This window comes from Desulfuromonas acetoxidans DSM 684, from assembly GCF_000167355.1.
Taxonomy (GTDB): Bacteria; Desulfobacterota; Desulfuromonadia; order Desulfuromonadales; family Desulfuromonadaceae; genus Desulfuromonas; species Desulfuromonas acetoxidans.
The window spans coordinates 1-113,158 of record NZ_AAEW02000014.1 but is presented as its reverse complement, the minus strand read 5'-3'; the positions used below and the strand labels follow the sequence as shown (position 1 = coordinate 113,158).

94 protein-coding genes are annotated in these 113,158 nt (G+C 53.2%); 51 read left to right on the top strand and 43 right to left on the bottom strand.

What is annotated here, in order from left to right:
* The first annotated feature begins 65 nt into the window (after window positions 1–65).
* From DACE_RS17450 to DACE_RS12275, 3 genes are all read left to right on the top strand, one after another.
* The gene (locus DACE_RS17450) at window positions 66–3,074 is read left to right on the top strand and encodes an efflux RND transporter permease subunit (protein ID WP_006001716.1); all 3,009 of its coding nucleotides are present in this window, start codon (window positions 66–68) and stop codon (window positions 3,072–3,074) included.
* A gap of 66 nt (window positions 3,075–3,140) precedes the next feature.
* Entirely contained in the window at window positions 3,141–3,923 is a 783-nt protein-coding gene (locus DACE_RS12280) for an outer membrane lipoprotein-sorting protein (RefSeq protein WP_006001714.1), read from the top strand.
* Window positions 3,924–4,007: 84 nt separating this feature from the next.
* On the top strand, window positions 4,008–5,261 hold the full coding sequence (locus tag DACE_RS12275) for a hypothetical protein (RefSeq protein ID WP_006001713.1): 1,254 nt from the start codon (window positions 4,008–4,010) through the stop codon (window positions 5,259–5,261).
* Here the strand turns inward: DACE_RS12275 and DACE_RS12270 are convergent, their stop codons facing one another.
* Entirely contained in the window at window positions 5,262–5,522 is a 261-nt protein-coding gene (locus tag DACE_RS12270) for a TIGR03905 family TSCPD domain-containing protein (RefSeq protein ID WP_006001710.1), read from the bottom strand.
* A gap of 149 nt (window positions 5,523–5,671) precedes the next feature.
* Here DACE_RS12270 and DACE_RS12265 point away from each other — a divergent pair, with 149 nt between their 5' ends.
* The 7 genes from DACE_RS12265 to DACE_RS17445 all read left to right on the top strand — a co-directional run bounded on the left by DACE_RS12265 (window position 5,672) and on the right by DACE_RS17445 (window position 13,298).
* Window positions 5,672–6,400 carry a TatD family hydrolase gene (locus DACE_RS12265; RefSeq protein ID WP_006001708.1) on the top strand — a complete coding sequence of 243 codons (729 nt, stop codon included), beginning with the start codon at window positions 5,672–5,674 and terminating at the stop codon, window positions 6,398–6,400.
* Window positions 6,397–7,146: a tRNA cyclic N6-threonylcarbamoyladenosine(37) synthase TcdA gene (locus DACE_RS12260; RefSeq protein ID WP_006001706.1), complete on the top strand. Its 750-nt coding sequence runs from the start codon at window positions 6,397–6,399 to the stop codon at window positions 7,144–7,146. Before DACE_RS12265 ends, DACE_RS12260 begins: the two co-directional genes overlap by 4 nt.
* On the top strand, window positions 7,143–7,898 hold the full coding sequence (locus tag DACE_RS12255; protein ID WP_006001704.1) for a sulfite exporter TauE/SafE family protein: 756 nt from the start codon (window positions 7,143–7,145) through the stop codon (window positions 7,896–7,898). The genes DACE_RS12260 and DACE_RS12255 overlap by 4 nt, the downstream gene beginning before the upstream one ends.
* A gap of 314 nt (window positions 7,899–8,212) precedes the next feature.
* Complete coding sequence (locus DACE_RS12250) at window positions 8,213–8,890, top strand: succinate dehydrogenase cytochrome b subunit (RefSeq protein ID WP_006001703.1); 678 nt, start codon at window positions 8,213–8,215, stop codon at window positions 8,888–8,890.
* A gap of 11 nt (window positions 8,891–8,901) precedes the next feature.
* The gene (locus DACE_RS12245) at window positions 8,902–10,818 is read left to right on the top strand and encodes a fumarate reductase/succinate dehydrogenase flavoprotein subunit (protein WP_006001701.1); all 1,917 of its coding nucleotides are present in this window, start codon (window positions 8,902–8,904) and stop codon (window positions 10,816–10,818) included.
* Window positions 10,818–11,558, top strand: coding sequence for a succinate dehydrogenase/fumarate reductase iron-sulfur subunit (locus DACE_RS12240; protein ID WP_006001700.1), 741 nt, complete (start codon window positions 10,818–10,820; stop codon window positions 11,556–11,558). Before DACE_RS12245 ends, DACE_RS12240 begins: the two co-directional genes overlap by 1 nt.
* A gap of 114 nt (window positions 11,559–11,672) precedes the next feature.
* Window positions 11,673–13,298 carry a sensor domain-containing diguanylate cyclase gene (locus DACE_RS17445; protein WP_006001698.1) on the top strand — a complete coding sequence of 542 codons (1,626 nt, stop codon included), beginning with the start codon at window positions 11,673–11,675 and terminating at the stop codon, window positions 13,296–13,298.
* Here the strand turns inward: DACE_RS17445 and gluQRS are convergent.
* Window positions 13,288–14,217 (bottom strand): tRNA glutamyl-Q(34) synthetase GluQRS, encoded by a 930-nt coding sequence (gluQRS, locus tag DACE_RS12230; RefSeq protein WP_006001696.1) that lies wholly within the window; start codon window positions 14,215–14,217, stop codon window positions 13,288–13,290. The two genes, DACE_RS17445 and gluQRS, sit on opposite strands and share 11 nt — an antisense overlap.
* A gap of 127 nt (window positions 14,218–14,344) precedes the next feature.
* Between gluQRS and DACE_RS12225 the strand changes: the two genes are divergently transcribed.
* From DACE_RS12225 to DACE_RS12145, 17 genes are all read left to right on the top strand, one after another.
* Entirely contained in the window at window positions 14,345–14,800 is a 456-nt protein-coding gene (locus tag DACE_RS12225; protein WP_006001694.1) for an RrF2 family transcriptional regulator, read from the top strand.
* Between the two features lie 140 nt (window positions 14,801–14,940).
* A complete protein-coding gene (gene dksA / locus DACE_RS12220; protein ID WP_006001692.1) occupies window positions 14,941–15,297 on the top strand; it encodes an RNA polymerase-binding protein DksA in 357 nt (118 codons plus the stop codon).
* Between the two features lie 198 nt (window positions 15,298–15,495).
* Window positions 15,496–16,221: a carboxy-S-adenosyl-L-methionine synthase CmoA gene (gene cmoA / locus DACE_RS12215; protein WP_006001690.1), complete on the top strand. Its 726-nt coding sequence runs from the start codon at window positions 15,496–15,498 to the stop codon at window positions 16,219–16,221.
* Window positions 16,206–17,186: a tRNA 5-methoxyuridine(34)/uridine 5-oxyacetic acid(34) synthase CmoB gene (gene cmoB / locus DACE_RS12210; RefSeq protein WP_006001689.1), complete on the top strand. Its 981-nt coding sequence runs from the start codon at window positions 16,206–16,208 to the stop codon at window positions 17,184–17,186. The genes cmoA and cmoB overlap by 16 nt, the downstream gene beginning before the upstream one ends.
* Before the next feature lie 18 nt (window positions 17,187–17,204).
* A complete protein-coding gene (locus DACE_RS12205) occupies window positions 17,205–17,804 on the top strand; it encodes an NUDIX hydrolase (protein ID WP_006001686.1) in 600 nt (199 codons plus the stop codon).
* Window positions 17,801–19,195: a sigma-54-dependent transcriptional regulator gene (locus DACE_RS12200; protein ID WP_006001684.1), complete on the top strand. Its 1,395-nt coding sequence runs from the start codon at window positions 17,801–17,803 to the stop codon at window positions 19,193–19,195. The genes DACE_RS12205 and DACE_RS12200 overlap by 4 nt, the downstream gene beginning before the upstream one ends.
* A 570-nt stretch (window positions 19,196–19,765) precedes the next feature.
* On the top strand, window positions 19,766–20,128 hold the full coding sequence (locus DACE_RS12195; protein ID WP_040367262.1) for an RNA-binding protein: 363 nt from the start codon (window positions 19,766–19,768) through the stop codon (window positions 20,126–20,128).
* A gap of 9 nt (window positions 20,129–20,137) precedes the next feature.
* Window positions 20,138–21,325, top strand: coding sequence for a methyl-accepting chemotaxis protein (locus tag DACE_RS12190; RefSeq protein ID WP_006001680.1), 1,188 nt, complete (start codon window positions 20,138–20,140; stop codon window positions 21,323–21,325).
* A 59-nt stretch (window positions 21,326–21,384) separates the two neighbouring features.
* Entirely contained in the window at window positions 21,385–21,750 is a 366-nt protein-coding gene (locus DACE_RS12185; protein ID WP_006000708.1) for a response regulator, read from the top strand.
* Window positions 21,751–21,928: 178 nt separating this feature from the next.
* Window positions 21,929–22,297 carry an STAS domain-containing protein gene (locus tag DACE_RS17440; protein WP_006000710.1) on the top strand — a complete coding sequence of 123 codons (369 nt, stop codon included), beginning with the start codon at window positions 21,929–21,931 and terminating at the stop codon, window positions 22,295–22,297.
* 27 nt (window positions 22,298–22,324) lie between these two features.
* Window positions 22,325–24,433, top strand: a complete 2,109-nt coding sequence (locus DACE_RS12175) for a chemotaxis protein CheA (RefSeq protein WP_006001677.1) — start codon at window positions 22,325–22,327, stop codon at window positions 24,431–24,433.
* A gap of 57 nt (window positions 24,434–24,490) precedes the next feature.
* Window positions 24,491–24,988: a chemotaxis protein CheW gene (locus tag DACE_RS12170; RefSeq protein WP_006001675.1), complete on the top strand. Its 498-nt coding sequence runs from the start codon at window positions 24,491–24,493 to the stop codon at window positions 24,986–24,988.
* Between the two features lie 30 nt (window positions 24,989–25,018).
* The gene (locus tag DACE_RS12165) at window positions 25,019–27,004 is read left to right on the top strand and encodes a HAMP domain-containing methyl-accepting chemotaxis protein (RefSeq protein ID WP_006001673.1); all 1,986 of its coding nucleotides are present in this window, start codon (window positions 25,019–25,021) and stop codon (window positions 27,002–27,004) included.
* Between the two features lie 123 nt (window positions 27,005–27,127).
* Window positions 27,128–27,952, top strand: coding sequence for a CheR family methyltransferase (locus tag DACE_RS12160; protein ID WP_006001671.1), 825 nt, complete (start codon window positions 27,128–27,130; stop codon window positions 27,950–27,952).
* A 254-nt stretch (window positions 27,953–28,206) separates the two neighbouring features.
* Entirely contained in the window at window positions 28,207–29,268 is a 1,062-nt protein-coding gene (locus DACE_RS12155) for a protein-glutamate methylesterase/protein-glutamine glutaminase (RefSeq protein WP_006001669.1), read from the top strand.
* A 217-nt stretch (window positions 29,269–29,485) separates the two neighbouring features.
* Complete coding sequence (locus DACE_RS12150) at window positions 29,486–31,306, top strand: chloride channel protein (protein ID WP_006001667.1); 1,821 nt, start codon at window positions 29,486–29,488, stop codon at window positions 31,304–31,306.
* Entirely contained in the window at window positions 31,281–33,524 is a 2,244-nt protein-coding gene (locus tag DACE_RS12145; RefSeq protein WP_006001665.1) for an ATP-dependent helicase, read from the top strand. The genes DACE_RS12150 and DACE_RS12145 overlap by 26 nt, the downstream gene beginning before the upstream one ends.
* An 81-nt stretch (window positions 33,525–33,605) precedes the next feature.
* Here the strand turns inward: DACE_RS12145 and DACE_RS12140 are convergent, their stop codons facing one another.
* A complete protein-coding gene (locus DACE_RS12140) occupies window positions 33,606–34,682 on the bottom strand; it encodes a pyridoxal-phosphate-dependent aminotransferase family protein (protein ID WP_006001663.1) in 1,077 nt (358 codons plus the stop codon).
* Between the two features lie 322 nt (window positions 34,683–35,004).
* On the opposite strand from DACE_RS12140, the gene DACE_RS12135 reads away from it, so the two are divergent.
* The 4 genes from DACE_RS12135 to DACE_RS12120 all read left to right on the top strand — a co-directional run bounded on the left by DACE_RS12135 (window position 35,005) and on the right by DACE_RS12120 (window position 41,430).
* The gene (locus DACE_RS12135; RefSeq protein ID WP_006001661.1) at window positions 35,005–35,298 is read left to right on the top strand and encodes a co-chaperone GroES; all 294 of its coding nucleotides are present in this window, start codon (window positions 35,005–35,007) and stop codon (window positions 35,296–35,298) included.
* A 55-nt stretch (window positions 35,299–35,353) separates the two neighbouring features.
* Complete coding sequence (gene groL, locus DACE_RS12130; protein ID WP_006001660.1) at window positions 35,354–36,991, top strand: chaperonin GroEL; 1,638 nt, start codon at window positions 35,354–35,356, stop codon at window positions 36,989–36,991.
* Between the two features lie 114 nt (window positions 36,992–37,105).
* Complete coding sequence (locus tag DACE_RS17435; protein ID WP_162013608.1) at window positions 37,106–39,052, top strand: PAS domain-containing sensor histidine kinase; 1,947 nt, start codon at window positions 37,106–37,108, stop codon at window positions 39,050–39,052.
* The gene (locus tag DACE_RS12120) at window positions 39,049–41,430 is read left to right on the top strand and encodes a peptidase U32 family protein (RefSeq protein ID WP_006001656.1); all 2,382 of its coding nucleotides are present in this window, start codon (window positions 39,049–39,051) and stop codon (window positions 41,428–41,430) included. The genes DACE_RS17435 and DACE_RS12120 overlap by 4 nt, the downstream gene beginning before the upstream one ends.
* 218 nt (window positions 41,431–41,648) lie before the next feature.
* Here DACE_RS12120 and DACE_RS12115 read toward each other — a convergent pair whose 3' ends face one another.
* Window positions 41,649–42,974 carry an ammonium transporter gene (locus DACE_RS12115; protein WP_006001654.1) on the bottom strand — a complete coding sequence of 442 codons (1,326 nt, stop codon included), beginning with the start codon at window positions 42,972–42,974 and terminating at the stop codon, window positions 41,649–41,651.
* A 253-nt stretch (window positions 42,975–43,227) separates the two neighbouring features.
* Between DACE_RS12115 and DACE_RS12110 the strand changes: the two genes are divergently transcribed.
* On the top strand, window positions 43,228–44,118 hold the full coding sequence (locus tag DACE_RS12110; protein ID WP_006001652.1) for an ATP-binding protein: 891 nt from the start codon (window positions 43,228–43,230) through the stop codon (window positions 44,116–44,118).
* A gap of 493 nt (window positions 44,119–44,611) precedes the next feature.
* On the opposite strand, the gene DACE_RS12105 is transcribed toward DACE_RS12110, so the two are convergent.
* Complete coding sequence (locus DACE_RS12105) at window positions 44,612–46,204, bottom strand: DUF445 family protein (protein ID WP_006001650.1); 1,593 nt, start codon at window positions 46,202–46,204, stop codon at window positions 44,612–44,614.
* Window positions 46,205–46,410: 206 nt separating this feature from the next.
* Between DACE_RS12105 and DACE_RS12100 the strand changes: the two genes are divergently transcribed.
* On the top strand, window positions 46,411–46,989 hold the full coding sequence (locus DACE_RS12100) for a nitroreductase family protein (RefSeq protein WP_006001648.1): 579 nt from the start codon (window positions 46,411–46,413) through the stop codon (window positions 46,987–46,989).
* A 63-nt stretch (window positions 46,990–47,052) separates the two neighbouring features.
* On the opposite strand, the gene DACE_RS12095 is transcribed toward DACE_RS12100, so the two are convergent.
* The 11 genes from DACE_RS12095 to DACE_RS12045 all read right to left on the bottom strand — a co-directional run bounded on the left by DACE_RS12095 (window position 47,053) and on the right by DACE_RS12045 (window position 63,263).
* Window positions 47,053–47,586 carry a nitroreductase family protein gene (locus DACE_RS12095; RefSeq protein WP_006001646.1) on the bottom strand — a complete coding sequence of 178 codons (534 nt, stop codon included), beginning with the start codon at window positions 47,584–47,586 and terminating at the stop codon, window positions 47,053–47,055.
* A 348-nt stretch (window positions 47,587–47,934) separates the two neighbouring features.
* A complete protein-coding gene (locus DACE_RS12090) occupies window positions 47,935–48,321 on the bottom strand; it encodes a NifB/NifX family molybdenum-iron cluster-binding protein (RefSeq protein WP_040367259.1) in 387 nt (128 codons plus the stop codon).
* A 218-nt stretch (window positions 48,322–48,539) separates the two neighbouring features.
* Window positions 48,540–49,850, bottom strand: coding sequence for a sigma-54 interaction domain-containing protein (locus DACE_RS12085; protein WP_006001642.1), 1,311 nt, complete (start codon window positions 49,848–49,850; stop codon window positions 48,540–48,542).
* Between the two features lie 63 nt (window positions 49,851–49,913).
* Entirely contained in the window at window positions 49,914–52,520 is a 2,607-nt protein-coding gene (locus tag DACE_RS12080; protein ID WP_006001638.1) for an EAL domain-containing protein, read from the bottom strand.
* Window positions 52,521–52,626: 106 nt separating this feature from the next.
* Window positions 52,627–53,379 (bottom strand): SagB/ThcOx family dehydrogenase, encoded by a 753-nt coding sequence (locus DACE_RS12075; protein WP_006001635.1) that lies wholly within the window; start codon window positions 53,377–53,379, stop codon window positions 52,627–52,629.
* A gap of 842 nt (window positions 53,380–54,221) precedes the next feature.
* Entirely contained in the window at window positions 54,222–56,336 is a 2,115-nt protein-coding gene (locus DACE_RS18905; protein WP_006001633.1) for an ATP-binding cassette domain-containing protein, read from the bottom strand.
* 615 nt (window positions 56,337–56,951) lie between these two features.
* A complete protein-coding gene (locus DACE_RS12065; protein ID WP_006001632.1) occupies window positions 56,952–57,728 on the bottom strand; it encodes an ABC transporter ATP-binding protein in 777 nt (258 codons plus the stop codon).
* Window positions 57,715–58,713, bottom strand: coding sequence for a branched-chain amino acid ABC transporter permease (locus DACE_RS12060; RefSeq protein WP_006001631.1), 999 nt, complete (start codon window positions 58,711–58,713; stop codon window positions 57,715–57,717). Before DACE_RS12060 ends, DACE_RS12065 begins: the two co-directional genes overlap by 14 nt.
* Window positions 58,714–59,384: 671 nt before the next feature.
* Window positions 59,385–59,891: a 2-oxoacid:acceptor oxidoreductase family protein gene (locus DACE_RS12055; RefSeq protein ID WP_006001630.1), complete on the bottom strand. Its 507-nt coding sequence runs from the start codon at window positions 59,889–59,891 to the stop codon at window positions 59,385–59,387.
* Window positions 59,888–61,735: a thiamine pyrophosphate-dependent enzyme gene (locus tag DACE_RS12050; protein ID WP_006001629.1), complete on the bottom strand. Its 1,848-nt coding sequence runs from the start codon at window positions 61,733–61,735 to the stop codon at window positions 59,888–59,890. The genes DACE_RS12055 and DACE_RS12050 overlap by 4 nt, the downstream gene beginning before the upstream one ends.
* Window positions 61,736–62,396: 661 nt before the next feature.
* Window positions 62,397–63,263, bottom strand: a complete 867-nt coding sequence (locus DACE_RS12045; RefSeq protein WP_006001628.1) for a branched-chain amino acid ABC transporter permease — start codon at window positions 63,261–63,263, stop codon at window positions 62,397–62,399.
* 189 nt (window positions 63,264–63,452) lie between these two features.
* On the opposite strand from DACE_RS12045, the gene DACE_RS12040 reads away from it, so the two are divergent.
* Both DACE_RS12040 and DACE_RS12035 read left to right on the top strand, forming a co-directional pair.
* A complete protein-coding gene (locus DACE_RS12040) occupies window positions 63,453–64,268 on the top strand; it encodes an RIO1 family regulatory kinase/ATPase domain-containing protein (protein ID WP_050770019.1) in 816 nt (271 codons plus the stop codon).
* Between the two features lie 107 nt (window positions 64,269–64,375).
* Entirely contained in the window at window positions 64,376–65,527 is a 1,152-nt protein-coding gene (locus DACE_RS12035) for an ABC transporter substrate-binding protein (protein WP_006001622.1), read from the top strand.
* Between the two features lie 76 nt (window positions 65,528–65,603).
* Here the strand turns inward: DACE_RS12035 and DACE_RS12030 are convergent, their stop codons facing one another.
* From DACE_RS12030 to DACE_RS12015, 4 genes are all read right to left on the bottom strand, one after another.
* Entirely contained in the window at window positions 65,604–66,302 is a 699-nt protein-coding gene (locus DACE_RS12030; protein WP_006001620.1) for a cytochrome c biogenesis CcdA family protein, read from the bottom strand.
* Complete coding sequence (locus tag DACE_RS12025; protein ID WP_006001619.1) at window positions 66,302–66,655, bottom strand: thioredoxin family protein; 354 nt, start codon at window positions 66,653–66,655, stop codon at window positions 66,302–66,304. Before DACE_RS12025 ends, DACE_RS12030 begins: the two co-directional genes overlap by 1 nt.
* A gap of 155 nt (window positions 66,656–66,810) precedes the next feature.
* Complete coding sequence (gene extI, locus DACE_RS12020; RefSeq protein ID WP_006001617.1) at window positions 66,811–67,989, bottom strand: selenite/tellurite reduction operon porin ExtI; 1,179 nt, start codon at window positions 67,987–67,989, stop codon at window positions 66,811–66,813.
* Window positions 67,990–68,017: 28 nt separating this feature from the next.
* A complete protein-coding gene (locus DACE_RS12015; RefSeq protein WP_040367255.1) occupies window positions 68,018–69,886 on the bottom strand; it encodes a sulfurtransferase in 1,869 nt (622 codons plus the stop codon).
* A gap of 222 nt (window positions 69,887–70,108) precedes the next feature.
* Here DACE_RS12015 and DACE_RS12005 point away from each other — a divergent pair, with 222 nt between their 5' ends.
* Window positions 70,109–71,005: a LysR family transcriptional regulator gene (locus DACE_RS12005; RefSeq protein WP_006001615.1), complete on the top strand. Its 897-nt coding sequence runs from the start codon at window positions 70,109–70,111 to the stop codon at window positions 71,003–71,005.
* Window positions 71,006–71,218: 213 nt separating this feature from the next.
* Window positions 71,219–71,818, top strand: coding sequence for a bacteriohemerythrin (locus tag DACE_RS12000; protein ID WP_006001612.1), 600 nt, complete (start codon window positions 71,219–71,221; stop codon window positions 71,816–71,818).
* A 4-nt stretch (window positions 71,819–71,822) separates the two neighbouring features.
* Here DACE_RS12000 and DACE_RS11995 read toward each other — a convergent pair whose 3' ends face one another.
* Complete coding sequence (locus DACE_RS11995; RefSeq protein WP_006001611.1) at window positions 71,823–72,251, bottom strand: bacteriohemerythrin; 429 nt, start codon at window positions 72,249–72,251, stop codon at window positions 71,823–71,825.
* Between the two features lie 521 nt (window positions 72,252–72,772).
* Here DACE_RS11995 and DACE_RS11990 point away from each other — a divergent pair.
* The 4 genes from DACE_RS11990 to DACE_RS11980 all read left to right on the top strand — a co-directional run bounded on the left by DACE_RS11990 (window position 72,773) and on the right by DACE_RS11980 (window position 76,839).
* Window positions 72,773–74,422 carry a bifunctional diguanylate cyclase/phosphodiesterase gene (locus DACE_RS11990; RefSeq protein WP_006001609.1) on the top strand — a complete coding sequence of 550 codons (1,650 nt, stop codon included), beginning with the start codon at window positions 72,773–72,775 and terminating at the stop codon, window positions 74,420–74,422.
* A gap of 21 nt (window positions 74,423–74,443) precedes the next feature.
* Window positions 74,444–75,079, top strand: a complete 636-nt coding sequence (locus DACE_RS17430; protein WP_050770018.1) for an EAL domain-containing protein — start codon at window positions 74,444–74,446, stop codon at window positions 75,077–75,079.
* A gap of 216 nt (window positions 75,080–75,295) precedes the next feature.
* Entirely contained in the window at window positions 75,296–75,883 is a 588-nt protein-coding gene (locus tag DACE_RS11985; RefSeq protein WP_006001606.1) for an O-methyltransferase, read from the top strand.
* Between the two features lie 110 nt (window positions 75,884–75,993).
* Window positions 75,994–76,839: an AraC family transcriptional regulator gene (locus DACE_RS11980; RefSeq protein ID WP_006001604.1), complete on the top strand. Its 846-nt coding sequence runs from the start codon at window positions 75,994–75,996 to the stop codon at window positions 76,837–76,839.
* A 168-nt stretch (window positions 76,840–77,007) separates the two neighbouring features.
* On the opposite strand, the gene DACE_RS11975 is transcribed toward DACE_RS11980, so the two are convergent.
* From DACE_RS11975 to DACE_RS11950, 6 genes are all read right to left on the bottom strand, one after another.
* Entirely contained in the window at window positions 77,008–77,826 is an 819-nt protein-coding gene (locus DACE_RS11975) for a flagellin N-terminal helical domain-containing protein (protein WP_006001602.1), read from the bottom strand.
* A 196-nt stretch (window positions 77,827–78,022) separates the two neighbouring features.
* Window positions 78,023–79,468 (bottom strand): sodium/proline symporter PutP, encoded by a 1,446-nt coding sequence (gene putP / locus DACE_RS11970; protein ID WP_006001600.1) that lies wholly within the window; start codon window positions 79,466–79,468, stop codon window positions 78,023–78,025.
* Window positions 79,469–79,669: 201 nt separating this feature from the next.
* Complete coding sequence (locus tag DACE_RS11965; protein ID WP_006001598.1) at window positions 79,670–80,611, bottom strand: DMT family transporter; 942 nt, start codon at window positions 80,609–80,611, stop codon at window positions 79,670–79,672.
* An 86-nt stretch (window positions 80,612–80,697) separates the two neighbouring features.
* Window positions 80,698–81,192, bottom strand: a complete 495-nt coding sequence (locus DACE_RS11960; RefSeq protein ID WP_238326420.1) for a universal stress protein — start codon at window positions 81,190–81,192, stop codon at window positions 80,698–80,700.
* Window positions 81,189–83,285 (bottom strand): TRAP transporter permease, encoded by a 2,097-nt coding sequence (locus tag DACE_RS11955; RefSeq protein ID WP_040367282.1) that lies wholly within the window; start codon window positions 83,283–83,285, stop codon window positions 81,189–81,191. Before DACE_RS11955 ends, DACE_RS11960 begins: the two co-directional genes overlap by 4 nt.
* 34 nt (window positions 83,286–83,319) lie before the next feature.
* Window positions 83,320–84,294 carry a TAXI family TRAP transporter solute-binding subunit gene (locus DACE_RS11950; RefSeq protein WP_006001591.1) on the bottom strand — a complete coding sequence of 325 codons (975 nt, stop codon included), beginning with the start codon at window positions 84,292–84,294 and terminating at the stop codon, window positions 83,320–83,322.
* 346 nt (window positions 84,295–84,640) lie between these two features.
* Between DACE_RS11950 and DACE_RS17425 the strand changes: the two genes are divergently transcribed.
* The gene (locus tag DACE_RS17425) at window positions 84,641–85,351 is read left to right on the top strand and encodes a PAS domain S-box protein (protein WP_006001589.1); all 711 of its coding nucleotides are present in this window, start codon (window positions 84,641–84,643) and stop codon (window positions 85,349–85,351) included.
* An 855-nt stretch (window positions 85,352–86,206) separates the two neighbouring features.
* Here DACE_RS17425 and DACE_RS11940 read toward each other — a convergent pair.
* On the bottom strand, window positions 86,207–86,734 hold the full coding sequence (locus DACE_RS11940) for a P-loop NTPase family protein (RefSeq protein ID WP_006001585.1): 528 nt from the start codon (window positions 86,732–86,734) through the stop codon (window positions 86,207–86,209).
* A gap of 333 nt (window positions 86,735–87,067) precedes the next feature.
* On the opposite strand from DACE_RS11940, the gene DACE_RS11930 reads away from it, so the two are divergent.
* From DACE_RS11930 to DACE_RS11920, 3 genes are all read left to right on the top strand, one after another.
* A complete protein-coding gene (locus tag DACE_RS11930) occupies window positions 87,068–88,591 on the top strand; it encodes a hypothetical protein (protein WP_006001583.1) in 1,524 nt (507 codons plus the stop codon).
* A 356-nt stretch (window positions 88,592–88,947) separates the two neighbouring features.
* A complete protein-coding gene (locus DACE_RS17420) occupies window positions 88,948–89,616 on the top strand; it encodes a hypothetical protein (RefSeq protein ID WP_006001581.1) in 669 nt (222 codons plus the stop codon).
* Entirely contained in the window at window positions 89,597–90,700 is a 1,104-nt protein-coding gene (locus DACE_RS11920; protein WP_006001579.1) for an XRE family transcriptional regulator, read from the top strand. The genes DACE_RS17420 and DACE_RS11920 overlap by 20 nt, the downstream gene beginning before the upstream one ends.
* Before the next feature lie 339 nt (window positions 90,701–91,039).
* Here DACE_RS11920 and DACE_RS11915 read toward each other — a convergent pair whose 3' ends face one another.
* The 9 genes from DACE_RS11915 to DACE_RS11875 all read right to left on the bottom strand — a co-directional run bounded on the left by DACE_RS11915 (window position 91,040) and on the right by DACE_RS11875 (window position 99,849).
* Complete coding sequence (locus DACE_RS11915) at window positions 91,040–92,059, bottom strand: ATP-binding cassette domain-containing protein (RefSeq protein WP_006001577.1); 1,020 nt, start codon at window positions 92,057–92,059, stop codon at window positions 91,040–91,042.
* Window positions 92,056–92,742: a GTP-binding protein gene (locus DACE_RS11910; RefSeq protein WP_006001575.1), complete on the bottom strand. Its 687-nt coding sequence runs from the start codon at window positions 92,740–92,742 to the stop codon at window positions 92,056–92,058. Before DACE_RS11910 ends, DACE_RS11915 begins: the two co-directional genes overlap by 4 nt.
* Window positions 92,743–92,911: 169 nt before the next feature.
* Complete coding sequence (locus tag DACE_RS11905; RefSeq protein WP_006001572.1) at window positions 92,912–94,132, bottom strand: ABC transporter substrate-binding protein; 1,221 nt, start codon at window positions 94,130–94,132, stop codon at window positions 92,912–92,914.
* 13 nt (window positions 94,133–94,145) lie between these two features.
* Window positions 94,146–94,892 carry a Rossmann-like domain-containing protein gene (locus tag DACE_RS11900; RefSeq protein ID WP_006001570.1) on the bottom strand — a complete coding sequence of 249 codons (747 nt, stop codon included), beginning with the start codon at window positions 94,890–94,892 and terminating at the stop codon, window positions 94,146–94,148.
* A 16-nt stretch (window positions 94,893–94,908) separates the two neighbouring features.
* Complete coding sequence (gene modB / locus DACE_RS11895) at window positions 94,909–95,601, bottom strand: molybdate ABC transporter permease subunit (RefSeq protein WP_006001568.1); 693 nt, start codon at window positions 95,599–95,601, stop codon at window positions 94,909–94,911.
* Window positions 95,602–95,615: 14 nt separating this feature from the next.
* Window positions 95,616–96,671 (bottom strand): molybdenum ABC transporter ATP-binding protein, encoded by a 1,056-nt coding sequence (gene modC / locus DACE_RS11890; protein WP_040367246.1) that lies wholly within the window; start codon window positions 96,669–96,671, stop codon window positions 95,616–95,618.
* A gap of 1,539 nt (window positions 96,672–98,210) precedes the next feature.
* Window positions 98,211–98,606, bottom strand: a complete 396-nt coding sequence (locus DACE_RS11885) for an Hsp20/alpha crystallin family protein (protein ID WP_006001565.1) — start codon at window positions 98,604–98,606, stop codon at window positions 98,211–98,213.
* A gap of 49 nt (window positions 98,607–98,655) precedes the next feature.
* On the bottom strand, window positions 98,656–99,102 hold the full coding sequence (locus DACE_RS11880; protein ID WP_006001563.1) for an Hsp20/alpha crystallin family protein: 447 nt from the start codon (window positions 99,100–99,102) through the stop codon (window positions 98,656–98,658).
* Between the two features lie 453 nt (window positions 99,103–99,555).
* Window positions 99,556–99,849, bottom strand: coding sequence for a hypothetical protein (locus DACE_RS11875; RefSeq protein WP_006001561.1), 294 nt, complete (start codon window positions 99,847–99,849; stop codon window positions 99,556–99,558).
* A gap of 336 nt (window positions 99,850–100,185) precedes the next feature.
* Between DACE_RS11875 and DACE_RS11870 the strand changes: the two genes are divergently transcribed.
* On the top strand, window positions 100,186–101,100 hold the full coding sequence (locus DACE_RS11870; protein ID WP_006001559.1) for a zinc metalloprotease HtpX: 915 nt from the start codon (window positions 100,186–100,188) through the stop codon (window positions 101,098–101,100).
* 707 nt (window positions 101,101–101,807) lie between these two features.
* A complete protein-coding gene (locus tag DACE_RS11865; protein ID WP_006001557.1) occupies window positions 101,808–102,518 on the top strand; it encodes a DUF429 domain-containing protein in 711 nt (236 codons plus the stop codon).
* Here DACE_RS11865 and DACE_RS17415 read toward each other — a convergent pair.
* From DACE_RS17415 to DACE_RS11840, 5 genes are all read right to left on the bottom strand, one after another.
* Complete coding sequence (locus tag DACE_RS17415) at window positions 102,498–103,418, bottom strand: ABC transporter substrate-binding protein (protein ID WP_006001555.1); 921 nt, start codon at window positions 103,416–103,418, stop codon at window positions 102,498–102,500. The two genes, DACE_RS11865 and DACE_RS17415, sit on opposite strands and share 21 nt — an antisense overlap.
* Window positions 103,415–104,200 (bottom strand): ABC transporter ATP-binding protein, encoded by a 786-nt coding sequence (locus DACE_RS11855; protein WP_006001553.1) that lies wholly within the window; start codon window positions 104,198–104,200, stop codon window positions 103,415–103,417. The genes DACE_RS17415 and DACE_RS11855 overlap by 4 nt, the downstream gene beginning before the upstream one ends.
* Window positions 104,193–105,002, bottom strand: a complete 810-nt coding sequence (locus DACE_RS11850; protein WP_006001550.1) for an ABC transporter permease — start codon at window positions 105,000–105,002, stop codon at window positions 104,193–104,195. The genes DACE_RS11855 and DACE_RS11850 overlap by 8 nt, the downstream gene beginning before the upstream one ends.
* Window positions 105,003–106,370 (bottom strand): alginate export family protein, encoded by a 1,368-nt coding sequence (locus tag DACE_RS11845; protein WP_006001548.1) that lies wholly within the window; start codon window positions 106,368–106,370, stop codon window positions 105,003–105,005.
* A gap of 219 nt (window positions 106,371–106,589) precedes the next feature.
* Entirely contained in the window at window positions 106,590–107,363 is a 774-nt protein-coding gene (locus tag DACE_RS11840; RefSeq protein ID WP_006001544.1) for a DUF481 domain-containing protein, read from the bottom strand.
* A 130-nt stretch (window positions 107,364–107,493) separates the two neighbouring features.
* On the opposite strand from DACE_RS11840, the gene DACE_RS11835 reads away from it, so the two are divergent.
* From DACE_RS11835 to DACE_RS11820, 4 genes are all read left to right on the top strand, one after another.
* Complete coding sequence (locus DACE_RS11835) at window positions 107,494–108,084, top strand: MarR family winged helix-turn-helix transcriptional regulator (protein WP_006001543.1); 591 nt, start codon at window positions 107,494–107,496, stop codon at window positions 108,082–108,084.
* 114 nt (window positions 108,085–108,198) lie between these two features.
* Window positions 108,199–109,512, top strand: coding sequence for a lysine 2,3-aminomutase (gene kamA / locus DACE_RS11830; RefSeq protein WP_006001541.1), 1,314 nt, complete (start codon window positions 108,199–108,201; stop codon window positions 109,510–109,512).
* Window positions 109,509–110,345, top strand: coding sequence for a putative beta-lysine N-acetyltransferase (gene ablB, locus DACE_RS11825; RefSeq protein ID WP_006001539.1), 837 nt, complete (start codon window positions 109,509–109,511; stop codon window positions 110,343–110,345). The genes kamA and ablB overlap by 4 nt, the downstream gene beginning before the upstream one ends.
* A gap of 69 nt (window positions 110,346–110,414) precedes the next feature.
* Window positions 110,415–111,512, top strand: coding sequence for a KamA family radical SAM protein (locus DACE_RS11820; protein WP_006001537.1), 1,098 nt, complete (start codon window positions 110,415–110,417; stop codon window positions 111,510–111,512).
* A gap of 63 nt (window positions 111,513–111,575) precedes the next feature.
* On the opposite strand, the gene DACE_RS11815 is transcribed toward DACE_RS11820, so the two are convergent.
* Window positions 111,576–113,102, bottom strand: a complete 1,527-nt coding sequence (locus DACE_RS11815; protein WP_006001535.1) for a YifB family Mg chelatase-like AAA ATPase — start codon at window positions 113,100–113,102, stop codon at window positions 111,576–111,578.
* Window positions 113,103–113,158: the final 56 nt, after the last annotated feature.

Genomic DNA, 113,158 nt, shown 5'->3' with positions numbered 1-113,158 from the left:
TGACCATTAGTTTTTATTGTGGTACATCTTTGAGGGTCGTCTTGTCTGCAATTCAGGAGCCCACTATGAAGCTTGCCCTTACCCAATTCAGCCTGAAACGACCCTGGCTGATCATCATAACCGTTCTGGCCCTTGTCGTGGCGTTCGCCATGCAGTTTCCTGCGGTCACGTTTGATAATGATCCGGAAAATATGCTGTCTGTCGATGAGCCGGTGCGGATTTTTCACCATGAGGTGAAAGATAAGTACGCGCTGTACGATTTTGTCATTGTCGGTGTTGTCAATGAGACGAATCCGGATGGGGTGTTCAATGTTGCGACATTGAACCGCCTTGATCATCTCACCCAGCAATTACTCCATCTGCAAAAAAATGAGCAGGGTTTGCCAGAGATTGTTCTTCCGGCACACCAGGGCCAGCCGCAACAACGGACGACGTACGATCTCAATCCTCAGGGGTGGTGGCCGCGCCTGTTGGGAAAAGTCTTTAATCACAATCCCAATGACCTGTTTGATGATGAGGGCAACAGCGCCATCGTCAAACGAGAATTGATGGCGCCAAGCGTTGTCGATAATATCAAGCAGGCCGGGCTGGGATCTCTGAAGCTCGAATATCTGATGGAAAATCCTCCCCGCACTGACGAGGAAGCCCGGCAGATTGCTGAGGATGCCATGAGCAATCCGCTCTATCGCGGGACTCTGGTGTCGGAAGATCGTAAAGCCGTCTGTCTTTATATTCCGATCATCGCCAAGCCCTACAGTTATAATGTGGCGAATCTGGTGCAGACCTTAACCGCTGATTGGCCACAGGAAGATCGGGTGCTGATTACCGGCCTGCCGGTGGCGGAAGACACCTTTGGCGTTGAAATGCTGGTGCAGATGGCCACCTCGGCACCGTTAGCCGGACTGGCGATCTTCCTGCTGATGTGGCTGTTTTTCCGCAATGTCTCGTTGATCATTGCTCCGATGTTGGTGGCGGTGTTCAGTGTCGTCAGCGCCATGGGGCTGTTGATCGGTCTTGGTTACGATGTGCACATCATGAGTTCGATGATCGCCATTTTCCTCATGCCGATCGCTGTGGCGGATTCAGTACATATTCTCAGTGAGTTTTACGACACCTACCACCGTTTCGGCAACAAGAAGGAGACGATCCGTTATGTCATCGGTCATCTGTTTAAACCGATGCTCTATACTAGCCTGACCACCATCGCCGGATTTGGTTCGCTGGCATTTACTCCGATCCCGCCGGTGGAAGTATTTGGTCTCCATGTCGCGTTTGGTGTGGCTGTTGCCTGGCTGTTGAGCATGACGTTCATCCCGGCTTATATCATGGTGGCAATTTCGGAAGAAAAATTATCACGGGCGCATCTTGAACAACCCCATGACACCTCTTCCGGGCTGTTATCGACATTGCTTGAGGCGATGGGACGGCTGAGTTTCAGTCATGGAGGGACGGTATTGGTGGTCACGGTGGTGCTGCTGATTGGCGCCGGCTATGGGATTTCGACCATTAATGTCAATGACAATCCTGTCAAATGGTTCACCCATAATCATGATATCCGGGTGGCGGACCGGATTCTCAATCACCATTTTGGTGGTACATATACCGCTTATCTGACTTTTGCCGAGGTGAGACCGGAAGCCTGTAACCGAGAACAGAAGCGAGCCCTGGTGCGTAAACGGGTGCAGGAGCGGTTTGGTGAACAGTTTCCCCAGGGCGTGGCACGCATTAAGGCAAAACTCGAAGAACTCAAGGCCAACCAGCGCCATGTTGACGGATGCGATGTGCACAAATGTTTCCATCAGCTGTTTCTTGAGGCGCAGGACATTGATGAACAGATTATGGCCGGGTGGAACGTTCTTGCTGATGAGATCAACTATATGGATCCCAACGGCTTAACGCGCAAGCAGTTGATTGCCAACCTGGCCCCCGTAGAGGTGCAGATAACACAAGAGCTGGCTGCTTTACTCAAACAGTTGCCGGATGATGACACGCTGCAGGGTTATCCGTTGATGGATGCGGCGTTGAAAATTTGTGACGAACATACCGGCCAATCCTTTGCTTCTTTTGTCCTGGAGATGGAGGCTGAAGTGACGGCCCCGCCGTTTAAACAGCCACAGATGTTGCGCTATGTCGAAGGGTTGCAACAGGTGCTGAATGAAGGGGGATTAGTCGGCAAGAGCACCTCGGCCGTTGATGCACTGAAAAAGGCGGCGTATGAACTCAGCTATGTGGCGCCGCCCGCCGATGCCGAAGGCGAGGAACTGGAGCGCTATCAGCAGCGTAATCAGACTCATTTTGCCGTGCCGGATACGGCGTCAGCCGTTGGTCAGGTGTTTGTTCAGCTCGAAGGGATGAAAAAGAAAGACAGCCTGTTCCATATGATAACTCGCGATTACCGGGAAGCCAATGTCTGGATTCAGTTGAAAAGCGGTGACAATCAGGATATGGAAGCCGTCGTTGCCCAGGTGGAAGACTATATGCAGCGCAATCCGCCGCCGGTTCCGTTAAAGAACCGCTGGGCCGGGCTGACATATCTCAATGTTGTTTGGCAGGATAAAATGGTTAACGGTATGTTATCGTCTCTGGCGGGGAGTTTCGTCGTCGTGCTGGTGATGATGATGTTGCTATTCCGCTCTGTGATCTGGGGCGCCTTGGCGATGATTCCACTGACCGTGACCATCAGCTTGATCTATGGACTGATTGGCGTCGCAGGCAAGGATTATGATATGCCGGTGGCGGTGCTGTCGTCACTGACATTGGGTTTGAGCGTCGACTTTGCCATCCATTTTCTGCAACGGGCACGTGAGCTGTATCGGCAGAATGGCGATTGGACGGAATCCTGTAAAGTGATGTTCAAGGAGCCGGCCCGGGCGATTACCCGTAATGCCATTACCATCTCGGTTGGTTTTACACCATTGCTGCTGGCTCCGCTGGTGCCTTATAAGACGGTTGGGTTTTTTCTGGCGACGATCATGGCGGTCTCATGGTTGGCATCGTTGATCATTCTGCCCGCTTTGCTGACTTTGTTGCAGCGCTGGGTGTTCCGCCAGGATGTGCTGGATGAAGGGCTTTAACCGCTGAGATTTCAGCAAAAAAACTGTGGATTTGACTTAAAAATTATCACCACAAGGAGATTCATCATGAACTCTGTTCGTTTCAGCATAATGACGTTGATGTTACTGCTCGTTGTCTCCTCACTGAGCTATGCGTTAACTGCGGATGAAATTATCGACCAGGCCAATCAGGCGTCCTACTATTCTGGAAAGGATGGTCGGGCGATGGTCAAGATGACCATTACTGCCAAAGGAGGCGATGTCCGCGTTCGTGAATTTACACAGCTTCGTTACAACGAAGACAATGGCGACCAGAAATTCTACACCTATTTCAAGGCTCCGGCCGATGTGTACAAAATGGCTTACCTGGTATGGAAAAACATCGGCCGTGATGACGATCGCTGGTTGTGGCTGCCGGCCCTGAATCTGAAAAAAAGGATTGCACCGGGTGACAAACGCACCAGCTTCGTCGGTTCTGATTTTCTTTATGAGGATGTTTCCGGACGCAGCCCGGAAGAAGATGTTCACACGTTGGTTGAAGAGACGGACACGGTGTATCGTATCGATAATGTGCCGAAAGATCCGGGCTCTGTCGAGTTTTCACACTATGTGGTCGATATCGACAAGAGTACGTTCCTGCCGATGATCGCCCACTATTATGATCATAGCGGTAACAAGTACCGTGAGGTCGAGGCACTGAACGTTGAAGAGATTCAAGGCTTTGCCACTGTCACGGTCTCCGAGGCGCGAGATCTGGCCTCCGGTAGTGTGACACGCAATGAATTCCGTGACGTGGAATATAATATTGGCTTGAGCAGCCGGATCTTCACCGAGCGCTTTTTGCGCCGCCCACCACGGGAAGTTCAATAGCGCGCACATTTTGCGACCAGCCCAGGCTGGCATGACATCGGGCTGGTCGCGGTTTGCAATGATGGATCGAAGGAGGGACGTGGCATGAAGCGATGGGGACTGGCGCTGGTGCTGTTGTTGTGGGCTTCTGCTGCCTGGGGCTGGCAAGTGCACGGTTTTATCGATGGGCGCAGTGGCATGCGTCTTCAGGACGATGCGGTAGAGCGACGGGCGATTCTCAACGAACTGCGTCTGCAGTTGGACCTCAATCATATGTCGGATCTGGCCATCTGGCAGTTTCGTGCTGATCTTGTTGGCGATGAGGCCGCCGGTGAGACGGATCAGGACCTGGAACGTGGTCACGGGGTGCTCGATCTGCGTGAAGCCAATGTTCTCCTGACGCCCTTTTACTTTCTCGATGTCAAGCTCGGGCGGCAGATTCTCACTTGGGGAACCGGTGATCTGCTGTTTATCAACGACCTGTTTCCCAAAGACTGGCAATCCTTTTTCATTGGCCGCGATGTTGAATACCTCAAAGCGCCGTCCGATGCCGCCATGTTTAGTTTTTATCCGTCCTGGGCCAATATTGACGTGATCTATGTGCCGCGCTTTGATGCCGATCGTTACATCTCGGGTGAACGGATCTCATACTGGAATCCCATGTTGGGTCGGCGTGCTGGTAGCGGGGATGACATGGCTGTTGATCAGCGCACAGAGTGGTTGCGCGAAGATGAGTGGCATCTGCGTATTTCGCGGAATGTCGAAGGGGTTGAATGGGCGGCTTATGCCTATGACGGTTATTGGAAGAGCCCCCAGGGTGTGGATGTCGTGTACCGCTCTTATTTTCCAAAATTGCGGGTCTTTGGCGCAAGTGTGCGGGGCAGTATTGCCGGTGGGGTTGTTAATCTGGAAACCGGTTATTACGATTCCCGGGAGGATCGGCGGGGTGATGATGCCATGGTGCCAAACAGTGAAATGCGAGTGCTGGTTGGCTATGAGCGTGAGATCGTCCGCAATTTTTCAGCAGCGCTGCAATATTATCTGGAATATATGCAGGACTATTCTGCCTATCGACGTACCCTGCCGGAGGGGATGGCAGCTCGTGATGAGGATCGCCATGTCCTGACTCTGCGCCTTACCCGTCAGTTGCTCAATCAGAATCTGGAGCTTTCCCTGTTTAGCTATTGGTCACCTTCGGACCGGGACAGTTATCTGCGTCCCCATGTCAAATATAAAGCCAGCGATGCTGTCAGTTTGTATCTGGGAGCCAACCTGTTCTTCGGAGACGTTCCCCACACCTTTTTCGGCCAGTTTGAGGACAATACCAACGTGTATGCCGGGGTGCGTTACAGCTTTTGATCAGGCTGCAGAAGAGTCCTGGTCCATGATCTGTTCAAGGGCAATGGCGAGTTGATCCGGGCAGCTGGTGGTGCCGCGACAGGTAATGCCGCGCAGGGTCTGGGCGACGTCACTGATTTTTTGGTTGCGGATCAGGCGTTCGATACCAGCGGTGTTGCCACGGCAGCCGCCAATGAATTTGACCTCGCTGATGGTGTCGTTATCCGTGGTGATTTTGATCTGTTTAGCACAGCAGCCGTTGGGTTTGAACTGGTAGGTCATGGAGGTCCCTCGTTGATTCTATTGTCAAGATATTCAATTATCTGAATTATCGTACGCATCTTTAACACACTGCCGCTGAAATAGCAATGGCGATGCGTGGTAGAGGACCGTTCAAAGCTGCGTGTCGCTTTACCCTCTAGGAGCCGCCCTTGTTTGATACCCACCTCCATGTTCAGCGACTCAGAGCAACTGATCGCTATGTGACGCCCTGTTTGGCTGCGGCCATCAGCGAAGCGGACTGGCCGCAACTGCGTCGTTTGCATGATCATAATCCGCAGCAGTGGCTGGCGCTGGGGGTTCATCCGCAACACGCCCATCAGTGGCAAAAGACAACCGAAGATCATCTACGGCGTCAGCTTGCCGGGGCCGGTGTCGTGGCTGTTGGCGAGATCGGATTGGACAAGCGGCTCGCCGTGTCGATGGAGATCCAGGAGCAGGTGCTGCGTTGTCAGTTGCGGCTGGCCGTGGCCTGTGATAAACCCGTGGTTCTTCATGCAGTGCGCAGCTTTGATAAATTGATTCCCATGCTTGAGCAGGAACGGATTGATCGTGTCGGTGGCGTGGTGCACGGTTTTTACGGCAGTGTTGAGATCGCTCGACAACTGGAGCGACTGAATCTGGCGGTGGGCGTGGGCCGCTTGATTCTTGATCCGGCGGCGAAAAAACTGGTTGATGTGGTTCGGGCGGTCTCCGAGGACTCCTTACTGATTGAAACGGATGCGCCGTGGCGTCAGCCGTGTGGCGATTGGGGGCTGGCCTGGAATCAAATCCTCGATCAGGTTGCGCGGTTGCGCGACTGGGACCGGCACCAGGCGATCCGGATCACCGATGAGAATGCCCGGCGCATTTTGCGTGTGCCGCACGGAGAGACAAGATGACGACAGAGTCAGATATACAGCGGTTCAGCCGCAGTGAGTTGTTGCTCGGGGAGCAGGGTTTGATTAGGCTGGCGCAGAGTCATGTGGCAGTGTTCGGCATGGGTGGTGTCGGTAGTTATGCGGTTGAAGCGTTGGCCCGCTCCGGTATCGGAGCTCTGACCCTGATTGATTATGACCGGGTGTGTGTTACCAATATCAACCGCCAACTGTTTGCTCTGGATTCCACCGTGGACCGGGTTAAGGTCGAGGTGGCGGCAGAGCGCTGCCGGATGATCAATCCCTCGTTACGGATCACAGCGTTATGCCAACGTTATACGCCGGAGTCGGGTCCGGCTCTTTTGGCTGAACCCTTTGATTTTGTCCTCGATTGTATCGATACTATCACCGCCAAACTTGACCTTATCAGGCAGTGCAAAGAGCGACAGCTCCCGGTGATCTCCTCCATGGGCGCGGCCAATAAAACCGATACCGGGAAAATTCTCCAGGCGGATCTGTTTGAAACGCACAACTGCCGTCTGGCCCGGATTATGCGCAAAGAGTTGCGAAAGCGCGGTGTGGAGAACGGTGTACCGGTGGTCTATTCCACCGAAGAGTACTTACCGGATTCAACCCGACCGTCGGCACCGCGGCAAAAAGGGGTTGTGGTGCAGCGGCCGCCCATGGGGTCATTGTCAACCGTTCCGCCTGTGTTTGGTTTGATGATGGCCGGTTTTGTTATCAACCGCCTTGCAGGTGTGTCGTCATGATCGACCTGATCTGGTGGCAACTTGTCGCATTGGCGGCAGTTGGTGTGGTCAGTGGCTTTCTCAATATTCTCGCCGGGGGCGGTTCACTGCTGACCTTGCCCCTGCTGATTTTTCTCGGACTTCCACCAACGGTTGCTAATGGCACCAATCGGGTGGCCATTGTCGTCCAAAATATTTTTGCTCTGAAAAGCTTTCATCGCAGTGGTGTGCTCTCTTGGCGGCTGGCATTGCTGTGCTCGGTGCCGGCGGTAATTGGTGCGGTGATCGGTGCTCAACTGGCGGTAGAGATGGATGATAGCCTGTTTAAACAGGTACTGGCTGCCGTTATGGTGCTGGTTTTGCTGCTGACCACTTTTGATCCGGCACGACGCTTTCAGGGCTGTTTTTCCGACCACCCGAGACTGCGTTCCATCCTGTTGCTGGTGGGCTTTTTTGTTGTTGGGCTCTATGGCGGGTTTGTTCAGGCCGGCGTCGGATTTCTGATCCTCAGTGTTGTGTTGATGGTTGGGTTGGATCTGGTGCAGGGAAATGTGCTTAAGGTGGTTGTCGTGTTGATCCTTAATCTGCCGGCTCTGGCCATCTTTGCCTGGAACGGTCAGGTTGATTGGCTGGTCGGTGGTGTGCTGGCGGTCGGCAATGCCTGTGGCGGTGCCATGGCTGCGCGGCTGGCTGTTCTCAAGGGACATCACTGGTTACGCCGGGTTGTGACCCTTGTTGTCCTGCTGTGTGCCGTGCGACTTTTCCTGGCATAAGACCCTTCTCAGACAATCTGTATACAGCTAAGAAAATGCACACTGTATACAATTTCTTTTTGCAATTTTTTAAAACGATGTTTAAGATGGGCGCTAATATGTGATCCCCGCCAGGTGGTAATTGCGACCGGGGGCTTATTTGATTTTTTAACTTGTTAAGGGGGTAAGAATGTTGATGAAATTTGTAAGTTGGAGGCCGCCGCCATCCTGAACACTGCTTCTAAAGTGGCGTTTCGACAGGACAGGGATTTTTCCAGAAAGAGTCTGGAAAGAGTTCCGGTTCAGAACAAACTATTAAGGATAGGTATTTCGTTATGCAAATGCTTCAAAGCTCTATTGGAAGAAAGCTCGTGATGGCAGTGACCGGTTTGTGTCTGGTCGGCTTTGTCATCGTTCACCTGCTTGGTAACTCGTCCATTTTTGTTGGTGCGGACGGTATCAATGCGTACGCTGAGCACTTACATGCGTTGGGTCCCCTGGTTTGGATCTTTCGCCTGGTGCTGCTTGGCCTTTTCGGGCTGCATATCTTTTTCGGTATTCAGCTGACTCTGGAAAATCGTGCGGCTCGTCCCATCGATTACAACCAGAAGAAGAATATCCGTACTTCGTTTGGTGCCGAGACCATGATCTACACCGGTCTGGCGATTCTGGCTTTTGCCGTTTACCATCTGTTTCACTTCACCATGCATCTGACCAACCCTGAGATCTCCGTTGGTGTCCTGCCTCTGGATGCGCTGGGTCGTAACGATGTCTTCACCATGATGGTCCTGAGCTTCCAGAAATTCTTCATCAGCTTGATCTACATCGCTGCCATGGTGACTCTGCTGCTTCACCTGAGCCACGGTGTACAAAGCCTGTTCCAGACTCTGGGTCTGCTTGGCAGCAACACTCTGCCGACCATGGAAAAAATCGGTCGTGCAGCGGCTATCGTCGTGTTTGTTGGTTTTATCTCTATTCCGGTGTCCATACTTCTGGGCCTGATTAAAGTTTAGGAGGGTACATCGTGATTCTTGATGGAAAATGTCCGACTGGACCTATTGAAAAATCTTGGGATAAGCATCGCTTTGACATGAAGCTGGTTAACCCGGCGAACAAGCGTAAGTACAAAGTTCTCGTTGTCGGAACCGGTCTGGCCGGTGGTGCTGCTGCAGCAACCATGGGTGAGCTTGGCTACAACGTCGAAGCTTTCTGCTACCAGGATAGTGCACGTCGCGCTCACAGTATCGCGGCTCAAGGTGGTATCAACGCTGCCAAAAACTACCACAATGATGGTGACAGTGTTTTCCGCCTGTTCTATGACACCATCAAAGGTGGTGACTTCCGTGCTCGTGAGGCTGACGTCTGGCGTCTGGCTCAGGTCTCCAACAACATCATTGACCAATGTGTGGCTCAAGGCGTTCCTTTCGCTCGTGAGTACAGTGGTCTGCTGGCCAACCGTTCTTTCGGTGGTGCTCAGGTTTCCCGTACATTCTACGCTCGTGGTCAAACCGGACAGCAGCTGCTGCTCGGTGCCTACCAGGCCCTGTCTCGCCAGGTGAAGGCTGGTACTGTCAAGCTGCATGAGCGCACTGAAATGCTGGACCTCGTTGTTGTAGACGGTGTCGCCAGAGGTATCACCGTTCGTAACCTCGTTACCGGCGAGCTTGAGTCTTACTGGGGCGATGCCGTTGTTCTGGCCACCGGTGGTTATGTCAACGTCTTCTACCTGTCCACGAATGCCATGGGCTGCAGTGTTACCGCTGCCTGGAAAGCTTCTAAAAAAGGCGCTTTCATGGCCAACCCCTGCTACACTCAGATTCACCCGACCTGTATTCCGCAAAGCGGTGACCATCAGTCCAAACTGACCCTGATGTCCGAATCTCTGCGTAACGATGGTCGTTGCTGGGTTCCCAAGCGCAAAGAAGATTGCGACAAGCCGGCCAGCGAAATTGCTGAAGATGATCGTGACTACTACCTTGAGCGTAAGTACCCCTCCTTTGGTAACTTGGCTCCTCGTGATATTGCATCACGTGCTGCAAAAGAGCAGTGTGATGACGAGCGTGGTGTCGGCCCCGGTAAGCGTGGTGTTTACCTCGACTACCAGAGCGCGATTGATCGCGTTGGTGAAGACACCATCCGCGAGCGTTACGGCAACTTGTTCGACATGTACGAGAAGATCACTGACGAGAACGCCTACAAGCAGCCGATGCGTATCTACCCGGCACCGCACTACTCCATGGGCGGTCTGTGGGTTGACTACAACTGCATGAGTAACGTTCCCGGTCTGTTTGTTCTCGGTGAAGCCAACTTCTCCGTTCACGGTGCCAACCGTCTCGGTGCTTCGGCACTGATGCAAGGTCTGGCTGACGGTTACTTCGTCATCCCTTACACCATCGGCAACTACCTGGCCACGGTTAAGCCGGGCGAGGTTACGACTGATCATGCGGCATTCGCTCAGTCCCGTGATGAAGTTCAGGCCCGTATCGACAAGCTGATGAATGTCAATGGTAAGCGTTCCGTCAGCTCTTTCGCCCGCGCTCTTGGTAAGATCATGTGGGAGAAAGTTGGTATGGCACGTAGTGAGGAAAGCCTCAAGGAAGCTCTCGAAGAGATTCCCAAGCTGCGTGAAGAGTTCTGGAAAAATGTCAAGGTCACCGGTGAGAAGGGAACGCGTAACAGCCAGCTGGAAGATGCCGGTCGTGTTGCTGACTTCCTCGAGTTTGCCGAGATCATGACGACAGACGCGCTGCACCGTAAAGAGTCCTGTGGTGGTCACTTCCGTACGGAATACCAGACTGAGGACGGCGAAGCAATGCGTGACGACGAGAACTTCTGCTATGTTGCGGCCTGGGAGTACAAAGGTGAAGGCAAGGCACCTGAGCTGCACAAAGAGCCGTTGAAATTCGAAAACGTTAAACTTGCGATAAGGAGTTATAAATAATGGATCTGACACTTTACGTATGGCGCCAAAATGGCCCGGAGGATAAGGGCAAGCTGGAGCAGTACGAGGCTAAAAATGTCAGCCCCGACAGCTCCTTTCTGGAAATGCTTGATGAGGTTAACGAAGAGCTGATCACCAGCGGCATTGAGCCCATCGAGTTTGATAACGACTGCCGCGAAGGTATCTGCGGTACCTGTGGTTGTGTCGTGAATGGTATTCCTCACGGTCCTCAAGAGAAGACCACGGCATGCCAACTGCACATGCGTCAATTCAGCGATGGCGACAGCCTGACCTTGGAGCCGTGGCGTGCCAAGGCTTTCCCGGTGATCAAGGACCTTGCAGTTGATCGTGCCGCTCTGGATAACATCATCCAATCCGGTGGTTACACTTCTGCGTATACCGGTGAAGTTGGTGAGGCGAATCAGACTCTGATTTCCAAGCCGGATGCCGATTATGCTATGGACGCAGCTGAGTGTATCGGTTGTGGTGCCTGTGTTGCAGCCTGCCCTAACGGCAGCGCAATGCTGTTCACCAGTGCCAAAATTGCCCAGATGGCGGTATTGCCTCAGGGTGAAATTGAGGCTGCTGAGCGCGTCAACAACATGACCGAAGCCATGCTGAACGCCGGTTTCGGTAACTGCACCAACCACTACGAGTGTGAAGCGGCCTGCCCGAAAGGGGTCAGTGTCAAATTCATCGCCAAAACCAACCGCGAGTACGTTAAAGCTCTCGGAAAGTAAGCTGGATTGTAGTGACAATGTCATCAGAAAGGCGGGTCTTCGGGCCCGCCTTTTTGTTTGTTGTCGTCGTCATGATATGACTATGAAATGTTTGTTTTGTGTTAAGTTGTCACGATGAAGTTAGGGATTCGAGCAAAAATCATTGTGCTGGTGATCATGGCTCTGGTCATCTTGTGTGCCGGTTTCGTCAGTCTGCTGGTCCATGAACAGGCTGATCGACACAAAGAGCTAATTCAGCAGGTAGATCGATTTATTCACAACAGTTCAGAACGCGAATTAAGCCGCATCCATAATATTTATCATTCTCGTCTGGATGGATTCATCAAAACTAACCCGTCGATTGTTGACTCTTTTATTTGTGGCGACCGACAGAACCTGTATCAACAATTACAGGTTAAATTAGCCACACTGCAAAAAGAGAACAGCGATTTCTTCTCCATCACATTTATCCGTAAAGATGGAACCGTGCTGTTACGTACGGCCCGTTATGCCATGTACGGTGATTCCGCTTTGGATATCCCCTTTGTCGCCCGAGCTTTTGCACTGAAACAGCCTCAATACGGGTTGACCGTCGCCCGATGGGGATTGGCGTATCGACTGACTCGGCCTATTTTCAAAAATAACCGGTTTGAGGGAATCATTGTTTTTGTGCTGAGGCCGTTGTCCGGTTTGAATCTCATCTACGATAGCCTCGGTGTTGATACGGGTGTCTTGATCAAAAAGAGTTACCAGAAACGCATTAAGGGGGTCAGTTACCCAACATACGGGGACTACCTGCTCATGGAAGAGAAAGGGACGCTGTTCAAGGAGATCTCTGAGTTCCCCGACAAACAGGAGGTTGCACAAGGTCTGATCAAGGCGTATGGCAAAGAGGAATATCTGTTTTATAGTCCTGTTGAATTGAAAAACTTCAACAATGAAGTGATTGGCTACATTCAGCCGGTCAGCAGGCATACCTTGCAGCAACAGAAACATCGATTGGTGCTGAAACAGGCTTTGACAGCTGCGTTCGTGTTGGCCTGTGCAACATTTATCGTTCTATATTTCGGGATTGGTTATTTGTTAAAGCGGTTGGATCGGCTGAATAATACCTTGGAATCACGCGTCAAGGAGCGTACCGAAGAGCTGAATCTGGTTAATCAGGAGTTGAAAAAAGAGATTCGTGAACGGGAGAGTGTTCAGCAGGAACTGGAACGACTCAGCCGCTACGACGGTCTTACAGAGTTGATCAATCGACGCTATTTTGATGAGCTACTGGATATCGAATGGCGAGATGCCTGTCGTCATCAACACTGGGTGACTGTGCTGATGATTGATGTGGATTATTTTAAAATCTACAATGATTGCTACGGCCATTTGCAGGGTGACGAATGTCTTGCCCGGTTGGCTCAACTGTTCAAGAACAAATTCAAGCGCGCGCGTGATGTGGTGGCTCGCTATGGTGGCGAAGAGTTTGTCTGCTTGTTGCCGATGACCAATCCGGCGGAAGCGCAGGGCATGGCTGACGCCTTGCTCGGGGTGGTCCGTGGCTCGGGTATGGAACACTGTGGATCTAAGTGTTCCGGGGTGATTACGGTCAGCATCGGCGTTAGCAGTATGATCCCTGATGCATACCAGACAGCAGACCATTTGATCAGCCAGGCGGATGATGCACTGTACCGTGCCAAACAGAAAGGGCGGAACCAGCTACAAATTTATCAGCGAAAGGACGAGTACTCGCCGCGACGAGTCAAGGGTTAAAAAACTCATCCAGAGCACGATTGTTGGTGGGGATGCGGTAAAAAGAGAAGTGGTCGATTCCCCACTGGACAAGAGCTTCAACCGAAGCGTTAACGAGGGTTTGGGGGGGATCAAGACCAAGAAATGTCAGGACAAAACACAAAAGCTGCTGAGGAGAATACAGATCGCAGGGAGAGCGTTGCTGGTGGCGTTTACTGATCTTGTGCCCGTCTTCAGCCATAGCCAGGGGGATATGGGCATAACGGGGAATGCTCCAGTTCAGGCATTGCAGCAAGTAGATCTGTCGGGGGGTTGACGTGAGTAAATCCCGACCGCGAACAACCAGATTGACTCCGCTGTCATGGTCGTCAATCACCGTGGCCAACTGGTAGGCAAAAATTCCATCGTTGCGTTGCAGAACAAAATCGCCCACATCGTGACGCAGGTTTTGAGTGAATGTTCCCTGGATCAGGTCCGTGAAGCGGATGAGTTCATCACGGGTCTGCACGCGGCAAGAGGTCGGCCGCCCGAAAGGTGGCTGCGAATATAAGCAGGTGCCGGGATAAATTGGCCCTTCCTCGCCCTGATGTGGTGCACTGGCGAGGATCTCCTTACGCGAACAGCTACAGGAATAGGTCCAGCCCTGCTTTGTCAACTGTGTAAGAACTTCCTGGTAACGTTCGTGGCGCTGGCTTTGATACATGACAGGGCCGTCATGGTGTAAGCCAAGGCGTTGGAGATGGTCGAGAATCGTGGCACTGGCTCCTGGAACAGTTCGCGGTTGATCCAGATCATCGATACGAACAAGCCAGCGACCCTGTGGCGATTGTTTCGCGGTCAGATAGCTGGCCACGGCCGCAATGATGGAACCAAGGTGCAATGGCCCGGTTGGGCTGGGAGCAAAGCGACCGACGATGGCTGACGAACAGGTGTTTTTCATAACTAAATGATGGAAGTTTGCGTGAAAAAAGTCAATCCCAGCGAACTTAATTAGTAAATAGGGTTGACAAAAAATTGCCTGCCCCTTATTTATAACAATATAAGTAAACAATAAGCAGGGAGAACAAATGGTCATTACACGAGCAACAGAATACGCGATCCGTGCCATTCTCTATATGTCGAAGTTTCCGCCAGGAGAGATTGTGCTGAAAAAGGATATCTGCCAGACGCAGAATGTCACCCCAGCGTTTCTCACGAAAATCTTTCAGCCGATGGTGAAGGCGGGGATCGTTGGATCGCAGCGCGGTGTCGGCGGTGGTTTTTATCTGCGCCATAAACCCGAAGACATCACGGTCTATGATGTTTTTAAAGCTCAGGAGGATCCCTTGCATATCAACAAATGCCTGGGAGATGAAAACTGTTGTGAGCGTGACAATTATTGCCCGGTTCATGGTGCATGGAAAGAGGTGCGAGAGAGCATGATTCAGCAACTTTCAGAGTATAATTTTGCTCGACTCGCTGAAGAAGAAGAGGCAAATCTCAAAAAGTTAATGGCGATGGACAAGCACGAAGAAGCGTCCTAGCGACCTCTACCATGATGTGATAATTGTCAACAACGACAGGGTCTAATGGACGTTTAACCCTATTGACTTAAATTGTGAATCCGACTAATATTAGTCAATTTTATCGCATCGTTAACTCAGAAGGTTAGGGGTTATATATTATGGATACAGAACAGGCAGAAGCTTATCGTGCTATCCTGCAGCAACAGCTCGAAGATCTGTTGCGCGAGGCGGGAAAGACCGTATCAGGCATGACTGATGAGCATGAAAACTTTCCTGATCCGACGGACCGTGCCTCCATGGAATCAGACCGCAATTTCGAGTTACGAATTCGTGATCGTGAGCGGCGTCTGATCGCAAAAATTCGTGCGGCTCTGGAGCGTATTGATGAAGGCACCTTCGGAATTTGCGAAAGTTGTGAAGAGGAGATTGGAGCGGCGCGTTTGAGAGCCCGTCCCGTCACCACCCTGTGCATCGACTGCAAAACCGAGCAGGAACGACAAGAACGCATCGGTTAAAAATTAACGTCCCGTGGAAGCTTCTTCCACGGGACGTTTTGTTTGAGCTATGAAGGTGCTGTAAAGATCGGCATGTCGTTCAAGGGGGGCTTTTAATCCAAGCCTCGCTCATGTCAGGGGGCTCAAAGATTGCTTTGTTTGCCCGCTTTGTGTACTGTGCATGTCATCACAACGCAAAGACATTTTGGCAGGCCTTTCATGACACACGATAAACTTTATTCACATCTGCAACCCGTACATCCCTTCGAATTCAATGAACGTGTTGTCGCCGTGTTCGATGACATGATCACCCGCAGCGTTCCGCTGTACCGTGAATCACTGTTGCGCCAGGCGCAATTGACATGTCGTTTTTATCAGCCGGGTTCCCGTATTTATGATCTGGGTTGCTCCCATGGAAATTTTGGATTGGAACTGCTCCATCAGATGGATGGCCAGCCCTTTCATCTTGAAGCACTTGACAGCTCCGCACCCATGCTGGAACAGTATCGACAGCGACTACAAGGTGGTTGTGAAACGGAGTGTATTCATCTAGTTGAAAGCAGCATTGAGGATTATCCGCTGGAGAAAGCCTCTGTGATTGTTATCAATCTAACGTTGCAATTTTTGTCTCCCGAGGTGCGGAAAACGTTACTTGCCAGGGTCTATGATGCCCTGCTGCCCAGCGGTATTCTGTTGTTGTCGGAAAAAGTTGTCCATGCGGATTCTGATCTGGATGCGTTACAGCAAGATTTTTATTATCGATTCAAAAAAGAAAACGGCTACTCGCAATTGGAAATCAGTCAAAAGCGTGAAGCTCTGGAAAATGTCCTGATTCCGGAAACCTGTGAGCAGCATGTGGCCCGTCTGAACGATGTCGGCTTTGATAACATTGATATCTGGTTGAAATGGTTTAACTTCATGTCGTTATTATGTTTGAAGAAATAGATAAGCTTATAGCTGCCATTGCCCAGGGCGAAGAGCCTGTTTGGGCGCAGTCGCTGACGGAATTTGTTGAAAAGAAACGGCAATTTCTTCTACGTGACAGAAAAAGCCAAGCGTATCTGCAGCTGCTTGAGAATATCCCCGACAACCTGAAGCTTGAAGCTGATCTGGACCGGGATTGGGTGTCTATCGGCAAGGCCGGTGAGCTCCCAGCAGATCAGGATCAAAAGATTCAACACGCTTTGTTCGGTTTGCGACCCTGGCGTAAGGGCCCTTTTAAGATCCTTGGTACGGAAGTGGATACAGAATGGGTCTCCTACCTGAAGTGGAATCGCCTCAAAGAACAGATTGCGCCCTTGCAGGGACGGCGGATTCTCGACGTTGGCAGTAGCAGTGGCTATTATCTGTTCCGAATGCTTGCGGCAGATCCGAAATTAGTGGTTGGTCTGGAACCGTATCAAACCTTCTATTTTCAGTATTGCCTGCTACAGAAGCTGCTCAAGCAACCCTGCTGTTATACATTGCCGGGGAAATTTGAAGAATTACCTGAGATGACTGGTTGCTTTGATACTCTGTTTCACATGGGTGTGCTTTACCATGTCCGTTCTCCGCTTGACACTCTGACCCGGATTCGACGCACCTTGCGGCGCGGTGGCGAACTGGTTCTGGAAACGCTGGTGATCCCCGGAGAAGAGCAAGTCGCATTGACGCCAAGCGACCGATACGCCAAAATGAACAATGTGTTCTTTCTGCCGACGGTCAATGGTCTGGCCAATTGGCTGGCACGTGCCGGTTTTACCAAGATTCGCTGCATTGACGTGACGCGAACAACCTCTGAGGAACAACGAAAAACGCCGTGGATTCAGACGGAATCCCTAGCGGATTTTCTTGATCCTCAGGATGCGTTGAAAACCATCGAGGGCTATCCGGCACCTCGACGGGCATTGATGTTGGCTGAAGTCAAATAATGACGACAAGGGGGGACCGTGGACCATATTATCGCCACATTACAACGGCATCAGTATGCTGCCCTTGAAGATCAGCATCAGAAAGGTCGCGCCTCGGTGGCCCTGATTTTGCGTCATGGTGCTCAGGGGATTGAGTTGCTGCTGATTCAACGGGCCAAACATCCGAACGATCCCTGGTCCGGGAATCTCGGTTTTCCAGGTGGGCGTATTGATCCCGAAGATGCCACGGCCTATGATGCCGCAGTGCGTGAAACCCGCGAGGAGGTGGGATTGAGCCTGGCGCAACAGGATTACGTCGTGCGCCTGGATGATCATCACGGTGTGCGCATTCCGGTGTGTGTCAGCTGTTTTGTATTCTCAATTGCTGACAATGCTGCGGAGCTGGAAAAAAACTACGAAGTCTCCAAAGCGTTCTGGGTGCCGTTACGCTCGCTGCAGGACCCGGAGAAGCATCACCTGGCGACAGTGTCATGGCATGGTAAATCGATTGCCGTGCCAGGGATCGATCTTGGTGGCGAACTGCCGGTCCTCTGGGGGTTGACCTACCGTTTTATCCGTCATTTCTTTACCGTTATCGGTGAGCCGTTAAGCGACTGTCCCCAAGGAACCATGCTATGATGCCCTACCCTGAGCATCCGATTCTGTTGGTTGATGACGAGGAGCCGTGGTTGCATAGTTTTGCCCTGACCTTGCGTCAGCGCGGCGGGATCAACAATGTGCTTAAAAGTTCCGACAGCCGTGAGGTTCTGCCACTTCTGAGAAATCAAGTTGTCGATACCGTAGTGATCGATCTGACTATGCCCCACATCAGCGGCGAAGAGCTTCTTGAGCAGATCAGCCATGAGTTTCCGGAAATTCCCGTTATTGTCATCACCGGAATGAACCAACTGGACGTTGCCGTAAGCTGTATGAAGGCTGGTGCTTTTGATTTTTTTATCAAAACGGCAGAACGGGAACGGCTGATTGCCGGTGTTAAACGGGCCATTGAATTTAACAGTCTTAAACTGGAGAATCAGCGTCTACGCAGCAAAATGCTAGCGACACGCTCACGGCACGCGGCATTTGAAGAGATTGTCACTGATGATCCGGCCATGTTTAAACTGTTGGATTATCTCGAGGCGGTCTCACCCAGCCGTCACCCGGTTCTCATTTGTGGCGAAAGTGGGACCGGCAAAGAACTTATCGCCCGTGCTGTCCATCAGCTCAGCTGCCCGGAGCAGCCTCTGGTCGCAGTTAACGTTGCTGGGTTAGATGACGACATGTTCGCGGATACCTTGTTTGGTCATGTTGCCGGTGCCTTTACCGGAGCCAGCAGCAAACGTTTTGGGATGGTAGAACAGGCCGCCAATGGGACGCTTTTTCTTGATGAAATCGGAGACTTGAGTCTGCACTCCCAGGTGAAACTGTTGCGTCTTGTTCAGGAACGCGAGTTCCTTCCCGTCGGTAGTGACAAGGTAAAGCGGTCTCAGGCACGTATCGTTTGTGCGACCAATGTTGATCTGGAACAGAAGATAAAAGATGGGAGGTTTCGAGCCGACCTCTATTACCGTCTGGCCACCCATCAGGTTGTTGTCCCACCGCTCAGAGAGCGACGTGCTGATCTCCCCTTGCTGGTGAATTACTTTGTTGATCAGGCGTCAGTGGATCTTGCCAAACCGCGGCCCGCGGTTAAAAAAGAGTTGATTACCCTGTTGCATTGCTACCATTTTCCCGGCAATGTGCGTGAATTGCAGGCGATGATTTACGATGTGTTGAGCCGTTATCATTCTGGGGTGCTGCCGCTAGACGGCTTTCGAGAAAAAATCTTATCCACACCCTCCGGTGGGATCACCGAGCTGGTTGAAGAGATGGTTTTTCCGGAGCACCTGCCCAGCTTGCAGGAGATGTCGCGGTTATTGGTGGAAGAAGCCATGAGTCGTGCTCAGGGCAATCAACGGACAGCTGCAGCGTTGCTGGGTATTTCTCAGCAGGCGTTGAGTAAGCGTTTGAAAAAAATGTCACCTTCGTAGCAGGCTGTTGAAAACACGTTGCGGAGCTTGTGGCCGGGCGGGCAAAATCAAGGACGGGTTTTTAAGGGCTTGATGTTGCAAGCAGGGTGAATTGTATTTCCAGCGTGTAGAGCAGAATGCCCCCGGAGAGAACTGTTCAATATCCTGCTCGTGCCCTGTCGACACAAATCCTTCGGGGCCGGCTTTGCCTCACCTTTGCCACGATGTTGCAAAACCTTGTCTGAGCAGCGTATTGCTGTACCGTGTATTTTCATCTAGAGCCACGATATGGGCATCAAGCCTGACAACTTAAGTTGTCGCCATCCTTTTGTTGTGACTCGTGGTTTCCCATCAAAAAAACTATTTTATTTCAGATAATTACATAGTTTTTTTGCCGCGTGTAGACATTAGAAATATTTTGTCTACAATTTCTGTTGTAGCCTCTCTGTCGTGTAAGGCAGCCAAGTAGTTGTCGCCAATATCTTGTAATTATTTACATTGTTGTCTTTTTTTTTCATCTGGCTTAGCCGTTGCAACGTGCCATTACTAAAAAGTAACAAAGCGTTGACCAGAGAACAATGGGTGAAAAAGATGGCAGAAATACCAAAACAGGTCGTGGTGCTGAATACGATCAATCAGGTATTTACCCACCGGCTACCACTGATATTGCGTGGTTATAAAGTTGTAGAATTTTTTCACCTCGAAGATGTGGTGAATTGGCTGGAGACTTGTAGCGCCAATACAATTAATGTCGCCGCGATCATTCTAAATCTCAAAGAGGTTGATCCGCTTCTGATCACTTTGTCAGAGTTCCATGTGCCCATCTGTGTTGTCAGCACGGATGAGATGTTGGAACGCCAACTGAAGAGATGTATGAAATCAGCATCTCATGGGCATCTCATGTTCTGCCGCGATGAAAATCAGCTTGAAGTGATATTTCATGAATTTAACTGAGGAGCTTTGATGAAAAAAACAGTACGAAACATTGTCATCGTTGTGTTGATTGTCAATGTTAGCTTGGTCGCAGTTGCAGCAGTGGCGGACCTTGGCTGGCTGGGGCCACTACTTGTTGTTGCTTCGATGCTGACGGCGTTAACAGGAAGCTGGGTTGCCGTGTTGAGCACCCAAAAGGCACCGACAGCACAAGGGCCCTCCAGTGATGTTGTCACGGCCGCGCAGGAGCTATTTGTCTGCCTGGAAACAGAAATCACCGGGCAATGTCGTGATGCGCAAAGTGAAAATGCTCAGGTGCAGAATATCCTTGCCGATGCCATAACCAAACTGATTGCCAGCTTCAGCGAACTTGAGGAAAAAACCGTTGAACAAAAAGAACTGGCAGTGACGTTAACCCGTGGACAAGACAATGACAGTGCGATGACATCCTTTAAGGCCCTGTTTGAAAACATTGAAACAGTCATGCAACGTCTGCTGGATGCTACCATCGAAAATAACAGTCAGACAAATCGACTTGTTGCATCCATGGATGAAACCCAAGACCAGTTCCAAAAAGTTCTCGGTATGCTTGGTGAGGTGCGCAAAATTGCCGATCAGACCAACCTGCTCGCTATCAATGCCGCTGTCGAAGCCGCCCGTGCAGGGACCGCCGGAAAGGGATTTGCCGTGGTTGCTGAAGAGGTGCGGAATCTGTCTATTCGCTCCAATCGCTTCAGTGAACAGATTGATACCTCGGTCCAAGCGATCTCAACGGCTTTGGGACATGTCGGCACATCCATTCGGGAACTCTCCGAGAACTCCAGCCAGTTGGTGACAGAAGAAAGTGATCATATCAGCACCACCATGGATCAGGCGCAACAATTCAATCAGATGGTTGAAAAAAGCGCGGGTCAGATTTCGTCTATTGCCGAAGATGTATCGCAGCTTGTGCGTCAAGCGGTGACATCGTTGCAGTTTCAGGACATGTCCACCCAGGTCATTGGAACGGTTACCCGGCGACTTACGGCCATGGACGAATTGATACACAGTGTCGCGCAGCAATCGCAACAGTTGCCCGCGATTGAGGACGGGGATCTCGCCGGGCAGAGCGAGGTTCTGGAAATGATTTTGAAGAGTTCAGCTCGACTGGTTCGCGAAAGCCACCACAATCCGGTGTCGCAAAAAAACATGGACGAAGGTGACATTGAGCTTTTTTGAGTTGGTCTAAGTAAATAATCAAGAACACAGAGAGATAAAGCAAAAGGAGAACAGACTCTATGGCAAAAACAGTGTTAGCGGTCGATGATTCAAAATCGATCCTGCAGATGGTGTCCTTCACTCTCAAAGGTGCCGGTTATCAGGTGATTGAAGCCGGCAACGGTCAGGAAGCTCTCGCCGCCGCGCAAAAACACAAAGTTGACCTGGTGCTCACCGACCTCAACATGCCGGTGATGGACGGGCTGACCCTGGTACAGAAACTGCGCGCCGCGCCCACCTACAAATTCACCCCGATTCTGATGCTCACCACCGAAGCCGGAGCCGACTTCAAGGCCAAAGGCAAAGCCGCGGGGCTTACCGGCTGGCTGGTCAAACCCTTTGATCCGCAAAAACTGCTCGGTGTCGTCAAAAAAGTGCTCGGCTAAACAGGCTGTTGAAAAACAGCCTGTGGAGCCCATGGACGGGCGACCAAAATCAAGGACAGGTTTTCAAGCCCTTGATTTTGTAAGCAAGACGGAAATCGCATTTTCGGCTTGCGTCATTGAAAAGGCCCTGGATGGGACCTTTTCAACATCCTGCTAGACAGGCCACAACGGAGAAGCCATGTTTGAACTGGAAAGCAAAACCATTCAAAACAGTGACGGCGCAGCCTATCAACTGCTGATTGTCAGCGGTGATCTGGGTATCGCCACCATCGGCCAACTTAAAAACGATCTGCTCAGTGCCCTGCAGAGCCATGACCACGTGATTCTTGACATGGCCGCCGTCACCGATGTCGATTACAGCGTGTTGCAGCTCTTATGCAGCGCCAACAAATACGCTCAGAAGTATGGCAAACACTTCCAGATCAAAGGCCAATGCACCGAAGCCTTTATCGATCGTGCTCAATCCCTCGGCTTCTTTCGCGATCAGGCCTGCAACGAGGCCGAAGATCCGATGAAATGCCTGTGGATACCGGAAAACCTCACCTAAAACCGCCGAGCAAAGACGAGGACGCCCATGCAGGATGCCCCACAAAATGCCTTTAAGGAAGAAGCCTACGAACTGCTCAGTGAACTCGAAGATTCGCTGCTAGAGCTTGAAGAACAGCCCGACGACCACGAGACCATCAGCAAAGTGTTCCGGGCCATGCACACTATCAAAGGCTCCGGTGCCATGTTCGGGTTTACCACCATCTCCGAATTCACCCACGAAGTTGAAACCGTCTTCGATCTGGTGCGTAACGGTGAGTTGCCCGTCACCAAACAACTCGTTGATCTGTCGCTCAAGGCCCGTGACCATATCCTTGCCCTGCTCGATTGCGACGCTGAAGAACAGGGGGGATACGCCGCCCAGGGTGCAGACCTCGTTGCACAGTTCCAGGCTCTTGCCGGAGGTGGCAGCGCACCAGCCACCCTCGCCGCGTCGGTAGCTGACGCTGACAACGCCGACACCAAAAACGACTACACCACCTACCGTATCCGCTTTCGGCCATCACTCGATATTATGCACAACGGCACCTCCATTGCCCAACTGCTCGATGAACTCGCCGAACTCGGCACCTGTCGGACCATCGCCCATAAAGCAAATGTCCGAGCTTTGGACGAGCTTAATGCTGAAGACTGCTATGCCAGCTGGGATATCATCCTCACCAGCGACTGTGGCGAAGATGCTATCCGTGACGTGTTCATCTTTGTCGAAGACGATTGCGAACTGATTATCAAAGCGATTGATCTCGGCAGCGATGAGGATGGCATGGACCGCAAACGCCTCGGTGACATTCTCATTGAACGCGGCGAGATCAGCCAGGCCGAAATCGACGACGTCCTCGCCCACAACAAACGTATCGGCGATCTGCTCGTCGAAGCGAATCTTGTCAGTCGTGACCAAGTCGACTCCGCCCTGCTCGAACAGCAGGAGATTCGAAAACTCAAAGAAAAGAAAAAAGAAAAAAGCCAAGGTGCCAGCAGCCTGCGCGTCCCCGCTGACAAACTCGACGACCTCGTCAACCTCGTCGGTGAAATGGTCACCGTCCAGTCGCGCCTCAGCCAGGTCGCCAACCAGCGTCACGACGCCGATTTGCTCTCCATCGCCGAAGAAGTCGAACGCCTCACCGAAGACTTACGCGACAGCACCCTCAACATCCGCATGCTACCCATCGGCAGCACGTTCAGCAAATTCAAACGCCTCGTGCGCGACATCAGCGCCGATCTCGGCAAAGAAGTCGAACTCAAAACCACCGGCGCCGACACCGAACTCGACAAAACCGTCATCGAGCAACTCGGCGACCCCCTCGTCCACATCATCCGCAACAGCATGGACCACGGCATCGAGATGCCCGACGACCGCGTTGCCGCCGGCAAGCCCCGCACCGGCCAGGTCCACTTAAGCGCCGAACACTCCGGCGACAGCGTCATCATCAACATCAGCGACGACGGCAAAGGCATGGATCCCGAAGTGATCCGCCAAAAAGCCATCAGCAAAGGCGTCATCGGCGCCGACGACCAACTGAGCCACACCGACCTGCTCAACCTCATCTTCGCCCCCGGCTTCTCCACCGCCCAGCAAGTCACCGGCCTGTCCGGGCGCGGCGTCGGCATGGACGTCGTCAAACGCGCCATCGAATCATTACGCGGCAGCATCACCCTCGACAGTCAAAAAGGCCAGGGCAGCACCGTTAGCCTGCGCATCCCCCTGACCCTCGCCATCATCGAAAGCCTGCTCGTCCAGATCGGTGACGGCCGCTACGTACTGCCCCTGTCCGCCGTTGAAGAATGCATCGAACTCACCGCCCAAGACATCCACGACTCTCACGGCCGCAATCTCGCCAAGGTTCGCGGCCACCTGGTGCCCTACGTTCCGTTACGCGAAGAATTTGCCATCGACGGCAACCGGCCCGCAGTACAGCAGATCGTCATCACCCAGATCAACGGCCAGCAGCTCGGTTTCGTCGTCGACAACGTCATCGGCGAACACCAGACCGTTATCAAATCCCTCGGCCCCATGTATCGCGATGTGCAGTGTGTCTCCGGCGCCACCATCCTCGGTGACGGCAGTGTTGCTCTTATTCTCGACATTGTTTATCTGATGCAGAAAGCCAGTGAGGAGGGGCGTGTCAGCCAACCGTAAAAAACACCTACAGGTTTTAGACAACACGATTAAGCATAAGGGGAAAGGAGAACCACCATGTCCGCAGAAGATTTGGAGCAGATGAACCAATATCTGACCTTCAAGCTCGACGAAGAAGTCTTTGCTCTCGAAATCGCCAAAGTACGCGAAGTACTCGACTTCACTGATGTCACCAAAGTGCCGCAGACTCCCATCTTCATGCGTGGCGTTATCAATCTGCGTGGCAGCGTTGTCCCCGTCGTCGACATGCGGGTCAAATTCAGCATGCGTGAAGCCGAAGCCACCGTCAACACCTGCATTATCATCACCGAAGTGGTCATGGACGGCGAACCCAGCGTGCTCGGCGCCCTGGTCGACTCAGTCCAGGAAGTGCTCGAACTCGACCCCGACCAGATCGAACCACCGCCACGCATCGGCACCAAGCTTGATACGGAGTTTATCCGTGGCATGGGTAAGCACAACGACGAATTCATCATTATTCTGGATATTGACCGGGTATTCTCGGCTGATGAAATTTCGCTGATTCAGCAAAACAGTGATGCCACTAAAGCGTGATCTTTCAACTCGACTAAGGGGGATAGATAGATGTTAACCAACATGACACTGGCGAAAAAACTGATTTTGGGTTTTGCCGTTGTACTGGTGCTGCTCATGGCTGTTGGCGGTATTGGCTATAACGCTCTGAACACGGCTGCAGATGGTTTTGGAGATTATCGTGAACTGGCCAAAGAAACCAACCTGTCCGGACGCGTGCAGGCCAACATGCTCATGGTGCGCATGAATGTCAAAGATTTTATCATTACCGGCAGCGAGGAGGATCAGCAACAGTATCAGGACTATCTGCAGAAGACGATGGAGTTTCTCAATCAGGCGCATGAATTGATTGAAGATCCCAAACGGTCTGCAATGTTGGGTGTGGCAACAGAAGATTTAAACGCATATAAGACAGATTTTGAAAAAGTCGTGGTGCTGATGAATCACCGGGATGACCTTGTTAATAATGGCGTTAATATCACTGGGCCAATGATAGAAAAGGCGCTTACCAAAATCCTTGAGAGCGCGCGAGTGGATGGTGATATGGAAGCGGCCTATTACAGCAGCCAGGCGCTGCGCAGTTTGTTGTTGGCCCGGTTGTATGTCATGAAATTTCTCGAGGGGAACTCTCAACAGGCGATTGACCGGGTTAATCAGGAGTTTTCAGCACTGGACAAGTATTATCGTCTTCTTGAAGAAAACCTGCAGAATCAACAGCGCCGGACGCTGTTAGTTGAAGCCAGGGAGACTAGTGAAAAATACGCTAAGGTGTTCGAGGAAATTACAACGACAATCTTCGAGCGCAACGATTACATCAAGAATAGCCTTGATGTCCTTGGCCCGAAGGTTGCGGCCGAGTTTGAAGATGTCAAGCTGGATGTCAAAGAGATCCAGGACCAACTTGGACCTCAGGTGCAGGCGTCGAATGAAAAGGCCGTTCAATTGATCATGGTCCTGGTTGTTGCAGCAATTATTTTAGGTGCTGTCATTGCCCTTCTGCTGATTCGTGGCGTGATGCGCCAGCTCGGATGTGATCCGGCGATTATCGAGAGGGTGATGGGAGTGCTGGCGGAAGGCGACCTGACTCAGAAATTGGATGTTACGGATAAAAACCGCCATAGTGTCTATGGTTCGGTTGCCAACATGGTGGAAAAGCTCAAAGACGTGGTGGAAAACGTTAAAGGTGCCTCCACCAATGTGGCGGCCGGTAGCCAGGAGCTCTCGGCCAGTTCCGAAGAGATGAGTCAGGGTGCCACAGAGCAGGCTGCGGCTGCTGAAGAAGCGTCCTCGTCCATGGAAGAGATGGCGGCGAATATCAAGCAAAATGCCGATAACGCCATGCAGACGGAAAAGATAGCCATCAAGTCGTCTCAGGATGCTCAGAGTGGCGGTGAAGCTGTGGCTGAAACCGTTAAGGCCATGAAGGATATTGCTGAGAAGATCTCGATTATCGAAGAGATTGCCCGCCAGACCAATCTGCTGGCACTCAATGCGGCGATCGAAGCGGCACGAGCTGGTGAGCATGGCAAAGGGTTTGCCGTGGTAGCTTCGGAAGTACGTAAACTGGCTGAGCGCAGCCAGAGTGCTGCGGCTGAAATCAGTGATCTGTCGTCGAGCAGTGTCGAGGTGGCGGAGAATGCCGGTGAGATGCTGGCCAAAATGGTGCCGGATATCCAACGCACTGCTGAACTGGTCCAGGAAATTGCCGCAGCCAGCAAAGAGCAGGATACCGGGGCTGATCAGGTCAATAAAGCGATTCAACAATTGGATCAGGTCATTCAGCAGAATGCGTCTGCTGCTGAAGAGATGGCGTCCACTTCTGAGGAACTTAATGCGCAAGCCTCGCAATTACAGGACACCATTGATTTCTTTCGAGTTGAAGGCGGCACAACGGTGAAAACGCCACCGCGCCGTATTGAGCCGACAATGAAAAAGATTGCCATACCGCCCGCGAAAAAAACTGAGCCGGCTTCAGGGTTGGCTCTGGATATGGGGGCAGGACGCGATTCACTGGACAGTGAGTTTGAGGAATATTAATCCGTAAAGACAGAACTCCGGCCCTCTGGTGGAAGGTAGCTTCCGCCAGAGGGTTTTTAAGCTGATTGAGATTAGAGGAAGCTATGGTTGGCGTTGTTCTGTCCGCAGTGTCGAGGAGGGGTCGTGGAACTGACTCAGCGTGATTTTCAGCGGTTATCCCTGTTTATTTACCAGAAGTTGGGTATTAAAATCTCTGACTCAAAACGCACGATGTTGCAAGGTCGACTGGGAAAACGACTGCGTGCCTTGAAATTGTCCTGTGTTGAAGATTATTGCGAGTACCTGTTTTCCCCTCAGGGAGAGCAGATGGAGCATGTTCATCTGTTTGACGTGGTGACGACCAACAAAACCGATTTCTTTCGTGAAAGCGGTCATTTTGACTATTTGACCTCGCAGGTATTGTCCTCCTGGCAGGCGGGACACCGCCATGGACGCCGGTTCAGGATCTGGAGTGCCGGTTGTTCCACCGGGGAGGAGCCTTACACCATGGCCATGGTTCTCAATGACTATGCCCAGCAGCATCCGGGATTCGATTTTGAAATTATTGCCACGGATATTTCAACACGGGTACTCGACCATGCCAGGACGGCTGTGTATCACAAAGAACGCATTGCTCCAGTCGCCGAGCAATTACGCAAACGTTACCTGCTGAAACATAAGGATTCCGGCAATGAGTTGGTGCGTATTTCGCCGGATCTGCGGAAAAAAGTGCGCTTCGGACGACTCAATTTTATGGACAGTACGTTTCAATTGCCGGATAAAGTAGATGTGATCTTTTGCCGAAATGTTATTATTTACTTCGACAAAACGACTCAGGAAAAACTGGTCGGAAAATTCTGTCACCATTTAAAGGATGATGGTTTTCTGTTTTTGGGCCATTCGGAGTCTTTGCACGGTTTTTCTGTGCCGTTGCATCAGGTTGCACCAACAGTCTACCGTCTCATCTAGCGCAAAAAAACGATTCCAGCTCCTCGAGACTGCTGATACTGCCTCTATGCCGGGAGGTACGGTGGGGGGAGAGACGTTAGACCCGTTGATGGCTTGGGTTCTGAGGTGTCAAATTGCCAATGAGCTTCATGTTGCAGCCCTACTTGCGAAAGAATGAACACGATGCACCTAGTTCCCTCGGGTGTATCTTGAGCATCTGACACGTCCGTGTGATGCGCTGAAAGTCGTCCTGCCGTATTTCAATGAGGTGACAAATGGCTAAAATTAAAGTGCTGATCATCGATGACTCTGCTGTGGTGCGTCAGGCGTTACAGTCGGTGCTTGAGTCCGATCCACGCATAGAGGTGATTGCCACGGCCAGCGACCCGTTTGTGGCTGCGGAACGTCTCAAACAGCAGATTCCCGATGTTATTACTCTCGATGTTGAAATGCCACGCATGGACGGCTTGACCTTTCTGCAGAAGATCATGAGTCAACATCCGATCCCGGTAGTGATGTGTTCTAGCCTGGTGGAAGATGGATCGGAAACTCTGCTCAAGGCATTGGAATACGGAGCCGTCGAGATTATTCAGAAGCCGAACTTGGGTACCAAGCAGTTTCTTGAAGAGTCCAGAGTGCGTATCTGTGACGCCATTAAAGCAGCTGCGACGGCGCGACCGGTCAAGCTGCGGATGGCACGACGTATTGAACCGAAGCTGACGGCTGATGCTGTGTTACCACGTGGTTCCAGTGAAGCCATGGTGCGCACCACGGAGAAGATTATTGTTGTTGGCGCCTCCACCGGCGGCACGGAGGCATTGCGGGTTTTCCTCGAAAGCCTGCCCATGGATTGTCCCGGTGTGGTGATTGTCCAGCATATGCCGGAGAACTTTACCCGTGGCTTTGCCCAGCGGCTTGACAGCCTGTGTGCCATGAGTGTGAAAGAGGCCGAAAATGGAGACAGTGTTGTTCGCGGTCATGTGTTGATTGCGCCGGGAAATCGTCATATGTTGCTCAAGCGCAGTGGTGCCCGTTACTACGTTGAATTAAAAGATGGGCCGTTGGTGTCGCGCCACCGTCCTTCCGTGGATGTGCTGTTTCGCAGCGCCGCCCGCTATGCCGGAAAAAACGCCGTCGGAGTGATTTTAACCGGTATGGGCGATGATGGTGCCAAAGGGATGAAGGAGCTTAAAGATGCCGGAGCAATGAATATTGCCCAGAACGAAGAGAGCTGTGTGGTGTTCGGTATGCCCAAGGAGGCCATTGCCGCCGGTGCGGTTGATTACACGTTGCCTCTGGAACAGATTGCCATGAAAGCGCTTAACTTGAGCCGTTGATACGCAATCGACCTCGTCACCCTCCTTCCTGCCCCCTTTTTTGTTGCGTATACGCAAGAATCCTGGTTTTCCCTAGATAATCTCTTTACAGCACCCCCTGAAACAACTTAATATAATCGGCTGTTTTTCCATTGAAAATAAGTAACTTACCACTGATTGTGTGACGATGATATTCACCATGGACATCGCCCGGGATCAAAACCGTTGAGTGAATCCGATGAGTTTAGGCACCATACCCCGTATATTTGACTGGTTACGCCGGGTCGGCCTGGCCGTACTGGGACGTTTCCGGATCAGCGAAAACACCTTTATGGCCATTCTGGCAGTAGCCATCGGCCTGTTGTCCGGTTTGTGTAACTACGCCTTTCGCCAAGCCATCGAATTCTTCCACTGGCTGGTGATCGAACAGGGAATGGAACTGTTCCAGATCTCGTGGCACCAGTGGAGTGCCTCGCGCTGGCTAGCGATTCTATTTCCGCTGGCCGGTGCCTTGCTGATGATCCCATTTGGTTTATGGTTTGCCAAAGACCTTAAATTCGGCTTCTCCTCGTTTTTGGAACAAGTGAACCTGCGTGGTGCCAAAATTCCTGGTCGCACCATCATTACCCGTGGCCTTGCCAGTGCCATCACACTCGGTACTGGTGGTAGTGCCGGTCAGGAAGGCCCGATTGCCCAGATCGGTGGGGCCGTCGGCAGCCAGTTCGGCCAAGGGTTCAAGGTGAGCGGCAACCGTCTCAAAGTGCTGGTGGCCTGTGGTGTGTCAGGTGGTGTGGCCGCGACGTTTAACGCGCCGATCGCCGGGGTGTTTTTTGCCCAGGAAATTGTCCTGCTCTCTTCATTTGAGATCTCCAGCTTCACCTCAATTGTCATTGCCAGCGGCATGAGCACCGTGGTGTCGCGGGCGCTGATCGGTAACGAGATTGCCTTTCATATCCCGCCTTATCAGGTCGGTTCCCATTGGGAGCTGCTGCTGTATGTGGCGTTGGGCGCGGTTATCGGCGGTCTGGCGGCAGGGTTTATCGATGTCCACTTTCGCGTCAAGGATCTGTTTGACAAATTGCGCGTCTCACGCTTGATGAAGCCGATCATCGGCGCATTGCTGGTGGGATTTATCGGGGTCGGTTTTCCCCAGGTGTTCGGTAACGGCTACGATTTTATGGGCGAGTTTCTCAATGGTCAGGGCGCCTGGTATCTGTTATTGGCCCTGATCCTGTTTAAAGCCATTGCTACCTCCATCACCCTTGGTTCCGGTTTGCCCGGCGGTCTGTTTGCGCCGGTGTTGTATATCGGCGCGGTGACCGGAGGAGCGTTTGGTCATATTGCCCAGATGCTGTTTCCTTCCCTGGCCATTGCGCCGGGGTCCTATGCGCTGATTGGTATGGGAGCGTTTTTGTCTGCCGCTACCCATGCACCGATGACCGCTATTTTCCTGTTATTTGAGATGACGGCTTCCTATCAGGTCATTGTGCCTATAATGTTGTCTTGTGTGGTTGGAACAGCCATCAGTCGCCATTTCAAGAAAGAGAGCCTTGATACGGTTGAACTGGCCAAAGCCGGGATTGATCTTGAGGCGGGTAAAGAGCGGAACATCATGAAATCGATTCGCGTCGATGATGTTATGACCCAGAAATTGGAAACCGTTCCAGAGGGGATGACCCTGCGTCAGTTTACCGAGTTTATCAGCAACACCAAGCATACCAATTTTCCGTTGCTGAACCCGGCAGGTGAAATGACCGGGATTATTTCCATTCAGGATTTTCTCGGTGTGGTGTTTGAAAAAGATCTGATGGATCTGGTGGTGGTTAAGGAGCTGGCGACCACGGAGGTCACCACCGTATTTGGCGATGAAAACCTTGATCAGGCCATGCGCAAGATTGGTTATCGCAACATCGAACAACTTCCGGTTGTGGACCGCCAGCAACAAAGTCGTCTGATCGGCATTGTTTCACGTCGCGACATGGTTTCCGCATATAATAAAGCTCTGATGGCGCGTAGCCTGGAGGAGGAACACGATGGATCGTCCCACGCCTCTGCTTAATCCTCAGCAGATTGAGGCTGTTGAACACCCTGGTGGCCCCTTGCTTATCCTTGCAGGAGCCGGTTCGGGAAAAACAAGCACCCTCACCGGCCGGGTGATTCACCTCATCCGCCAGCAGGGCGTTCCACCGTGGCGGATTTTGGCGGTGACCTTTACCAACAAGGCCGCCAAGGAGATGAAGGAGCGCATCGAGCGGGCGCTTCCCGAAGGCGAGATGCCGTGGGTAGCGACGTTTCACTCCACCTGTGTGCGCATTCTGCGCCGGGACATTTCGGCATTGGGATTTGATACGTCCTTTACTATCTACGACGATCAGGACCAGGATCGTCTGCTGAAAAACATCCTTAAAGAGCTGGGCATTGACGATAAAAAACTCAAACCGCGTGCTGCGGCAGCGGCCATTGATGCGGCAAAAAACCGCGGTCAGTTTCCCGCCGAGATGCCGCAGAATACACCGCAGGAACAGGTGATCGCCGACGTTTATCGCCATTACCAGCAACGGTTGCAGCAGGCCAATGCCCTTGATTTCGGCGACCTGCTGCTGATGTGCGTCAAGTTGTTTGACGAGCATGAAGAGATCCGGCAGCGTTATGCCGGGCGTTTTCTCCATCTGCTGGTTGATGAGTTTCAGGACACCAATATGGTGCAGTATCGCTTGGTGCAGCAGCTCGCCTCAGAGCACGGCAATCTCTGTGTGGTTGGTGATGACGACCAGTCCATCTACCGGTGGCGTGGTGCCGAGGTGGGCAACATCCTCGGTTTTGAGCGCGATTATCCGGGCTGTACCACCATCCGCTTGGAGCAAAACTACCGCTCCACCACCACTATTCTTGATGCTGCGGGAGCGGTGGTTGCCAACAACGTCGGACGCAAGGGCAAAACCCTGTGGACGGAAAACCCCGACGGCGAGGCCATCACCCTGGAGGCGTTGCCCGACGATCTTGAAGAAGCGCGCTATGTGGTTGATCAGCTCAAGGCATTGCAACAGGGTGGTCGCCACTTGCGCGATATTGCCATGCTTTATCGTACCAATGCTCAATCGCGGGTGCTGGAGGAGGCCTTGGTCCGTGAGCGCATTCCCTATGTCATGTTCGGCGGCATGCGGTTTTTCGCCCGCATGGAGGTCAAGGATGTTCTGGCCTATTTACGGGTGCTGACCAACCCGGCCGACACGATCTCCTGCCAGCGCATCATCAATGTGCCGACACGGGGAATTGGTGCCACCACGGTCGCCAAGATCGCGACGTTGGAACAACAGGCCCAGGGCTTTTTCCCGGCCTGCCGTCTGGCGGTAGAGCAAGGAGTGCTCAAAGGCGCTGCGGCAAAAAAAGTCGCTGCCTTTGTCGCCATGATGGAGGATTTTGCCAGTCGTCTCGAACGCCTGCCCTACCCGCAACTTGCTGCCGAGCTGATTGAAGAAACCGGCTACGCCCAGATGCTCAAGAGCGAAAACACTCAGGAAGCGCGTGACCGGCTTGACAATATCGACCAGCTGCTCGCCGGTATGGAAGAGCATCGCGATGAAGACACGACGTTGCAGGACTATCTGGAACAGGTGGCTCTGGTCACGGATCTTGATGCCTATGACAGCAGCCTCGATCGCGTCACGCTGATGACGTTGCATGCCGCCAAGGGGCTGGAGTTCCCCGTGGTGTTCATGACGGGTATGGAGGACGGTATCTTTCCGGCGGCACGTAGTAACGATGGTGGTGAGCAGCTCGAAGAGGAGCGGCGGCTGTGTTATGTCGGTATGACTCGCGCCATGGAAAAACTCTACCTCACCCATGCTCGCCGTCGCCGGGTCTACGGCAGCTACCAGTTTAATCCACCGAGCCGTTTTGTCGGTGAGATCCCCGAAGGGTTATTGGCCGATGTGGCCAAGAAACCGCTGCATGCCACATCCAAACACAACCTCGCGTCGCTGTTCGACCAGTTGCCGATGCAGGCCCCGGAATCGGAAACATCATCAGCTCCAGCTTCTACCCCGGCGGCCGATTCGGCATCCGTGCCTGATCAACCGGTCATCGAGGTGGAGCCCGCCGCTCCAGTTGACGATGGCACCTTGCGTATTGGCAGCCGGGTGCGCCACGCCCGTTTTGGTGTAGGAACGGTGCGGCGTCTCGAAGGCAGCGGCGATAAGCAAAAAGTGATTGTTTACTTCAACCGCTTCGGACCGAAGCGACTGCTGCTCAAGTTTGCCGGGCTGGAACCGGCCTGAGTCACAGGGTGAAGAAAAAACGAATAAAAAAAGCCCGCTCTTGCATTGGCAAGGCGGGCTTTTTGATTGTTTGAATCTGAATTAACTGCGCACTTGCGGCAGCAGCTCTTCGAGCAGGGCGAAATATTCTTCCAGATCGGCCAGGGTCATGTCAGCCATGTGCGGGATGCGGAACGTTTCGTTCTTGATTTTGCCGTAGCCGTTGTCCATGGCGTAACCGCGTTCGCCGACCAATTTCTTTAACGTGTCAAGGTCGGTGTGACCGTCGTTGGCACCACTGGTCAGGGTCATGGAACGGTAGCCTTCGGCAGCGAACAGACCGAAGCCCTGAGCGGTGATCCAGTTGCGGGTCGCTTCAGCCATCTGTGCATGGCGGCGATAACGATTGTCGAGTCCTTCAGCAAACATTTTCTTCAATTGCGCATCCATGCCGTAGATCAGGCTGATGCACGGAGTGCTCGGCGTGTTGTGCTTGAGGTCGTTTTTTTCAAACTCTTCAAAGTCGAAATAGTAACCGCGGTTCGGCGTGGCTTTGGCTTTGTCGAGTGCGGCGCGTGATACGGCACACACCGCCAGTCCCGGTGGGAGACCGAACGCCTTCTGCACGCCGGCCAGACAAACATCGAGGCCGAGGGCTTTAAAGTCGATCGGAACGGCAGTCATGGAGGAGACCGTGTCAACGATGAAAGAGACGTAAGGATATTTCTTCATCACCTCGGCAATCTCTTCAAGCGGTGACATGACGCCGGTGGACGTTTCATTGTGAACCATGGTCATGGCATCGTAATCGCCGCTGGCCAGTGCCTTGTCGACCATCTCGGCGGTGATGGGCTGGCCCCATTCGGCTGTGAACAGATCCGCTTTGATGCCGCAGCGCTTGGTGACGTCGTGCCACTTGGTGCTGAACGCACCGTTGCCAAAGTTGGCGCAACGTTTCTGGACCAGATTGCGCACGGCGCCCTCCATGATGCCGAAAGCACTGGATGTGGAGAGAAATACCGGGTCTGTGGTGTTGAGCAGGGTCTGCAACTGGCTGGTGACGCTTTGATGCAGTGTGGCGTATTCCGGCATGCGGTGGCCGATCATCGGTGAAGACATGGCGGCAAACACATCGTTGCTGACTTCTACCGGTCCGGGAATAAACAGTTTTTTCGCCATGATGGTCCTTTCTGCGGCGGTGTCGCCGTTTCGGTTTGCTGGTGCAAGTGAGCGAAATATCACCCCTTTCGGGGCGATTTCAGTGGTTTAGCATGGGGGCTGTGGGCTGTCAAGCGGTTGTCGGAGCGTGATGCAGCAACAAGGGCTTTTTTCTGCCATTTTTTTCCCGAGATACCCCTTGACTTTCTGACCTCACTGTTTATATTTACCCCTGCTGTTAGCACTCCCTTTTGCTGAGTGCTAACCCTGAGTGTTACGCAGATATTTCATGAATTCAAGGCATTAAGCCGCGACATTATTTCATTCACAAAGGAGACAGAGCATGAACATCAGACCTCTGCAGGATCGCCTCATTGTTGAGTGCGTTGAAGAAGAAACCACCACGGCTGGCGGAATCATCATCCCTGACACCGCTTCCAAGGAAAAGCCTCAGGAAGGCGTGATTATTGCCGCAGGTAAAGGCAAAGTGACCGCTGAAGGTAAAGTTCTTGGTATGGACGTTCAAGTTGGCGACCGCGTTCTGTTCGGTAAGTATGCCGGTACTGAGATCAAGGTAGACGGCAAAGCTTACCTGATGATGCGCGAAGACGATATCCTCGGCGTACTCGAAAAGTAAGCTGTAGCGTTTCTTGCGATTAACCCTGAATTTATTGAACAGGAGTTCTTAAACAATGGCTGCAAAAGAGATCAAATTTTCTGAAGACGCCCGTTCCGCAATTCTGGCCGGTGTCAACATGCTGGCAGATACCGTTAAAGTGACCCTCGGTCCTAAAGGCCGTAATGTTGTTATCGACAAGTCCTTCGGTGCTCCCCTGATCACCAAAGACGGTGTCTCTGTTGCTCGTGAGATCGAGCTGGAAGACAAGTTCGAAAACATGGGTGCGCAACTGGTTAAAGAAGTTGCTTCTAAAACCTCCGATATCGCTGGTGACGGTACCACCACGGCAACCGTTCTGGCTCAGGGTATCTACCGTGAAGGTGTCAAGCTGGTTACTGCCGGTCACAACCCCATGGAGATCAAGCGTGGTATTGATAAGGCCGTAGAAGCTGCTGTCGCTTCTCTGCGTGAGCTGTCTCAGCCTATTGCCAACCACAAAGAGATCGCTCAGGTTGGCACCATCTCTGCTAACAGCGACGAGACCATCGGCAACATTCTTGCCGAGGCCATGGACAAAGTTGGTAAAGAGGGTGTCATTACCGTTGAGGAAGCCAAGTCCATGGAAACCTCTCTGGAAACCGTTGAGGGGATGCAGTTTGATCGTGGTTACCTGTCTCCTTACTTCGTGTCCGATTCCGAGCGTATGGAAGCGGCCATGGATGATCCCATGATCCTGATCTACGACAAGAAGATCTCCAACATGCGTGAGCTGCTGCCGATTCTTGAGCCGGTGGCCAAAATGGGCAAGCCGCTGATGATCATCGCTGAGGACGTCGACGGCGAAGCGCTGGCCACTTTGGTGGTTAACAAGCTGCGTGGTACCATCAACGTCTGCGCCGTTAAAGCTCCTGGTTTTGGTGACCGCCGCAAGGCCATGCTCGAAGATATCGCCATTCTGACTGGTGGTCAGGTGATCTCGGAAGAGATGGGCTTCAAACTGGAGAACGCTACCGAAGATATGCTGGGAACTGCCAAGCGCATTGTTGTGGACAAAGACAACACCACCATCGTTGACGGTGCCGGCAGCGAGACCGATATTGAGGCTCGCGTTAAAGTGATTCGCGCCCAGATCGAAGAGACTAGCAGCGAGTACGATCGTGAGAAACTGCAGGAGCGTTTGGCCAAACTGGTTGGCGGTGTTGCTGTGGTTAAAGTTGGTGCTGCAACTGAAACCGAGATGAAAGAGAAAAAAGCCCGCGTTGAAGATGCTCTGCATGCGACCCGCGCTGCCGTTGAAGAGGGCATCGTTCCTGGTGGTGGTGTGGCTCTGATCCGCTGCATCAAGGCGGTTGAGGCATTGGAGATCGAAGGCGAGCAGCAGTTTGGTGTACAGATTGTCAAGCGTGCTCTGGAAGAGCCGCTGCGTCAGATCGCTGCCAACGCTGGTCTGGAAGGTTCCATCGTTGTTGATAAAGTCAAGAACGGTGAGGGTTCTTTCGGCCTCAACGCGGCAACGGATGAGTATGTTGATCTGCTTGAAGCCGGTATCCTTGATCCGACCAAAGTGACCCGCAGTGCCCTGCAAAACGCGGCTTCTGTCTCGGGTCTGATGCTGACCACGGAAGCATGCATTGCTGAAATGCCCAGTGATGAGCCTGCTATGCCCGCCATGCCCGGCGGCATGGGCGGCGGCATGCCCGGCATGATGTAATCATTCCGGTTTCTTGTTTGGCTCAAAAGCGCCCCTGTTTTTTCAGGGGCGCTTTTTTGTTGGATGTGATCGCTGAAGCTGCGTCTGTGCAGAGATGATGGTATGATAACCGGTATGTCACAAAAACTTGACCAAGTTAAAATCAGTGTTCTTCTGTTCAGCGATTGTGACGCCTATGCGCAGCATTTTACGCAATCCGTCTTGTCCTATTGTCCGCTCACCAGCATTGTCCATGCTGATTCGTTTGATCAGGTCACGACCTGGCTCGATGCCATGCAGATCGATATCCTGTTTGTCGATGCCCGGATGGAAAAAATTCAGGAGTGGGTTCGCTCGATTGATAATAGCAGAATCAAAAGCATGATTGCGCTGATCGACCATTCGGTATCATCGTCCGTTCAGCATGATCTCGTGGCGTTGGACATTGACGGCTTCGTTTTAGCTGAGCACTTTTTAAATATTGCCTTGCGCTTAAAAGAGTTCTGTCGTCTGAATTTGACACGAGAACTGGTGGGTGAGTACGATACGATGTTGCAGGGACAGGTTTCTGAGCTTTTCCTGCTGCATAAGGTGGTCGATAATACGGCCATTATGATGGCAACCCTTGATGCCGATCTGAACCTGATGACCGCCAATGAATCGTTTTGCACGTTATGCCACGAGCGCCTTCTGTCGGGAAAACCGTTGAGCGATTATCTGTGCGGTGAGCTTTATAGTCATCAGATCCGGCCGGCCCTGGGGCGGGCGTTGTTGGGGGAGTCGGTCTGTGTTCAATCTCTGGCAGGGATCTCTGAACAGGTCCCTTTTGTGCAGATGTATTGTCATCCCTTGTATGATTTTGACGAAAGAGTGCAAGGGGTTGCGCTGGTTCTGAATGATATCAGTGAGCTCAAACTGATGGAGCAGCGCTATCAGGAGATCTCGCGCGAATTTACCACGCTACTCAACGGCATCTCGGATGCCATTACCCTGATTCGCAGCGATGGCACCGTGGCCTGGGGCAACCAGGCGGCAGAAACGGTTTGGAACCTCAAGGTTGGAGAATGTATTGAGCGGTCGTGTTGTCTGAGTAAAACAGGAGGGGAATGTGTCAGTGCATCGCGTCAGACTGACGATGGGCCACCCTGCCTGGTGCAACGTTGTCTTGCGCGCGGAGAAAAGCAGACCGAACTGCTCCAGGCTACTGACGGGCGCAGTTTAGGCGTTAAAGTGTTTCCGCTCCTGGATGATCATCAGCAGGTGACCGGGGCGATCCGAATTGTCAGCGATGTCACAGAATCCGTGCAGCTGAAAAACGAGGCTACCCAGAGCAGTCGCTTGGCAGCATTGGGGGAGTTGGCCGCCGGTGTTGCCCACGAAATCAATAACCCCAACGGTCTGCTGGCAATGAACAATGGCTTGCTTGAAGAGATCTGCCGTGATCTGATGCAGGAACTGGCGGACTGTGGCGGCAGTGACGGCAGCTTTGGCGGTTTTTCCTTCAGTGATCTGGAGGAGGATTTGCCACAACTCTTTCGTAATAATCATCTGGCCACGACCAATATTCGCCGTATTGTCGAAGATCTCAAGCAATTCACCCGCAGTGAAATGGACCGTTTTGAGCCGGTTGATGTGAACGAAGTGGTCTTGGCTGCCAGTCGCATGGTGGCCAACAGTCTCAAAAAATCCAGCCATCATGTGCGGATTTTTTACGCAGAAGACCTGCCCCCGTTGCCAGGGAGTTTCCAGGGGCTGGAGCAAGTGGTGATTAATCTGCTGATGAATGCCTGCCAAGCGTTGACCACACCGGAACAAGCCATTGAAGTGGCGACCTGTTATGATCCGCAGGCGCAACAGGTTTGTGTCCGGGTGACGGATGATGGTCGAGGCATCTCTGTTGAACATCTGGATAAAATTTTTGACCCGTTTTTTACTACCAAGCGTGAAGAGGGCGGAACCGGTCTCGGTCTCTCTGTCTCCTCGCGAATTATCAAGGAGCATGGCGGCACGTTACGCTATGACTCGCAACTGGGAGAAGGCACCTGTGTTACGGTGTTGCTTCCGGTCGGAGATACCGAGTGAAACCAACCCAGAAAAAACAGCAATCCCTTCAGGCCGAGCTGCTGGCGCCTGCCGGCAGTCTTGAAGCTTTTTTTGCCGCCATGGAAGCCGGTGCCGACGCCGTTTATTGTGGCTTGCAATCGTTTTCGGCGCGCGCCAAGGCCAAGAATTTTTCGTTTCAGGATATTGCGGCGATGACACGCTACGTCCAGCAGCGTGATCGTAAATTGTTTGTGACCATCAATACCCTGGTCAAGGAGCAGGAGTTGCCGGCGTTGATCGATACTTTGGCAGCGGTAGAGGAGGCCGGTGTCGATGCGGTGATTCTCCAGGATCTCGGTGTTTGGCGCGTGGCACGCAATCACTTCCCCGATCTGGAACTGCATGCCTCCACACAGATGACGGTGCACAATGCTGCCGGAGTTAAGCAGTTGGAAAAAATGGGGTTCAGTCGCGGCGTTCTGGCGCGTGAACTGACCTTGCCCGAGATTCAGCATATCCGCTCTCAAACCCGTCTGGATCTGGAGCATTTTATTCACGGAGCCTTATGTTTCTGCTTTTCCGGCCAGTGCTATTTTTCTTCCTATCTAGGTGGTAAGAGCGGTAACCGCGGTCGTTGTACCCAGCCATGTCGCCGCCGTTATAGCCAGCGTGGTAAAGACGGCTACTATTTCTCGCCCAATGATCTGTCGGCGATTGAGCTGCTGCCGGCGTTGCAGGATGCCGGGGTATCCAGCTTTAAGATCGAAGGACGGATGAAAAGCGCCGAATACGTGTCCAACGTTGTCCAGGCCTATCGCATGGTGATGGATGCCACAGGCAAAGATCGCCAGTCTGCTGTCGAGGATGCGCGCAAGTTGCTCAAACAGTCATTTGGTCGCACACCGACCAAGGGCTTCCTCGCTGGCCGCCAGCCCACAGATATGGCAACGCCGGCGTTGCGTGGTTCGACTGGGCGTTATCTCGGCGAAGTGACCCGAGCCACGGACAACAAATTGTTCTTCAAGAGCCGTGACGTGCTCAATCTTGGCGACCGTATTCGCATTCAGCCCGGTAGTGATAAAGTGGGTACGGCGTTCACCGTCAAGCAGTTGTGGGCCGGGCGCAAGCCGGTCAAAAAACTTGCCGCTGGAGCGGCCTGTGTCAGCCATACCTTCAAAGGGCGTTTTAAGCCGGGTGACGCTGTGTTCAAGGTCTCGTCGCAGAAAGCCTTTGCCATGAGTGATGCCGCGTGTCGTCGTCGCCTGCAACAGGTGGGGGCTGCTCGCCAGCCGTTGACATTGAATGTGGCTGTGGATAATCAACAGTTGATTGTCTGTGCCGAAGTGGGGCAGGTGTGTCTCAATGCCTCGTATGATGTCGATATGTTTGCCGCCAAACAGAGTCCGCTGTCCAAAGAGGCTCTGGAGCAGGTGTTTCGTCAATGTGGTGATGCGCCGTTTGAATTAACGACTTTTACCACCGGAACCTTGCCGGATATGATCATCCCGCCAAAGCGGCTGAAAGAAGTGCGCCGTGACTTTTATCAGCATTTACAGCGCGATGTGGAAAATGCGGGGAAAAAACACCAGGACCAACGGCGCAAACGTGCGTTGGCAAGCCTGTTGCCACTCCAGAGTGAGCATCCCGCGGCTTCCCAAGAAGTGACGGTGGCCATCAAAGATATTCGTGAGATGCGTGCGCTGGATAGTCATGAAATCGACCGTATTCTGGTGCCACTGACCACAGCGGTATTGCATCGACCGTGGAAGGTGGGGCAGCGGCAACGCCGTGGTGTGGTGTGGGATCTGCCTTTCGTGATTTTCGATCAGGAGTGGACGACGTATCAGAAGGCGGTTTCCCACCTGATTCAGTCCGGGTTCACGCAGTTTCGGCTGACCAACCTCAGCCATTTTGAGCTGTTTAAAAAGTTTCCCGATGTTCGTCTTGAGGCGAGTTACCGGCTGTTTTGTCTCAACAGTGAAGCTATGCAGGCGTGGCAGGAGCTGGGGGCGGTGAGTAATGAGCTGTATATTGAGGATGATGCCGACAACATGAAGCAGGTGGTGCAACGTCGTGGCTCTCACGCGTTGTATGCCATGGTGTATGGTTCTATCCCGTTGATTACTTCACGCATTCGTATTCCCGGACTCAAAGGCGGCCAGCCCTTGTTGTCTGATCGCGGAGATGGTTATCAGGTGGTGTCGAAAGCCGGTCTGACCGTGCTGCGCTCGGATAATGATTTTTCACTGTGTGGGGCGTTGCCGCAGTTGTATGAGATGGGCTGCAGTGGTTTTGTGGTCGATATCTCCCATCTTGGGGCGTTCAGCCCGCAGGGGAAGAAGGTGCTGGAAAGCTTTCGCCAGCGGCGCGATCTACCGCATACGTCGCCGTTTAATTTTGTGGCTGGGATGGAATAAGTCTTCAGGCGTGATTTGATCAGGGCTGAACGGGAGAGCTTGGTTGCTAAATAACAAACCCTGCAGTCGGAGTCACGGTTGAGAGCGGTCAGTCAAAAGGAAGTCGGCTGCCGGGGCGAAACCCGACGATCTTGACCCGGGTTCTTCTCTTGGCTTCAGAAAAACAAAGGCGGCTCAGAACCCTGAGCCGCCTTTATATTTACAGAATTTCTCGTGTGTTAGCCGTTGATCGACGAATCACTCAGACCATAACCATTTTCCCCATGCAGGGTCTGGTCAAGTCCTTCCGCTTCACTTTGTGCATCCACTCGAAAGCCGATGGTTTTTTCAATGGCAAAGCACAGGGCCAATGTCACCACGACGGCCAGGGCAATTGTTGCACCCATGCCGACTAGTTGAACGCCCAGCTGATCAAACGCGGTCCAACTGCCACCTGCCGCTGCGGCGGCATCGCTCATCCAACTGTCGCGGATGAAGAAACACAGCAGTAACACTCCAAGGCCACTGCCGACACCGTGAATACCGAAGCAGTCGAGGCTGTCGTCGTAGCCGAGTTTCATCTTCATGCCCAGAGCGTAGTAGCACAGAATCGAGGAACAGGCTCCCAAGGTCAGAGCGCCGACGGGTTGGACGACGGCGGCTGCCGGAGTGATGACAACCAGACCAGCGAGAATGCCGGAGACAAAGCCCAGTGCGGTAGCTTTGCGGAAGGTTAAGGCTTCAATCACCAGCCAGGTCAACGCGCCACTGGCGGCGGAGATCTGGGTCATGGTCAGGGCGCGGGCGGTATCCAGGCCACTGTGCAAAGTGGAACCGGCATTAAAACCAAACCAGCCAACCCACAGCAAACCGGCACCCATCATGGTCATGACCAGATTGTTGGGTTGCATCGGCTTGGTGGGGAACCCCTTGCGGGGGCCGAGATAGATGGCGGCCACCAGGGCGCTGGCACCAGCAGAGACGTGAATGACCAGACCACCGGCCAGATCAACAACACCGGCAGCGCCGTAGTTGAACAACCAGCCGTCCGGCGCCCAGATCCAATGGCACAGCGGGCAGTAGACCAGCAGGAACCACAGGGCGATAAATGCGGCATAGCCGCGCATATACACACGCTCGGCAATAGCACCGCTGATCAGGGCCGGGGTGATAATGGCAAATTTGCCCTGAAACATCGCCGTGATATATTCCGGGATGCCGTCAGTAATGGTGCTGTCAATGCCGCTGAGAAAAAAGTAATCGGGATTCCACCCGACAAAGCCACCGAGGATACTTTTGCCGAAGGTCAGCGAATAACCGACTGCGACCCACAGCACACCGATAATGGCCAGGGCAACGTAGCTGTGCATCATGGTGGAGAGAACGTTTTTGGTACGAACAAGGCCGCCATAGAACATGGCGAGTCCGGGGATCATCAACAGGACAAGAGCTACGGAGATCATCATCCACGCTGTGGTACCCGAATCACAGGTGGTTTCCGCAGCCAAACAGGTGGCCGGGGCAAAAAGGAGCCCTGGCACCATGCGGCAGGCATAGCGCAACATCTATTCCTCCTCGAATAAATCAAAACATCGTTGTTTTCCCTGTTTATAAACAGGGGTTGTTAGCACCATTGCCAACCCCTCTAACAACAGCAACCGTTATGCCATGTGGGCGAAAAGAGTGGTAACTTATTGAAAAACAGGGACTAAGCAGGGTACAGTGTTGGTGGTTTTGCTTGTGCGATGATTAATTATAAGGCAGGTCTGCCTGAAAAACGGGCAACGTGTTTAGCAGAGATGGTAACAAGGGGGGAATATGGAACTGGATCAGGAATTGAAACAACAGTTGAAACGGGTGCTTAGCGCCGTGGAGCAGATGCTGCCGCAACCCGTTGAAGTTGTTGATTGGAGTAGGACTCTGGCTGCGGCGTGGCGCAGTCATTCGGTCTCTGGAACATTGGAAGCAATGCCTGAAACCGAAGGGACAACATTGGATGATCTGCTTGGTATTGATGAGCAGAAGCAGTTGGTTGCCGACAATACCCGGCAGTTTATCGATGGCTATCCGGCCAATAATATTCTGTTGTGGGGGGCGCGGGGAACCGGAAAATCGTCACTGGTGCGGGCGCTACTCAACAGCTATGCGCCGTTGGGGCTGCGGATTGTGCAGGTAGACAAGGATGATCTGCATCATTTGCCGGATATCTTCGCCCAGATCAAGCAGCAGCCCTACCGTTTCATCCTGTTTTGCGATGACTTGTCGTTTGAAGTGGGTGAAAAAGGCTACAAAATCCTTAAAAGTGTCCTGGACGGTGCGGTGTATGCGGCGCCCGCCAATTGCCTGATCTATGTTACATCCAACCGCCGTTATCTGATTCCACAATACGATTTTGACAACATCGGTAATCATATCAAGGGCGGTGAAGTTCGCGCCTCAGAAACCATTGAAGAGAAGAATTCGCTGTCGGATCGTTTTGGTCTGTGGGTGTCGTTTGATTCGTTCAGTCAGGATCAGTATCTCAATGTGGTGCGCCAATGCATTGAGCGGTTGTGTCACGACTATGGGCGGCAATTGCCATGGGATGCCGAGGTTGAAGCTGCGGCAATCCGCTGGTCGCACGATAAGAGTAAGCGCTGTGGCCGGACTGCGTACCAGTTTGCCAAGCGCTGGGTGGGGATGCAGTTGCGGGCTGGGGATGCAGAGTAATTCGTTGCCCTTGTGGTTCCTATCTTTGAACCAATTGCTTCGGCCAGCATCACCTGTTCGCGATGTTGTACGCACGTGACGTTCATTGCGTTCGGTGCGGCTGAACGGGAGGGCCTGGGAGCCAACTAACATACTTCTGCAAGGGTGGGCACTGCCCACCCGCTTGACAGGTGCCACACCAGAGATAGAGCGCGACATCATATTGTCAGCAACGTTTTACGCCAGAGATGATGAATTGCACGATTTGCCGAGCTAAAGGGAGGCAAGCCGAATCCGTAAAGCATAACGGAAACAGACCCATTGTCGGTGTGTCCAGGGTCAGGAGGTTCAAGCTGGTTTTTGCATACTTTTGAGCGGCCAGTCAAAAGGATGTCGGCTGCCGGGACGAAACCCGGCGACCTTGACTTTGATCTTCTGTGATGCACCAAAGGCTTAAATTTGCGCTGATGGACATATGAGCTTGGTTGCTCAGCAACACATAAACAGCTCTCAGTTACATCTGCAATAGCACCAGATTAAGCAGCCCGATCAACATACCGAGCAGAGCCCCAAACAGGTTGATGTACTTGAACTGCTCTTTCATGATCCCCATGAGCAGCCCTTCCACCTTGAGAATATCCAGCGAGTTGACCTTATCCTCAACGATCTGGCAGATGTTGAGGGTTTCCACCAGCGGCGGGATCTCCTTCTTCAACAGTACCACCAGTTGATCGAACAGGCCGACGGCCAGCTCCTCACGCCCGTCACTGGGTAGGTAGCGGCTTAATTGGCCAAGGGGACGCTGGTAGATAAAATAGGTCATGCGGTTTTTCAGAAATCCTTCAACGCTGTGCTGCACCGATTCACGGCTGAGCTGATCGACAATGGCCGTGCTGATCAGGCCGGCCACTTTCTCCCTGCCCTGCTCCGGGAGCAATGGATCAATCCAGTCGGACAGCGGTCGCCCTTCAATGGTTTCCACCCCCTTCTCCACGGCATTGAGCAACTGGTGGCGCACAGTGTCACCAGTCAGCCAGTCACAGACACGATGGCTGACCTGACCACGGATGCGCACCACCCGTTCGTAAGGCACTTTTTCCAGTAAACGACTCAGCGGCTGATTCAGCCATTCGTTGAGTTGGTCGCGTAATTTCGAGCTAATTTGTTGCCGAACCGACTCCGATGCCAGCCACTCTTTCAGCTCCACAGCTGCTTTGTCCATAAAGCCGGGCAACTTGGCGTAGATCTTTTCCATGTCAAACAGCGCGCCGATCAAGGCGGAAAGGCCATCAATGGAGTCAATGAGGTTGGCAATGGCATCACGGATTTTATCCTGCAACTGCTCGCGAACCTCCGGATCGTCAAGCATGGCGGAAAGTTGTTCAATGATTGCCGGCAATTCCTGCTCCACCAGTTCGAGGACACCATCCACCAGTTCGCCGGGGAGCAGGTCATTGAGGCATTGCTGGTTGTCGATCAATTGTTGCAGGCGTTGATCGATAAAACGGTCCAGCCAGCCCTCCAGCTGCTCTTTGTCGAGCCAGTGTTCAATCTTTTTTCCGGCAAATCCCTGAATCGTCTGGCTGGGATGATCCATCAGGTCCTTGAGACGATAGCTCAGCAGAACATCGAGATATTCCTGGCAAAAACGGGTTAACTGTTGCCGCCCCTGCTCTGATTCGAGTTGGCGAGTCAATGCACGCAGCAGCTTCCAGCGGACGGTTTCCAGTATGTCGGCAAGGCGGTCATGAAACTGGGACGGGAGAAGGCTGATGGGCGCGCTGAGGTCGCGACAGATAAATTGATCGAGTTTCTCCTCGACAGCTGACAGCAGTTTTTTACGGAACCCCTCCTTGTCGAGGGTGTCGGCAATATCGTCACTGGTTAGCAGATGATCTCCGACCATCTCGCCCATTTTCCGCGCCAATTTATGGCGTTGCGAAGGGATGATGCCCGGAGTCAAGGGAACGCGCAGGCCGCAAATACGCCAGGGCCTCAAGGGCCGGAACAGCATGCGAATCGCAATATAATTGGTGACATAACCGATGATAGCGCCCAATAACGGCGGGAGCAGCCAGGGCAGGTAAGAATCGAACTGTGACAGCATGAAACAACAACCTCAAAAGTGGGCAGGGGGTGGAGAATTCCCGGTTAATAAATGATGTTCTCTTATCTGTTATTTATTGAGAATGTTTTGATTTTTTTTTGCAATGGGGTACTATAATTTGCATCTATTCACTGTTGCCTGAGTGATGCGCTATTGATGGTTCGGGCAACGTATGCAATGACCATTTTATCATGTGAGGAGGAGTAATGCTGAAAGATTTGTTGCTTAGAAATCGCAGCTATCGACGTTTTCATGCGGACAAGGCGATTAGCGAAGAGCAATTGACTGAACTGGTTGAGTTGACCCGTTATTGTGGCTGTGTCGCCAATCTGCAGCCGCTGCGTTATCTGTTGTCAGTCGACAAAGAACGTAATGATCGGATTTTCAACTACCTGGGTTGGGCCGGCTATCTCAAGGATTGGAAAGGTCCGGCGGAAAACGAGCGACCGAGCGGCTATATTGTTATCATTGGTGACAAAACCATCAGTGATCGTTTTGACGGCGATTCAGGGATTGCCGCCCAGAGCATTTTGCTTGGCGCGGTCGAAAAAGGTCTCGGTGGCTGTATGATTGGCTCCATTCAAAAGCAGAAATTTCGTGAGGAATTCAAAATCCCCACCCGTTTTGAAATTGTTATGGTGATCGCTCTGGGCTACCCCGCTGAAGAGGTCCGCCTGGTCGATAAAGAGGAGAGTGGCGACATTAAATACTGGCGTGACGAGTCCGGAGTCCATTATGTGCCCAAGCGCACCATGGATCACCTGGTTCTCAGTTGGATCAACTGACGTTGTTCAGAATGTTGAGCACTGTTTAGTAACAGGGGCCGGAATTTTCCGGCCCCTGTTTTTTTATGTGTCCGAGCGGTAGCTCTGCCAGTGGATGCGCTCCTGACGCAGCTCATCTTCAGGATGCCCCTCTTTTTCCTCATCAGCCTCACCGATGCCGATAATGGCATCAATGCGCAGGTGTTCGGGAATGCCTGCTACCCGGCGCACGTAACTTTCTGCATCTGTTGTGTCGTCGTGCTCACGACAACGGATTTGTGCCCAGCAACTGCCGAGTCCAAGATCCTGAGCCGTCAGTTGTAAAATAAATGCGGCAATGGAACAGTCCTCGATCCACACGTCACAGCACCGCGGGTCGGCACACACGATGACGGCCACGGCGGCCTCGGCGAGAAACCCGGCACCATGGGGCTTGGCCTGGGAAAGGGCCTGTCGCTTTTGACGATCCGTAACGAAGATGAATTGCCAGGGATCGCGGCTACGTGAACTCGGTGCACGCAACACGGCTTCTTGCAGCACGCTCAGTTGCGTATTTGTTAACGGGGTGTTGGTGAATTTGCGAATACTGCGCCGTTGGCGGAGTAACTCCAGGAACATCGTGTACCTCGCTGAAATATCAGGTGATCTGTTTAAGAGAGTCTCCTTCTTACCGTTGATTGCGCAGTGATGCAAGGGGAAACGCCATGGTGACTGCTGGTCGCAGCTCAGCGTTGCCCAAATTATGACATCCTGTGGATAACGTTGTGGAAAAGTGGAAAACTCGTGGGATAGAGAGGATGGGTGGGGGAAAACGGGTGGCAGGGTCACCACATATCATCGTCAATTCAGTTCAATTGACCCTGCCAATTCATCACATCACAAAGTTGCTTTGGGACTTGAGTTGCTGCAAATACCGCCCTCTTCGGCTTACAGCGCATAACATAAAAATGTCTCCCGGTTCTAACCTTAGTGCGCCTGGCACACTAAGGTTTTTTCTTTCGGCAATTCATTGATCAGGGATTGCAATTCGTCACTTTGCAACCAGTGGTCGAGAATGGAATCGATCTCACCGCTGATTCCCCAGATCAACCAGATCCCCAGCTGCAGAAGTTGGTGCTGGTGATGCTGGTGAATTCCCGAACAGATAACCCCGTGTGTTCCCAATTCGCTAAGCCAGTCGCCGATCGTGTAAGGAGGCTGAGGACAGACGAGCGCACTGAGCTCGCGACATTGACGATGGCGTAAGTCAATATCCGCAATATGAAATTCGCGCGCCTGATCAAAACGGGGAGATACGCGTCTGTCATAGCTGGGAATGGCTATCCGTATAGTTTCGGGAGATAACGCAGACATGGCTTCTTTCATTACAAAACCAATGCCAATGGATAGTTTAAAATAAAAGTCGTGTAAAAACAGTAGGTTGACTATTGATGCCTTTTGCGGGACGGATTGACGATGTTGCATTTGCAACGTTTGGAACGGGGGCGGATGGGCGGGTACGTCTAACAAACAGTTATTATTGAGAAACATACCGATGTTGCAGTGCAACGTTTATGCAACACAATGCAACGTCAGTTAAGCTGATGTTTTTTCAGCCAACGCCACAGGGTGGTGCGGTCAATGCCGAGATGTTGTGCCAGTTGTTGACGGTTTCCTTGGAAACGTTGAAGCAGATGGGACAAGGCGTCCTTATCCGGACAGCGGTTTTTCTTAAGCGCAAGAGCGTTCGATGTGAGTGCTGGAATGTGCATCACTTCAATTTGAGAGCCGCGGCATAAAATCACTGCCCGTTCCACAATGTTCAGCAACTCACGGACATTGCCTTCGTAGGGATAGGCCAACAGTTGTTCCAGAGCCGGTTGGCTGAAACGAACTATCTTCTTGCCATGCTTGTGGCAAAACCGTTGCAATGCCATGTCCAGCAGCAACGGAATATCTTCATCGCGCTCACTCAGGGGCGGGATATGCAGGGCAACAACGTTGAGGCGATAGTAAAGGTCTTGGCGAAAACGTTTCTCTTCGACCAGATGGGCGAGGTCACGGTGGCTGGCCGCGACAAAACGGACATCGGCGCGACGGGTTTCGTCGCTTCCCAGCGCCTGATACTCATTGTTTTCCAACACCCGCAACAGTTTGACCTGGAGCGACAGAGGTAAATCGCCAATCTCATCAAGAAACAGAGTGCCGCCCTCTGCCAGGGCGAGGCGGCCTTTGCGGTTGGCGATCGCGCCGGTGTAGGCGCCTTTACGCACCCCGAAAATTTCCGCTTCAAGCAATTGTTCCGGCAAAGCACCGCAGTTGATCACCACCAGTGGTTGGTTGTTACGTGTACTGAGATTGTGGATGGCCCGGGCAAACAACTCCTTGCCGGTGCCGCTGGCTCCATGGAGCAAAACCGTGGCATCGCTGTTGGCGACATCGGGCAGGATGTCAAATAACTGTTGCATGCGTGGGTTGCGGCTGATCATGTCATGAAAACTGAACTGCTTCTGCACCTCATTGGCCAAAGCACGCAGTTGCGACAGATCACGAAAGGTTTCAACACCGCCGATTACATCGCCGCGTTCATCACGCAAGACAGAGGCATTGACCGAAATAGGGATTTCACGGTTGTGGCGGTCGAGCACATCCACCTCAATATTGGTGATGTTCTCTCCGCTGGCAAAAGCCTTACGCAAGGGACATTGATCAAAACAGACGTTGGTGCGAAAGATCTCACAACACGGTTGACCGAGAGCCTCGGCCCGGCTGAACCCAGTGATCTCCTCAGCTGCGTGATTAAACGAAGTGATGCGGAGCTGTGGGTCAACAGTAAACACCCCATCAGCAACGCTGTCGAGGATGGTTTGGACATGAACGGGATTGTCGGTCAGTTGGGTCATTGATGGCCTCTGTGAGGATAAGACGCCATTATAGCAAGCTTTTTAGACGAACAGGAGGAGAAATTATGACCAGTCGCTGGGGTTTTTATCCATAAAGGCCATCACAGCGTCTGCTGGTAAGGGCTTGCTGAACAGGTAGCCCTGACCGATTTCGCAGCCTTCCCGGCGCAGAAATTCCAACTGGTCTGTATTTTCAATCCCCTCGGCAACGGTGTCCATACCCAGGCTGTTGGACAGGTTGATAATGGCGCGACTGATGATGTCGTCACCGGCGTTGGTGCCGATATCCATGACAAATGAGCGGTCGATTTTCAGGCGGTCCAGCGGCAGTCGTTTCAAATACGCCAGACTGGAATAGCCGGTGCCAAAGTCGTCAATCGCCAGACGGATGCCCATGCTCTGAAATTCCAGCAGGGCGTCAGCGGCTTTTTTCGGTTCAATCATGATGGCCGACTCAGTCACTTCAAGTTCCAAACGTTGTGCCGGTAAGCCGGTGTATTGCAGGATCTGTAACACCTGCTGAGGTAGGTGGCCGCTTTCGATCTGTTGAACGGCCAGATTCACGGCCATGCGCGGCACATGATAGCCCTGCCGGTCCCAGTCGATGGTCTGTCGACATGCCTCTTCGAGTACCCACAGGCCGATGTCGTTGATCAGACCGATCTCTTCGGCCAGAGGAATGAACAGTCCTGGCGGGACCAGGCCGATCTCTGGCCGCTGCCAACGCACCAACGCTTCAACGCCGACCAGATCCCCTGAATTCAAGTCCAGTTGCGGCTGATAGTGGAGCACCAGTTCTTTGCGTTCAATCGCGTTGCGCAGCGCACTTTCCATGACCAGATTTTCCCGGACATTGTCCGAGAGCTGGGACGAGAAAAAGTGCAGTCGGTTGCGGCCCTGGCGTTTCGCTGCATAACGGGCAATTTCGGCATTTTTCAACAAGGTTTCGGGGTCAGCACCATCCTCTGGAAACAGGCTGATTCCGACGCTGGTTGTTACGATGAGTTCCTGATCTTCAATATTCAGAGGCGTTCCCAGACGATGGAGGATGCGACGACTGATACTGGAGGCCAGCTCGGCAATGTTTTCACCCTGAATAATGATGACGAATTCATCGGCACCCATGCGGGCAATACTGTCTTCGAGACGGAGCAGGTGCTTTAAGCGTCCGGCCGTCTGGCGCAAAATTTTATCGCCAAAGTCAAAACCGAAGGTTTCGTTGATCTTTTTGAAATGGTCCAGGTCAAGATTCAGGATTGCCAATTGATCCTGACCTGTTTCAATGTGGGCCAGCGCGTCCTGCAGTTGCAGGTGTAACAGCGTGCGGTTGGGCAGTTGGGTCAACGGATCGTAATGGGTCAGGAAGCTGAGCTGGTCCTGCTGCTCGCGGCTTGTCGTGATGTCATTCCAACTGCCGACCACTTGAGCCGGACTGGTTGCCGTTGCTGGGAGAAACTGGAGTTCCTCGCGCACATAACGCAATGTGCCATCATTGTCATATAGACGGTATTCAACGCTGCCATGGCCTATTTTCGGCATGGAACGCATGTTGGCCTCAAGCTGTTGTAGGTCACCCGGATGAATGATGCTTTGCCACCAGCCCGGCTGATAGGTTTGTTCAGGAGTGAAGCCGAACAGGCGGGTGATATTGTCACTGACCCAGAGCACTTCAGGCGCGCGACCGGTAGGCAGGGCAAGGTTGAACAGGACCACGGGGCTGGCTTTTTGCAGATATTCAAAGCGTTGCTTGAAGCGACGAAGTTCCTCCGTTTTGCGGCGAACCTGCCAGCGTAATAGTGCTGTGATGATCAGGAGGAACAGCAGCAATACTGCGCCGCTGATCAGAGCGCGCAGCCATTGGCGAGGTAACACCGGAGCGGGAGGCCGGGACATGGCTTGTTTCAGTGATTGATAGTAGATGGAGCCCTGCTCGCTGCGCCATTGTGACAGGTAGTCGTCAATACGGTTGAGAACGGCCGTATTGTGCCCCTTGGTCGTCGCATAAAAAAGACTGCTTGGATCAAAGATCACCGGATTTTCCCGCAATCCATAGCGACGACCGTAAATTCCGCCAAAGAAACTGTTGGCCACAGTGACATCGGCATCACCGCTGACGACAGCTTGAAACCCTTCGGCCATGCTGTTGACCGGGACCTGCTCAAATGGAATGGAAAATCCGTTAAGAATGCGAATTAACGCATCCTGCTGAACCGCACCGGACAGGATAGCGATCCGCTTCCCTTTTAGATCCATCCAGTCGGAGATTTCAATTTTTTTGTGACTCCACAGACTTGACCAGCTATGAACAACAGGGATGGTGTGGAAATCAAAGCGTTGCGCGCGTGCTGCTGTGCGAGCGACATCAGGCATTAAGTCGATATCGCCGGATTGGAGTTTGTCCAGACAGTCATTCCAGGTGCAATCGACGTATTCGAGCTGCCAGCCTTCGCTTCTTGCCATATTTTCCAGCAGGTCGATGAACAGACCGGAGGGACGACCCGTGGTGTCGCGGCAGATCTTGGGCGGGTTGTCATACAGGCCGACACGAATGAGTCGTGAAGCATTTGAGGAGGATGTTTCAGGTTGTGCCCACACGCCTGCAGGGACTGACAAAAAGCCAACCACCAAGACAAGCCATGCACTGTGGAGGAAACCACGAACACGATTCAATCCGTATTCTCCTTAAGGGAAAACGCCTGAAAAAATAGGCAGATAACTTATTGAAAATTCGCATTCAGTATAAAGCAAATGACTGATATTTCTAGACCCTTTCGCATTACACTTTTCCAACCGGAGCCAGGTAAAGGACAAACTCGTCATGGCCGTCGACACCGATCAGGTTATCCATCAATCCCTGATCATAGGCGGCAATGGCACAGGTCCCGGCCCCGATCGATTCACAGGCCAGATAGAGATTCTGGCAAACATGGCCGACATCAAAAGCAATCACCCGATGCGCTGCCAGATCGTAGCGCCATTCCATGCGATAGGGGATCACGGTCCAGGCAAAAACCACCGGAGCCCGACTGATGAACACCTGATGAAAAGTGGCCGCCGAAAGCTCGTCACGAAAATCGTGAACCGAACGTTCACACACCAGGGCGTGTTGCAGGGGCAGATAGCGGTAGATGCCGTTTTCCAGTCCGTCAACGGCGGAGACCAGCACATAACTTTCAAATGCATGACGACAGCCGGCAGACGGTACGGTGCGCAACGCATGGCCCTCGCCAAGCTCTTCACGTACTCCCTGGGTGGCCCACAACAGCAAGCCCAGTTCTTGGCGGGTCAATGGCGTGGCCAAATAGCGTCGACGGCTCTCCCGGTTGGCAATGGCAGCAAGAATATCGGTGCCGTGAAACTGTTCCAAATCAACCTCCGGAAGAGGCACAAGCGTCTGTTCCGGTCGGGGAGATCGCTGCAGTGGCGGTGGGTCGATACCGCGGTTTTGATCCGTCACGTAAAAATTGATCTGCTGACGCAGGTTGTCTTTGAGAAAAGCCCGTTGTTGCTCAAGTGTGGGAAGAGGCATGAGGGTTCTCCTGTCTCTGTGGGTTCGTAGAAGTTTATCTCAGCATAACAGATGTTTGGACGTAAAACAGGGGCCTGCTGTAAGAGCCTTAGGACAGAGGATATAAACAAACGTGTGTGAAAAGAGAGCCTAGACGCAACAAAGCCGGTTCGGGGAGGCGTCCGAACCGGCTTTGTCTATTGTGTCTATCAACTAGGAAGAAAAGGAGAACCAAGCCCTGCCTGCCACAACAAGCCTTGATGGTTATGACTTTAACAAAGCGTGTCAGTGCTCACCACGATGAGACGCGTAAATGTTTGTTACCGAATTCGCGAATCGTGACTGTGTATAGGCACAGGTTGGGGTGGTGGGAGAGAATTATCAGAGAACAAAGTCAAGGTCGCCGGGTTTCGTCCCGGCAGCCGACATACTTTTGACTAGCCGCTCAAAAGTATGCAAAAACCAGCTTGAATACCTCCTGACCCTGGATCAACCTTCACTGCATCTGTTTCCGTTTTGCTTCATGGATTCGGCTCGCTGCCCTTTAGGTCAGCGAATCATGAGCATTATCAATGTCTGGCGTAAAACGTTGATAACACTCTATCGACTTACTTTATCTCTGGTGTGGCACTGATCAAACGGGCGGGACGGTGCCCGCCCTTCAGTCGTGTGTTATTGAGCTGCCAAGCCTTTCCGTTCAGCAGCATCGAACGTAGAGAGGGAACCCGTAGGACGCAATGGTAGGGTGTCGTTTTTCTGTCCCTTTTTACGACGAAAAAGGGACCCAGCGTGCGGGCGCGGAAGCCCGCGTCACGTGGGTACCACCATCGCGACCGGATGGAGTTTGCCACAACGGAAAAAACTCAGACAATCTCATCCTGAATCCGCGTATCAAACACCCGCTGACTCTTCTTCTCCGAACGCGGCAACGTGCCGTAATCGACCACCTCCAGCTCCACACTGACCAGAAGTTGCTTCTTGATCTGATGCACCGCCTCGTGAATCAGCTCGGCACTGCGTCCGGCCTCCACGCCCTCGCCGCGTTCCACCACCATGCGCATGTGGTCGCGGGCTGAGTCGTCGTCGCGGCTGAGGTGAATCTGATACTCACTGCCCAGCCCCGGCACCTGGGAGAGAATCGTGTCGAGGCTGCTCGGGTAGATGTTGACACCGCGGAATTTGATGGTGTCGTCGGAGCGGCCTTTGATACGCGAATGGCGCGGCAGCGGATTGCCGCAACTGCAGGAGCCAGGGATAATGCGGGTGATATCGTGGGTGCGATAGCGAATCAACGGTGCTGCCTCTTTGCACAAACTGGTCACCACCATCTCACCCCATTCACCGTCAGGCACCGGTTGCAGGGTTTCCGGGTCGACAATCTCCAGAATATAATAGTCACCCCAGTAGTGGATGCAGTCGTGATCGGAGCACTCGATGCCTGTTCCGGGGCCGTACAATTCGGTTAAGCCAGTGATATCAAACAACTCGGCACCGCCGAACAGCTCGGAAATCTTGCGCCGCATCGACACCGACGAGCGCTCGGAACCATAGATGATCTTCTTGACATTGATCTGGTCGGCCAGACCGCGACGGTGAATCTCTTCGGCCATCAACAACGCCATGGAGGCCGTAGAGCAGAACACCGTCGACTGGAAATCGATCAGGAACTGGATCTGCATGTCAATGTTGCCCGGCCCGACCGGCACGGCCATGGCGCCGATCTTCTCACAGCCGAGCTGGAAGCCCATACCGGCCGTCCACACACCGTAACCAACGGCGATCTGGATGCGGTCCAGCGGCGTCACTCCGGCCATCTGGTAGCAGCGGGCGAAAAAGTCAGTCCAGTTGTCGAGATCTTTCTGAGTGTAGCACAGCACCTTGCGTTTGCCGGTGGTGCCGGAGCTGGCGTGAACACGGACAATCTGCTCAAAGGGGACGGCACGCAGCGGAAACGGGTAGCCGTCGCGCAGGTCGTTGGCATCGGTGAACGGCAGGCGTTGCAGGTCATCAAGGCTGACGATGCTCTCCGGTGTCACCCCGGCATGATCAAGTTGCTGGCGGTAAAAGCTCGACCCTTCATAGGCATGACGCACGGTCCACTGCAGACCGGCCAGCTGGTGGGCTTTAAGTTGTTCTGCGTTGTCAAACGCGGGCATAAAGTTCTGTTGACGCATATCGGGTTTCTCCAGACGGATATTGGTCAGACCGGCGGCGCCGAGGCGGCTGGCCTGTGGGCTGTCATGGCTGGCCGCCCCCAAAAAGGCGGCACGTAACGCGGGGTCATTAAGTAACTGGTCGCTTTGCCCCTGCTGGACCATCTCACCGTTGGCCAGCAGATAGGCACGGTCGGAACCGCTCAGGGCACGGGCGGCGTTTTGCTCCACCAGCAGGATGGTGGTGCCGCTGCGCGACAGTTGGTGGATAATGGCAAAGATTTCATCGGTGATTTTCGGTGCCAGGCCAAGGCTCGGTTCGTCGAGCAGCAACAAGCGCGGGTGGGCCATCAATGCCCGGCCCATGGCCAGCATCTGCTGTTCACCACCGGACAGGGTGCCAGCCAGTTGGCTACGCCGCTCCTTGAGCTTGGCAAAGCGTTGATAGACTTCATCGAGGTGGGTCTGTTGTTCGCCACGCCTTAGTTTAAGGGCCATGGCACCGAGGGTGAGGTTTTCCTCGACACTGAGGTGCGGAAACACTTCGCGCCCTTCCGGGGAGAACGCCAAGCCGTGGCGCACCATGGTGGCCGGAGTGCTGCCGGTGACCGGCTGGCCGTCGAGGTGGATGGTGCCGCCGCTGGGTGTGACCAGGCCCATGACGCACTTGAGCAGGGTGCTTTTACCGGCACCGTTGGCGCCGACCAGGGCAACGGTTTCGCCTTGATGGATTTTTAGATCGACGCCGAATAGGGCCTGGGCCGCGCCGTAGTGGGCGGTGAGGTTGGTGATTTCCAGCAGTGGAGTTTTGTTTTCGGCTGTCATTTGTTTCTACCCGTTATTTCTGCATGTTGCTTTGGCTAACTTTATCTGTTTGCGTGGCTTTTTCCCACGTGACGTGGGCTTCCGCGCCCACACATCGGGCCCCTTTTGCGTCGACAAAAGGGGCGCAAAATCGACCCCCGACCATTGCGCCCTGCGGGTTCCCTCACTTCAGTCGCTTACGCCGTGATGTCGGCAAAAACTCGCTGACGCTCAAACAGTTTGCCGACAACCATCACGTCGACACTCCTTGCGTTTGGCGCTGCTGAACGGGGGAGCTTAGGTGCTGAATATGAGCACTTTATCCATTTTCAACCACCCGCTTTTGCTTTTCCCGGGGTCCCCTGTAACGCAGCCGGAATAAAAGGGCGGACTGGCGAAATAGAAGGACAAACTGTTTGAGGGCTGTTGCAAACAGACCGAGTTTTTGTCCTTCCGCCAGGGAGCCCTTTTATGGAGGGAACCCCGAAGGGGCAAGGCGCGGGGTGTCGTTTCTTTGCTGACTTTCTTTGGACAAGCAAAGAAAGTCAGGCGTCGTGTGGGGCGCAACCCCACGTCACGTGGGAAAGTCTACAAATCACCGCGTCTCTTCAAAAAAGGAAAAGCCCCGCAAACCTTTTACGCCGTCGCCTCCATACTCCCCAAATAAGCCTCCAACACCCGAGGATTCTTCTGCACTTCATCCGGCGTGCCACAAGCAATAACACACCCACTGTCAAGCACCACCACCTGATCAGCTAAGCCCATAACCAGCTCCATGTCGTGTTCCACCAGTAACAGCGTCTGCCCCTCCTGGCGCAGGCGGCGCAACTGTTGTTCCACGGCCAGAGTTTCGGTAGCATTGAGTCCGGCCACCGGCTCATCGAGCAGGATCAATTGCGGTTGGCTGACCGTGGCGCGCGCCAGTTCCAGGCGTTTTTTATCGCCATAGGCCATCACCCCGGCAGGCCAGTCGGCCTTGTCAGCCAGACCGAAACGGTCCAGCGCTTCCAGAGCGCGCAGCTTGAGCTGCCGTTCGCGATGGCGCAGGTAAGGCAGGCGCAGCAGGGCCATGATCAGGCTGCTGCCCGCCTCATTATTGAGCCCGGCCAGCACATTGTCGAGCACCGACAGCCGCTCGAACAACTTGAGATTCTGAAAGGTGCGTGCGACACCGAGTCGAGAGATCGCATGAGACGGCAACGTGCTGATCTCCTGACTGTTTGTTCCGTTGGCCAAACTGATCGAACCGCACGTTGGCGTCAACACACCGGTAATGCAATTGATCAGGGTGCTTTTACCCGCACCATTGGGGCCGATCAGCGCCGTGATCTGCCCTTGCGGCACCCTGAAGGTGACGTCGGACAAAGCGGGCAGGCCGCCGAACTGTTTGCTGACCGCGTCAAGATGCAGCATGGCGACTCCTGCGTAAAGCCTGACGGGTTTTGACCAGATCGACCAGACCGGTGACAAAACCCTGGGGCAGGAACATCAACACCAGTACCAGAATACCGCCGTGAACGAAATCTTTGTACGACTCAAACACATCGATCCACTCGGGCAACAGGGTGATGAGGGTGGCGCCAAACAGCGAGCCCCAGATCGACCCCATGCCGCCGATTACCACCATGATTACTAGATCGGTGGAGACAAAAATATCAAAGGACGCCGGGCTGATGTAGTTGTAGCAATGGGCGTACAGGCTGCCAGCGACCGAGGCCAGCACTGCCGATAGCACAAACACTTTCACCTTGCTGATCTGGGTGTTGACGCCAAGGGCAGCGGCCGCTGTTTCATCGCCAGCCAGGGCTGCCAGACCACGACCGACACCGCTGCGCACCAGGTTGAGGCACAGCAACAGACTGAGCAGCGCCATGGCCCACACCAGATAGTGGAAGCGCACTTCGTCGTCAAAGACAAAGTTGCCGATGGCCAGCGAGGGGATGCCGTAAAAACCGCTGACTCCGCCGGTCACTTCATCCCACTGCTGGAGCACGGTGTAGACCACCAGATTGAAGCCGAGGGTGGCCATGGCCAGGTAGTGCCCGGACAGGCGCAGCGTGGGCACGCCGATGATCAGCGCCAGCAAGGCGACCAGCACGGCAACGCCGAACATGGTTGGCCAGGGGGACAGCTCATAGGTGACGGTGCCGATGGCCGAGCCGTACGCACCGAGGCCGAAAAAGGCGGCATGACCGAGGGATATCTGACCGGCATAGCCGATGAACAGGTTGAGACCGAGAACGACGATGACGTGGATGGCGACCAGGTTGGACAGGCCTAGGGTGTAGGGGTTGTCCTGCACCAGCGGATAGAGCACAATCAACGCGCACAGCAGCGTCACCGTGAGGCCGGTGCGATGCAGGCGGATGAAGTAGCTTAGGTGTTCCTGGCGGGTCATGTCTGTGTTTGGTCCTTTTTCTTTGTTGTTAAGATCAAAAGCTTGAGGGCAAGGTCTAGTTCGCCGGGTTTCGCCCCGGCAGGCGACATCCTTTTGGCTTGCCGCCCAAAAGGATGCAAAAACCGGCTCAACTTCTCCTGAACCTAGCTACACCGACACTGAGTCTGTTTCCGTTTTGCTTCACAGATTCGGCTCGCCGCCCTTTAGGTCGGCGAATCGTGCGCCTTGGAAACTCTGGCGTAAAACGTTGATAACGTTCCTACATCTCGCTCTATTTTTCCCGTGGCACCGATCAAACGGGTGGGGCGGAGCCCACCCTTTAGTCGTGGGTTATTTAGCAATCCTGTCCTACCGTTCAGCAGTGAGGAAACCCGTAGGGCGCATTGGGGTTGTTATTGATCAGATGAACGAGAGGTGTTGCTAGAGATTTTTTGCGTCAACAAGGCAGAGGGCGAAGCCATAGTAATTCTATGGCGACGACCGATAACGCCGCTGACGTGAAAAAGATCTGCAACAACTCCGTGAATTCTGATTGATGACTACCCCTTGGAAGTCGATTTTGCGCCACTTTTGTCGACGCAAAAGTGGCCCGACGTGTGGGCGCGGAAGCCCACGTCACGTGCGTACCAAACCTCGCAAACAGATGAAGCCCGCCAGAACACCCAAGCTGCTTAGACAGACCCTTCCAACCCAAGTCGAAAAGCCGCCAAATTCTGCTCAACAAACCGTTCAGGAGCCAACTGACGAATCGCCTCTTCACACTCTTCCGCCGTACAGAACAACACCGCATCACGCACAGCTAAACCGAGCAAAATCAGGTTGGCTAGTACCGCATTACCCAAATCCCGCGCCAACTTGGCCGCAGCGATCCGTTTGCCGACACCGGGCTGTTCACTGCTGATCACCAGAGTGCCATCGGCACGCAGCAACGGCTGATGCACACTGAGGTTGGCGTCCCACAATAGCAGGCCGACATCGGCCTGACCGGCGCGAATCAACGGGCTGGCAAAGTCGCCGACCTTGATCGACGACAACACGGTGCCGCCGCGCTGGGCCATGCCGTGGGTTTCCGAAGTCAATACAGGGATGCCGCGATTCACTGCCACCTGGGCAATCACCCGGGTGAGAAACAGCACCCCTTGTCCGCCGATACCACTGACAATGATCTGCTGTTTCATGACAATTCCCCCTCGCTGGTTCCTTTGATTGCCCCTTTGATGGCGTGTACCGGACAGACCGGAATACAGGTGCCGCAGCCGATGCAGCGGTCCTGATCGAGCACCGCCATGGTGGTGGCCTCGTCCATGCTCAAGGCCGGACATTCAAACGCTTCCACACACCGGCGGCAGCCGATACAGTCGCTGGTGATCTCCATGGCATAGCGTGGCTGATTTTTCACCACCTCACGCTCCATCAGGCAACCGTGCCGTGAAATCACCACGGCCACACCGCCTTGTGGGCCACGGATATGGGCATCCGCTCGCTTCAAGGCGTCTTCAAACGCGTCGTTATGGTAAGGATCGCAACATTCGAGGAACTCAACCCCGCTGGCCTTTACCAACGGCTCAATGGCAATGGCCTTGGTTGCTTCGCCGGTAGCGGTGCGACCGAGATGCGGCACCGGCTGACCGCCGGTCATGGCTGCAGTAGCATTATCGAGAATCACCACGATGATGCGCGCCTTCTGGATCACGGCATTGATCAGCGCCGTCACCCCGGAATGGAAAAAGGTCGAGTCACCGATAGTGACCACCACGGTGGGGAAGTCTTCACCGTCCTGGGCATAGGCTTGATAGAAACCCGCGCCCTGGCTGATGCAGGCGCCCATGCAATGGGCAGTATCCACGACCTTGAGGTTAACGCCGAGAGTGTAGCAGCCGATATCGGACGGGAAAATCCCCTTGGGGAAGGTCTTTTTAATGCTGTAAAACGCGCTGCGGTGCGGGCAGCCCGGACACAGCGACGGCCGTTGACCACGGCTGTTGGCCGGGGCGGGAGCCGGAGCTTCCAGATCGAGGAAACGGGCCAGCGCTTCATGCACCACATCGGGCGTCAGTTCCCCTTCCTTAACAATATCACCGCTCTGTTTGCCGAAAGCACCGCCATGGGCCAGTTGCATTTCGATCACCGGGTAGGTTTCTTCGAGGATCATCACCCGGTCATAGTCCGCGTGCATTGTGTCGATCCAGGCGCTGTTGAGCGGGTAGGGCATCACCACCTGATACAGGTCCACCACATTGCTCAAGTCCAGTTCAGAAAGCAGGTCGACCAGATGGCCATAGACAATGCCGGAGGCGACCAGGGCCAGCCGTGCTTTGCTGCCATCACCTTGAGTCAGGCGCGGCTGGACCGCCGGTTCGGCGGCAAAGGCGACGAGGTTGTCGTTGAGCTTGCGGTGCAGGGCGGGCAAAAACGCCGGAGTCGCACCCCAGCGATTGGGATCTTTTTCAAAGCGGGCGCTGCGTTTCAACTGCTGGACCGGCTGGTGGCTGACATTCTGCCGCGAGTGGCAGATGCGCGTGGCCGGACGCAAGACGGTGAGCATTTCGTATTTTTCCGACAATTCAAACGCCAGCGGCAACAATTCTTTCGCTTCGGCCGGGCTGGCCGGATCGAACACCGGCACCCGTCCCTGCAGGCAGAACAGTCGGGTGTCCTGCTCGTTCTGCGAGCTGTGCGGACCGGGATCATCGGCAACGATGGTGACAAAGCCACCCTTGACGCCGAGGTAGGCGCTGCGCATGAACGGGTCGGCGGCAACGTTCAGCCCCACCTGTTTCATGATGGCGGCACTACGTTTGCCGGTGTAGCTGGCGGCCAGCGCCACTTCAAAGGCCACTTTTTCATTCACCGACCACTCAATATGCAGTGGCTCTTCGGCCGTGGCACGGCGATCAACCACCGCCTGGAGAATCTCTGTGGACGGTGTGCCCGGATAGGCGGCGACCACCTGGCAGCCGGACTCGATCAGTCCGCAGGCCATGGCTTCGTTGCCCATCAGTAGTTCAACCTGTTGTTCCATCTATGGCTTCCTTTTCAACGTATTGATTCGTATTTTTATATCCGCTTAAAGCTCGGGCCCATCTTTGGGCCTGGTCTCATCTGCGGAGATCAACAGAGATAACCGAGGGATTTCCCTCGTGACGTGGGGTTGCGCCCCCACACGTCGCCTGACTTTCTTTGCTTGTCCAAAGAAAGTCAGCAAAGAAACGACACCCCGCGCCTTGCCCCTTTGGGGTTCCCTCCATAAAAGGGCTCCCTGGCGGAAGGACAAAAACTCGGTCTGTTTGCAACAGCCCTCAAACAGTTTGTCCTTCTATTTCGCCAGTCCGCCCTTTTATTCCGGCTGCGTTACAGGGGACCCCGGGAAAGGCAAAGGCGGCAGGTGTTTTAGCACCCAAGCTCCCCCGTTCAGCAGCGCCGAACGCAAGGAGTGTCGACGTGATGGTTGTCGGCAAACTGTTTGAGCGTCAGCGAGTTTTTGCCGACATCACGGCGTAAGCGAGTGGAGAGAGGGAACCCGTAGGGCGCAATGGTCGGGGGTCGATTTTGCGCCACTTTTGTCGACGCAAAAGGGGCCCGACGTGTGGGCGCGGAAGCCCACGTCACGTGGGAAAAGTAATCGTTTTACCTCATCCGTTCAAGTCTTTACAAACCACCCGCACACAGCAATCGAAATACACCTACTTCCCCAGCAACCCCTTAGGCCGCACAAACAACACCAGCAGCAGCACCACAAACGCCACCACATCTTTATAAGCACTCGACCAGTACCCAGCCGAGAGTGATTCAAGCAACCCCAGCCCAATGCCACCAAGGATCGCCCCCGGAAACGAACCAAAACCGCCAAGAATCGCCGCCGCAAAGCCTTTCAAACCAAGCAGCACGCCGACATCGTAACTCAGGGTGGTGATCGGTGTCACCAGCACCCCGGCCAGACCACCCAGCGCCCCGGCAATGCCATAGCTGGTCAGACGGATGCGTCCGCCGCGAATACCAACCACAGCCGCCGCCGTCGGATTCGATGCCACGGCGCGCATGGCCAGCCCCAACGGTGTGTGGTGAAAGAACCAGTGCAACAGGCTGATCGCCACCACAGTCAGCACCAGAATCCACACCGCCTGCGGCAGGATGGTGGCACCGAACAGGGCAATCGGCTTCTCACCGCTGAGCGGCGGCAAGGCCATGCGGTTGGTGCCCCAGATCATTTTCATTGCCCCGCGCAGGATAATCGACAAGCCGATGGTAAGAAAGATCAACACCAGCTCGTTGTGGGAGCGCGATGGCCGTAAACCGAAACGCTCCACCAGCATCGCCACCAGAGCCACTCCGGCCACGGCCAGCAGCACCCCCGGCATCATCGGCAGGCCGAGGGTAAGCAGGGCGGAAAACATCAGCATCCCGCCTAGAGACACGAAATCGACCTGCACAAAATTGACAATGCCCATGGCGTTGTGCACCACGCTGAAGCCCAGCGCAATCAGGGCATAGATCGCACCATTGGTCAGTCCGGCAATGATAAATTGTAAAAGGTCGTTGGATGCTTGCAAAAAATCGCTCGTTCGTCAGGGAGTCATAGAATCCGCACAGGGTATGCCAGATGGGTGAAAAGGTCAAGAAAACAGCGGTCTGGAGCGGGTTCCGGCACACTATTATGGTGTCGGTTACGGCTTGACTTTGTCTGCTGTCCTTTGAACAATACAGGCACGCGATGCGACTTAAATGAACGGACCTCTCTTATGCTCCCGAACAGCTCTTTTTTTCCCCATCCGGGGTATCGCACTTTGCTCGGTTATCCCGTGGGCGAGGAGGCGATCATTGCCCAGCGTTTTGCCTGCCTGAAACAGCTCGGCATCACCAGCTTGACGCAGCACGGTACAACGCAACTTCTCAACGTGCCGGTGCTGGGTTACGGTTATTGCGGTGTGGTCATCAGCGGCCAACATCACGGTCACCCCGTGGCCATTAAGCTGCGTCGCCTTGATTGCCGCCAGACGGATCTGCGTAATGAAGCACGCCTGCTGCAGCAAGCCAACAGTGTGGGGATCGGTCCGCGTCTCCATGCGCACAGTGATGATATTCTGGTCATGGAGCAGCTCAGTGGTGTTCCTTTAGCGACCTGGCTGAACGTCTCCCGCTCCGGTGAGGAACTGAGGAACCAGTTGGGACAGATGGTGCAGCAGGGATATGTTCTCGACTGTCTGGGCCTCGACCACGGTGCGTTACGTTATCCCGGCGAACATGTGTTGATTGACAACGGCCGGATCACCCTGATCGATTTCAGCCATGCCAGCGACCAGCGGCGGCCCAACAATGTCACGTCATTGGTGCAGGGATTGCTGTGGGGCACTCGGTTGGCCGAGATGTTTCAATTGGGTCTGGATCTGCCCAGTCAGGAAGAGTTGCGGCCGCTATTGCGCGCCTATAAACAGCAGCCCGAACAGGGGCCCTTTGTGGCGTTGTGTCAGAAACTGGGGATTGCCGCTGACGGGTCCGCAGCTGTCGGAGGCTGTGCTGTAACAGGAAAGCAGTTGTCAAACTCTGTCCATCTGTGAGAAAAAGGGCAAATGCACAATTTATAAGTCATGATAAATACGCATGAAATGGTATTTATCGCGTCCTGGTAATGACAGGATGCGGATAACTTTTCCGGGAGGACACAATGAAAAAACTGGCAATTCTTCTGCTGGCCCTGCTGCTTCTGGCCAGCCCGGCCATTGCTGCAGACACCATCAAACTCGGCGCGTTCTTTGACCTGTCCGGTCGCGCCGCGTTCATCGGCACCCCCACCAAACTGGTGGCGGAGATGGTTGTCGATAAGATCAACAGCGAAGGCGGCATCAACGGCAAACAGTTGGAGCTGGTGATCGGTGACACCGAAGCCAATCCGGCCAAGGCCGCATCTCTGGCCAAGAAATTTATCTACAAGGATAATGTGGTCGCCATTATCGGCCCGACCATGACCGATACCGGTATGACCGTTAAAGCTATGGCCGGCAAAGGCAAAACGCCGATCTTCATGACTGTCGGTGGTGATCCGGTGATCATGGGTGGCAAGTTCGGCCCGTTTGACTGGGTATTTAAATCTCCCCAGCGTTCCAGCATTGCCGTTCAGCGGTTGTTTGACTATTTGCGCGCCAAGGGGCTGACCAAGATCGCCCTGCTGTCCGCTGCTGACGGTTTTGGCAAGGACGGTGCCCGCTGGATCAAAAAGCTGGCTCCTGAGTACGGCATTGAGATCCTCGCCGAGGAGTCGTTTGGTACCCGCGACACCGATATGACCGCGCAACTGACCAACGCCAAAAATGCCAACCCTCAAGCCATCGTCACCTGGACCATTGGCCCGGCGGGATCAATTGTCGCCAAAAACAAGGCGCAACTGGGCATTGATTTGCCGCTGTTCCAGTGCCACGGCCTGCCCGATCCTAAATACATCGAACTGGCCGGCAGTGCCAGCGAGGGCGACCGCATGCCGTCCACCAAGTTGCTGGTGGCTGACGCCCTGCCTGATAGCGACCCGCAAAAAGCGGTGATTCAGGAGTTTATACAGCTTTACAAGGAGAAGGGTTACGACAAGCAGTTTCCCATCAATACCCACTCTGGCTACGCCTGGGACGCGATTATGATTGTGGCCAACGCCATGAAGCAGGTGGGCACCGATAAGGCGGCTCTGCGTGAGGCGATTGAAAACACCAAAGGCTATGTCGGTGTGTCGGGAATTTATAACCTGACTGCCGAAGACCACAACGGTCTCGATACCAGTTCCATGGTGATTGTTCAGGTCAAAGACGGCCAGTTTGTCATGGCCGACTAAACTGAAAGAACAGCCAACGCACAAGCCCCGGTATCGCAGGATACCGGGGCTTTTTTTGTCTGTCTCATAAGTGACGTCATTGCGCTGTATAGATGAGCCAGCCGCTGCCGGCGATCACCAGAACTCCGCAGATCCGTTTCAGCCACAGAGTGCCTTGCGATGTCTCGTTCCAGTTGAGATAGCTTTGGACGATTTCGGTAAACGTACCGGCTAGCACAATGACGGAACAATGGCCCATACCATAGGCGAGCAGCAGAGAGATGGCATAGATCAGATGGTCATTGGCTTCGGCAAACGCCACACCGAGCACCGGCCCCATAAAGGCAAAGGTACAGGGGCCGAGGGCAATACCGAAGATCAGTCCCATGGTGAACGCGGCCAATAAGCCGCGGCGGGAGGTGTGAATGGTCCCCGGACCTGACCACGGCATGGGCAACACGCCAAGAAGATGCAGGCCGAAGACCAGGAAAATGGCGGCAACCAGCCAGTTGCCGTAACTGCCGAGATCACCGAGCATGCGCCCGGCCAACGCCGTGATGACACCGATCAGGGCAATGGACAGCAAAATACCGACAGCGAACAGATTGGAGACGATAAATGCCCGGCGGGTGCTGATCTGCTGGCCGTCAATAAAGCCGACGATCAGCGGGATACTCGCCAGGTGGCAGGGTGACAGGAGGATGCTCAAAACGCCCCACCCGGCTGCGGCTATCAGGGCGATGGCCGGAGTCGCCGATACGGCCTGACTCAGCGTTGACAGCAGGCTTTCAATCATCAGGGTGTTTCCTTGAACGGGTAGCCGAGTTCCTGCCATTTGGCGAGAATCTCTTCGCGGCTGAAGAAACCGGTGTGACGGAACAACTCTTTGCCATCAGCGGCATAAAAAATCTGGGTAGGAATGAGGCGCACGTGATAAAGGCGAGCCTCCTCGCGGTTTTTCCAGGCGTCAACAAACTGCACATCAAGTTGTCCGGCGAAATCTTTTTTCAGATCTTCAAGAATGGGTGCCATCTTGATGCAGGGGATACATTTGTCCGCTCCGACATCGACAAGCTTGGGGAGAGTGTCTGCCAGGCTGGCCGTGGCCAGCAGAAGTAGCGCGGCAAAAGAAATGATTAATGATCTCATGGCGGTAATCCTCTGTGTGGTGGTTGCGGGTGTTGCTTATGCAGTATGGCGTATTTTCTGAGGGTGCAAAAGGGAAGATTGCTTGCGTTGCAACTTAATGTGCCCGCAGAGGGAAGCCTCTGCGGGCACGGGATGGTAACGGTGTTGCGAGGCGATTAAAAGACCACTTGCAATTGTGCTGTCAGGCTATCGAAATCCTCATAGTTGCTGGACTCTGTGTCAAACTCGACGGCTGAATATTCAACCGTCAATTTAAGGTTCTGACCACGGAAGTAGTAATTGAAACCACCACCATACCAGTCAATCTCCTGATCATAGACACCGTCCAACTCAACCAGAGACCAGTTTTCAGCACGGAAGAAAAATTGTAACGGCAGTTCCGGCAACATGTAGGCCACTTTGGTGTAACCACCGTTCTTCTCACCGTTGACACCGATCACGCCGGAGTCAGGATCAGCCCCCTGGTAGGCGTCATCGAGGTCATAGTCCACATAGGCGGTCGACAGGGTAAAGGTGCCGATCCCTTCGATGGGATATTCCGCAAACAGGTCAACGGTCCAGGCCTTGTAATCCACCGCGCCGGTTTCATTCGTGCAATCAGCGTAGGCCACATCCTGCTCGACGGAATAAGCGGCACCCAGGGTAATGACTTTTTTCTTGCCCATGTAGGTCCCTTTGTAACCATAGCCTTTTTCGCCATCGAGGAACGTCACGTGCGCACGGCCACTGTAGCGGAAGTTGGAATCCGGTGCCGACACCGAATCGGTGCGACCATTCATAACATCCAGACGGTATTGGAAAATATCGTTAAACAGATTGCCCCATACGGCAACCCCTTTGTCGCGTGTGGAGACGTATGGTGCCCGGATCAGCACGGAACGATCCAGAGTTAATGGCTTTTCGCAGGCTTCAAGATTTTCACGGGTCAGATTGTACTTGAATTTACCGGCACGCACCCGAAAAGCGTCATTGAACTTGTAGCGAATCTGGGCGTCCAACATTTGAAAGGTGTTGCTCGAACCGTCACTGACCGTGAACGGACCGACATTGACATCTTCGGTATATTCCGTCTGCGCATAAATTCCCAAGTTGCCATACGCCCCCATCAGGGCAATCCGGTTACGGCGGAAGTTGAATTCCATGGTGTCATCATCACCACCGCTTCCGGAACCGGTGTCGCGATAATCAAGCTGAAACTGCCCTTTGTAATCGAGTTTCAACAAGCCTTCATCGTCAGGGCCAAAGGTCCAGGTGGGACCGGCGAAAGCTGTTGTCGCCATCAGAACCAGGCTGGCCACTGATGCGGCAATGTTGCATTTTCTAAACGAAATCATGTTATCTCTCCTTCACTGTGCGGGCGGGCTAACAACCGCCGCCAGACGGAACAAAGGCTGTCGGGCCTTCGTCATCACCAGTTGAACTGCTGGAACCGGCGTAGCTGTCATCCTCATCCTGAATTTCATCACCAAATCCGAGATAGTCGGGATAGGTGGTGGTGTCCGGCCAGTCGACGCCGTCGGTATAGCTGTGCAAATCGTCGTTGAGGTCGGCTGTGGCGCGGAAGATGACATGCTCGGAACGGTGGACCGTATCCCACGCGGCATTGCCACTCAAAGAACCGCCGGTTGTAATGTGATCGTCGGCGGTGAGGGTTTCATCGATGGCGGCCGTGAAGCCGTCCGTCGCATCCCATTCCAGGTAGTCGTTCTTGCCCTTGAAGATCGCGGCGGAAGGAATCCCTGCCGGATAGCTCGGGAAGACCGTGGTCGGATCGTTACGGATAAAGGTGGTGTCCGTCGGTTCGTAAGCGGTCAGGTTGCCCCACTCCTGCCAGGAGCCGTCATACATGGTGACGTTGGGGAATTCGCAGATCTCTTTGAGAATGAAATAGTAGATCGAAGCCAGAGCGCCGGAGTTGCAATAGGTCACGATGGGTTTGGTACCGTCGATACCGGCAGCGGCGAAGGCGGCGATCAGTGTGTCCTTGCTGGCGTACTTGGTGTTGGTGGTGGCGTTGGTAACGACCGGAATGGTGACATTCCAGGCGGGACCACCGTTTTTAACCAGCTTGGCTCCGCGAATAATACCGTCAAAGCCAGCGGGCTTGGCGGCAATAGGCAGAATCACCGCACCTTGGCTGGGATCGGCATCATCGCGCCAGTGGAAGCGGATCCATGGCGATGCGGTGGCGACGTCGAACGGCAGTGGTGTGGACATGCTGAATGACGGAATGCGCTGAGTCGCCAGATGCGGGTCGTTAAACAGCATCTGGCTCAGGTTGAGCGTCACGCCGTCAGGGTTGGTAAAGGCACCCGTGGAGGCGTCGTAGGTGTATCCCGGTACTTCATAGATATCGCCAACACCGTTGCCACCGGCAACGGCAGCGCCGGTTTCATCCAGAACGTCGGTGAAATAGAACGGCGTCGGTGGTTGGCGGGCATCGAGAACAATAACCTCGCCATTGGTTGTTGCGCCACTGTCGACCATGTCAATCAGATCACCAATGCTGGTGCGCATGTCGGTAAAGCGCTGAGCCAGATCGGTTACGCTGAAGGTGGAGGGGGTAACATTCGCCAACGTGACAATCCCTTGCTCCAGGGTGCCGCCGGCCATTTTATACGCCTTGTTGCCGCCGTTGAGAACCTTGAGGTTGTCTTTGGCGAAGCCCCAGTAGCGCAATGTCCACCACAGGCGTGAAGAGCAAAAACCGGGATAGTCGTAACGCGAGGTGGTCAGAACGACAACATCGTCTTTTTGGATACCAAAACGTTGAATCATCTGATCGATCAGGCTGCCGGTGCCGATCTGGTGGTCGGCCAGCATCGGACCATCGTCGCGTGCCGTGACTTCATAGCCTTCGTGGGAAACACTGGGCAGTGCTCCGGGAATGTGACCGAGAAGACCGGCGGCGTTCAGGGTGTCGATCATCAGATATTGCGGAGCGCCAGTGCTGCCGTATTGGGCCGCCATGTTGGTCTTGATTTTGTCGGCATCACCGGCAAACCAGGCTTCAACATCCGAATAGGGATAAACCCCCGCCGGATTGGGAACACAGTCTAGAATGACTACTCGTTTTCCGCTTTCTGTGCGATAACCCGCGTTGACCCAGCTGATCAGCGTTTCCGGCTCAAGCAGGGCGGAGGCCGTGGCGTCATTCTTGTAGTATTCTGCGTCGATGTCGGTGTAGCTGTCTGAGGAGCCACCGGAGCCGCAGCCCCAAAGTAAGAGCATGCTTATCAGGCATGCGCACAACGCATATAAATTGCTAATCTTTGGCCTCGCTCGTTTACTCATCAATTCCTCCATTCATTGGGTAATCCTGCTAGATTTACGTAGAAAACCAGATATCTCTTGCAAACTAACCCGAGCTATACCTATAAAGAAAGTGATACAAATTCATGGCAGCTATGCGTATTGCGCATGCATTAAGTATTCGAATATAGGGAGTTAGCGATGGAGATTCTCAACCTGAGGACGCTGGTTGAAGTGGCGGCCGTCGGCAGCATTTCAGGTGCGGCCGACAAACTGTGTGTGACCCAGTCCGCCGTGTCTCGGCGTATTAAAACTCTTGAGGATCAATGCGGTCATGGCCTGCTTGATCGCAGTGGCGTGCGTTTGACGTTGACCGAATGGGGGCATGTCGTGCTGGAGCAAGCTAAGAAGATGATTGCTCTGCAAGATGAGCTTCAAGCCAGCTTGAAACAGGTGGAAGAGAAAGAGAGTTTTGCGTTTGGTTGCACACCGGCCTTCGGTATTGCCCACCTGCCGAAGTTGCTGGAGCGATTCATGCTGACCCATGGTCAGGTGTCCGGATTGAAATTTATCTTCGATATGCCGGATAAGATTGCTGCCGGATTAAGCGATGGTTGTTTTGATCTGGCGATTATTGAGCATTGCCAGTGCCTGGATCTGTCCGGGTTCAAAACGACAGAGTTACGGGGGGACGACATGATCTTTGTTCGTTCTCCCAAACTGGGTGAGATGCCGGAGCAGGTTGATATCGAGCAGTTGTTTCCCATTCCTCTCTATGGCCGTCAGGAGGGATGTTGTTCACGGATTTTTCTGGAAAAGAATCTGGAGTTTGTCGGCCGCAAGTTTGCCGATTTTCGCAAGTTTATCCTCTACGATGATCTTCATCTGATTGTTGATGCTGTCGTGAACGGCAGTGGTATTGCCTTTATTTCTTCCGATGTGGTGGCGGAACCGTTGAAACGCGGAGACCTCCAGGCACATACGGTGAACGGGTTTGTCCACAGTCGCAAGCGGACGCTGGTTGAAAACCTCAGCCCTTCACCCGCTTTGGCTAATTTGTTTCGGCAGACCCTTTTTGATTATTTCTCTGAGCTCTGAATGGTGTTATTAACGGGAAGAATAAAGGGGCAACGATAAAAACATCTCAGAAAATAAGAGACATCCCCCACCAAGCTAACCCCCCACAAATCACAGGGTTTTCTCTGTCTTAAATATGACCGTTATTGTTCTGTTTATATATTAAAATTAAACGGTAATAATTGACAGGCGTGCCACGCAGGGCTAGCCTTTGCAGGAAAGTAGACGGTATGGATGGCCAAAGGTGTCATTGTACCGTATTTTATGACCGTTTTTGTCTTAATTGATGCCAAGGCAGAAACATCGATCAAGGAGGTGGCGATGAAAGTGGACCCGAAAGGACGTCGTGTTTATGTGGTGGAATGGAAAGATGCGTACAGTAACGGGATTGATGAGGTGGATGATCAACACAAACACCTGTTTTTTCTGGTCAAGTGTTTGCGGCTGGAGACCATTGAAAAAACTCTTGATGACCTGGCTGACTATGTGTTCAGCCACTTTTCCACCGAGCAGGGGTTGATGGATGAAAGTGAGTACCCCGACCGGGACCGCCATCGCCAGATCCATGACCAGTTTGTGTCAACGGTTGCCGAGTGTATTGCCGATGATGCCCCTTGGGATGATGAGAGGCTCCACGATTTACGCAAGTTTCTCAATAAGTGGCTGATTGGGCACATTATGACGGATGATCAACAATTCGGTCGTTGGTACAAGCAATATCAGTATGTTCAGAATTTTGAAAACAGCAAATATTATAAGGACGAGGATGAACGTAGCTGGTTAAGCCATCTGTTTAAACCGGACTGGGTGTTGCGCTTGATCGGTAAGCACTGAATCGTTACAGAACCGGGGGGCCGCAGTCGTAGATGTTTTTGGAACGCAGAAACTCGCCAAACTGTCCATCGGTTTTAACGATGTGATTGAGCAACCAATCGCGCAGATATTTGTAGAGATCAGAGGCAAGTCCCGTGTAGCCGGTCAGCACCTGTTCCTGGTAATCGTTGACGGTTTTTTTGAACGCACGGTGGGCCTTGATGTGGGCTTCCATGCCGGGATAGTGATGTTTAAGCATGGCTTGTTCTTCATGCTGGAAATGCTTGCGTATATAAAGATTGAGTGTCGATAACAGTGACGCCAGAACCTCGTCGCCCTGTTTCTTGCGGATGGCTTCGTAGAGGTCATTAAGGGCGTTGACCAGGGCACGGTGTTCCGCATCAAAGGTGGGATTGCCGGTTTCATAGCAGGATTTCCAGGTAATGGTTGCCACTGAGACCTCGTCAGAAATTGGGGTTATGCTGAAGAATATGGTGGCACAAAACGATGAAAAACGTCAATGCGCTGAGTGGTGGTTTTAATGTCTTTTACGCGGTGGCTGTATGAGGTGACGGTTCGTTGAGAAGGTGGTGCAGTTGATAAGCTATTTCGTAAAGGTTCTCAAGATCCCGGATGGTTTCGCCACCTGTCACCAGAGGTTCAAAATAGATCAGGCCATGGCCGTGTCAGGGTAATGGATAAGGTGTGATGGCGATGATTGTTCACCGTGTAACGACCGTACCACAATGCATAATGAAGGAGACGAATAGAGACCATGGTGCGAACAGTTTTCCAAACCGCGTTGTCTGGAGGAGTTGAAAACATACAGTAAGGCGTTTGTCTCAGTAGCTTCCACTGAACCGTAACGTGCCTATTGCCGATATCGTGATATCCGGATGACAATGGAGGATGTTGAGCTACTATTGAAGATGGATTTTATGAAATGCCTCTTGCTGTTGAAAAGGGTCGTACGACATGGGAATTATTAAACGCAATCTCTGGTTTTTGTTTTATGTCCTGTGTCTAAGTGGCCTTGTTTTTCTGATCCTTGTTTCCTATCTGTCCTGGAAGGAGACGGTTTCAGCGCATACCGAAAACCAGAAACAACAAACAGAACTTATCAAAGATGCGCTGCATTCCGTCCTTGTCACGCAGGAGATGATGCTCGATGTGCTGGGGACAAAATTGCTGCGCGAGGGCTTTGGTCGCTCAGGTATGGCCACTGAGGTGAGCATTCCGCTGATTTTTGATCAGATGCTGAAGGTTAACCCTTCGATTGAAGCGCTTGGTTTGCTTACCCCTAAAGGTGACTATCTGGCCATCAGTGGCAACGCCGACATGTCCACGTTGCCGAACCTGATTAAACAAGAGGTCAGTCGCGACTCTTTTTTGCATGCACTGAAGAGCCCGCACATGGTTTTGGGGCGGACCTACTATTTCAAACCGGTAGATGCGTGGGTCATTCCCATTCGCAAAACCCTCAGAGATGCTGACGGCAAGCCATTAGCCGTGATGGCCGCGGCTCTAAGCATACAAAAATCCGCAGACTTCTTTAACAACAAGCTTCATTACAATAATGACGATACGATTAAGATCTTTCGGGCTTTCGATTATTATGTCCAGTATGCCTCGTCTGCCAGACTCGAAGAGCTAGATCAACTTTATCGGCAGCAGATTCCAAAGGGATTGATCGAGAATGTCCTGAGAAAATTCAGTGAAAATAATCGGTTATCGCTTAAAGATCTTCACGATAGTGGAAAAATTTATACGACGATCACGGCAATGGAGACGGGTAAAGAAATTCTCCTTTGTGCTGGCTACGATAATCGTTACGAACTTTGGACCACCTCGCAGATGGATTATCGGGTTGTGCTGGTGCCTTTTTGGAAACGTGTGCTCCAGTATGCTCTGATTCTGACCGTTTATCTGTGTGTGCTGTTTTGGCTGTTCCGTTTGATTTCACGAGCTGAGAAACAGCGTGAAAATGAACTGCTTCATCAGGCGACGCATGATTGTCTGACGCGACTACCCAACCGAGAATATCTGCAGAGAAATATTCACCAGTGGATTTACGACAAGGCCCCGCCTTTTGCGTTGCTCTTCATCGACATGGATCATTTCAAAACGGTCAACGACAGTTTTGGCCATGAATTTGGTGATTTGGTGTTGCAGGAGATGGCGGCCCGCTTATGTGAGTTTCGTCGTGAGGATGAGCTTGTTGTCCGGCAGGGTGGTGATGAATTTATCCTGCTGACTAAAGAGAACGACGTAACGGATTTGCTGGGATTAGCCAACCGTTTGATAGAGACGCTGTCACAGTCCTATTGTATTGAAGATGTCGTTTTCAATCTCGGTACCAGTATCGGCATCTCACGTTACCCGGCCCACGCCAAAAGTTTCAATGAAATGCTCAGTCATGCGGATATTGCCCTCTATGAAGCAAAAAAACAGCGCAACCAAGCGTGCATGTTCCTGTCCGGTATGCAGGAAAGCTACCTGCACAGCGTCTCCGTTGAACAGCAGTTGCGCAGCTCAATCGAAACTCTGGAGGAATTTTTCCTCGTCTATCAGCCGCAGATTGACGCCAACGGAAATTTTTATGGTCTGGAGGCTCTGGTTCGCTAGGACAATGAGCGTATCGGTCTGGTGCCTCCTGACATCTTTATTCCAATCGCCGAAACAAGCGGTCTGATGCCCCGGTTGGGTCAGTTTATCGTTGAAACCGCTCTGTACGAGATGAATGAATTTCTCAAGGAAACCGGGCTGGAAGTTGCCCTGTCGTTGAATATTTCGTTGCGGCAGTTTATGCAGAAAGATTTCCTTAAAGAGTTATACGCGCAATTATCCCATTATCAGGCGCCCCAAATAACGCTCACTCTGGAAATTACCGAAAGTCTGTTTATTGAAGATCTCGACTATCTCATGCCTTTGTTGAAAGACCTTTCCTCGCGAGGGGTGCTGATCTCTCTCGATGATTTTGGTACCGGTTACTCGTCACTCAACCTGCTGCGCAGGCTTCCCATTGATGAGTTGAAAATCGATAAAACCTTTATCGATGATTTGCTGATGGATCTTGCCGCAGAAAAAATGGTGCAGAATATCATCGCAATCGCGAAAAATTTCGATATGAAGGTTGTCGCTGAAGGTGTCGAAAGCAAAGAGCAGTTTCTGAAACTCAAGGAGGGGGATTGTGATCTTTTCCAGGGCTATTATTTTTCTAAACCACTGCGTTTGGAAGATCTGAAAACATACAGCAAGGCATTCATGTCAACCAACATGTGACCGCTGAGAACCTGCCTTATCCCACATCATCTTAGAGACGTCACCCCAACAAAGAGAGTCCTTGTTGGTCGGGGAACAGCTCAGAGCTGTGTCCATTTTATCCAGCATTTGGATGGGAGACCGCTTTGCTGTTGGAGTGATCCTTCTAAGTTGGTAACGGACAGCAAGAGGAGCAGGCCGCCGGATAAAATCCGACGAATATAAAATGGGGGCGTTATGAATAAAGAATTGCACCAGCTTCTCTGTGAGCTGGAAGAGTTTGGACAGGCAAACGATGAAAAAACGGAGGATCGCGCACAGCGGATGTTGAATATCACTCCTGACACCGGCGAGTTTCTGGCCGTGTTGGTTCGCGCGATGAATGCCCGACGTGTGCTGGAGATCGGTACGTCCAACGGCTATTCCACACTCTGGTTGGCCGATGCGGTGTCCGCCATTGATGGTAGTGTCACCACAGTGGAGTATGCCGAGCAAAAATATCGGCTCGCCCAAAAAAATTTCTCACGCACGTCTCTGGCGCACCGTATTGATGCCATCCTTGGCGATGCCGGGACTATTCTTGGCAACGCCGATGATGCTGTGTACGATCTGATCTTTCTTGATTCGGAACGCTCACAGTATCCCGGTTGGTGGCCCGACCTGAAACGGCTACTGCGTCCCGGCGGCCTGCTGGTGGTCGACAATGCGCTGTCCCATGGTGAGCAGATGGCTCCCTTTAAGGCTCTGGTCGAGGCAGATGTGGAATTTACCACCTGTGTGGTGCCTGTCGGTAAAGGGGAATTTCTGGCCACCCGCTCTGCATGAAAGCGGAGCAAATTTTCTGAAAAAAAAAGCAATATCGGTCAGGACGTGATCAGTGAGTTCGGCTAAATTCCTATCTGACCGCTGAGAAGGAAACGCCGAAAAGAGGATTTATGTCGCTCGCTGAACAGATCAACCGTGTGTGCACCTACATTGTTCATCATCTCGATGAAGAGTTGAGTCTCGACCAGTTGAGCCGGGTTGCCGCTGTCTCGAAATTCCATCTGCACCGTGTGTTTGCGGCGCAGACCGGGATCACTCTGTTCAAATTCATTCAACTGTCCCGGTTGCGCAAGGCCTCGTACCAGCTGGCGTTTAAGGACATGAAGATTGTCGACATTGCCCTCGATGCCGGGTATGAGAGCCCTGAGTCTTTCGCCCGATCTTTTAAAAAGACCTTTGGCCGTACTCCTTCTCAATTCAGAAATCAACCGAAATGGCTGGAGTGGCAGTTGACGCAGAGTCAGCTCGTCCAGCCGGGAGAACGGGAAATGAATGTTGAAATTGTTGAGATGAAAGAAACCAAAGTCGCCGTACTCGAGCACTGTGGAGCGCCGCAGCGGGTGATGGAAAGTGTTGAGAAATTTATTCAATGGCGCAAGGAAACCGGCCTGTCACCGGTGAAAACAAGCCAGTCGTTCGGGGTGCCGTTTCGCGATCCGAACACTGCACCGCCCGAAGAGTTCCGCTTTGATATCTGCGGTTCCATTGACGCCGATGTACCCGCCAATGACTACGGTGTCAAGACCGGCACCATCCCTGGTGGACGCTGCGCCATGATCCGTCATTACGGCAGCCGCGACACCATCTCCGACAGCGTCTACTCCCTGTATCGGCAATGGTTGCCGGACAGTGGCGAGGCGTTGCGCGATTATCCGTGCTATTTCCGTTATGTGAACTTGGTGCCGGAGGTGGATGAGTGCGATTTGATCACGGAGATTTATCTGCCGATCCAGTAAGGTTTCGCCACAGGCACCATCAACTGTAATATGATGAGCTGAAAGGGCTTTTTGCCTGTTTGGTTCCAACAAAAATCGCCGGGGAACACACCTTGAAATCAGGAGTTTTTCCCGGCGATCGTATTTTATTGTCAACGCCACGATGGCTCTGAGAGATAGCGCGTGCCGTTATCCCTGCAGCAAGCCCAGTACGGTTTTCGCCGATTGGTTAGCCTGGGCCTGCATTGAGATGCCGGCCTGTTCAAGAATCCGGTTTCTGGTCATGGCCGAAACCTCCTCGGCCATATCCGCATCAGCAATGCGGGAATTGGCGGCCGTCATGTTTTCCGCAATATCGCCGAGATTTTCAATCGCCGATTCAAAGCGATTCTGAATCGCACCAAGTTCACCGCGGCTGCCGGAAACCCGAGTCAATGCTTCGTCAATGGCGGCCAGAGAAGATTGGGCGCCGGATTGACTGAGAACATTCAACTCCGTCGTGCCCAGATCCTGCTGGCTGGCACCATCAACCTGAACCGTGATCTGTTCACCGGCATCAGCACTTACCTGAAATGTCATACCGGATTCCGCCAGATCGCCATTGAGAAGGTTCTGGCCATTGAACGAAGTGGTACCGGCAATGCGGTCCAGTTCCGACTGAAGCTGGGAGAATTCGGCGTTCATTGACGCGCGGTCGCTATCGTTGTAGATGCCGTTAGCCGACTGCACGGCAAGTTCACGCATGCGCTGCAGCAGTGTTGTGCTTTCCCCCAGTGCGCCATCCGCCGTCTGGGCCAGCGAGTAGCCGTCGTTGGCGTTGCGTATGGCCTGATTGATACCGCGCACCTGGGCGTTGAAGCGGTCAGAGATCGCCAGCCCGGCAGCATCATCCTGGGCACTGTTGATACGTAAACCGCTGGAGATGCGCTCCATGGATTTATTGAGGTTCTGCTGTGATTGGACAAGATTGCGACTGCTGAGTGATGGTCCATTGATTGTGTTTGCCATAGGACACCTCCTGGAGGGTCGCCAAATCATGATGCTACGTTTTTAGTTAGTATTTAAATTTAGCATAAATGGTCTGTTTGTCAAATTTGCAGATATGGTAACTGACTGTTTTTGCGGTGAAAGTTAATGATTTCTACTGCCTTTCAGTGCCGGGTATGTCGTCTTTTTTAAAGAATCGGCAGCGAACCTTCCCTCGTTATGGTTGTGATTCATCAAACTTGCGCAACGTCTCTTGCGAAGGTTTGGCCGTCACCAGACTGACGAGAATCACCGCGACAAACGCCAGAATAAAGCCCGGCAGCAATTCAAAGATATATTCCCCCTCGATGGTCACATAATTCTTCACCACAAAAATAGTCACCGCGCCGACAAGCATACCGGCAAGGGCACCGTGGCGGGTCGTGCCGCGCCAGATCAGCGACAGCAGGATGACCGGCCCAAAGGCTGCGCCGAAGCCGCCCCAGGCATAGCCGACCATGCCGAGAATAGTTCCGCTGCTGGTGGAGGTGATGATGTCGGACAACAGGGCAAAGCCGACAATGCCGAAGCGACTGATCCATGCTTTACGGCCGGGGCTGAACTGCTTGAACAGCGGTAGGTCCTCGGTCAGCGTGGAAGACAGAACCAGCAGTTGCGAGTCGGCCGTCGACATGACTGCGGCTAACACCGCAGCCAGGACAATGCCGGAAAACACCGGATGAAACAGCGCGTTGACCAGGGCCAGGAAGATCCGTTCCTTGTTGCCGTCCGGTCCGGAAACACCGGGCAATGGCATCAGTTCATTGCAGGCAATGCCGCTCAGTCCAATTGCCACTGACAGGGTCAGGCAGACGATCATCCAGCTCATGCCGATCCGCCGGGCTTTGGTCACACTGTCCACCTTGTCAATGCCGATAAAGCGTGCCAGGATATGGGGCTGACCGAAATAACCGAACCCCCACGACATCAACGATGCTCCGGTGAGCCAGGAGGTCTGATAGTTAAACGCCTTGGGGTTGGCAACGGTAATGTCGATTCCCGAGCCGGAAACGGCAAAGAACGCCAGCAAAGCACAAAAAGTTAACGCCGCCAGCATCAGCAATCCCTGAATCAAATCGGTCCAGCATACGGCCAGATATCCGCCGAGAAAGGTGTAGGACACCACCACCAGCGTGGTGATGGTCAGAGCCGTCTGCTCGCTCGCACCAAAACTGTGAGCAAACAACAGGGTGCCCCCTTTGAGACCCGACGCGACATACAGGGTGAAAAAGATCAGAATGACCACCGCTGAAATGGATTTGATCACATGCGAAGAATCATCAAAACGGTTGGACAGGTAGGTCGGTAACGTCACGGCATTGAGTTTTTCCGTATAAGCGCGCAGTCGCGGCGCCACGATCGACCAGTTAGCATAGGCGCCGAGAATTAGCCCCAGAGAGATCCACAACCCTTCCACCAGGCCCGAAGCAAAAACAGCCCCCGGTAGTCCGAGTAACAGCCAACTGCTCATGTCCGAAGCCCCGGCACTGATCGCCGAAGTTGCCGGACCTAAAGTGCGACCACCAATGATGAAGTCCTCGTTATTCTTGGTCTTTTTCATGGACAGGTAGCCGATGGTCAACATGAGCATCAGGTACAGACTGAATTCAATAGCGGTCAGCATGGTGTCATTTCCTTTTGATCTGTCGTACGAGGACTCTTTGGGATAAATCGTTTCTTAAAAAACGATGTTTTTTCAAGGGGGAAGCCGGTAAACGGGGGCACCATAGCAAGATTCAAAAAGGGGTGCAAGGTAGAGCCTGATATCCATCGCGTATACAACGACATGTTGAAAAAGGCGGCAAATCGGCGCATTCCGCCAAGTTCAGCCTCGTTTGATTGGCCTGTTCGATTGTTTGGTGCTCTTTAAAGGGGCGGGAGTGGGTTTAGAGTAGGAACCACAGTAAATTGCCGCGAGGATCAAGAGGACGCCGACTGTCTCCAGTAGTACAACCGGTTTGTCGAAGAGAAGAACCTCCCAAATAAAGGCGAGGGTGGGCTGCAGCAGCAGAACCAATCCAGCGGTGGTCACCGGAACGGCCCGCATTGACGATGAAATCAAGGTCCAGCCAAGCGTGGTGCTCAAGATACCGACTCCCAGAAGCGTACCGAGAGTTGCAAGGTCGGGAATCACAAACGATGCGCCATTGATAGGTGCCGTTAAAGCCAGAAGAGCGGTACTGCTCAACGATACCACAAACATTGAGGGTTTTGCTCCCAGGACGGAAGATTTCATCGTTCGATGCAGAAAGAGGATATAGCCTGAATAGAATAAGGCCGAAAGTAACCCAAGCGTAATTCCAAGCGCTTGATACCCTGCGAGGGCTCCAAAGTCTGCTCCGGTAATCAGATAGAGGCCACAAAAGGCCACCGGCACCGAGAAAATAAAAAGTCTGGTGACGCGTTGCCTGAAAAGCAGGAAAGAGAATGCTGCCGTGAAGAATACCTGCAGGTTGGTCAGCAATGTCGCGACACCGGGGCCTATCAGGTGGATACTTCGATGCCAACACATGAAATCAAGGGCGAGGAAGAAGCCGCCTCCCGCAAGAAATAAAATTTGTTTCTTGCTGCAAATGATGTTTTCTCGGCCCAAGCTCAACAAAAAACCGATCGACAGCCCGGCAAAAAGCATCCGGTAAAAAGCCGAACTGTCGGGAGGCATGTTCGATGCTTTGATAAAGATCGGCGCCAAACTGATACAGATTGTTCCGATGAAAAGGCGGACAATCGGTTTTTGAAAAACAACGATAAGAGAACGTTTCATCATTACTGTCGGATACAAGGAAGGGAGATCCCACCGCACAAGAATTTAGTGGATTTTAGCTTGATTGTGCTGTGAACATAGCGCTGAGATCAAGATTTGTCGAGATGAACCAGCAGCACCGGCATGGTTGCATGCAGCATCACCCGTTTGGCAACGCTGCCGAGCAGGGCGTATTCGAGCTTTTCACGACCGTGAGCACCGAGGATCAGAAGATCGGCTCCATAGCGATCGGCTTCTTCAAGGATGGTTGCAGCGGGTGGTCCGTGATGGACTTCAATGGCCTGGATGCGGGCCAGATCGTCCGGGTGTTCGGCCAGTTCCTGCGCGGCAAGGTGCTGTATTTGTTGGCGGATGGTGTCGATCACGTCGTCGGTGTGGGCCAGTTCGTACTCGGCCAGTTGGTCTGTACCCATCACCAGGGCGACCTCGTTGATCACCGACGGGTTGATGTCAGGTAGCACGTGGAGGATCTCAACCTCACTCTGATACGCGCGAGCCAGGCTGATGGCATGACGTAACACTTCGGGAGCGCCGGCACTAAGATCCGTGGCAAACAGAATTTTTTTATAGTGCGGAAGCATCATTTCACCTCCTGCGCCGCATGGGCGCGAATCCGTTGTTCATGCTGACGTGCGCGGGGTTTCTGAAGGGTGTAGATCGCGGCCAACAGCCCTACTCCAAGCATGTAACACAGATAGTGGTTGTCAATATGCAACAGATGGCCAAAAAAGTCGGGTCGGAACATGATGGAACACACCACAAACAGCAAACCGGTTTCATGAAGGCGGTTGGGGGCGATGAACCAGCCCTGAGTAGCGGCGGCAAAGGCGCAGGTGCCGACACAGGTCATGACGAAGATGTACAGGGCCAGTGGCCAGCTATTGATGCCTACCAGCAGGATGTCGGTGTTGAAAATAAACATGAACGGTAGCGCTGCCGTGCGAATGTCGTAGAGAAAACCCTGTACCCCGGTGGGAATCGGCTCACTGCGGGCAATAGCACTGGCTGCATAGGCTGCCAGTCCGACCGGAGGCGTGTCATCGGCGAGAATGCCGAAGTAAAAGCAGAACAGGTGCGCGGCAATCAGCGGCACGGCAAAGCCGTTCCAGTCGGCCAGAGTCACCAGAGCCGGAGCGGTCAGGCTGGCCATGACAATATAGTTGGCCGTGGTTGGCAGCCCCATGCCGAGGATTAAACTGGCAAAGGCGACGATGCCAAGCATCAGGTAGAGATTGCCCATGCTCAGGGTGTCGATAATATCCGTGACCAGCCCACCGAGCCCCATGGTGACAACACCGACGACAATCCCGGCGGCAGCCGTGGCCACGGCCACGCTGACCATGTTGCGTCCACCGGCCACCAGGCCGTCGATGATATCCACCATGCCCTGATAGAGGGCACGGCGACGCGAGTGGCCGTTTGGGGCGGCATGAAACAGATGTTGAAACAACATGATCACCAGCAACACCATGGTGGCGCGAAAGGCGGCCATGTCCGGTGAATGGCGCGGTATGATCAGCTCGTAGAGCAGGTAGAAAATCGGCACCAGATAGTGAAAGCCCTTGCTCAAAATGGCAAAGAATACCGGCAGCTCTGCCTTGGTCAGGCCGCGCATGCCGAGTTTGCTTGCCTCAATATGGGTGAGAAAAAACAGTGCAATATATGAGGCAAAGGCTGGAATCGCCGCCGCCTTGCACACCTCCAGGTACGGCAGGTTGACATACTCGGCAATGATAAACGCAGCCGCGCCCATCACCGGCGGCATCAGTTGGCCGTTGGTGGACACCGCTACCTCAATGGCCGCCGCTTTCTTGGCCGGATACCCCACCTTCTTCATCAGCGGGATGGTAAAAGTGCCGGTGGTGACGACATTGGCAATGGACGAGCCGGAAATCAGCCCGGTTAAACCGGAAGAGAGCACCGCGGCCTTAGCCGGTCCGCCCTTGTAGCGCCCCAGCAAACTCATGGCCAGATCGATAAAAAAGCGGCCAGCCCCGGCCTTTTCCAGCAAGGCACCAAACAGCACATAGAGAAAGACAATCTTGGCCGACACATAGATGGGCACGCCGTAAATGCCCTCAGTGGTCAGGGCAATCTGGCCGATGTAGCGGTTAACGCTGACCCCTTTGAAGGCGAGAAAGTCCGGCATGTAGGGGCCGAAAAAGGCGTACAGGGTGAACAGCATGCCGATCATGGCCAGGGCCGGACCGACTACGCGCCGCGTGGCTTCCCACAGTACGATCACCAGCAGGCTACCCACCACAATGTCGCGGCTGCTGGCCATACCAACCCGCGCCGCCAGCCCCTCATAATCCAGGGCAATATACAGAGCCAGCAGCGTTGCCGTCAGAGCAATGACCAGGTCCATCAGCGGAATCCGGTCTGTTGCCGATAGCCAGCGCAAGCCGGGAATGTCGATTTTGCGCTTGAAGGTGGGGGCGGAGATAAAGATCAGGAACAACGCAAACGCCAGGTGGATGGCCCGCACATAGGTGGAATCGAGCAACAGCCAGCTCGATAGCGAGAGTTGAAACAACGACCAGCACAGTGCCACCACCGGCACGATAAACCGTTGCCAGCCCGAGACGTGGCGCAGGCCCAGCTCCTCCTCCTGAATAAGGCGGCGCGCCTGTTCCACGCCCTCGTCAACAGGTTGCCGGTTGTGTTGGGCGGTCATCTCATCTGTGCCGGAGTTGTTCACGTCACTTGCCCTACTTCAAACCCACTTCTTTGTAGTACTTCATCGCGCCAGGATGAATCGGCGCGGACAGGCCGTCGAGCATCTGTTGTTTGGTCAGCGACGCATAGGCCGGATGCAGTTTTTTGAACTGCTCGAAGTTGTCAAACACCTCTTTGGTGATGGCATAAACGATCTCATCCGGCACATCGGCACTGGTACACAACGTCGCTTTCACACCATAGGTGTTCACATCGCCGTCATTAACCACGCCGGGATAAAGGTTCACCGGAATCGCTGCCGCCGCATAAAAGGGGAATTGCTGCACCAGCTTGCTGCTGATCTCTTCGGGCACGGCAACAAAGTTGACCTTGCGCGCACCGGCCACAGCCTCCTTCACCGAACCGTTAGGATGACCGACGGTGTAAAAGTAGGCATCAATGCGGCCATCCTGCAGCATGCTCGCAGATTCCGCCGCTTTCAGCCCCTCAATTTGCAAATCCTTGCCCGGCTCCATGTCCACGGCATTCAACAGGTCCATGGCATTGCCGCGCTGGCCGGTGCCTGGAGCGCCGATGTTCACCACATGGCCCTTGAGGTCAGCGACTGTGCGAATATTCTTGTCCGCCCCGGCCACAATGGTCACCAATTCGGGATGAATCGAAAACACCGCCCGCAGCTTGGTAAACGGTTTGCCCTGCCACTCGCCCAGACCGTTGTAGGCCTGATACTGCCGGTCAGATTGAACGATGCCGAACTCGAGATCGCCCACCGAGAGAGCATTGATATTGAACACCGACCCGCCGGTCGCCTCAAATGTGGCGCGCAGGTTGTACTCCCTGCGCTTCTTATTCACCATCTTGGCAATGGCGCCGCCGGTCGGGTAGTACACACCGGTCACACCGCCGGTACCGATGGTGACATACGTGGTGCGCGCGGCAAAACCGCTCACCGGCACCAACGTAACGGCCAGCAACAGGCAAAACAGGATCAACAGCCCTTTTTTCATCATGTGCTCCTTTATCGCGTGGACATAGAAACGTTTCTGACATATTTAAAATGCTTTTTAAAACAATAGGTTAAGAGTTTGAGGATTGTAGCATTGTTCTTCGGCCAATTGTGAGAATTTTCCCAACAAGTGAAATTCAGCCAGTGGTTACCGGATAATTGACATGGAACGGATGATGTTGGCAAGGGTGGGCTGTGCTTTTTTCTCTGTGGCGAAAACATTTGAACACGGTATATTTTAATTTAATCCATTATATTTATTGATCAAGCTGTGGGGCAGCAGCGGGTCGCGCCTTTTTTAATAAAACACAACAACATGTGTCTTTCTTTTGGGCAAAGGAATCATCATGTCTGAAAAGCCGAGTTATGAAGAATTAGAAGAGCGCGTTCTGAACCTGGAAAAGGCTGAACGTGAGCTCAAGAAGGTTGAAGTGTTGCTCAAAGATGAGATTTATTGGCGGCGTCTTTTGGTGGAAGAATCGCGCGACGGCATCGTTGTCATTGACCAAAATATAAAAGTCTTTGAAGCGAATAAGAAATTTGCCGATATGCTTGGTTATTCAATGGAAGAGATCCACCAGCTTCATGTCTGGGACTGGGATACCGAGTTTACCAAAGAAGAATTGCATCAAATGTCGCAAACGGTCCTTGAAGTCGGCCATCATTTTGAAACACGCCACCGTCGCAAAGGCGGTACCCTCATTGATATCGAACTGAGCAGTAATGGTATCGCTTACCGGGGCAAGAAGTTGATCCTCTCCGTTTGTCGAGACATTACCGCAAATAAAAAAGCCACCAAAGAGCGCGAAGAGCTTATACAGGAACTTAAAAAAGCAGCAACGGAGATTAAGATTTTAAGGGGCATATTGCCCTTGTGCTCTTTTTGTAAAAAAATCAGAGATGATAAAGGTTATTGGCAGCAAGTTGATACCTATATCGATAAACACACCGAAGCGGATATCAGTCACAGCATCTGCCCGGACTGTATGAAACAACACTATCCAGAAGAATATAAAGGGATCTGTTTAGAGCAAGATATTCCATTGCCGAACGAATAAAGATCGCTCGCGCAAGGCATGAGCCGCGATTTTCTGGTGTTCTCTCTGGTTTACCAATCGCAGACGGAATTTCATCGGGATAGTGTCCCTCCATTTCTCCTGTTTCCCTCATGACGTGGGGTTGCGCCCCCACAGACTATTTCATGATGGGCCTGACTTTCTTTGCTTGTCCAAAGAAAGTCAGCAAAGAAACGACACCCCGCGCCTTGCCCCTTCGGGGTACCCTGCGCAAGCATCATGATGTGCGGAGTGGCAAAAACTCGGCCTGTTTGCAACAGTCCTCAAACAGTTTGCCCCTCTGTTTCGCACCTCATGATACGTGCTCCGGCTGCGTTACAGGGGCCCCCCCGGAAAAGCAACAATGAGAGGTTCGGTGTCTGTTCCCCTTTGCCGTCGCTGGAGTGGAGCGGTGGTTCACCGGAAAAAAGCGAGGAACTGTCTGAGGGCGCAGCCCGAGTTTTGCGAGCGCGGTGAAACGCCGTGGAACGGAAGGAATCTGCCTCAGGCAGGCGAGGGCATGGGGTGTGTTTCTTTGCATCCTTTCTTGTCACCAGAGTGAGCGAGGTCATGGTGGATAAGAGGGTGCAAGTGCTTGAGCTGGATGAGGTTACGAAAAAATCTGAGTTGCACCCAGAGGTTCGGCGGAGATTTTTTCTAAACTTAGGCAGTTCAATGACGTGTGCGATCTGCCGCCAATGGCCTTGCTGACTCTGGTGTCATATAACAAGAAAGGGGGTCGGGTGTGGGGTCGATACCCCACGTCACGTGGGCACCAAGACATGCGTAAAGATAGGGTTCGCCAAAGCAGGACACAACAATTACGACACTTACAAAATAAGTCGAAAGGGCCCATGACTATTCATGGACCCCTTTCGCTGTCTCACGCAAAAATTGTTTGATCTCCCCCCGCGTGCGCAAATGAAAGACCTGCTTGTCTTGCGCCGCCTGAGCGACAAACGCGCGGTAGCGCGGCGTCAGGTGGCGATGGCACAACCACAGCACCCGATAACTGCTCAGCGTGCTGCGCCACATGGGGCTGCCCTCCGGCCACCCTTCTGGGGTAACCCACAACCCTTTGATCAACCGTTTCGTTACCCACCAGGCATGCACATACAATGGCAGATCCAGATAGACTAGCGTGTCGGCCACTTCAAGACGCTGCCAGAGAGTCGTCATGCAGCCAAAGCCGTCAATGATCCACTTCGGCTGTTGCAGCAGCTCGGCATGAAGGGCCAGGTACTCTTCTTGAGGGATTTCGTCACCGCCTGGGCGGAACTTGATGGTGTCCAAGGGATGCAGCGGCAGGCCGGTGGTCTCGGCCAGCCTTCTTGCCAGAGTGGATTTGCCGCCACCGGCATTACCAAATACAGCGACTCGTTTCATGTTGCCTCCTGTTTCGTGTGAAATAAAGCCCAGAAAGCAGCAACAAAAAAACCCGCCATCTGGGCGGGTTCGGCCAACGTATCAGCACATCACAACACCCACCATCCCTAAGGAATGGTGATAATAATGTTCTGGTGATGTGTGGGGTTTGTGTTCATGTCTAAAATGTGCTGGATTGTGCGGTAGATGTCAACCCGGATTTCTTGACTTTGTTTGCCCTGTAAACAATAGTGCGCATAGGGGGGGCAATGGGAATACTGTTCGCCAACCATTGCCAAATCCGCCCGAGTGAATTCAAAATGCAAGCGCATCGGTTATTCCACTGGACTGAAAATGAAACGTATTCTTTTATTGATCGTAATCCTGCTTGTCGTCGCCGGGCTCTACTTTTATCCGACAAAAGAGAGAGACGTCTACGATGTTGTCCAGGGCAAGGAGCATTATGGCACTCTTGTTCTAAGCTGTGAAATCGAGGGCCTGCCCGTCACCATCAATGAAAAACAGGTCGGGGTCACCAAAAAGGAAGCGCAGACCTTCAACCTGCCGGTGCAGGGTGTTTATGGCACAGCGGATCATGAGGTCGTCGTTCGGCAGGAGGTCGATGCCGAACATGAATACTACTTTTGCGAAAGATTTTCCTTCAACCGCTATATCGATGTGGAAGAGCATCCGCTAAAACGCATCGCGCTTTTCCTCTCTCCGGCCGAAGATCATACCTTCCCACCCGTCAATCAGGCCATTGCTCTACGCCTCAAGCCCAACGTGCTGGCGCGCAAAACCGGACTTGTTCAGGAGGTAAAGCTCAAACACAACTCTGCGTGGTATATGGCTGAGGATGGGGCCGAGGATGAAAATCGCCTGTATGTGCTCACGCGTGCCGAAAGAGATCTGAACCGGCCCAGTAAAAATGAACCGGTTGAAGGCCAGTTCGTCGAGGTGTACGACAAAGAAACGCTGGCGTTTATCGGCGAACAGCAGCTGCAACCGCTCGCTGTTTATGACAGCTTCGACACCTATAACGCTATCGCCGTTGGTGACGACACCCTCTATATCGGTAACAGGGTCGCCCAGCTCCTGCGCTTGGACAAACAAAGCCTGGAGCCCCAAAGAGCTGTTCCTGAAGAATTGGACGGTTGGATTTCAGGCCTGAGCACCTATCAGGATTACCTGATCGCCTATGGCGAAGGAGATCGGATCTCGGTTTTTAAAGACGATCAACTGCTCTATGTGGTCGATGAAAAAGAACATTATCCCGACAATATCGACCAGGTTCACGATTATGATGACTATAATCGCATTGACGCGGTCTGTGTGCATCATGGGCTGCTGTATGCCACCAACTTTCGCGGGTTTATCAATGTTTATGCCCTTGAGGACGGCCGCTTTACCAAGCAGATCAATACGATTAAATATGAAGAAGAATGGGGCTACGTGGTTGGTCGTCACATCGGAGCGGTTGGCGTTTATCAAGAGCGTTATCTTTACTTTGCCATCGATTATAACGGCCTGTTGATTCTGGATAGCGAAACCGGGGCTATTTCTCACATTTCTACGCTGTTCCCTGAAGAGATAGAATACAGCGAGCTTTTCGATGAAAAGATTGATGTCACCAAAAAAACGGACATCTACAAGATGGTTTTTTACCGCCATTTTCTCATTTTCAGCGAAGTGAACGCTCTTCATCCATTCGTCTACGCTTACGATCTGCAGAGCAAGCAAATCGTCCATACCTTCAAAGGGCATCAGGGTGACATCACGGAGCTGTTTTTACACGGAGATCATTTGACCGGGCTCAGCTGTGAGGGTCGATTGTATCGGTGGGACTTGATGGTTTTTGTAACAGAATCCGGCAGCTGAATAACCAGAAGGCAGTACAGAGATGGAACCGTTTTTCACAAATATTTCCTCTGAAAACCATTATTCATAAACGATACGTGTTTTTCACGTGTTTCCTGATTTGTCGCAAGAAGCGATTCTCGCCGTTTTGTATCCTCGGAATTGTAGCAACATGAGAGGGGTTTTCTCGTGAATAAAAACGGCTTCTATTCAAACGTAGACTTGCCCCCTTTTTGTGACCTTGCAAGGGGGGGGCTCTCTTTTCTTGGACTCTATTCTGAATGCAATAATCTTACTACCCTTATACGAGAAAGTTCTTGTTTTCCAACATCAAATGATGTTAGGAAACAAGAAACAAATATCAGGGAGCGGTTTATATGACATCTAAAACATTAATTGCAAAATCAGTTAACAATTTAGAAGCATTGGCATTCATGGGGCTTAACATCTCTTGGCTAGAAGAAATTTCTCTTAGAATCCTTACTGCTTATAACCGCGCAACACCAAATGATGCTATTGGAGCCGCTGGTACGTATGCCTATCTTGAGGCAATAAAAGCTTTGCGCGATGTTCTGATTTCTAAAGGCTGGTCTAAGCTCTATCGGGACTATTTGGAACTTACACGAAACCCAGACAATGGCGTTAACATTATCGTCTCAAGTGGCGATAAGAACACTGGAATAGATAGTGGGATTGCCCCTAAAACTAAAAATCCTAAAGGTGTTAAAACACAAAAGATAGTAGATCAAAATAGTTACCAACCCTTTCTATGGAAAGAGATGGAACCCGAGCAACCTGATGAATCTGTAAGTGAGCCAACTTGGGTACTGCTATACCATCTGGATAAGGTAAATGAAGAAATGCGAATTGAGTTGTCGTTGCCAACGTCAATAGATTTATGTGATTTAAAAGTTGACGAATGGGAAACGAGAATTCTTTTGCCCTCGATCTCTTTCAATTTAGAACTATCTAAAATTAAGCCAGACTTTGCTCCTGAAATCGAATTTGGAATAAAGAGAAAAAGCAATGAACAAAAAGGTGTTTAATCCAGCCCGTTTAAAATTCGCTAGAGAAAAACGTGGGTTCACAATTCGTAAATTGTGCGATTGTTTAAAACTAACAACAAAAAGTCTCTCAGATTATGAAAACGGTAGGAGAGATCCGAACGATAAAACTATTTCTGAAATTGCAAAAATACTGAATTTTCAAACAGGCTTTTTCTTTTTAGGCCCTCTCCATTCAATTGAACCTTCGAGTGTAAGTTTTAGATCTCTTGCCCGAATGAGAGCTTCTGTACGAAATTCTGCGCTACGAGCTGGAGAACTAGCTTTAGAAATGGATACATGGATTAATAGGCGCTTTGAGTTGCCAAAAGCCGACCTGCCTGATCTCTATAATTATTCATCAGTTGCAGCGGCTGAGGCAATTCGGAATGCTTGGGGATTGGGAGAAAAACCTATCCGTAATATGGTATCAACACTTGAAGCAAAAGGTATTCGAGTCTATTCTCTTGCCGAAGATACCCAAGATATGGATGCCTATTCATTTTGGGCTAGTGACCAACCTTTTATATTTTTAAACACAAAAAAAACAGTTGAGAGAAGTAGATTTGATGCTGCTCACGAACTTGGCCACCTGATTCTTCATAAACATGGCGAGCCCATGGGAAAAGAAATTGAAGCTCAAGCCAATAGCTTTGCTTCGGCATTACTAATGCCAGAAGGTAGTGTTAAATCTCATGCAATACACTACCCGTCTCTTAAAGACATTATTACCCTGAAATCATTCTGGTTAGTATCTGCTTCTTCTTTAGTAAGAAGGCTGAAGGATTTAAACCTTATAACCGAATGGCAATACCGAAGTCTGACGATAGATTTGTCCAGAAACGGCTATATGAAAAACGAGCCAGAACCAATATGTACTCGAGAAGAGTCTAAGCTGCTTCCAATGGTTTTTTCTGCTTTAAAAGAAGAGGGGATTTCTAAGGGAGATGTTGCTAAAGAACTTGGAATTCCAATTGAAGATATTAATGCTTTAACCTTTAAAACACAGCTTACAAGTATTCCAGGAAAAAACTCAAAACCTGCATCAATAAATAGTAAAAACGATTATTTAAAAGTAATAAAATAAACTTTTAAAAATGAAGTTAAAACCAAATTCCACGGGGAGATAGACCGCCTGTGGAATTTGGTCCTCAACACCCTCCTTATCCTCAAGGTTTTCATCGCAAAGCTACAGGAAGAATGCCTTCTTTTGATCACAGGATTAAATTTTAATCGCTTGGTCTACTAAAGGAAGGAATGATTTTTTCTTGACTAGGATAAAATCGAAGCCCCATTGTCCAGAACCTAAAGTTAATCAAAGGTAGGGTTGAACCCTATGGTCGCGGTTGCTCGGCATCGAAGTCAGAATGGGGACGAGTCAGAATGGGGACGTAGTTGATTTTTTGATATTTAGGACAAAACCACACTACTCCGCCAACTGCTGCAAATCAAAAATAATCCGCTCACCATGACGCACCTGATCGCGCAGGCGGGAGAGCTTTTTGTCGAGGGCAGTGAGTTGGCCTAAGCCCTGGCGTTCTTCGTCGCTGGTTTCGATAATGGCGGCAATGCCGCCGTTGCGGATCACCAGACGGCGGTCGCCGGACAGAGCCAGCAATGGATCATGGGTGGCCATGAGGACGATCTTTTCCTCTTTGACCAGTAGGTCGAGGGCGCGGCGGCGGTCGACACCGGCGTTTTCGATTTCGTCGATGAGCACGATGGGTGAGGCGCTCAGGCAGGCGACGTCGGCAATCATCAGGGCGCGCGACTGACCGCCGGACAGGGCGGTGACCGGTGTGTCGAGTGTGAACGGTTCCCCGGCGAGGTCAACAGCGGTGGTGAAGATCTGCTCGACCCGTTGTGCCACATCGCTGATCAGGCGGCTTTCGGCGTGCATGGTGATAAACTCGCGCACGGTGAGATCCATAACGAAGTTCATGTTCTGCGACAGTTGCGCCACCAGTTGTTGCTCGCCGGACAGACGGCGGTTTTCATCCGGCACCTGACCATCGAGCAGAATCTGCCGTTTTGACGGCGTATCCCCCTGAGCCAGACATTCAATATCGGCCAACAGACGACTTTTTCCGGAGCCGGTCGGGCCGACCACGCACACCACTTCACCACTGCGCAGGATCAGATCCTGTTGCTCTTTGCTGCCGCTTTTATCCACCCCGGCCTTAATGGTCACCTCACGCACCGTACTGGTTTCACGGCTTTGAAACGCCTCCATCTGGGTGATGAAGTCGATACACTGGCTGGTCAGTATCGCGTGGTCGAGGGCAAACTCTTCCAGATGGGCGGCGGGGATGCCGTCGAGAAACGCACCAAGGCTGATCTCGTCATCCGGGGGCGTCAGGTTGAGGGCGGCAAAGAAGTCGCGCACATAGGGACGCTCGCTGAGCAGCTGATGCAGGGATTGAGTGAGAAGCGCGGTATCGGTCATGAGAAATCCATGGTTTTGATGTTGCCGATCTGACAATCGGGCCCGATGCGGGTTTCGCCGAGGCAATAGGAGCACAGCGCGGCAGGCATGGTGAAGCGCAGGCGCATGTCGTTGAGGGTGGTGACTGCGGCAGCGCTTTGGAAATGGCGTTGCAACAGCAGCGTGCCCTGGCCGGTGAGGCCGTTGACCGGCAGCACCGCCGCCTTGGGATTCACTTGGCGCACGCGGAAGGCAAACACTTCGCGCTCGGCTTGGGAGACGATATCGCCCTTGGTCAGCACCACCACATCGGCGCTTTTCAGCATCGGGCCGATCTTGCGTGGCGTGTGCACGCCGCTGAGATGGTCGATAACGCACACGGCCATCACATCCTTGATGTGCGGCGAACAGCGGTTGCACAGCCCGGCACTTTCACTGATCAGCAGATCAAACTCTTCGCGTTGCCCCCATTGCACCGCCTGTTCGATATTGGCGATAAAGAAGTGATCCGGGCATAAGCCCCCGGCCAGGCCGGTTTTGACCTCAATGCCCGCCTGTTCATAGCGCAGGTAGTCATCGCTGGTCAGGCAGTCAAACTTGACCACACCGACCTTGAGCCCGGCGGCGATCAGCGGTTCAATAGCGCGCAGAATAATGGAGGTTTTGCCGCACGATGGCGGCCCGGCTACGGTAATCAGCTTCATGGCATCGCCTTGGTTAAAGGAGTTTGGGCAAAAGGCTTTCCTGAGCTTTTTGCCAACACGCTTTTGGAAGTGACATTTTTCAAAAGCTCACAAAATCGCCGATTTGTAAACGAAATCGACTGTTTTGGTCGCCCATCCATGGGCTCCACGAGCCTTTTTGCAAAAGGCTCTACTTGTTAATGGACTTCACATAGGGCAAAAACAGATCGTCGATTTCGGCATTGACTTCCAGTAAGTCACGTTCACGCAGCAAGTCCCAGCTGATCCACATCAAGGGTTTATCCTGCACCTCACTGGTGACTTCGGCATGGGGCACCGGGAAGCGGGCACCGGCCAGAGACTGGGCGAGATCAATGCCGGTGAGCAGATCAAGCACCGGTTTGAGTTCATCGATGCGGGATGCCTTGACCTGCAGGGTGACCGGGCTGGCCAGAGCGCCGTCTTCGGGCCAGATGATCTGGATGCGTTGCTGCTGCTTGGCGCGGTAGGCAAAAAACTCCGGCATGACATACAGCGCGCCGGGGGCATTGAGGTCAATCTGTTTGACCATTTGCGCCGGATGCATCCCTTGCAACACGTTGTCGGCCAGTTGGCGCAATCCTTCTGCACCGTGATCGCGGTACATGGGCAGCAATACGGCGTGGCAGAAGAAGTCACTGCTGCCGCGCAAGGTAATGCTGTCTTTCCACATCGGGTCGATCAGGTCGGCCCAGCAGGTTGGAAGCGGGCGGCCGTTCAATTGTTCGGTGTTGGCGACGATTACCAGCGGATTGATGCCGAGCACGGTGTAGTTGCCTTCGGGGTCGATCACCCCGGCGTCGGTAAACGTCTTACTGGTGTTGATGGTGTTGTACCCGGTGACATCGCCGGTCGCGACAAAACGGTTATAAAAGCTGTGGCCGTAAAAGGCGTTGAAGTCGGCGGAGATGATGATATCCGGCAGTTCTTCGACCTTTTCCAGAGTGTTGATGTAAGGATAGTACGACAACTCCTGATTAACGTTGCCTTCCACCGCATAGCGCACCGACAGGTTGTGCTCTTTTTCAATACGGCCAATGGCTTCGCTGATCGCTTTACTGAACGGCACTTTGAGGCCGCACGGCATCAAGGCCAGCAGGGTCAGCTCCCCTTGGTGATCCACAGATTCCAAGCCCGGTGCTTCGGCCAGCTCTTCGAGGTCAATCACCTCCTGCAGCAAGCGCAGAAAGCTGGTGAGGTCGATCAGGCGGCTGCGCAGTGCCGTAGCCAAAGTGAGAAACGGAGCCAGCACCCGCATGCCGTCTTCGCTGACCAGAGCGGACAGGCCGTGGGCAGTGAACACGCTGCGTGTTTGCGGATAGTGTTCAATAATTTCAGAAATTTTCAGGTCGCCATGCAGTGCTGGTTTCATGTGTATTCTCCGTTTATGAAGCTTCAAAGCATAAATGGTTGAGGGACATCAGCCGGGCGGCACCGGCAATACTGGTGCCGTAAAAGAAGATCGGTGTCTGGAACTTTTCCGACAGGGCCAGCAGATTGGGAAGGCTACCGTTGACCACGGTGGAGCCGGTGGACAGCACCACATCGCTACGGCTGAACACCATTTCGGTGTTCTCTTCGTCACCCCACAAAATCGGCACATCGTGTTTGCTGGCGCCGCGTAGGCTGGTATCGCGATCGACGCACAGCACGTTTTGCGGGCCATAGTTTTTGGACAGCACTGCCAGAATCGCCGGTTGTAAGCCGACCAAACCGACGGTGTGCGGATCAGCCGGACGGATCGCTTCAATGATCTGATCGGCGCAGGTTTCCGGTTCATCGTTGCGGCAGTGGACGGTCTTCAGGTCGCCGTCGAGGTAGCGCACCACGGCATTGAGGGTGGCAATAAACAGGGCGCGTTGCGATGTTTCGTATAATTTACTGTTGGCGATTTCGGCCAGGGTGGTGGTCAGTTCGCTGGGCGCATCGGTATAGGCCTGGCCGCTGACATCCATAAAGCGGGCTTCCATCAGGAACTCTTTGCCCTTGAGCAGTGGATAGTCGTCGCGCGATGGGTTGCCGATAGCCTCTTCGTTGGACAAGATGCGGGCTTTGATCTCCACGGTTTTGTCGGCGAGATCGTTACGTTCAATCAATTGACTGAAGCGGTGTTGCAGTTCATTGTAAAACATTGCAGTTCTCCATAGGTTAGTCCGGTTTGCGGCGTGACCGTACGCGGCGCAGCGCCCGCTCGTTTAAGAGCAATACCAGATAGGACAGAGCAATCGACACCAGGCACAGGTTCAACGCCTGTGATTCCCCTCCCGGTGTGTTGGTGTAATCATAAATCGCCAATGGAATGGTTTGGGTGCGACCGGGAATATTCCCAGCCAGAATAACTGTGGCACCAAATTCGCCTAGGCTGCGGGCAAAAGTCAATGACGCTCCGGACAGCATGGCTGGTAACGACAACGGCAGCACGATGGTGCATAACATATCAAGTTTTCCGGCACCCAATGTGCGCGAGGCATGGAGTAGATGTGGATCGATCTGTTCCATGCCGAGGCGGATGGAGCGCACCATCAGCGGCAGGCCGATGAGTCCCGAGGCGATTACTGCCGCTTTCCAGGTGAAAATGATCTGGATGTCCACCTGTTGCAGTAGTTCACCCAGCCAGCCGTTGCGGCCCAGCGACAACAACAGCAGATAACCGACAACGACCGGCGGTAACACCAGTGGCAGGTTGACCAGGCCGTCGATAAAGCCTTTACCGGGAATCCGGCTGAAAACAAGGACCCAGGCCAGGGCAAAGCCGATTGGCAGCGTCAGGAGTGTGGCAACCGTGGCAACGCGTGCTGACATGGCAATGGCAAATAGGTCTTGTGGTGAAAATTCAAACATCCATAACTCCAAAATCAGGCCAGTGGTCGGAATACCGAGGCCTTGATACCGACAAAGATCGTGCCGCCCACCTTCAGCCCCAGTTCATCGGCAGCTTCGTGCATGACCTGTGAAATCAGAGCATTGGGTTCTTCGCCAAGGGTGATGGCCACCGAATGCTCAAACGGGCGGATTTCAGTGATCGGCATTTCAAACATATTGCGTGCCGAAACGGCACCGGGGTTGTCTTTGAACAACAGAATCTCTTTGCTCGATAGTTCAAACAGTCCTTCATGGCGGCCGGTGCGTGCCGTTACCAGCAACTCTTTATCACCCCAGCGATAGGCGAGCAGGGTGCCGCGCTCTTGTGGCTCGGTCAGTTTAAGATGGTTGACATAGCCGCGAACATCTTTGGTGATCCTCTCCAGAGCTATCTGTTCAGCGGTGGTGACAGATTCCACTTTGCCCTGATCAAGGACAATCACCTCTTTGGTGAGCAGACGCATTTCACTCAGAGAGTGGGAGATGTACACGTAAGGAATCTCAAAACGGCTCAGGGTTTTTCTCAAATAGGGAATGATTTGCCCTTTAAGGCTGTGGTCGAGAGCACTGAGCGGCTCATCGAGAATCAGCAGACGCGGGCTGGCCAATAGAGCGCGCCCCAAGGCAACGCGCTGGCGTTCGCCGCCGGACAGGCTGGTGACCTGGCGGTCGAGCAGTTTGCAAATATCCAGAGCCTCAATCACTTCATCAGGCTGCAGTTTGTGCTGGCCGGATTTCAGCCGATTGTAACCATAGAGCAGATTGCCTTTGACGCTGTAATGGGGGAACAGATGGGCGTGCTGAAATACCACGGCAATATGACGTTTTTTGGGCGACTGGTTGACGCGTGAGCCGCTGTGGTAAAGGTTTTCGCCATCGAGCTGAATATGCCCGTTGTCGGCAGTGAGCAGCCCGGCGAGCAGGTTGATCAGAGTCGATTTGCCGTGTCCGGACGGTCCGAACAGACCAATCCGTTTGCCTTCGACACGGAAGGTGGCATCGAGTTGGAAATCGCCGAGATGTTTTTTCAGGTCAACGTCGAGAATCATAAGAGTGTCGTCTGTTCCATACATTTATCTGAACCCGTTGATGGTGGCGGATTCAGGCTTTTAGTGAAAAAGCCCCGTAGGGCGACTCAACCTGTGGAGGCAGGAGGGCACGAGTTACGCTACGGGGCATCTTTGCTCAAGGGCCGATGGCACATCGTTGCGCAACGTCGGCTCTATTATAACGACAGCATGGAGTGTGCCAACTAAAAACGACATAATTTGGGCATTCAATGGCAGGATCGTGTCTAAGAAGTGGGCGGGAGAGGGGGTAGCTGACTGTTTTTTGAACAGCGGAGTGTATTGCTTATGGCAGACTTCATCAGTTCACCTTACTTGGTACGCACGTGACGTGGGCTTCCGCGCCCACACGTCAGCGGCGTTATCGGTTGTCGCCATAGAATAACTATGGTTCCTTCCTCTGCCTTGCTGACGCAAAAAATTCCAAGCAACACCATTCGTTCATCCGATCAATAACAACCCCAATGTGCCCTACGGGTTCCCTCACTGCTGAACGAGAGAGCTGAGGTGCAAAATAACAGACAACCGAAGGGCGGGCACCGTCCCGCCTGTTAGATCGGTGCCACATCAGAGATAAAGAAAGCCACAGAACCGTTATCAACGTTTTACGCCAAGGATGATGGTTGCAAGATTGGCCGAGCTAAAGGGAGGCAAGCCGAATCTGAAACGCAAAACGGAAACAGACTCAGTGTCGGTGGGGCCAGGTTTAGGAGAAGTTAAGCTGGTTTTTGCATCTTTTTGAGCGGCCAGTCGCCGGATGTCGCCTGCCGGGGCGAAACCCGGCGACCCTGACTTTGACTTAAGTCCATCAGCACAGAGCATCCGTTCACGTTATTTGGTACGCACATGACGTGGGCTTCCGCGCCCACACGTCGGGTTCCTTTTGCGTCGTCAAAAGGAACCGAAAAACGACTTCCGTCATTGCACCCTATCGGGTTCCCTCTCTTCGTTCACTTACACCGCGATGTCGGCAAAACTCGCTGACGCTCAGACAGGTTGCCGACGATCATCGCGGTGACATTCACTGCGTTCGGTGCTGCTGAACGGAAGGGCTTGGGAGCTAAATAGCACACTTCTGTAGGGTGGCCACCGGCCACCCGTTTAACTCGTGCCACGGAAGAGATAGGGAAAGACACAGGATAGTTATCAACGTTTTACGCCAAAGATGATGGTTGCAAGATTGGCCGAGCTAAAGGGAGGCAAGCCGAATCTGAAACGCAAAACGGAAACAGACTCAGTGTCGGTGGGGCCAGGTTTAGGAGAAGTTAAGCTGGTTTTTGCATCTTTTTGAGCGGCCAGTCGCCGGATGTCGCCAGCCGGGGCGAAACCCGGCGACCTTGACCCTGACCTTGATCTTGAATTTAAACAAAAGAACATTGCACTGAACGGGAGGGCTGTGTCGATTAGACCTCAGCAATGAGTATAAAAAAGCCGGGCCGCAAGGGGGACGGCCCGGCATGGTGTCAGACATGATGAAAGGGGTCATGCCTGTGGAGGTTTGCTAGAGAATGAATGGGTGGATCAGTGGAACGTAATATCAATGCGCCGTGGCTTGACCGCTTCGCGTTTGGCCAAGGTCAAGGTCAGCACGCCATCTTTAAATGAGGCATCGGCTTTCTCGGCATCAAAATCGTCACTGATCTGGAATTGCCGCCAGTAACTGGTGGGGGCAAACTCCTTGAGTAGGTATTTCTTGTCACTCTTTTCAGGCATCGTTGCCTTAAGGGTCAGGACACCCTGCTCCATATTGATATCCAGGCCCTCGTTATCGGCTCCCGGCATGTCGGCGACGAGGGTTAAGGCATCGTCGGTTTCAAAGATATCCACGGCCGGACGCAGGTAACGTTGCGGACTGCGGGTGTCATTGCCGGATTGCAGGGCACGGTCTTCGCTGGGAGTCAGTTGTTGATCTTTCATCGTTGTATCCTCCTTAAAGTCGTTGTGTGTGTTGTGAATGATTGACGGCTTAGTGTGCCTGCACCGAAATCTTGCGTGCTTTCATGTGTTCTGCCTTGGGCAGCGTAATCGACAGGATGCCGTTGCTGTAATTGGCTTCCACTTTGCCGGTATCAATGCTGGCTGGCAGTTCGATGGTGCGCATGAAACGTCCGGCGCCCCGCTCACGACGATGCCAAGTGCGTTGCTCTGCGTTGTCCTGCTTGCGCTCACCCGACAGAGTCAGGGTGTTCTGCATGACATTGAGTTCCAGATCATCCGGGGTGATCCCCGGTACCAGTGCTTCAACATAGATCGCGTCGTCATCGCTGGTGACATTGAGGCGAGGATAGTCGCCGGTGCCAATGCCGGGCAGGAAAGCCGAAGTCTTCAGAGCGTCAAAACCAAAGTTACGGAAAGCATCATCCACTTCGCGACGAAGCAGGTCCATTTCGTTGAAAAGATCAAAGCGTGCCATGAGAGTCCTCCTTGTGAATAGTGAGTTAACACGTGATGTTTTGTTTGCTCTCTGGTGTTATCACGCTTTGTGCCAAAAAAATATTTATCTGATAAATATAAATAAAATCAGTCTGTTATGCATTTTAAGCTGATATGGAGAATTGTGCAGAAAGTGTCGTGCGACGTTGTGTCGCAACGTTGCGTGCGACAGGTGTTGCGGGAAAGTGGCACTACTTATCAGGATGTGCCGTTCTGGCGAGATTCATCCGTTCACGTCGTGATATCGGCAAAAACTCGCTGACGCTCAAACCGTTTGCCGAAAACCATCACGACGCCGCTACTTGCGTTCGGCGCTGCAGTACGGGAGGGCATGGGTGCTAAATTGCCCACGACTGAAGGGCGGGCAGCGTCCCGCCCGTTTGGTTGGTGCCACGGAAGAGATAGGGAAAGACACAGGACAGTTATCAACGTTTTACGCCAAAGATGATGGTTGCAAGATTTGCCGATCTAAAGGGCGGCAAGCCGAATCAGTAAAGCAAAACGGAAACAGACTCAGTGTGGGGGAGTCCAGGTTCAGGAGAAGTTCAGCCGGTTTTTGCATCCTTTTGAGCGGCAAGTCAAAAGGATGTCGCCAGCCGGGGCGAAACCCGGCGGCCTTGACTTTGCCTTCGACCTTGACTTTGACCTTCAAAAAAAATGAAGAGCTACCCACATCCCAAACCTGTGCCTCTGCACAGTCACAATTCGCGGATTGGGCAACAAACATTTACGCGTCTCATCGTGGTGAGCAGGGATCTGCTTTGTTAGAGTAAAAACCAAGTCAAGACTTGTTGTGGCAGGCAGGACTTGATCTCTCCTTTCTTCCTAGTTGATACATCAGACAGGACCGATCCGGATGCCTCCCCGGATCGGTCCTGTTGCGTTTGGGCTTGTCGCAACGTCGCATGCGACACCATCAACACAGCAATGGGTGATGCACATGGCTAAGTTGTTGAAAATAGGATCGTCGCTTGCTGGCATGATCCATGAAATTAAAATGCCGTGACGGGGAGTGCACCTGCTCTGTCGCACAATCAGTCCTGGGTGATGAAATGAGGGGCGTATGGATCGCAACCACTGGTTTCAACAATTCTTTCGCAATCAATTTCAGACACTGGCCCTGCTGGTGTTTGTCGTCGGCTATCTGGCCCTGCTCGGCTGGCTGGTGTGGGGTAGCAGTGGCCTGTGGCTGGTCGCCCTCGCCTTTATCGTGCTGGCGGGTAGTTCGGTCTCTCCGCAACAGGTGATGCGCTGGCATCGTGCCCAGCCGTTATCGCCTCATCAGGCACCGCAACTCTATCATCTGTTACAGCAACTGGCCGCGCGCGCCCGCTTGCCGCGGGTTCCGGACCTCTATTATCTCCCCGACCGACAGGCCAATGCTTTTGCCGTTGGCAGCCCGGAACGCTCAGCTGTGGCGGTGAGTGACGGGCTGATCCGGTTGCTTAATCACGATGAATGGACCGGTGTACTGGCCCATGAACTCAGCCATATTCAACAGCGTGATCTACAGGTGCTGCGGCTGTCTGATCTGGCCAACCGCTTTACCCAAATGCTGTCGGCCATGACCATGCTGATGATCATGGTCAGCCTGCCTTTATTGCTGTTTTCAAATGTTTCACTTAACCTGGGCGTGGTGTTGCTTGTGATGGGGGCACCAATGTTGAGCAGCCTCGCTCATCTGGCGATTTCCAGGGTGCGCGAGTATGCCGCTGATCTCAATGCCGCCCGTCTCACCGGCGACCCTCAAGGCTTGGCCTCTGCCCTGGTCAAACTCGAAGGAGCCCAACAACGCTGGTGGAATGTGTTTCGCCTGCCGCGCCCGGCAGAACTGGGGCTGCTGCGTACTCACCCACCGCTGCAACAACGCATCGACCGCCTTATGGCCTTGCTGCCGGAAGGAGCACGTCGCTACCGCACCCGGCCGATGAATCCGCCCCACGTATTTCAATCGCAGCGGCCCTGGTGGTTGTCGTAAGATGGCTTTTTAACCACTTAGATTCAAGATCGAGACAAGGTCAAGGTCGCCGGGTTTCGTCCCGGCAGCCGACATACTTTTGACTGGCCGCTCAAAAGTATGCAAAAACCGGCTGAACTTCTCCTGAACCTGGACCCACTGACACTGAGTCTGTTTCCGTTTTACTTCACGGATTCGGCTTGCCTCCCTTTAGCTCGGCAAATCGTGTAACTCATCATTCTTGGAGTAAAGCTTTGATAACGATTTTGCATCTTTCTCTACCTCTTCCGTGGCACCGATCAAACGGGCGGGACGGTGCCCGCCCTACAGTCGCCCGTTATTTTGCACTTCATCCCTTCCGTTCAGCAGCACCGAACGTAGTGAATGTCACCGCGATGATCGTCGGCAACCTGTTTGAGCGTCAGCGAGTTTTGCCGACATCGCGGTGTAAGTGAACGAAGAGAGGGAACCCGATAGGGTGCAATGACGGAAGTCGATTTTGCGCCACTTTTGTCGACGCAAAATGTGGCCCGACGTGTGGGCGCGGAAGCCCACGTCACGTGCGTACCAAGCCGCGTGACCGGATAATATGGGCTAGCGCAATTCGCGCCGTGTTTCGACCCACTGAACTTTAAAGTTAAAACCGGCGATGCTCTTCGTGCTACCCTTGGCTATTGATATGTCTGATTGTCGTTTTGGTTCAAATTTACAGGAAAAAGGATCAAACAATGCCCTATTTCATCGGCATCGATTGCGCCACCCGCCCACAAAAAACCGGCGTCGCTCTCGGTGTTTTACACGATGATCGCGTCATCATAGAGCGCTGCACGACTGGCGACCGCCGGCGCGGTGCTCTCGAATTGATCCTCGACTGGGTCAGTAAAGACGATGACGTGATCTTGGGTTTGGATGCTCCGCTCGGCTGGCCCGAGGCCATGGGGCAACAACTGGCCCACCATCAGGCGGGTATGGGCCTGACCGCCGAACCCCACGCCATGTTTCGTCGTTATACCGATACCGCCATTAAACAGCGCCTTGGCAAACAGCCGCTTGATGTCGGCTCCAATCTCATTGCCCGCACCGCCCATATGGCGTTAACCCTGTTGCAACAACTGCGCGATGCTACCGGCTTGCCGATCCCCCTGGCCTGGGACCCTGACGAAGACGCCCGCTGGCGCGCCATTGAAGTGTACCCGGCTGCGACCCGCCTGGTCCATGGTGTCAGGGATAGAGGCGGCCATCTGAGCGGGCTGGAAGCTGTGCTCGACTGGTCGCGGGTGACCGATGTTGTCACGGCCTCGGACGATGCCGCAGATGCCGTCGTGTGTGTGCTGGCTGCGGCTGATTTTTATCGGGGCCGAACGTGTCCACCGGACAATGAGGCTGTGGCGCGCCGTGAAGGTTGGATCTGGGCGGGATCACTTCCTGACCAGGATTGACTCCGGTTGCGGCAGCTTTGGTTGCTGACGGATGATTTTTTGCTGTAAAAGGAAGTCGCCGGTATCGGCGAGACTGGTAAGAATCTCTTGGTCCAGTTTGAGGTGGTAGGCATGGCGGGCCATCGCTTGTTTGATGACATCGGGCGGCAGATTGAGCGTGGTGGCGACAATTTTTTCAGCCTGCTGCGGATAGCGATGCAGGAATGTCAACGCACGTTGCAGACCGCGACGGAATGCGGCCAGCTGTTGAGGATGGTCGTTGATATAGCGCGATTGGCCGACAATGAGAATCGGGTAGTGATTGCCGAGGCCGCCGAGGGTGGTCAGTTGATGGGCATCGCGCATCTCGGCCATGGATGGTGTCGGCTCACTGGCGGCAAAGGCATCGATGGACCCGGCCTGGAGCGCTTCAATCAATGTGGCCGGGCGCAGATTGATCAACCGCACATCCTGTTCTGTCAAGCCGTTGCGGCTCAGTAGTTTCAACAAGCCTCCATACGTGGAGGTGCCTTTTTTTACTCCGATGCGCTTGCCGCGCAGATCGTCGACACTTTTCAGGGCTGGATTCATGACCATGACTCGGTGACGCTGTTCGCCGCTGGCATGGCTGAAGAGCAGTTGTACCGGCAGGTTGCGCGACAGGGCGATGAGTGCTGTGGTGTCACCCATGGTGGCGATGTCTGCCGCTCCGGAGGTGAGTGCTTCGGCACAGGCCGGGCCGCTGCTGAACATCTGGGTGGTGACGTCAAGCCCTTCAGCGGCAAAAAAGCGTTGGTCGACGGCAATGATCGGCAGCACACTGCCGATGCGGTTCTGAAAGGCAAAGCGTAACGGTTCTGCCGCATAACTCAGCATGGGCCACGCGCAAAGGATCAGAAATAAAATCAGTTTTTTCTTCATGACGGGTCCTTCGAAGGTTTCAGACAACACGGCAACTGGTTGAGATGCTGGCGCAGGGTGCGGGCCAGATTTTGTACTTCAGTGCTGGAGCGATAGCGTGGTCGCGGCAGGGTGACCGGCAGATCCGCACACAGGTGGTTGGGGGCGGGGCCAAAGATCAACACTCGATCCGCCAGATAGGCGGCCTCCTCAACGCTGTGGGTGATGTAGAGCACGGTTCGTGGTCGTTTTTGCCACAGATCAAGCAAGGTGTCCTGCAGGTGTTCACGACTGTTGGCGTCGAGTGCGCTGAACGGTTCATCAAGCAGTAACGCTTTAGGGTTGAGGGCGAGAATGCGCGCCAGGGCTGCGCGCTGGCGCATGCCGCCGGACAGGGTGACGGGCCAGGCATCGATGTGTTCCCCCAGTCCGACCTGGGTCAGGATGGTGATGGCTTGAAGGCGGGCCTGATGGCGATCAACCCCTTGGCGGCGTAAACCGAACATGACATTGCCGAGCACGGTGCGCCAGGGGAACAGGGTGGCATCCTGAAACACCACGCCGCGCTGCGGTGACGGGCCGTTGATCTCGCGGCCGTCAAAGCGAACCTGGCCCTGATCTGGGGTGAGAAATCCGGCGGCCAAATTGAGCAGCGTGGTTTTGCCGCAGCCACTTGGGCCAAGCACGCAGACAAATTCGCCCCCAGTCAGCGATAGCGTCAGGTTGTCAATAATCGGTGGGTACTTGGTCCCGGCATTACGGGAGGTCGGATAGCCCAGGCTGACGTGATCAAATTCAAACATCGTTGCTCCTGCGTTGTACCATCCACCGTTCCAGAGTGCGTTTTTCCAGGGGGCGGATCAGACCGTATTCGAGAATCAGGCCGATCAGGCAGATTATCACCACGCAGGCCAGCGCGGACGGATAGTCGAGGCTCCAGCGCGCTTCAATGATGGAAAAGCCCAGACCGCTGCCCGTACCGACCACCATTTCCGCAGCCACCAACACCCGCCAACTGTTCCCGAGACCGATACGCAGACCACTGATCAGCGCCGGCAGGGCGGACGGCAACAGCACTTGAAAAAACAGCGTGGTGGGGGTTGCGCCGAGCATCTGGGCCGCCCGAATGTAGTGAATGTTGACCCCTTTAATGCCGTTGATGGTGGCCAGGGCAATGGGGGCAAATGCGGTCATGGCAATCATGAAGCGGGTGGCCCCTTCGCCAATGCCGAAGATCAGGATCGCCACCGGAATCCATGCTAAGCCGGGAATCAGCAGCAACAACTGTGGAATGGGCGCGGTTAACGTATGCAACCCGTTCCAGCGACTGCTGAGCAGGCCGTAGCTGATGCCGCACAGGGTTGCCAGGGCAAAGGCATCGAGCCAGCGTGTCAGGCTGACGGCCATATGATGGTAGAGGCTGTACCCGGCCAGAGGTTGATTGGCAAACAGTTCCATCAGGCGTTGCAGGGTGACCAGCGGCGTTGGGAAAGGCACGCCGCGCAAGTTGGTGACACCCCATGCCGTGATCTGCCAGAGAGCGACAATCAGCAGGGTTGGTCCGATCATGCGCCACAGGCGCTGTTTCCAGGTGGGACTCATCATCTAAAACCGATAATTGTATTGAATTTGGGCAAACAGCCAGTCGGCAGCTACATTGTCAGCAACGTTCTTGGTGAATTCCCCTGGCCAGAAACGACTGTAGCCAACGCGTACAGTGATTTTCTCCCTATCGATCTGGCGTAACGCTGGAAGACGCCACTGGACAAACAGGTCAATCTCGTCACCGACATGACGGCCACTGTGGCCGGTTTTGTCGCGGTAGGCACTGCTGTTAAGCGACCAGCCATCCTGTTTGGCGGCCAGCCAGAATCGGTGCAGCTCCATGGTCAGCTTCAGACGTTTGCGTGGTGTGGCGCTCACCGTGGCCTGGGCATCGTGAAGGTTGCTCCACGAAAACAGGTTGATGCGACCGTACATGCTGTCGCGTGAGCCGAACACGCCGAGAAATGTCTGGCGGGTGCCGTCATCGGGATCGCGATCACCGGAGGCGTAGCTGTAGTCAACATTGATGGTCGGCTGCCACGGCCAGGCCGTAAAGCAGTGACCGAGTTGAATATGACCACCCCAAGTTCGCAGGTCATCGTTGCCGTAACGACCCCATTGGCCGACCAGGGTGGCATCCAGAGTTAAGGGACCGAGTTGCCCGGTCACGCGGCTTCCGAGACTGTGACACGTCAGATCATCTGTGCCGCTTTCACCGCTGAAGTTGCCATGATCATCGTATTTGATGATGTAAAACGGTTCGATGGCCCACTGGTGCGATAGTTGAACGTGGCTGTAGAAGCCGCCGCCGTAGTTTTCGTGGCGGTGATGCAGGGAAAACTGCTCGGGTTCGTGGATGATGTGCGCTCCCCACAACAGATCGACAAAGTGTTCCCCCTTGTGCCACGACAGCTTGACGGCATCCCAATGGTAACTGCCGCTGTTGCCCCAGTTGCCGGGACCGAAAATACGGTTGTTGCCGTAGGAGATGGATTGACGACCGATGCGCAGTTTAAGATTGTGTTGTCTGAACGGTGTGAGTTCGAGATACGTCTGATACAGCTCCCACTGATCTTCATAGGCGTTTTTCTCGTGATCGACCCGTTTATTGTAGAAGTAGGATTCGCTGTTCAGATCACTGTCGAACACGCGTGAATCCTGCATGCCGACGGCAAGGGTCAGCCAGTCGCTGGCCTGCCAACGGCCGCCGATGCGCAGTCGTTGCAGCCAGAAACCATCGCAGCTTTCCCCTTTGACCGGCTGTTCACCGTAACTCTTGAGGTTAAAATGGTGCTGATATTCGTAGCGGTAACGCAGATCGATATAGCCGGAAAAGGGGGATGCCGCCAAGGCTTCTGAGGCGCTGAGCAGTGGGGAGAGTGCCATCAGCAGAAAAGCAGCACACAGAACATAGGGCCAGCGGGTCATGGTGGTTTTAAAACCTCAGTTGGATGCGTATACGGAACATTTCGCTCTTCGCTGGCGGGTATAGCATAGCCGGTTCTGCTCTGGCCAATATGTATCACTGATGATTTTTAAATGTATTATCGGTTTTATTGAGGTCGGGAGTGGGAGGCGCTGTGTCATAAACCAAAACGGCCACCCGAAAGTGGCCGTTTTGAATCACGTTTGACCTAAGAGCTGGTGTTAAAAGTTGGCCACCAGTGACGCGGCGAGGATGGTGTCGGTGTGCTCGGTACCGTCGGCCGGCTCGTTGTCGTATTTGATAACATAGCTGGTTTTGAACGACAGCACACTGTTCAGCGCAGTGGTCAGTGCGGTTTCCGTGTTGAGACGGTAGTTGCTCATCTGCTCGAGGTCGAGGAACAGTTCGGCATTTTGGGTGAACGTGCTGGTGTCGTTGATCTGGTAGTCGTACTGGCCAAACAAGCGGCCACCGACGTACTCATCGTCGGAATCATCAGTGAGTTTTTCAATGGTGTAGGTCAGACCCGCTTCACCCACCAGGTGATGTTTGGGGCCGGTGAGAAATTTGTAGCCGCTACCGGCACCGAGAACCGTGCGCGAGTCGATATCGGCAAAACGGTCTTTGAGCCAGCTGGCCTGAGCATAGTAGTAGAGCAGATCCGTGCAGGCATAATCGCTGCGCAGCTCAGTGAAATACGATTCGGCGTTGCGTTCACCATCGCTTTTACCATTGAGGATTTCCACTTTCCACAGGCCGGTAACCCGGTCGGTGAACTGGTAGGTCAATTTGTTTTTGGCAGACAGGGTGGTGACGTCAGTGTTGCCGCTGGTGTCGACATAGGCCAGTTCGGCCTGGTCTTTCCAGGTTCCCGGAGCGTCAGCGCCCCAGGCTGTTGAGGCCAGAATCAACACAATTGTCACGACGGCAAAACGGCGCAGGTGGTTCATTGTTCCCTCCTTGACGGGGTGGTTAAGATCAATGTCATTAAACATGTGCGCCTCTGTCTATCCTGTTTTTCATGAAGCTGTCAAGTGCTTCTGTGGTGAGGCTTATTTGACAACGGCAAGTCATTTGTGATAGAAATGATTTCAATTCAAACTATTTCAGCTAAAGTGTTTTGAGATGAATGATTCTAAGTCCTGTCCTGATGCTGAGGGATTTGTTCCTCGCATCGTCGAAGCGCAACGTATGGATGCGCATGATACCCCTGATGTTCCCAAGAGCAGTTACGATTTGAGAATCCTTCAGTCGTTGCGCCGGGTCATTCGGGCGGTAGATCTCCATTCCCGCAAGCTGGCCATGCAATACAACATTACCGGGCCGCAATTGGCTTGTTTGACGGCCATGGCTGAGCAGGGGGCGATGACGGCGTCAACACTGGCGCGCAGCGTGTACCTGAGTCCGAGTACCATTGTCGGCATTCTTGACCGTTTGGAGCACAAGGGGTTGGCAGAGCGTAAACGCAGTGAGCGGGACCGCCGCGTAGTGCAGGTGTCGCTGACCGAGGCGGGACTGGCGCTGGTTGGGAAAAATCCGTCGTCGTTGCAGGAAAATCTGGCAACCGCCCTTCAGGAACTGCCGGAGCTGGAACAGGTGTCGATCACCATGGCTCTGGAGCGGATTGTTGAACTGATGGAGGCCGGCAGTATTGATGCCTCTCCGGTTCTGGAAACCGGTGCTCTGGAGCATTACGACGCCGACAAAAAAGACTAATTTCTAAAGTAAGGCTGGCATGCGTCAGCTGGAACATAAAGGCCAAGAGCGATCTTGGCCTTTTTTATTTTCACCTGAGTGAATGCGTTTCACTCGAAACCCCAAGAGAGCGATATGTCGATTTTTAACAAAGCTCAGCAGGAGATTGCCGAACATCTCGGCGATGAAAAAATTGTTTTATCGAAATGGAAAGACTGGAAATGGCAGATGAGTAAATGCATCAAGTCGGTGGACGACTTTGAGCAGTTGCTCGGCATTGAGTTTGAACCGGAATACCGGAAAAAAATAGAACAAACTGTGGACACGTTTCCACTCTCCATTACCCCCTATTATCTCTCGTTGATTAATACTGACGACTATGCCAACGACCCGGTATTTCGCCAGGCATTTCCGGTGCCCGAAGAGTTGCAGGTGTTGGATCATGATATGGCTGATCCGTTGGCGGAAGATCAGGACAGCCCAGCTCCGGGCATTACCCATCGCTATCCGGACCGGGTGTTGTTTCATATCAGCAATATTTGCTCGATGTACTGCCGTCACTGTACGCGTAAGCGCAAAGTCGGTGATCAGGATACTGTGCCGGGGCGTGAAGAGATCGAAGCGGGCCTGGAGTATATCCGGAACAATCCAGTGGTGCGCGATGTCCTGCTGTCTGGTGGCGATCCGCTGATGCTGTCGGATGACCATCTCGATTGGATTCTCACCGAACTGGACCAGATTGAGCATGTGCAGGTGGTGCGTCTTGGCACCCGCATGCCAGTGGTGCTGCCCTATCGCATCACCGACGATCTGGTGGCGGTGTTGAAGAAACATCACCCTATTTGGGTCAATACCCATTTCAACCATCCGCGCGAGATGACGACCTCGTCGAAAGAGGCGGTGCGCAAGCTGGCGGATGCCGGTATTCCTCTGGGCAACCAGAGTGTTCTGCTCGCCGGGGTCAATGACTGCCCGCGCATCATGAAAGCGCTGGTTCATAAGCTGGTCGCCAATCGAGTGCGCCCGTACTACCTCTATCAATGTGACCTGTCGGAGGGGCTGAACCATTTTCGTACCCCGGTTGGCAAGGGGATTGAGATCATGGAAAGCCTGCGTGGCCATACCAGTGGTTTTTCGGTTCCCACCTATGTAGTGGATGCGCCGGGCGGTGGCGGCAAAATTCCGCTCAATCCCAATTACCTGGTGTCTCTGTCCACCAATAAGGTGGTGCTGCGTAATTATGAAGGGGTGATCACCACCTATAAAGAGCCGGACAGTTATGAACAGCATTTCTGTGATCGCAAATGTGATGCCTGTGACCTGCAATTGCAGCTGGATGATGCCGAGGAATATCGTGCCATCGGTATAGAAAAGCTGTTGGCAGACCATGATCAGACCATCTCCTTAACCCCCGAAGACAATGAAAGGATGGAACGCCGCGCACTATGAGTGATGAGATTGTCCACTTTAAACATTCGCAGTTGCAACACGGCAAAAGCAATGATCGTGTCTATCTGATGAAGGTGGACGAGCGTGACTTGCCGGAGGTGATTCAGTTGGCCGAAACACTGGCCGAGGAACACGGTTACAGCAAGCTGTTTACCAAGGTTCCGGCCACGCTGGAACATGCCTTTTTCGCCCATGGTTTCATCGAGGAAGCTCGGGTTTCTGGTCTGTTCGGTGGTGAACAGGAAGGGGTTTTTCTCAGTCGCTTTGTCGACGCTCAACGTGGTGAAGAGCAGTATGTCGATACCGTCCAGGATGTGCTGGCTGCCGCCCGAGCTAAGCCGACCGTATCGTTTACCGACGCCGTATTGCCCGCAGGCTACTCCTGTCAGCTTCTTGGTCCGCAGGATGCCGAGGACATGGCCGCTCTGTATAAGGTGGTTTTTGAATCCTATCCGTTTCCGATTCATGATCCGGACTATCTGCGTCAGACCATGGATGAGGATGTGATCTATCACGGCATCCGTCATCACGGTGTGCTGGTCGCGGTGTCTTCATCAGAGATGAATGTGGCGCAAAAGCATGTTGAGATGACCGATTTTGCCACCCATCCCGATCAGCGAGGTGCCGGTCTGGCCAGTTTTCTGCTCGAAGAGATGGAGCAGGATATGCGCCGCCGCGGCATCCGCACCGCATTTACCATTGCCCGAGCCTATTCGTTCGGCATGAATATCACCTTCAGCAAGCACGGTTACCGCTTTACCGGCACGCTGGTCAATAACACCCAGATCTTCGGCCAATTGGAGAGCATGAATATCTGGTTCAAGGCGTTGTAACAGCTTGATACCGAATCGTTTCTTTTAACGCACAAGAGCATAGGCTTTACACAACACAAAGGGGAAAACATGTCTGATGACCGTGGCGCCACCACGCAAACATGGCAGCAACAACTGGCTAACTTTGTCAACACCATCGAACGACTCGAGCAGTATGTGAATCTCACCGACGATGAACGGCAGATTCTTGAACAGAATAAGACCACTTGGGGCACCACCCCCTACTTTGCCTCACTCATGGACGCGGATGATCCGCAATGTCCAATCCGCAAGCAGGTCATCCCATCAAGTTTGGAACAGCAAAATACCTACGGCATGGACGATTACCTGATGTGGAAGGAGAATCGCGACACCGAAGAGCAGCGGCCGGACAGCATTGCCCGCCAGTACAAGGATCGCGTGGCCTTTACCGTCACCCAGACCTGCGGTATTTATTGTCGCCACTGCTTTCGCAAAGAGCTGGTGGTGGATGGCGACCTGACGTTCGACTTTAATGTGGATGACGGGTTAGAGTGGATCAGCCAGCATCCCGAAGTGCGTGATGTGCTGATCACCGGCGGTGATCCGTTATTGCTCCCTGATGAAAAGATTGCCTACCTGATTGAGCGGTTGCGGGCGATTCCCCACATTCAAATGATCCGTTTCGGTTCACGGGTGCCGATTGTGTTGCCGCAGCGTATTACCCCGGAATTGAAAAATATTCTCGGCGGCAACCATAAGGTGCCGATCTGGCTGAATACCCAGTGTAACCATCCCAAAGAGCTGACCGAACACACCGCCCAGGCGGTGTATGATCTGATGACCTGCGGCGTCAATGTTGGTAATCAGGCGGTCCTGCTTAAAGGGATCAACGACGATGTTGAGACCTTCCGTGAACTGCACCAAAAACTGTTGCGGGTGCGTATCCGTCCCTATTATGTGTTTTACTGCGAAGCGGCGCCGGGCATCGATCATTTCCGCACACCGGTGGAAAAGGGAGCCGAATTGATTCGCGATGCCTTGCGTGGCCACACCACCGGTCTGGCGCAGCCCATGTATGTGGTGGCGACCAATATCGGCAAGATTCCGCTGATGCCCGATTACTATATTGTGGATAAGGACGACGAACAATACACCCTGCGTAACCACAAAGGGCAAATTACCCATCTGCCGAATATTCCAGAATAAGTAGTCGGTACTTGCAGTAAGAACGATGAAAAGCCCCGGTCACGTCAAGGACCGGGGCTTTTTTTAGCTGTGAACCGGTCGGTCCAGAGAGCGGTACTGAATGGCCTCGGCCAGGTGGGATTGGTGAATGTTGTCTTCGTTGGCCAGGTCGGCGATGGTGCGGGCGACTTTAAGGATGCGACTGTAGCTGCGGGCGGAGAGGCCGAGCCGTTCGGTCACCTGGGCGAGAAGTTGCTCCCCGTCGCTGTCCAGAGCGCAGAAGGCACGGATATGGCGCGCCTGCATCTGGCCGTTGGTGTACAGCTGGTGTTTGCGAAAACGTTCGCGCTGGACCTGACGGGCCAGTTCGACGCGGCGACGGATAATTTCGCTCGATTCGCCCTCCTGCTTGTCGGCAAGTTCCTGATGGTTGACTCGCGGCACCTCGATGTGCAGGTCGATGCGGTCAAGCAGCGGCCCGGAAAGGCGGCTGCGGTAGCGCTGTAATTGTGGCGGTGTGCAGTGGCAGGCATGATGGCTGTCACCGAGAAAGCCGCACTGGCAGGGGTTCATGGCGGCAACCAGCATGAAGTCGGCCGGATAAGTGAGACTCAACGCGGCACGGCTGATCACCACTTGGCCGTCCTCAAGGGGTTGGCGTAACATCTCCAACACGTTTTTGCGAAATTCAGGCAGCTCATCAAGAAACAACACACCGTTGTGCGACAGGCTCACTTCACCAGGGCGTGGAATACTGCCACCGCCGATCAGTCCGGCATCGGAGATCGTGTGATGGGGGGCGCGAAATGGTCGCTGGCGGATCAGTGCCTCATGCTGGCCGAGCAGGCCGGAGACAGAATGGATTTTGGTGGTTTCCAGGGCCTCGCTGAAATCGAGTTGCGGTAATATCGTTGGAACGCGTCTAGCCAGCATGGTCTTGCCGCTGCCTGGCGGACCAACCATCAGCATGTTGTGCCCACCGGCTGCAGCTACCTCCAGCGCACGTTTTGCATGTTGCTGGCCACACACTTCGCTGAAGTTTTCTTCGTGGCAGGGGCTCGCGGTGATGGGCGGTGATGGTTCCGAAAAGGCGCAGAGGACTGCTTCGTCGTTAAGGAACATCACCACTTGGGCGAGGTTTTCCACGGGGTAAACCGGCAACCCCTGAACGGCTGCACCTTCGGCTGCATTGTCCTGAGGCAGGATCAGTCCGTCGAGGTTCCAGTCTTTGGCCGCAGCCGCCACCGCCAGCGTGCCGCGCACCGCTTTTATGCGGCCGTCGAGCGAGAGTTCGCCCATATACAGATAGCGGCGGGCTTTTTCGCCGACAATGCCGGTGGCGGCAAGGATGCCCAGAGCCATGGGTAAATCAAGGGAGGCGGCATCTTTGCGGATATCAGCCGGGGCCAGGTTGACGGTGATGCGCCGCACGGGAAAATCGTAGCCACTGTTTTTGATCGCCGATTTGACGCGATCCTTGCTCTCTTTGACCGCACCTTCCGGCAGTCCGACGGTAGAGAACTGTGGCAGCCCCTGGGCGACATCCACTTCAACTTCCACTGGATAGGCATCAATGCCGATCAGGGCTCCCGATAAAATATTTGCCAACATAGATAACTCTTATTTGAGTAAAATTATTACAAAAGGCAAATAATATAGACATAAAA

What these genes read in the sequence shown, in the direction of transcription:
- DACE_RS17435 (WP_162013608.1), top strand. Translation starts at nt 37,106, where the DNA reads ATGTCACAAAAACTTGACCAAGTTAAAATCAGTGTTCTTCTGTTCAGC.
- DACE_RS11955 (WP_040367282.1), bottom strand. Translation starts at nt 83,285, where the DNA reads ATGACCGCCCAACACAACCGGCAACCTGTTGACGAGGGCGTGGAACAG.
- DACE_RS12005 (WP_006001615.1), top strand. Translation starts at nt 70,109, where the DNA reads ATGGAGATTCTCAACCTGAGGACGCTGGTTGAAGTGGCGGCCGTCGGC.
- DACE_RS12115 (WP_006001654.1), bottom strand. Translation starts at nt 42,974, where the DNA reads ATGTTGCGCTATGCCTGCCGCATGGTGCCAGGGCTCCTTTTTGCCCCG.
- extI (WP_006001617.1), bottom strand. Translation starts at nt 67,989, where the DNA reads ATGATTTCGTTTAGAAAATGCAACATTGCCGCATCAGTGGCCAGCCTG.
- DACE_RS12025 (WP_006001619.1), bottom strand. Translation starts at nt 66,655, where the DNA reads ATGAGATCATTAATCATTTCTTTTGCCGCGCTACTTCTGCTGGCCACG.
- DACE_RS12085 (WP_006001642.1), bottom strand. Translation starts at nt 49,850, where the DNA reads ATGACCCAACTGACCGACAATCCCGTTCATGTCCAAACCATCCTCGAC.
- DACE_RS11910 (WP_006001575.1), bottom strand. Translation starts at nt 92,742, where the DNA reads ATGAAGCTGATTACCGTAGCCGGGCCGCCATCGTGCGGCAAAACCTCC.
- DACE_RS12135 (WP_006001661.1), top strand. Translation starts at nt 35,005, where the DNA reads ATGAACATCAGACCTCTGCAGGATCGCCTCATTGTTGAGTGCGTTGAA.
- DACE_RS12060 (WP_006001631.1), bottom strand. Translation starts at nt 58,713, where the DNA reads ATGACCCGCCAGGAACACCTAAGCTACTTCATCCGCCTGCATCGCACC.
- modC (WP_040367246.1), bottom strand. Translation starts at nt 96,671, where the DNA reads ATGATTCTCGACGTTGACCTGAAAAAACATCTCGGCGATTTCCAACTC.
- DACE_RS12200 (WP_006001684.1), top strand. Translation starts at nt 17,801, where the DNA reads ATGATGCCCTACCCTGAGCATCCGATTCTGTTGGTTGATGACGAGGAG.
- DACE_RS11820 (WP_006001537.1), top strand. Translation starts at nt 110,415, where the DNA reads ATGTCTGATGACCGTGGCGCCACCACGCAAACATGGCAGCAACAACTG.
- DACE_RS12270 (WP_006001710.1), bottom strand. Translation starts at nt 5,522, where the DNA reads ATGACCTACCAGTTCAAACCCAACGGCTGCTGTGCTAAACAGATCAAA.
- DACE_RS12185 (WP_006000708.1), top strand. Translation starts at nt 21,385, where the DNA reads ATGGCAAAAACAGTGTTAGCGGTCGATGATTCAAAATCGATCCTGCAG.
- DACE_RS11980 (WP_006001604.1), top strand. Translation starts at nt 75,994, where the DNA reads ATGTCGCTCGCTGAACAGATCAACCGTGTGTGCACCTACATTGTTCAT.
- DACE_RS12000 (WP_006001612.1), top strand. Translation starts at nt 71,219, where the DNA reads ATGGCCAAAGGTGTCATTGTACCGTATTTTATGACCGTTTTTGTCTTA.
- DACE_RS11875 (WP_006001561.1), bottom strand. Translation starts at nt 99,849, where the DNA reads ATGTTTGTTGCCCAATCCGCGAATTGTGACTGTGCAGAGGCACAGGTT.
- DACE_RS12275 (WP_006001713.1), top strand. Translation starts at nt 4,008, where the DNA reads ATGAAGCGATGGGGACTGGCGCTGGTGCTGTTGTTGTGGGCTTCTGCT.
- DACE_RS11815 (WP_006001535.1), bottom strand. Translation starts at nt 113,102, where the DNA reads ATGTTGGCAAATATTTTATCGGGAGCCCTGATCGGCATTGATGCCTAT.
- putP (WP_006001600.1), bottom strand. Translation starts at nt 79,468, where the DNA reads ATGCTGACCGCTATTGAATTCAGTCTGTACCTGATGCTCATGTTGACC.
- DACE_RS11905 (WP_006001572.1), bottom strand. Translation starts at nt 94,132, where the DNA reads ATGAAACCAGCACTGCATGGCGACCTGAAAATTTCTGAAATTATTGAA.
- DACE_RS11835 (WP_006001543.1), top strand. Translation starts at nt 107,494, where the DNA reads ATGAATGATTCTAAGTCCTGTCCTGATGCTGAGGGATTTGTTCCTCGC.
- DACE_RS12175 (WP_006001677.1), top strand. Translation starts at nt 22,325, where the DNA reads ATGCAGGATGCCCCACAAAATGCCTTTAAGGAAGAAGCCTACGAACTG.
- dksA (WP_006001692.1), top strand. Translation starts at nt 14,941, where the DNA reads ATGGATACAGAACAGGCAGAAGCTTATCGTGCTATCCTGCAGCAACAG.
- DACE_RS12195 (WP_040367262.1), top strand. Translation starts at nt 19,766, where the DNA reads ATGGCAGAAATACCAAAACAGGTCGTGGTGCTGAATACGATCAATCAG.
- DACE_RS11880 (WP_006001563.1), bottom strand. Translation starts at nt 99,102, where the DNA reads ATGGCACGCTTTGATCTTTTCAACGAAATGGACCTGCTTCGTCGCGAA.
- DACE_RS18905 (WP_006001633.1), bottom strand. Translation starts at nt 56,336, where the DNA reads ATGACAGCCGAAAACAAAACTCCACTGCTGGAAATCACCAACCTCACC.
- DACE_RS12280 (WP_006001714.1), top strand. Translation starts at nt 3,141, where the DNA reads ATGAACTCTGTTCGTTTCAGCATAATGACGTTGATGTTACTGCTCGTT.
- DACE_RS17440 (WP_006000710.1), top strand. Translation starts at nt 21,929, where the DNA reads ATGTTTGAACTGGAAAGCAAAACCATTCAAAACAGTGACGGCGCAGCC.
- DACE_RS17450 (WP_006001716.1), top strand. Translation starts at nt 66, where the DNA reads ATGAAGCTTGCCCTTACCCAATTCAGCCTGAAACGACCCTGGCTGATC.
- DACE_RS12250 (WP_006001703.1), top strand. Translation starts at nt 8,213, where the DNA reads ATGCAAATGCTTCAAAGCTCTATTGGAAGAAAGCTCGTGATGGCAGTG.
- DACE_RS12165 (WP_006001673.1), top strand. Translation starts at nt 25,019, where the DNA reads ATGTTAACCAACATGACACTGGCGAAAAAACTGATTTTGGGTTTTGCC.
- DACE_RS12075 (WP_006001635.1), bottom strand. Translation starts at nt 53,379, where the DNA reads ATGCCTCTTCCCACACTTGAGCAACAACGGGCTTTTCTCAAAGACAAC.
- DACE_RS11950 (WP_006001591.1), bottom strand. Translation starts at nt 84,294, where the DNA reads ATGAAAAAAGGGCTGTTGATCCTGTTTTGCCTGTTGCTGGCCGTTACG.
- groL (WP_006001660.1), top strand. Translation starts at nt 35,354, where the DNA reads ATGGCTGCAAAAGAGATCAAATTTTCTGAAGACGCCCGTTCCGCAATT.
- DACE_RS12105 (WP_006001650.1), bottom strand. Translation starts at nt 46,204, where the DNA reads ATGCTGTCACAGTTCGATTCTTACCTGCCCTGGCTGCTCCCGCCGTTA.
- DACE_RS11920 (WP_006001579.1), top strand. Translation starts at nt 89,597, where the DNA reads ATGAACAAAAAGGTGTTTAATCCAGCCCGTTTAAAATTCGCTAGAGAA.
- DACE_RS12065 (WP_006001632.1), bottom strand. Translation starts at nt 57,728, where the DNA reads ATGCTGCATCTTGACGCGGTCAGCAAACAGTTCGGCGGCCTGCCCGCT.
- DACE_RS11850 (WP_006001550.1), bottom strand. Translation starts at nt 105,002, where the DNA reads ATGATGAGTCCCACCTGGAAACAGCGCCTGTGGCGCATGATCGGACCA.
- DACE_RS11865 (WP_006001557.1), top strand. Translation starts at nt 101,808, where the DNA reads ATGCCCTATTTCATCGGCATCGATTGCGCCACCCGCCCACAAAAAACC.
- DACE_RS12140 (WP_006001663.1), bottom strand. Translation starts at nt 34,682, where the DNA reads ATGGCGAAAAAACTGTTTATTCCCGGACCGGTAGAAGTCAGCAACGAT.
- DACE_RS12260 (WP_006001706.1), top strand. Translation starts at nt 6,397, where the DNA reads ATGACGACAGAGTCAGATATACAGCGGTTCAGCCGCAGTGAGTTGTTG.
- DACE_RS12145 (WP_006001665.1), top strand. Translation starts at nt 31,281, where the DNA reads ATGGATCGTCCCACGCCTCTGCTTAATCCTCAGCAGATTGAGGCTGTT.
- DACE_RS12225 (WP_006001694.1), top strand. Translation starts at nt 14,345, where the DNA reads ATGGTCATTACACGAGCAACAGAATACGCGATCCGTGCCATTCTCTAT.
- DACE_RS12015 (WP_040367255.1), bottom strand. Translation starts at nt 69,886, where the DNA reads ATGCTCTTACTTTGGGGCTGCGGCTCCGGTGGCTCCTCAGACAGCTAC.
- DACE_RS12240 (WP_006001700.1), top strand. Translation starts at nt 10,818, where the DNA reads ATGGATCTGACACTTTACGTATGGCGCCAAAATGGCCCGGAGGATAAG.
- modB (WP_006001568.1), bottom strand. Translation starts at nt 95,601, where the DNA reads ATGTTTGAATTTTCACCACAAGACCTATTTGCCATTGCCATGTCAGCA.
- DACE_RS11930 (WP_006001583.1), top strand. Translation starts at nt 87,068, where the DNA reads ATGAAACGTATTCTTTTATTGATCGTAATCCTGCTTGTCGTCGCCGGG.
- DACE_RS12050 (WP_006001629.1), bottom strand. Translation starts at nt 61,735, where the DNA reads ATGGAACAACAGGTTGAACTACTGATGGGCAACGAAGCCATGGCCTGC.
- kamA (WP_006001541.1), top strand. Translation starts at nt 108,199, where the DNA reads ATGTCGATTTTTAACAAAGCTCAGCAGGAGATTGCCGAACATCTCGGC.
- DACE_RS12035 (WP_006001622.1), top strand. Translation starts at nt 64,376, where the DNA reads ATGAAAAAACTGGCAATTCTTCTGCTGGCCCTGCTGCTTCTGGCCAGC.
- cmoA (WP_006001690.1), top strand. Translation starts at nt 15,496, where the DNA reads ATGACACACGATAAACTTTATTCACATCTGCAACCCGTACATCCCTTC.
- DACE_RS17420 (WP_006001581.1), top strand. Translation starts at nt 88,948, where the DNA reads ATGACATCTAAAACATTAATTGCAAAATCAGTTAACAATTTAGAAGCA.
- DACE_RS11975 (WP_006001602.1), bottom strand. Translation starts at nt 77,826, where the DNA reads ATGGCAAACACAATCAATGGACCATCACTCAGCAGTCGCAATCTTGTC.
- DACE_RS12190 (WP_006001680.1), top strand. Translation starts at nt 20,138, where the DNA reads ATGAAAAAAACAGTACGAAACATTGTCATCGTTGTGTTGATTGTCAAT.
- DACE_RS12255 (WP_006001704.1), top strand. Translation starts at nt 7,143, where the DNA reads ATGATCGACCTGATCTGGTGGCAACTTGTCGCATTGGCGGCAGTTGGT.
- DACE_RS17445 (WP_006001698.1), top strand. Translation starts at nt 11,673, where the DNA reads ATGAAGTTAGGGATTCGAGCAAAAATCATTGTGCTGGTGATCATGGCT.
- DACE_RS17425 (WP_006001589.1), top strand. Translation starts at nt 84,641, where the DNA reads ATGTCTGAAAAGCCGAGTTATGAAGAATTAGAAGAGCGCGTTCTGAAC.
- DACE_RS12100 (WP_006001648.1), top strand. Translation starts at nt 46,411, where the DNA reads ATGCTGAAAGATTTGTTGCTTAGAAATCGCAGCTATCGACGTTTTCAT.
- DACE_RS11990 (WP_006001609.1), top strand. Translation starts at nt 72,773, where the DNA reads ATGGGAATTATTAAACGCAATCTCTGGTTTTTGTTTTATGTCCTGTGT.
- ablB (WP_006001539.1), top strand. Translation starts at nt 109,509, where the DNA reads ATGAGTGATGAGATTGTCCACTTTAAACATTCGCAGTTGCAACACGGC.
- DACE_RS11940 (WP_006001585.1), bottom strand. Translation starts at nt 86,734, where the DNA reads ATGAAACGAGTCGCTGTATTTGGTAATGCCGGTGGCGGCAAATCCACT.
- DACE_RS12150 (WP_006001667.1), top strand. Translation starts at nt 29,486, where the DNA reads ATGAGTTTAGGCACCATACCCCGTATATTTGACTGGTTACGCCGGGTC.
- DACE_RS12040 (WP_050770019.1), top strand. Translation starts at nt 63,453, where the DNA reads ATGCTCCCGAACAGCTCTTTTTTTCCCCATCCGGGGTATCGCACTTTG.
- gluQRS (WP_006001696.1), bottom strand. Translation starts at nt 14,217, where the DNA reads ATGAAAAACACCTGTTCGTCAGCCATCGTCGGTCGCTTTGCTCCCAGC.
- DACE_RS12155 (WP_006001669.1), top strand. Translation starts at nt 28,207, where the DNA reads ATGGCTAAAATTAAAGTGCTGATCATCGATGACTCTGCTGTGGTGCGT.
- DACE_RS12090 (WP_040367259.1), bottom strand. Translation starts at nt 48,321, where the DNA reads ATGTCTGCGTTATCTCCCGAAACTATACGGATAGCCATTCCCAGCTAT.
- DACE_RS12110 (WP_006001652.1), top strand. Translation starts at nt 43,228, where the DNA reads ATGGAACTGGATCAGGAATTGAAACAACAGTTGAAACGGGTGCTTAGC.
- DACE_RS11915 (WP_006001577.1), bottom strand. Translation starts at nt 92,059, where the DNA reads ATGACCGATACCGCGCTTCTCACTCAATCCCTGCATCAGCTGCTCAGC.
- DACE_RS12030 (WP_006001620.1), bottom strand. Translation starts at nt 66,302, where the DNA reads ATGATTGAAAGCCTGCTGTCAACGCTGAGTCAGGCCGTATCGGCGACT.
- DACE_RS11845 (WP_006001548.1), bottom strand. Translation starts at nt 106,370, where the DNA reads ATGACCCGCTGGCCCTATGTTCTGTGTGCTGCTTTTCTGCTGATGGCA.
- DACE_RS11840 (WP_006001544.1), bottom strand. Translation starts at nt 107,363, where the DNA reads ATGTTTAATGACATTGATCTTAACCACCCCGTCAAGGAGGGAACAATG.
- DACE_RS11900 (WP_006001570.1), bottom strand. Translation starts at nt 94,892, where the DNA reads ATGTTTTACAATGAACTGCAACACCGCTTCAGTCAATTGATTGAACGT.
- DACE_RS12170 (WP_006001675.1), top strand. Translation starts at nt 24,491, where the DNA reads ATGTCCGCAGAAGATTTGGAGCAGATGAACCAATATCTGACCTTCAAG.
- DACE_RS11965 (WP_006001598.1), bottom strand. Translation starts at nt 80,611, where the DNA reads ATGATGAAACGTTCTCTTATCGTTGTTTTTCAAAAACCGATTGTCCGC.
- DACE_RS17415 (WP_006001555.1), bottom strand. Translation starts at nt 103,418, where the DNA reads ATGAAGAAAAAACTGATTTTATTTCTGATCCTTTGCGCGTGGCCCATG.
- DACE_RS11870 (WP_006001559.1), top strand. Translation starts at nt 100,186, where the DNA reads ATGGATCGCAACCACTGGTTTCAACAATTCTTTCGCAATCAATTTCAG.
- DACE_RS12055 (WP_006001630.1), bottom strand. Translation starts at nt 59,891, where the DNA reads ATGAAACAGCAGATCATTGTCAGTGGTATCGGCGGACAAGGGGTGCTG.
- cmoB (WP_006001689.1), top strand. Translation starts at nt 16,206, where the DNA reads ATGTTTGAAGAAATAGATAAGCTTATAGCTGCCATTGCCCAGGGCGAA.
- DACE_RS11985 (WP_006001606.1), top strand. Translation starts at nt 75,296, where the DNA reads ATGAATAAAGAATTGCACCAGCTTCTCTGTGAGCTGGAAGAGTTTGGA.
- DACE_RS11960 (WP_238326420.1), bottom strand. Translation starts at nt 81,192, where the DNA reads ATGATGCTTCCGCACTATAAAAAAATTCTGTTTGCCACGGATCTTAGT.
- DACE_RS11855 (WP_006001553.1), bottom strand. Translation starts at nt 104,200, where the DNA reads ATGTTTGAATTTGATCACGTCAGCCTGGGCTATCCGACCTCCCGTAAT.
- DACE_RS12095 (WP_006001646.1), bottom strand. Translation starts at nt 47,586, where the DNA reads ATGTTCCTGGAGTTACTCCGCCAACGGCGCAGTATTCGCAAATTCACC.
- DACE_RS11885 (WP_006001565.1), bottom strand. Translation starts at nt 98,606, where the DNA reads ATGAAAGATCAACAACTGACTCCCAGCGAAGACCGTGCCCTGCAATCC.